Genomic DNA, 115343 nt, shown 5'->3' with positions numbered 1-115343 from the left:
ACCACATCATCTAAAGAACCATTTTCCTTAGACGATCTTCTTCCTGTGACTATTAAAGCCTTTTTTCCTATACAACTAATTTCTTTTCCATGATTTTTAATACAATTGTCTCCTACATAGCATTTAGTAGGCATTAAATACTTAAAATTATCCATACTAATCTCCCCCAATAATTTAAATAATATATTTTTTATTATGTCTCTTCATGTTTAAATAATGTCTCTTATATATATTATATCCTAAATATAAATAAAAAAGAGTGACTTTAAAAGTCACTCTAATGTAATCTTAAAAATTTGGTTCTTCTACCTTCTTACCAGCTACATATCTTTCAATGATATTTCTATCATCTCCTAGATATATATATCTTTCTAATCTTTCCTCTAATGTACGAGGATTTAAATCTGCTAAGTTTTCATCATCTATAACTAATGCATCAAACTCGTATCCTTCTTCAAAGCTTCCAACTTTTCCAAAGAAGCCTCCACCACCCTTAGTTGCTAAATATAGTAACTCTGGTGCTGATAAAGCAGCATATTCCTTGTTCATTTCAAGCCATTTTAATCTTGATACTTGAGCTGATACAGCCATTATGCTTGTCATTGATATAGCATGTCCTCCTGATATATCAGAAGCAAGTCCCACTGGAACACCCTTTTCTACAAGTTTTCTTATCGGTGCTATACCACTTGATAAGTTGTTGTTAGAGTGTGGGCTATGAGCAACATAGACATTATTTTTAGCCATAAGTTCTATTTCAGCATCATTTCCATGTATACAGTGAGCCATTATAGTTGGCTGTTGTCCAAATAATCCATGGTTATCATAAACTTCACCATAGAAAGAACTTTCAGGATGTAACTCAGAAACCCAAGCTATTTCTCCTTGATTCTCAGATAAGTGAGATTGTACAGGAACATTGTACTTTTTAGCTAAATCTCCTAACCCTTTCATCAGGTTTGAAGTACAAGTCGGTACGAATCTTGGAGTAACTATAGGCTTAACTATATCATATTTATTATGAGTTTCTTCAAGCCATGCCTCTGTATCCTTAAGTGACTTCTCTGTATCTTCTATATAGAAGTCTGGAGAATTTCTATCCATATTAACCTTACCAACATAAGCTCCTAGACCTGCCTTAGCTAAAAGGTCCATTAATATGTTTGTTGAATCTTTATGGATTGTTCCAAATAGAACTGAACGGGTTGTACCGTATCTCCATAACTCTTTAACAACCTTCTTATATGCTTTTTCTGCATATTCTAAATTAGAGTACTTTGATTCCTCTGGGAATGTATAAGTTTCAAGCCATGGTAATAGCTCCTTGTCCATTCCAAGCCCTCTATTTGAAAGCTGTGGAGCATGGAAGTGAAGATCTACAAATCCTGGGATTATCATTTTATCCCCATGATCTATAACCTCTGAACATTTATACTCCTCTGGTAGGTTTTCATAAACTCCTACCACTTTGTTATCCTGTACCACAAGATAACCATTCTTTATAACCTTAAGTTCCCCAAACTTTGGTGTATAAAGAACATTCCCCTTTAAAACCTTTACATTATTACATGTAGCCATTTTAAATCAACTCCCTTTAACGTAAAAAATAAAAATAATATATACAACTATAATTATAGCTTTGCTTCTAATATTATTCAACAAAGTTAATTTTCAATGTATTAAGTTTAGTCTAAGTTTTTTATGTGATTTTATTTTTTCAAGTATAATTAATAGCATTTTTTAAATAATATATTGTTTATTGCAAATTATTTCCTTAGTTATAGCCCCTATATTTCGTGTTTTTTTCATTATGAACATATTTTCTAATACCTATTATAGTAATTATCGATAAATTCACATAATTCTATTAAGATTTTCTACACTCATTATCATTAGTATATATGTCATATTAAGTAGTTTATTTAATTAAACTTAAATAGACAGTCATAATTATAAGATCTTTAAAAAATTTTTTAACTATCTTTCATCTTTATATATACTAAAAACTCCTTATTCCCCATCTATAAATTATGTTTATAACCTTCATTTAATATAAAAAAGCACTATGAACCTATTAAATCCATAGTGCTTCCTATAATTATTACAGTAATTTTTCTTAATATTATATTGAACTATATCCCTGTACAGTTCCTTTAAAACTCCATCTTATCGCTTATATAATTAACAAGCTCATCTATTCCTATTCTAATTTGCTCCATAGTATCTCTATCTCTTACAGTTACCGCATTATCTTCTAAGGTATCAAAGTCTACTGTTATACAGAAAGGAGTTCCTATTTCATCTTCTCTTCTATATCTTTTACCTATAGAACCAGCTTCATCATAATCAACTGGGAAGTGCTTGCTTAGTTTTCCATAAACCTCTGTAGCCTTTTCTGAAAGTTTCTTTGAAAGAGGAAGTACCGCTGCCTTAAATGGTGCAAGAGCTGGATGTAATCTTAATACATTTCTCACATCGCCTCCCTCAAGCTCTTCTTCATCATAAGCATCTATTAAAAATGCAAGAGTAACTCTGTCAGCACCTAGAGATGGCTCTATACAATAAGGTACATATTTCTCATTAGTTGTTGGATCTAAGTAATTTAAATCCTCGCCTGAATGATTCATATGCTTTTTTAGGTCATAATCTGTTCTATCAGCTATTCCCCAAAGTTCTCCCCAACCAAATGGGAATAGATACTCTATATCTGAAGTTGCATTAGAGTAGAATGATAGTTCTTCTTCACCATGATCTCTCATTCTTAAATTGTCCTTATTTACTCCAAGGTTTAACAAGAAATTCCAGCAATAATCCCTCCAATAGTTAAACCACTCTAAATCAGTTCCTGGTTTACAGAAGAATTCAAGTTCCATTTGCTCAAACTCTCTTGTTCTAAATGTAAAGTTTCCTGGTGTTATCTCATTTCTAAAAGATTTTCCTATTTGAGCTATACCAAAAGGCACTTTCTTTCTTGCACTTCTTTGAACGCTCTTAAAATTCACAAATATACCTTGTGCTGTCTCAGGTCTTAAATATATTTCTGAAGATGAATCCTCTGTAACTCCCTGGAATGTTTTAAACATAAGATTAAACCTTCTTATATCTGTGTAGTTTTTCTTTCCACACTTTGGACAAATTATATTGTTATCATCTATATAACTCTTTAACTCTTCATTAGTCCAACCATCAGCAGTTGCTACCTCTGCTCCATTTTCAGTCATATGATCTTCTACAATTTTATCAGCTCTAAATCTAGCTTTACATTCCTTACAATCCATTAATGGATCTGAAAATCCTCCAACATGACCTGAAGCAACCCAAACTTCTGGATTCATAAGTATTGCACAGTCTACTCCTACGTTATAAGGACTTTCTTGAACGAATTTCTTCCACCAAGCTTTTTTTACATTATTTTTAAACTCTACTCCTAATGGACCATAGTCCCAAGAGTTAGCTAATCCGCCATATATCTCAGACCCTGAAAATATAAAACCTCTATTTTTACATAAAGCAACTATTTTATCCATGGTTTTTTCTACTGCCATAATTATTCCTCCTTATTTTTTGTAATAAAAAAAGACCCTAACCTCTAAGGGACGAAATTTAATTCCGCGGTTCCACCCTTATTGGCCAAAGCCCTGCTTTTCAAAATTAAATGCTCAAAAGCTCCCTTCATCTAAAGTTCCTAATGGTTTTCACCTGCCACCATCTCTCTAAAAGGTTCTAAAGACTACTCTTCTTTATCATAGCAACTATTTCTTTTTATATAATAAGACTATTTTATCAAAATATTATCTATTGTCAAGACATATATTAGGCATCTGCCATTTCATTACTCATAGTAATCTCCTTTGTGGCTCCTGGAAGATTAAGATCATACTTCACTGAAAGTATTCGTACAGAAAAGGTTATAATGAAAGTTACATAAAGGGCAATTACCCTTGATGTAAAAGGATATATAATGCAAAATACAATAGATCCTATTATGCAAGCCACTGCATATATTTCTTTCCTAAATACAAAAGGTATATTCTTAGTAAACACATCTCTAAGAATTCCCCCTCCTACACCTGTTAATAATCCCATAACAATAACTGCAAAGGTTCCATTTATCCCATTATTAAGGGCAGCATTAGACCCTATAGCAGTGAAAACCCCTAGGCCTATGGCATCACTTAGAACTATAGATAGTTTAAACTTACATATTACATTATAGAAAAAACAAGTTAAAAATGCACATCCCATAGCTATAAGACTAAATGTTGGATCTTTAAAAGCATTAGGTGGTATATTTCCGATTATAAGATCTCTAAATATTCCTCCTCCAACTGCTGTAGTTACTGCCATAAATGTTATTCCAAATATATCTAGCTTCCTTTGTATACCAACTATTGCTCCAGATATAGCAAAGGCAATTGTTCCAATAATTTCTAAAAAGTTTATTAAAGCCATTTATTTTCCCCCTAATCCAAGTTAACCCTATAACATTATAAAACAAATTTTTAAATTTAGCCTTATATATTACATATTTCAATAGATAAAATTAATGTAAAAATAGAGGGAATTTTCTAAATATTTATGTTGCATTAATTTTTCTTATACCAAGTAATATTATAACCTTATACCTAGCTTTTATTGTAACACTTATTCTATTGATAACTTTTGCAAAATCTTAAAAAATCATTTAGTGAAAACTCTTATTACAACACTTATTATATTACCACACAGTCAGTAAGGATAATATTCTCGATTAAAAAAATAAAGAGATAATGTTATCCATTATCTCTTTTATGTATATATCTACGTAATGCCTTAGTCAAAAAATAAATTGGCTCCGCGAAAAGGATTCGAACCTTCAACCTATCGGTTAACAGCCGAGTGCTCCACCGTTGAGCTATCGCGGAACGTTTACTACAAATACTATTATATCAAGTTTATAAAAAATTGCAAGGGTTTTTTATAATATTTTTTAAATACTTTTTAAAGTATAATAACTAATCCTACAGCACCTATGGTGCTTTAGGATTTAAACTTTTATTATCCTTTCATACTAAGATTCATATAACTAAAAATACTATCTAAATAATAAAAAGCGAGGATTTCTCCTCGCTTAAATTCTTATGATTGTGGTTTCATTGTTGGGAATAATATTACATCTCTTATGGAAGAAGAATCTGTTAAGAACATTACTATTCTATCTATTCCTATTCCAAGACCTCCTGTTGGAGGCATTCCTGTTTCTAGAGCACTCATAAATTCCTCATCTATAACATATGCTTCATCATCACCAAGCTCTCTTTCATTAGCTTGTTGCTCGAATCTATCCCTTTGAACTATAGGATCATTAAGCTCTGAATAAGCATTACATACTTCTCTACCAAATATGAAGCCTTCGAATCTTTCGGTGTACTCTTCATTTCCTCTCTTTTTCTTTGTTAGAGGAGATATTTCCACAGGATAATCACATACAAATGTTGGCTGAATTAAATGCTGCTCTGCATACTCTTCGAACATAGCATTTAATATGTCTCCCTTTGTACAATCTTCTATCTTCTTCTTAAAGTCTAAGTGCTTCTCCTTAGCAATACTTTGTGCTTCTGCATTGCTATTTATTGTATCAAAATCTATTCCTGAGTGTTCTTTAACTAACTCTACCATAGTAGCTCTTCTCCAAGGTGGAGTAAGATCTATTTCTGTTCCCTCATAAGTTATCTTAGTAGTTCCATTTACTTTTAAGCATGCATGAGCTACTAAGTTCTCCATGATTTCCATCATATCATTATAATCAGAATACGCTTCATAAAGCTCTATCATAGTAAACTCTGGATTATGTCTTACTGATATTCCTTCATTTCTAAAGTTTTTACCCATATCATATACTTTTTCAAATCCAGCAACTATACATCTCTTTAAGTAAAGCTCTGTAGCAATTCTTAAGTACATATCTATATCTAAGGCATTATGATGAGTTACGAAAGGTCTTGCAGCCGCTCCTCCAGCTATTGGGGAAAGTATTGGTGTTTCAACCTCAAGGAATCCTCTATTATCAAGAAATTCTCTTATTGCCTTTATTATATTAATTCTCTTTAAGAAAGTTTCTTTAACCTCTGAATTAGTTATTATATCTACTTCTCTTTGTCTATATCTTAAATCTGGATCTTTTAAACCATGCCACTTTTCTGGTAATGGCTTTAAAGATTTACATATTAATTCATAGCTTTTAACTAAAACTGATATTTCTCCTGTTTTAGTCTTAAACACTTCTCCTGTAACAGCTATCCAGTCACCAAGATCCAAAGTCTTAAAAGCTTTGTGAGCCTCTTCTCCAATGTTATCAATCTTTACAAATAATTGCATCTTACCATCTCTATCATGGATATCTGCAAATCCAGCCTTACCTTGAACTCTCTTAGACATAAGTCTTCCAGCTATGGTTACGCTTTTTCCTTCAAGGTCTTCATAACTTTCTTTTATTTTAGAAGATGTATGAGTTCTTTCTACCTTATATACATCGAATGGATCCTTACCTTGTGCTTGTAAATCTGCTAGTTTTTGTCTTCTTAATCCTTCTTGCTCACTTAACTGAGCTTCTAGCTCCTTAATATTTAACTCTTCATTAGCCATCAACTTTCCCTCCAATTACTAATCTCTTCTTATTCCTAATATTTCAAACTTAGAAACTCCTCCTGGAACAACAGCCTCAACCACGTCACCTATCTTCTTACCTAGCAGTGATTTTCCCACTGGAGATTCATTAGATATTTTATTTTCCATTGGGTCTGCTTCAGCAGAACCAACTATTGTATATTCAACTTCCTCATCGAAGTCATAATCTTTAACCTTAACTATGGATCCTACTGATACCATATCAGTGGATATTTCGCTTTCATCTATTACAGTAGCATTTTTAAGCATATTCTCTAATTGAATTATTCTTCCTTCAACAAAAGCTTGCTCATTTTTAGCTTCATCATACTCTGAGTTTTCACTTAAGTCTCCATAACCTAGAGCTACCTTTATTTTTTCAGTTATCTCTTTTCTTTTAACAGTTTTTAGAAACTCTAATTCTTCTTCTAATTTCCTAACTCCTTCGTAGGTCATTACATATTTCTTATCGCTCATTTTTCTACTACTCCCCTTTAACATTCATACTAATGATTATATATTATAAATCTTTTTATTACAAACAAATTGGAAAATGCCTTCCTTTTGTTAAGTATATTTAAGTAATTATAAATTAGCTATATATCCTTGTCAATATACTATACCTTACATGTAAATATTAATTAAAATATAGGTGAAACTTTTATAGCCTTCACCTATATTTTATGATTTATTCATCTTATGCTATTTTATTAATAAATATTCTTTAAGTTAATTATAGTTTTTCTTATATTCATTAAGTAAATCTATAACTTCCTTTGCATTATCAATTGTATTTATCTTTGTTTTAATAACCTTAGAATCTCTTATTCCTTCTATATACCAACCAATATGCTTTCTCATTTCTCTAATAGCTCTATGCTCCCCACTATATTTTATTGCCAATTTATAATGAGTTATACACATATCTAAAACTTCTGCTTCTTTAGGATACTCTATAGTATATCCATTTAGTTTATTATATATCTGCTTAAAAATCCACGGGTTGCCTCTTGCTCCCCTAGCTACCATTATTCCATCACAGTTTGTAAGACTCATAAGTTTTTCTGCATCCTCAGCAGAAAAAACATCTCCATTTCCTATAACAGGTATAGATACTGAATCTTTAACATCTTTAATTACATTCCAATCTGCCACTCCACTATACATTTGGTCACGAGTTCTTCCATGTATAGTAATAGCATCGATACCAGCTTCTTCCATGTATTTAGAAAAATCCATAGCAAGGTTTTCATTTCCTTCAAAACCTTTTCTAAACTTTACTGTTATGGGTTTATTACTAGCCTTCTTCATTTCCCTTATTATTTCTTGTGCTATTTTAGGAGTCTTCATTAGTGCTGATCCTTCTCCATTTTTAATTATCTTAGGCATTGGACATCCCATGTTAATATCAATTATAGCTACATCTTTATCTTCATTAAAATATTCTGCTGCCTTTGCCATGGTAAAAGGATCCCCACCAAAAATTTGTACCGCCACAGGTGTTTCTTCCTGTGCTACTCTAAGTAATTCCTTTGTTTTTTCACTTTCATAGTATAAGCCTTTGGCACTAACCATCTCTGTATACACAAGGCCGCACCCCATACTCTTACACAAACCTCTAAAGGATATATCTGTAACCCCAGCCATAGGAGCTAAAAAAACATTGTTACTGAACTCTATATCCCTTATCTTCATATCTTACTCCTTATTTTTATCATATATAAGCCTTAATCCCTCTAAGGTTAAATATAAGTCTATTTTATCTATACATCCAGCTTCCTCATATATAAGTCTTGAAAGCCCTCCTGTAGCAATAACATAAGGCTCTTCTTCCCCTAAAGCTATCATCTCTTTTTTCATCTTTGATACTATGTATTGAACTTGACCTATATATCCATAGACTATTCCTGCTTGCATACTGTAAACTGTATTCTTTCCTATTACACTAGGAGTCCTTACAAGCTCTACTCTTGGAAGCTTTGCTGCTCTTTCAAAAAGTGCTTCTGAGGATATCTGTATCCCTGGACATATTGTTCCTCCGAGATAATCTCCATTTTTCCTTAGGGCACAAAATGTGGTTGCAGTTCCAAAGTCTATTATTATACATGACTTTTTATATATATAATGGGCTGCTACTGCATTTACTATCCTATCCGCACCAACCTCTTTAGGATTATCATACTTTATGTTAATACCTGTCTTAACTCCTGGTCCCACTATAAGTGGTTCTATATGGAAGTATTTTTTTATCATAGCCTCTAAAGAGTACATTATATTGGGAACAACAGAAGAAACTATAACACCCTTAACGCCCTCTGGTTTTAGTTTATTATTACTAAATAATTGCATGACTTGTATACCATATTCATCAGATGTTTTTTTAGAATCTGTAGATATTCTCCAATTAGCTATAAACTCACTAGAGCTATCATCAAAAATCCCCAACACCACATTGGTATTCCCCACATCTACAAGTAATATCATTATGTACACCGCCTCTATATAATTATAAAAGCAGCTAAAAAGCTGCTTTTATTGTATCATTATTATTTTATCACATATTTATATATCTTGAATACATGATTTATTAATATTATTGTAACAAGGCGTTGTTTTTTGTCAAGATTTTTTATACTTTATCCAAACATTGATAAAAGTACACCAGCGGCCACAGCTGATCCTATAACCCCTGCAACGTTAGGTCCCATAGCATGCATAAGAAGGAAGTTTGACTTATCATACTCTTGTCCAACTACCTGAGAAACCCTTGCAGCCATAGGTACTGCTGAAACTCCTGCTGATCCAATTAATGGATTTATCTTTCCCTTAGTTACCTTATACATTATCTTTCCTATTATAAGCCCCCCTATAGTTGCCACAGCAAAGGCTGTCATACCAATAGCAATTATTTTAAGAGTATCAACTCTTATAAAAACATCTGCTTTAGCAGTTGCTCCTACAGAAGTACCAAGGAATATAGTAATTACATTTATTAATCCATTTTGAGCAGTATCTGTTAGTCTTCCTACCACTCCTGACTCTTTAAATAAATTACCAAGCATAAGCATTCCAACTAAAGGTGCTACAGATGGTAATAGTAATATTACTAGTATAGCAACCACTATAGGGAATACTATTTTTTCCACCTTTTTAACTTCTCTTAACTGTCCCATTTTAACCGTTCTTTCCTCATCAGTAGTTAAAAGTTTCATTAAAGGTGGCTGTATCATAGGTACCAATGCCATATATGAATAAGCTGCAACTGCTATTGGTCCTAAAAGTGTTGGAGCTAATTTACTGGTTAAAAATATAGCTGTAGGACCATCCGCTCCTCCAATTATACCTATTGATGCTGCCTCTTGAGGTGTGAATCCTAAAAGTATAGCAAGAGTAAAAGCAAAGAATATTCCAAATTGTGCTCCTGCCCCCATTAGAACTGAAGACGGATTAGCAAGAAGTGGTCCAAAGTCTGTCATTACTCCAACACCTAAAAATATAAGTGGTGGATATATATTAAGCTTAACCCCTTGATATAGATAGTATAGTAATCCTCCTGAACTTGTTCCTTCTGGAGCTCCCATTATATTAGCAAGTGGTAAATTTACAAGTAGCATACCAAAAGCTATAGGAAGAAGTAGTAGTGGCTCAAACTGTTTTGCTATTGCAAGGTATATAAGAACACAAGCAACAGATATCATTATAATTTCATTTATCGTTATATTTGCAAATCCTGAGCTTTGCCAAAGATTCGTTAAAACCTCTCCTATATTCATAGTTATCAATTCCTTTCTTGTTACTCTATAACAGCAAGTAAATCAGAAGTATTAACAGCTGCTCCTTTTTGCACTGCTACTTGAGCTACCTTTCCATCTACTGGAGACATTATTTCATTTTCCATCTTCATAGCTTCAAGAACGAATAAAACATCTCCTTTTTTAATAGTTTGACCTTCACTTATATTAACTTTAAGTATTGTTCCTGGCATTGGGCACTCTATCTTTTCTCCACCAGCTACTGCCTTTGGTGCCTCTTTAACACTTGTTTCCTTTACAGGTTCTACTACCTTTTGTGTTGCAGGTGCTGCCACAGTCTTTTGCACTACAGGTTGAACTGCTTCTGTGAATTCCTTTACTTCTTCAACCTCAACTTGATAAGCACATCCATTAACTGTTATGTTATATTTTTTTATCATAATTACTTTTCCTCCTCAAAATATTATTAATATTTCATAATAAATATAGGAATAATAGAATTCATTTCTCTAAAATTATAAAGAAAATCTGTTCCAATTATTATTTTCAATTCTTTTTATACTTTTTATTCTAAGATCTGACGCACTACTACCAGTCTCTGCACATAATGCTCCCATTATAGCAGCAACTAGTTCATAGTCATCTCTAAGGTCTACCTCTTCTTCAATAATAACTACATTATCTTCTTTTTTAATCTCTTGTTTTTCTTCCTTAGTTTCTTTAACTTTATTCTTATTATCTGAAACAATAGAAGTTAAAATTTTACTTTGAAGCTTTATAACAAACATCAATACTATTAGCACTATAAAAACTATTAGCATAGATACTAAAGTAACTATACCTGAAAAGCTTAATTTTTCAACGAAACTCATAGCTTCTCCTCCTTTTATATAAGTATAGTTCCATGATTTTTAGGATATTTTATCACTTTCTTAGTTTGTAGCATATCTAAGGTCATAAATAATCTTGCTCTTGTTTCTTTTGGAACTATAATGTCATCAATAAACCCAAGCTCTGCTGCCTTATAAGGGCTTGTTATCTCTGTTTCTAAAGATGTGATAACTTCTTTTTCCTTATCTTTTGGATTACTAGCTCCTGTTATCTCATCCCTATTAAGAGCCATGATAATTTTTTCTGGTGTTGTAACTGCTATCTTAGCATTAGGCCATGCATAAACCATATCGAAGGCCCCTTCTTTATTGCTTAAGGTTACATATGCAGAACCATATGCCTTACCAACTATTATAGCAACCTTAGGTGTCGTAGCCTCTGCTAAAGAATAAGTTAATTTAGCTATAGAAAGAACTAGTCCATTTTCTTCCTCTTTTAATGTAGAAGAGAATCCTTCTGCATCTACAAAGGTTACTAAAGGTATGTGATAAGAATCGCATAACTTAACAAACCTAGTTAACCTATCTAGGGATTTTATATTTAAATATTCATTATGTTCTGGAGCCACAACCATAACCCCTACACTTAAGCCATTTATTTTTCCAAGAGTAGTTAAAACAACATCTTCATCACTCTTAAAAAGTTCTATATAAGAATTATCATCAAATATTTCCATAGATAAATGTCTCTTATTTATTTTATTAGATTTACACATTTCATCTAAAGATTCTTGTATAAATCCCTTATTATCCTCATTTTCAATAAAAGGTTTTTCCATATTATTAGAAGGCATAAGCTGAACTATTTTTTTAGCCATAGCTAATACTTCTTTATCATTATCACAAGCTATAGTAGCTCCTCCATTATTTAAAACCTTTTCTCCTTCACCATACTGTGAAACACCAATAAATTTTTCTTCCTTATTACTTAAATCTAAAGCTGGGTTAACATATAACCTTCCAGTTTCCTTTGATATTATAGTAAAATCGCTCATAGCCGCTGTCACTGCTGATATTCCAGCACAATGGCCTAAAACTAAAGATATTTGCGGAACAACTCCTGAAAGCTTAGCTGTTAGATTTGTAATCTTTGAATAAGCTAGAAGGGTATTTAATCCGTCTTTTATATCTCCTCCTGCCGAGTCAAGTATTTTAACTAAGGGAGCACCCATCTTTAACGCCATTTCCATTATATTAGCTATTTTTTCTCCTGATGCCTTATTCATTAAGCCACCATTCTTTGTATAGTCCTCGCTATAAACATATACTAACTTTCCTTGAGAGGTTCCATAGCCTGCTATAACTGTAGAGTCCTTTAAAAATGTTCCTATTTCAATAAATGAGCCTTCATCCAATAATAAATTAATTCTTTCTCTTGCAGTTAATTTATTCTGACTATGTTGTCCTTCAAGCTTATCTTGTCCCCCACCCTGGCGGATGTTATGTTTTTTTTCAATTAACTCTTCAATCTTATCCATAATAACCCTCCTCGATTGGATGTTTTATAAATTTTAATTAAGAAAACCATTACATGTATTTCAAATAAAATTATGACTAATACAATATTTTATTCATAATCCTCATACTATAATATCATATTTTTATCCATATGTATATATTTTCTGCAAGTTTTAATTCATTTTTCTGTATATTCTATTGTCACTAAATGTTTTCATGATTTTTTTGTTTCTTATATTTTTCATTTCATTTCATTTTATATTTTTTCTTAATAAAGTCTAATGTATACCCTTTTCTTTATTATAATCACTAATTTATATAAATCAAAAACCCATCATTATGTATAGATTCTCTTTTAATCATGTAAAAACAACTCCTCTTATTTAAATATTCTACTGTATTTTGTGCAATAAAAAATGACTTATGCTAATAATCTCTTTATAGCATAAATCATTTATCTATTGCTAAATCACATAATATTACTTTAATATAAGATTTAATAATTATAAAACCCCTAACATTTAAATGTTAGGGGTTTTAAACATTATTATTCTTTATCTTATTTTAAAATAAACCTACAATATCTCCATTTTCTAATATATCCATCTTTTCAGCTGCTGGAACCTTAGGAAGTCCTGGCATAGTCATTATATCTCCTGTTAAAGCAACGATAAATCCTGCCCCATTTGATACCCTAACCTCTTTAACTGTTACCTCAAATCCTTGAGGCTTACCTAAAAGACTTGGATTATCTGATAATGAATACTGGGTCTTTGCCATACATATAGGCATTTTATCTAAATTAAATTTTTCTAATTCCTTAATTTGCTTAGAAGCCTGTGCTGTAAAGGCTACACCGCTAGCTCCATATATTGTTTTCGCTATTTTTTCTATCTTTTCTTTTATTGTTAGATTAACATCATATAAGGTTTCAAAATTACTCTTTTTATTTTCTATACTCTCTATAACAGCTTCTGCTAAATCTACTCCACCTTCTCCACCTTTCGCCCATACTTCAGCTAGAGAAACTTTAACATCTTTACTATTACAGAACTCTTCTATAGTTTTAAGTTCTTCTTCACTATCATGTATGAATCTATTTATAGCAACAACTACTGGTACTCCAAATCCTTGTATATTTTCTATTTGCTTTTCAAGGTTTTCCATACCCTTTTTCAATCCTTCTACGTTAGGAGTATTTAAGTCTTCCTTCTTAACTCCTCCATGATGCTTTAAAGCTCTTACTGTAGCTACTATAACTACACACTTTGGTGAAAGCTCTCCATACCTACACTTTATGTCAAAGAACTTTTCAGCTCCAAGGTCAGCTCCAAACCCTGCTTCTGTAACAACGTAATCTCCAAGCTTTAATGCCATTTTTGTTGCCATTAAACTATTACATCCATGAGCAATATTTGCAAAAGGTCCTCCATGTATTATAGCTGGAGTATTTTCTAAAGTTTGAACAAGATTAGGTTTTATGGCATCCTTCATAAGCATAGCCATAGCCCCATTTGCTTTTAAATCCTTACAATACACTGGTTCTCCATCTAAATTGTAAGCTATTAATATATTACCCATTCTCTCCTTAAGATCCATAAGGTTCTTTGATAAACATAATATAGCCATTACCTCAGATGCAACAGTTATCATAAATCCATCTTCTCTTAGGAATCCATTAGGTTTACCACCCATCCCTACAACTATATCTCTTAAAGCTCTGTCATTCATATCTAATACTCTTTTAAATATTATTCTTCTTGCATCAATTCTTAAGTTATTTCCTTGATGTATGTGATTGTCTATAGCAGCACATAGTAAATTATTAGCTGCTGTTATAGCATGCATATCTCCTGTGAAGTGAAGGTTTATATCTTCCATAGGAACAACTTGAGCATATCCTCCTCCTGCTGCTCCTCCCTTAACACCAAAAACTGGTCCTAAAGAGGGTTCTCTTAAAGCTATTACAGCTTTTTTATTTATTTTACATAAAGCCTGACCAAGACCTACAGTAACTGTTGACTTTCCCTCTCCTGCTGGAGTTGGATTTATAGCAGTAACTAGTATTAGGTTCCCATCTTCTTTTTCCTTTAATTCATCTAATATGTTTAAAGATAATTTGCATTTATATTTACCATAAAGCTCTACATTATCCTCATTTATTCCAAGTTCTTTTGTAATATCCAATATGGGCTTAATTTTAGCACCTTGTGCTATTTCTATATCTGTTTTCATAATTATATTCGGCTACCATATTTTTTATTTGGAAGCCTTCCTCCTTTCAATTCATTTATTAGTTTGAAAGTGGTCATTACTTATATTGCCTATATCTATAGATAAATTATATCACTGGTGTAAATCCTAATAAAGCATAAAAAAATTCATTACTTTAATTTATTAAATATTATAATATTATATTAATCCTTATTATATCAAGCTTTTAATTTCTAATAGGTAATAACTATATATACTATAAAGATTTTCTATACAATATAAATCATCTATAAGTTATATATATAGATATATTTAAAATATATGATTCAATAAAATTTCTTTATAAAACTATTTTAAAAACTTAAATTAGCTTATCATTCTAATTAACTTAGGTAAAGTAAAGAGGTCATAGCTTAGCTATAACCTCTTTGTATCATAAATTTTATGAATTACTATATAATTCTTCAAACTCTACTCCATCAACCTTCTCTTTTTCAAGAAGAACTGCTGCTAAAGCATGAAGCTTACTCATATGTTCTGTTAGTATATCTTCTGCTCTCTTATAAGCATTATCAACTAAACTTTTAATTTCTCTATCGATCTTAGATCCTACTTCTTCACTAAAGTTTCTTCCACGTCCAAGATCTCTTCCAAGGAACACTTCATCATGATCAGCTCCATAAGATATTGGTCCTAAAGCATCACTCATTCCATATTCCATAATCATTTTTCTAGATATGGAGCTTACTCTATCAATATCATTCTTAGCTCCTGTACTTATATCTCCTAAGATTAACTTTTCAGCAACTCTACCACCAAGTAAAATTACCATTTCATCAAGAAGCCAAGCCTTTGATGTGTAAGATCTATCTTCCTTAGGTAAGCTTAAAGTGTAACCTCCAGCCATACCTCTAGGTATTATACTTATTTCATGAACTGGATCTGCATTTGGAAGAGCTCTAGTAACAATAGCATGCCCTGCCTCATGATAAGCAGTTAATTTTCTCTCATGCTCATTCTTAACTCTACTCTTCTTCTCTGGTCCTGCTATAACCTTCATTATAGCATTTTCCATATGATCCATACTTATAACTTTATCTTCTTCCCTAACTGCAAGTAATGCAGCCTCATTAGATAAGTTCTCAAGATCTGCTCCAGTAAACCCTGGAGTTCTCTTTGCTAGTACATCTAGCTTAACATCATCTGATAAAGGTTTGTTCTTTGTATGAACCTTTAATATTTCTTCTCTACCTTTAACATCTGGAGCTCCAACAAGAATTTGTCTGTCAAATCTACCTGGTCTAAGTAAAGCTCTATCTAATATGTCAGGTCTGTTAGTAGCTGCAATCATAATTATTCCTTCATTAACACCAAAACCATCCATCTCAACAAGAAGTTGATTTAATGTCTGTTCTCTTTCATCATGACCACCACCAAGTCCTGCTCCTCTTTGTCTACCTACTGCATCAATTTCATCTATAAAGATTATACATGGTGCATTCTTCTTTGCTTGATCAAACAGGTCTCTAACTCTAGATGCACCTACTCCAACAAACATTTCAACAAAGTCAGATCCTGAAAGACTAAAGAATGGTGAATTAGCCTCTCCTGCAACAGCTTTAGCAAGTAATGTTTTACCTGTTCCTGGTGGTCCTACTAGAAGGACTCCCTTAGGTATTCTTGCTCCAAGGTCTGTGTACTTCTTAGAATTCTTTAAGAAATCCACCACCTCTGAAAGTTCTTGCTTTTCCTCATCTGCTCCTGCTACATCTTTAAATGTAACCTTTCTCTTATCTGGTGTGGCAAGCTTCGCTTTACTTTTTCCAAAGTTCATTACACCTCTGCTTCCTCCACCGCCTTGAGATTGTTGCATAAATAGAAACCATAATGCAAATAGCATTATTATAAGAACAACTGTTGGTATTATATTAATCCACCCTGGAAGTTGTGTTGGTGGCTCATATAACTCTTTTATATTATCATTTGGATTAGCCGCTATAAATTGAAACAGTCTTTGCGCTGGCACTATTGTTACATAAGTATTGCCATTACTTAATGTTCCCTCCACCGTCATATTATCATCTTTGAGCTTAAAGCTCTTTATGTTGTTTTGAGTCCATTGTTTTTGGAAATCATTAAATGGTATAGCATTACTTGACTTATTAGTCTCAGCCAAAGTTACTGCTGCAATTACAATCATTATTAGTACAGCTATCCAGGCCGTTAAACTTGAAAATTTTTTCATACTTGTTTGGCCCCCCTCTCTTTGAAATTACTGTAAAATAACTATAAAAATTTTAACATATGATTATTAGTATTACAACAAATTAAAAACTAATTATTTATAAACTTCTTCTTTAAGAACAGCTACAAAAGGAAAATTCCTATATCTTTCAGCAAAATCAAGTCCATATCCTACTAGGAAATGATCAGGAACAGTAAATCCTAAATATTTTGCATTAACCTCTACCTTTGTTCTTTCTGGCTTATGTAATAAAGCAGCTATTTCTACACTTTTAGGTTTTCTACCTTTTAAGTATTCCACTAAATACTTTAAAGTAACCCCAGAATCTATAATATCTTCAACAATTAAAACATGTTTATCTTCAATGTCATAATCTAAGTCTTTTAAAATCCTTACAACACCTGATGTTTCTGAAGAATACCCATAACTTGAAACTGCCATAAAATCTATGGATACTGGAACTTTAATCTCTTTCATTAGGTCTGACATAAACATTACTGACCCCTTTAAGACTCCAATTAAAACAAGATCTTTACCTTCATAGTCTTTACTAATTTTCTCTCCTAATTCCTTAACTTTAGCTTTAATTTGCTCTTCAGTAAGTAATATTTCCTTAAGATCTTTATGCATACATTTATTCCTCACTTTCAAATTTTACCTCTAAAATATATTTTGATTTTTTATTTATTTTAAACTTTTCACTAACTCTATATCCCACTATCCATCCTATGTTATCATTTATAAGAAGTAGTGGTATTTTGTCTCTATCTTCTCTATCTACTTTTAAATCTATAAATAAATCTTTTAACTTTTTACTTCCCTTCATTCCATATGGAGTAAATTTATCTCCATCTTCTCTTCCTCTTACCTTTATATTAAAGTCTAAGGAAGGAATTGAAAAGTACTTAATAAAATTAGAGCTTTTAAAATCTATCACTTCATTACTTCCTACAAGCCTTAATTCTACTTTATAATCTAAAAATTTTTCTTTAATTACTATTCCCTTTAAAAGTTCATCCTTATCTAAGTGAGTTATTGCTTTATAAATTGATTGCTTATTTACCTTTTCTTTACTTTTATTAAATCCTATAACTACATCACCATAGGTGTTACTAGCTATTAAACTTAAAGGTAAGTTTATACTCTTTCCTGTTTCTTGTCTACTTAGGGAAATTATATCATATATATGCACTCTCTCTATATTATATATACTTCCCTTAAGCTTCTCTATAGCTTTTCTTATAATTCTTGTAATAATCGCTTCATGTTCATTAAAAGCTTCCTTCTTAATAATTACCCTATTGTTTTTTAAAGAACAAAAAACACTAAATTTATTTTCACATATACTTTGAATATAATCATTGTCAACACTAAGGGTCTGTGAAAATCTATTTAGGGTATTTATAATATCTTCATTAAAATTTTTCTCAATATAAGGAATCAGCTCAAGTCTAACCTTGTTCCTAGAATATATGGTCTCTAAATTTGTCTTATCTATTCTAGGTGAAAGCTTATTATCCTCACAATATTTTTCTATTTCATATCTACTTAAAGATAGTATAGGTCTTATATAAACATCTTCTCTAACAGGTCTTATTCCCATAAGTCCTTCTATTCCTGTCCCCCTCATAAGTCTCATAATAACAGTCTCTGCCTGATCATTTGAGTTATGGGCCACTGCTATCTTATTAATATTAAACTCTTCCTTTAATTCATTAAAGAATTCATACCTAGCTTCCCGTCCTGCCATTTCACTTGATAATGCTTTTTCCTTAGCATAGCTATTTATATCTACTCTTTTTATATAGCAAGGAATTTTTAGGTCTCTGCAAAACTTCCTTACATACTCCTCATCCTTATTAGCATCCTCTCCTCTTAAACAATGATTTAAGTGGGCTGCCATTATCTCTATACCAAGTTCCTCTTTAAGTTCATTTAATATATGTATTAAACAAATAGAATCTGGTCCTCCTGATAAAGCAACTAATACCTTATCATTCTTAGATATCATATTGTTTTCTTTAACAAAATCTCTAACCTTTACTATCATTTCCCCACTTCCTAGTAATGTAATAATAAATTTATTATACCATAGTTTTTCAAATGTGAAGATATAAGTTTATTAATAAATAAAAGCACTCCAGAAGGAGTGCCTTAGTATAAATTATAAACCTTAGATACAATCACCGTCATGTCATCTTTGGCTTTGCCTCCACTTAAATCTTTAACCTTATTAATTATGTCAGTAGCTAAATCCTTAGGATTATTAGAAGTGTTTTTCCTTAAGTATGATAATATCCAATCTCCTTCAATAGAATCCATAATACCATCACTTATAGTTACTATCATATCTCCATTTCCAATATTTTTTTCTGTAACATCTACATCCACCTTATCTAAAACTCCAATAGGCAAAGTCTTAGAACTTATTACATCAACATCATCTCCTGATTTTATAAAGCTTGCTACCGCTCCTACCTTCATAAATGTCATTTCTCCACTATAAAGGTCTATACTATTTAAATCTAATGTAGAAAACTTATCCTCCTCTGAACATCTTATACTCATTACTGAATTAACAGTATTTATAGCAGTCTCTTTACTAAATCCCCCCTCAGTAAATTTTTCTATAAGCTCTACAGCCGCTTTACTTTCCCTATGAGCTTCAGGCCCTGATCCCATGCCGTCACTTAGGATTGTCATATAAGTTCCATCTTTTAATTTTCCATAGCTATAGCTATCTCCATTAAATTTCTCCCCTTCTTTGCTCTCTCTAGCTACAAAAGATGAAACATGAAACTTTGGAGTTTCCTCAAACCAAATTGTACATCTCTTAGTATTGCTATCTACTATGCACCCCTCATCTCCAACGCACATTAATCTTCCTGATGCCTCATTTATCAAAGGAAGAACCTGCTTTATACATTTTTCCTTACCACCACATGCCTCCTTAGTCAACTTTATATGAAGTCTTGAATTTCTGTCTTCATAACATAATATATCATTAACCTTTAGTGACTTTTTATTTAAAACCCTCCTTAAAGTTTTTTCAAGCTCTATATTAAAAGAAACCTCCTTATTAAAATCTTCTACAATCTCCTCTATGGTATTTGCCATATTCTTTACTTGTCCTGATAAAATCTCCCTTCCTTCACTTAATCTTTTTCTCCACATTTCACTTATAATATAATTATTTACAATCTCTTCTGTACAATTAATAAGCATAGTTCTTTTCACACATTTTTCTTGAAGTTGCCTTGGGATCTTATAAGTATTCTCTTGATAATTTTGTATAAGTTCCCCAAAGGCTATGTAGGTGTTGTGAAACTCCCTCTTCCAACATATATTCTTCATATCACATTTTCCACAAACCTTTTCCGCTAAATTTTCTATTAAAGAACTACTTTTCTGTTTCATAACCAGCCTGTCATTATCTACTAGGTCATTAAGTATAGTAGACGTAGAATTTAATATAGATGAAAATCCTTTTAGCTTCTCCTCAAAAACCTCCTTTATCTTTTCTATATAGTCTTGTCCTATAATCTCTTGTTTTCTTTCCCAGTCTAGCTCAACAATCCATCTATCATATATTCTTGCAGGTATTAAAAGAAAGACTCCTGATGTGATAACCCCTTCTATAATCTTTATATCTTCTGATATACCTGAGTAAAGTTTTAAAATGCAGAATATAACTAAATAAGCTAAGGCTGTAAGCCACTTACCTGTCTCCTTAAATACTCCAACTATTAGTCCACATACTCCATATATGCTTATAAAATTAATCATATTGTTAGAAGATACCCCAACTATTACTCCCATGGCCACTCCTGTAGCTGCTCCTACAGCACTTCCATTTATATATGAAATTATCATTATAAAAAATAATGCTAATAAATTTCTAAAGCTTACATTAAATATATCTAATCCCCAAGTTCCTGAAATAATAAGGGATAGAACTATTGCCATGCTTATTATTTCTTCATTTTTAAATAAATGTTTAGTTTTTATTTCTCCGCTGCATATTATGGCATAATCCATAATAAAATATATTGGGAAGATACAGGCTAAATGAAATATAGCAGTTAAAAGTACCACCGCTAATGTATAGTTATTTATCATATATCTGTATAAAATCATAATTCCTAACATAAATATCATAGAAATAAAAACCTTTTGAATTACTTTTAAAGATTTAATACCATAATTAATAGAAGTTATCCCAGCTAACATTATAAGATATAATGGTAATTCTCCTATGGTATTAAATAACGTCATATACCCTATAAAACTCCCCACTCCTACTGCCAAAGGTAACCTATCTTTCTTATGATTAATCATGGTTAATGCTAAAGCTACTCCAAATGGGGCTGTATTATTTATCATAGTAACCCTACTTATAAAAATAGCACTTATAAAATATGCTATGAACTTTAAATTAACTGTACTTTTTATAACCTTCTTCTCACTTCTATGTTTATTAATCCTTTCGTAACTGCTTACTTGCGCTCCTATCTGCATCTACTTACCCCCTACCATTTTTTGTAATTTTGTATTACTAATTATAGCAAACCCATTTGGAAGTTATTGTCATAAACTCTGCTAATTACAAAAAACCATATTACATAAATACAGAAATATAGAAAAAACAAAACACATAAATTACTTTATTTTCAATATATCTTTACCATGTTATCCACAACTCTCTATTGATTATCCACAATATATATACTCTAAAAAGTAATTTATAGCATATATTGTGTATATTATATTTATTTATAACTTTCTACCTTTGTCGTCATTGTCAAAAATAAGGATTAATTTGTGGATTAATTTTAGGAATATATTTTTCTCTCTCTTAAAACCTCGAATTTTAAAAATTAACTTATTTTTTTACCCTATATTTCTTCCAATAAACTTCAAAATCTATTTTTAAAACGAAAAATCATTTATATTAGTTTTGATTTAAAATATAGTTCATAAATGCTTCAACTCTGCAGTTTTAAAGAATTTATAAAAGAGTAAGTTAAGGTAAGTAATTAAAAATCTTGTAGTATTTTAGTTAAATTCCTATGTAAATTTTAATAATAAAAACCCTATAGGGTAGATTTTTAACTATCTACTCTATAGGGCATATTTTATCTCTAATAACTTCTTAGTATTTTATTTACAGATCTTAAATTTTTAACCCTCTACCTCTTGAATCTTAAAGTAAGAATTATTAAGCGCCTTCTAGGCACAGCTACCTATAGAAATAAGTCTCACTTTATTTTACTGGTCCTTTTATAGAACCTTAGATAAAAATTCCTTAGTTCTCTCATTTTTAGGATTTTCAAAAATATCTTCTGGATCTCCCTGTTCTAATATTTTTCCGCCATCCATAAATAGTATTCTATCCCCAACTTCTCTTGCAAATCCCATTTCATGAGTAACAACTACCATAGTCATTCCTTCTTTAGCAAGATCCTTCATTACATTTAAAACTTCTCCTACCATCTCTGGATCTAATGCAGAAGTAGGCTCATCAAATAGCATAACCTCTGGTTCCATGGCTAAGGCCCTAGCTATAGCAATTCTTTGCTTTTGACCTCCTGATAAAGATGATGGGTATGCATCTCCTTTATCCTTAAGTCCAACCTTATCTAAAAGCTTGTATGCTATAGTGGTGGCTTCTTCTCTACTAATATTTTTAACCTTCATAGGTGCCAAAATTATATTATCAATTACACTTTTATGAGGGAATAAATTAAACCCTTGAAAAACCATTCCCATTTTTGATCTAACCTTATCTATAGATATTTTTTCACTTGTAATATCCTCTCCATCAAAAACTATGTTACCCTTAGATGGATTCTCCAGTAAGTTTAAACATCTTAAAAATGTAGACTTTCCTGAACCTGAGGGACCTATAACAACAACCACTTCCCCCTTCTTTATATGCTCATCCACATTTTTTAGGACTTCATTACTCCCAAAGTTTTTACTTAAATTTTTAATGCGAATCACTTACCTTCATCCTCCTCTCAAAATAAGCTATTAGTTTTGATAAGCTAAAGGTTAAAATAAAATATATTGCTGCTGCTACTATTAAAGGCTCAAAAGGCTTAAATGTAGTACTTCTTACAATATCTGCATTAAACATAAGTTCCTTAATGCCTATAACAGATACTATAGAAGATTCTTTTATAATTGTTATAAATTCATTTCCTAAAGCTGGCAAAATATTCTTTAACCCTTGAGGAATTATTATATACTTCATAGCCATACCCTTATTCATACCTAAACTTCTAGCTGCCTCCATTTGCCCTTTATCAACAGCTTCAATACCTGCTCTTATTATCTCTGCAACATAGGCTGCGGAATTTAAAGATAGGGTTATTATTGCAGCGATTAAATCTGGAAAATTTGACCCCAAAAATGAAATACTATCAAATTTTATTCCAATAGCAGGAAGCCCATAGTATATTATAAGTAATTGTACTAATAAAGGTGTACCTCTGATAAATTCTATATAAGCAGTGGCTATACCCTTTACTAATTTATTGTTACAAATTTTCATTAAACATAGTGCAAGTCCAAGTATTATTCCTAATGCTATAGTAAAAAAGGCTAATATAATTGTGTACTTTACCCCTTCTAAATAATAAGGATAATACTCTGTAATAAATCCAAAATCCATATACTATTCTCCTTATCTACTACTCAACTAACTTATTTGCATTTACCACAAATTCATCAATCTTTCCTTCTTTAATTAATCTATCTAATGTTTTATTTATTGATTTCTTTAATTCTTCATTTCCTTTAGCTACAGCTACTGCTGATCCTTGTTCTTCTTTGTTAATATTAAAAGTAACTCCCGTTATATCTATATCTTTATTTTTGTCAGCATAAGCTTTTGCCACTGGTGTCTCTACCACAATAGCATCAACCTTATTGTTTTGAAGATCTAATATAAGTTCTGTTACCTTTCCTAGCATTTTAAGATCTGCTCCCTCAAGTTGCTCCTTAGCCAAATTTTCTTGAATAGATCCCTTTTGTACTCCTACCTTCACACCCTTAAAGGAAGACTTATCCTTAAACTTATACTTATTTTCCTTCTTAACCATAACTGAATGGTCTGCTGTATAATATATATTTGAAAAATCTACACTCTTACTTCTTTCTGGTGTAGGGTTCATACCGGCTAATACCATATCTACCTTCTTTGTTGAAATAGCTGCTAGTAATCCATCAAACTTCATTTCATTTATTTCAAGATCTGCTCCTAAATCTTTTGCTATTTCTTTTGCTATTTCAATATCAAAACCTACTACGGTATCTTTCCCATCTATTATTTTATGAAACTCATAAGGTGGATAATCTGCTGAAGTACCAACAACTATCTTTTTCTTATCAGTTACCTTTTCAGATTCTCCTTTTTTACCACATGCAATCATAGACATTCCTAAAATTGATATTAAGCTTAAACATATTATATTCTTTAAAAATTTTTTATTCATTTTATATAGCCCCCTTGTATAAACTCTTTTAACTTATGAATAATTATACAATAATCAAGTATAATTATGCAAGATATTTTTTGTTTTTATTTTAAATCTTTTCTAAGCTCGCTTATATAAACGTTTACAGGTTTGTGTTAAAATAACCAATAGGTATTTTTATGCATATATAATGCATATTCTATAATAAACCTTATATCACTTCACATTCTTTCTCCCATAAATTATAGTCAAGCTATTTCATAATTCTTATAATCCTTATTCTTATCCATGATCTAATTTATGTTATTAAGTTTTTAAGCCTAATAGATAACATAAATTCTAAATAATATATTTTTCTTTAATATTAATTTTTTACATAACAAAAAGAGTCCATGATAATCATGAACTCTTCTGGTAGCGGAAACAGGACTTGAACCTGCGACCCTTCGGGTATGAACCGAATGCTCTAGCCAACTGAGCTATTCCGCCATTTATGGTTGCGGGAGCAGGACTTGAACCTACGACCTTCGGGTTATGAGCCCGACGAGCTACCAACTGCTCCATCCCGCGATATTTGGTGCTGAAGACCGGAATCGAACCGGTACGGTGTTTAACCACCGCAGGATTTTAAGTCCTGTGCGTCTGCCAGTTCCGCCACTTCAGCATATTAAAACTATTAAATTAAATGGTTGCGGGGGCAGGACTTGAACCTACGACCTTCGGGTTATGAGCCCGACGAGCTACCAACTGCTCCACCCCGCGATATTTGGTGCTGAAGACCGGAATCGAACCGGTACGGTGTTTAACCACCGCAGGATTTTAAGTCCTGTGCGTCTGCCAGTTCCGCCACTTCAGCAAAATATTTGTTATGATTGAGAATGGTAGCGGAAACAGGACTTGAACCTGCGACCCTTCGGGTATGAACCGAATGCTCTAGCCAGCTGAGCTATTCCGCCATTTATGGTTGCGGGAGCAGGACTTGAACCTACGACCTTCGGGTTATGAGCCCGACGAGCTACCAACTGCTCCATCCCGCGATATTTGGTGCTGAAGACCGGAATCGAACCGGTACGGTGTTTAACCACCGCAGGATTTTAAGTCCTGTGCGTCTGCCAGTTCCGCCACTTCAGCATGTTATTTTCCTTCTCAATTCCTAGCGACATGTTTTATTATAAGCTAATTCAAAACATATGTCAACACTTTTTCTTTTTTTTATTAAAGTATAACTAATTTCTTCTAAAGTTCCATATTAAGCCTTTATGATAATGTCCATTAAAAAACCCTATGATTAAAAATCATAGGGTTATATCTCTAACCAAGGTTTCTTTTGCCTGAGCCTCTTCCTCTTGAATCTAAATTCTTCTTTACATCCTGAAGTCTTTCTTCACTGTCCTTTAAAAATTTAGACATTATATCTTCAAAATTTGAAGCTGACTTTCTACCTTTATCAGCTGACCAATCTACTTCCATTGGTTTAACTGATTTCTTCTTAGGGGTAGCTTGCTTTATAGATAAGCTTATCTTCCCATTATCATCAATAGAGATAACTTTTACCTTTACTTTATCTTGTTCTTTTAGGTGCTCTCTAATGTCTTTTACAAAACTATCTGCCACCTCTGAAATATGGACTAATCCTGTTTTGCCTTCAATTTCTACGAAAGCTCCAAAATTTGTGATGTTAACCACTGTACCTTCTAAAATGTTTCCTGCCATTAAGGTCATATTAAAAAGACTCCTCCTTAAAATAATTAATGTATATATTTAAATTTAAATATAAAACCAAATTTTGTTTACTTTTTAGCACTATCTATTACAGGAGTCTCCTGTTTCTTTATATACCCAAGTCTCTCTCTTGCCATTTTTTCAATGTAAAGGTCACTCTTAGATAACTCTACTTCATCCTGTAACTTTTGGTTTTTTTCTTTTAAAACCTCTAATTGGTCTTGTTGCTTAACAATTTCTTTTTTTATGTTTTTAATCTTTAGCTGTTGGCTAACAACACTAAATATACTATATGCCACTAATGAAATAATTATTATATTCTTAAATGTTAACCTCTTTTTCATTTATTATACTCCTACTTTTACATAAAAATTGAACTTTGTCATAAGTATATTGTAAGTTTTCTTTAACTTTTATTCAAGCTATTTTTTATATGTTTAATATTTATTTTTTGTATTTACTGTAAAATAATATCCTAAATGGATACATAATATGTTTAAATAGAACTCTAAAGGTTTTTGATATATATTTTATCATGCTATACTGAACCTTTAAAAAGATTTTACTTATTACCCGAATATAAAATAAAATTCCTAAACTTAAACATAAATAGACATAAGGTGTTATAAACGCATAATTGGTGTAAAGTAAAAATATAAACACTACAATAGAGCATAGTATCCAAAACAATATATCCTCTATTATTATAATGATTTTTATAGTGTTAAATCCTCTTAAAACTCTATACAGGTCAAATAGAACTCCAGTTAATAATCCGCCTAAAAAGCTAAAGAGAACTATTTTAACCTGCATATCTATAGATATTACCATACTACTTAAACAACCTCTTTAGTAAACTTCTATTATCTTTCTTTGCTTCAACACCTGAATATACATATGAATTTATACACCCTATAATTATTACCTCTCCATTTTGAACATCTAACTTATTCATTTTTAACTTCTCTCCCTTTATGGTAAGCCCACCGAGGAAAGTGTTTAATATTATCTTATCTTCATCAAAACTTAAAACTTCAATTACTCCTGTTAAGGATAGTTTTTTTCTATTCTCCATGGATAAGTTACTCTTTTTATCTTCTACATTTATTTCCTTCTTAACCTCCATATATAAACCCTCCATACCTATTTCCTTATCATATTATGAATTTTAAGGCTTATATATGACACTTTATTTTTGAAATCTTAGTAATTTTATTATTCTTTATCCTCTTCTCCCTGTAATATCTCATACATAGAATTTGCATCTTCTTTTCTAACATGTTCAGCTATATTAATTATTTTTGCTTTTAAATACTTTGATGCAAAAGCTATTTCTATTGTATCTCCCTCTTTTACATCAGTTCCTGCCTTTGCTACTTTTCCATTAATTGATACTCTACCACTTTCACATGCTTCCTTTGCAACAGTTCTTCTTTTTATAATTCTTGATACCTTTAAATACTTATCTAATCTCATAACTTTCCCTCCACATTTTTATCTAGAAACTTTAGAGTTTTACTCCCATCTTCTTAAGACTAAAATAGGAGTTGTAAAGTCCCTAAATTAATTTTACTTTATAATATATCTATAAATCTATTATATAATAAAAAAACCCGAGATACCTCGGGTTTTTAAGATAGTATAAATTATTTATTTACTCTATCCTTAAATTCTTTTCCTGCCTTGAATACAGGCACTATTGATGCTGGTATTATTATTTCTTCCTTAGTCTTTGGATTTCTTCCCTTTCTTTCTTCTCTCTTTCTAGCTTCGAAAGTTCCGAATCCTACTAATTGAACCTTATCTCCAGCTTCTAAAGCTTCTACAACACTTTCTATGAAGGCTTTTAAAGCACCCTCTGTATCCTTCTTTGTTAAGTTGCTCTTCTCAGCCATTTTTGTGATTAAATCTGCTTTATTCACTTTAACTTCCTCCTTAAATTTAGGGTATGATTAGAAAATACTAAATATAGTATTCATGGTTATCATTTAAATGCATTAACTTTACATTAACCTATTATATATCTATTTATCATAGTCGTCTACATAGTTAACAGAAAATATGTAAATAGATTAAGGTTTTTTGTGCCTTGCTTAAAGATATATTCTGCAAAAATTATAAAAATCCTTCTTCATTTAAATTTTTTCATTATTTTTTGCAAAATTCCATAGTTCATCCATGTCTTCTAAGGTCATATCCTTAAGATCAAAGCCTTTTGCTTTTGCACTCTCTTCTATAAAAGAGAATCTCTTAATAAATTTTTCTATTGTTTTATCAAGAGCAAGTTCAGGATCAACATTTAAAAATCTTGCTACATTAACAGTAGCAAAAATTAAATCTCCTATTTCTTCTAATATTCTTGACTGATTCCCCTTATTATATACATCTTTAACCTCAACAAATTCCTCTAAAACCTTATCTAATGCCTCTTCAACTTTATCCCAGTCAAACCCTACCTTAGATGCCTTTTTTTGAACCTTCTCTGCCCTAATCAATGCCGGAAGAGACTTAGCCACTTTCTTCATGTCTTCTGCATAGCTTTCTATACCCTTTTCTTTTCTCTTTATATCATCCCACTGTTCTAAAACTTCTTCAGAAGTGGATAAATTAACATCTTTAAAAACATGAGGATGTCTTAATATCATCTTATTACATATTGAATTTATTATATCATTTATATTAAAGAACCCTTCCTCTCTTCCAATTTCTGCATGGAAAACTATTTGAAGAAGTACATCTCCTAATTCTTCTATAAGCTTATTATCATCCTTTTCATCAATGGCTTCTAACACCTCATAGCTCTCTTCTATTAAATATTTTTTAAGGCTCTCTGGAGTCTGTTCCCTGTCCCAAGGACATCCCTCTGGTCCTCTAAGTTTCTCCATTATTTTTAATAAATCATTAAAATCTTTGGTATTACTTACATCTCTTGGTATATAAAGAGAAGTTAAATAATCTATATCTGCTTGCCTATCTATCTCATATAAGGGTATTTTTCTAACACTTTCTAATCCCTCTATTCCCGCGGCTCTCACAAAATATATTTCTGTATCGTCTTTATAATACTCTAAAAGCTTAAGCTTAACCTCTGAGGCTATATATGGATCATATACTTGAGTTATTATAGTTCCTATTCTTTTATCTAAAATTTGATTATCCATATCAAAGGCATCTATAACTTTTAATCCTTCTACAGGATCAATTTTTAAAACCTCCATCATAGCATCCATAAAGCTTACAGCAGGTAATACAGAATATTCTATGTTAAGCTCTTCGCATTTACTGATTAAAATATTTACTGATTTTTCTGCAACAAAAGGGTGACCTGGCACAGCATATACTATATTTTTCAAAAGATTATGTGCTTCAATAAGCTCTTTTGCTATGAACTCATATACCTCATCAAAGCTTTCAAACTTATCATAAGCAAAGTCATAAGTATTAAACTTAATCCCTATCTCTTTTATATAATCTACTGTTGGGTGCTTTTCTGTTCTAAAGTATAGATTCTCTGCACTTTTTAAAATATCCAGAGCCCCTAAAGTCAATGCGTTTTTAGCCCCCGGGCCAAGTCCCACTATATTAATCATAAATTTTTCTCCTATCTATTAACCATTTTACTTTTTATATAATCATAGCTAAATATTTTAAATACTATAATTAACAATACATATATAATAACACCTAAGAAAATTGCTATCAAGCAAGCTATGCTGGTTCCAAATTCCTTATTTATTAAATTATTATATACAAATAATACGGAAAATATCATAAATACACTAGCAAAGGCTGGTTTTATCAATGAATCATAATACCTTATTTTAAACCCTAAAACTTTTTTTAATGCTATTATGTTTATAATCACGGGAATCAAATATCCAATTATAGAGCTAATAACTGCCCCATATATGTTTATTTCAGGAATAGGTATCAATAAATATGATGCTAGAATCTTTATAATACAGCCTATAACTAAACTTATTACTGGAACCTTATTATGTCCTGCCCCCTGAAGTATTGATGTAGATGTCTGATAAAAAATTATAAATGGTATTGATATAGATAAATACTTTAATATTTCATAGCCCTCACTTTGTCCTGGAAAAACCATATTAAGTATAGGATAAGCTAAAAAGAATAATCCCATAAGGGAAGGTAGAGCTATAACAGAGGATAATTTAAAAGAGATATCTGCCTTATCATGAACCTCTTTTAACTTATTAAGAGCCAAAGCCTCTGATATACTTGGAACTAATGACACACTTAAGGCTACTGATAATGTAAGTGGTATATTTACAAATAGGTGAGCTTTTCCTGATAGCTGCCCATAAGCCTTTGTTGCCTCTATCATCCCCATACCTGACTCTAAAAGCAGTCTTGGTACTAGAAATGTATCTACTAAAGCCATTATGCTTCCAGCTGTAGCTCCTAAAGATATAGGAACTGCATCCCTTATTAATTTATCCATTATTATATAATTTGCTTTTCCTACTATATTTACTTTACTTTTTTTCTTCTCTTTTCTATATTTTCTCCATAAGTAAATTAAAGCTAACACTCCACCTGCAGTAGCTCCTAAAGTAGCTCCTCCAACAGCATAAGACTTATTAATAGGTACTAATAAGACAGCCAGTCCTATTCCTATTACTACCCGTCCTAATTGCTCTATTAATTGAGATATAGCTGAAGGACTCATGTTTTGCATTCCTTGAAAAAAACCTCTGTAACAAATTATCATTGATATAAAAAATGGAGCTAAGGATATTGCCATCATAGATGGATATGCATTGGGATTCCAATTTAGTAAGGTTATAAGTGGTTTACTTAATAAAATCATAACACCGCTTCCACCAACCCCAATAATTAGCATCATATAAACTGAAGTTTTAAAAATATCAAATACTCCTTGTTTATCACCTAAGGCATCTCTCTCTGCTATTAGCTTAGATATAGCTACTGGTGCCCCTGATGCTACTCCTAGAAAAAATATATACACAGAATAAGCAATCTGATAATAAGCAACCCCCTCATCTCCTACCAGCATTATAAGAGGCCACCTAAAAAATAACCCTAGAACCTTAGCAAGAATTCCTGCTAAAGCTAAAATTAATGTCCCTTTTACTAAGGACTGCTTCTTCATCCTTCCCCCTCCTATTAAGTACTTCTTAGCTTTAAATATAGTGACCTAAATCTAGATAAAGGTCTTATTAAAGCTAAGTTATAGTCTAATAAATCTAAAAGTCTTACAATTCTAATCCTTAGCCTTAATAAAATAAGTATTAAAATTATAAAATCTAAAGATAAATTTTCTTTCTCATAATTCTTATTTATAAAAATCAACCATTATTCCTATTAAATATAAATATATAACTTTATTTCATTGATTTAGGTAAATACACTTATGCCTTATAAAATAGCTTATAGTTTCACCTTGTTTTTTCCTATATATTCCATTATGATCGTCCCATATATCTTTAAATATAAATTTCATATATAGCTTTTATTAGATTCCATATACTTAATAAATATAATTATTTATAAAAATAAAAGCATGTGACTATGTTAATAGTCACATGCCTTTTCATTATTGTTCCATTTGTTTTCCTAAAAAACTTGCCGCAGTTTCGGAAAGCTTCATTTCTAATTCACTAAACTTTTCTCCTGATTCTTTTGATAGCATTATAACGGCGCCTATTGCATCACCTTCAGCTATTATAGGAGAAATAACTTGACTTGAGTACTTCTCTTCTGGATTTTCTTCTCCATATAGGGAAATAACTTTTCCCCCATCTCCTCCAAGGAGGATAGTTTTTCTTCCTTCCATGATTTTTTCTAGTTCATCACTTACCTTTTTCTCTAAGAAATCCTTCTTAGAGGCTCCGCTAACTGAAATAACCGCATCCTTATCTGATATAAGGACAATATGACCAATAGATTGTTGTAGTGCTTCTGTGTATTCCTTTGAGAAATCAGATAACTCTCCGATTGGTGAATATTTTTTTAATATAACTCCACCCTCTCTATCTGTAAAAATTTCAAGAGGGTCTCCTTCTCTTATTCTCAAAGTTCTCCTGATTTCCTTAGGTATAACTACTCTACCTAAATCATCTATACGTCTTACAATACCTGTTGCCTTCATATAATTCCCTCCTAAAAGAATAATGTTTATCATCTACGATAATATTGTTTGTCTAAAGATGTAATTTTATGCGTATTTGTGGGTTTATATTTTCTTTATTCCATAGATACCAAAGATACTACCATTATGGCTAAGTTTCACTTAAGTTTAATTTTTGTACATAAAAAAACGCTAACCTTTCTGGTTAGCATTTTTATTATATATTCTTATTTTAATTTATCTTCCTTAGTTTCAACTTTTAAGTCCTTCTTCCACTGTTCAATAGTAGAAGTATATACCTTATCTTTTTCAGTATTTTCTAAATAAGCCTTTATTTGATCTTTAACTGTATCAAACTCTTTTGCCTTAGGCTCACTTCTAAGATCTGTAGCTTTTATTATATGATATCCAAAGCTACTCTTAACTACTCCTGATACCTCTCCCTCTTTAAGCTTTCTTGCAGCTTCTAAAAAATCCTTATCATAGTTTTGAGCATCATACTCAACAAAGCCTAATTCTCCACCATTCTCCTTAGTTCCATCTGTTCCATATTCCTTAGCAAGGGTTGCAAAGTCTCCACCCTTATCAAGCTTCGCCTTTATTTCCTTTGCCTTATCTTCTTCCTTAACAATTATATGATATAATTTTGCACCTGGCTTTTCTACAAAACTAGTATCCTTATTTTCATCATAGAACTTTTTAACAGCCTCATCAGTTACAGCTACATCCTTAAATATGTGATCCTGTACTTTCTTAAACAGCACTTCATTCTTCAACATATCCTTAAGAGATTCCTGAGTTAACCCTGCTGCCTTAATCTGTTCATTGAACTTTTCATCATCCTTATAAGCTTCCTTAATCTCATTAAACTGCTTATCTACCTCTTCTGTAAGCTTATCTTTATCTTCATCAAACTTTAATTCTGTTGCTTTCTTTAAAAAGACCTTTTCTGTAACAATGGCATCTAAAACCATTTTTCTCTTTTCATCATATGTAGCTTTTGCTGTCTCATCCTTTAAGAAATCATCTCCATATTGCTTCTTTAACTGATCTTCAATAGGTTTCATTCTTTCATCTACATCAGCTATTGTTATTTTTTCTCCATCAACCTTTCCAACTACAGTCTTTTGCACCGCCTCTGGAGTTTTTTGTATCATATTGCATCCAACTGCAGACAGTGCCATAGATGTTACCATAACTGCAGCTAATAATTTTTTAACTTTTTTCACTTAGCTTCCCCCGCTTTTCTTTTTATTTAGGTTATGTTTGCTTTCTTTATTATAAGTTCTTTTCTAAGGTTATTCAAATTAACAAAATTTAAACTCTTTAAATTATATCACTACTTTCCATATAATTCAATTTATTTACTTTTTTGTATGTTCTATGACTTGATCTAACATCTCTCTAAATACTTTAAGCATTTCTTCTTTTTTAATTGTAGGGATTTTAAATGCAAATGCCGGCTTTTCTCCTAGCTTAAATATAATATTTTTAGCATAAGTTTTCATAATTACTCTCATAACATCTTCTTTAAATGCTTCCTTGCTTTCAAACTGGAATATTACCTCATTGCCTTTTTCTTTTATATCATCTATTCCTATAAGTTTTGCTCTACTTCTTATATAAGCTATGTTCATAAGATTATATACTGGTTCTGGTACTTCTGAGTATCTATCTTTTAACTCTTCCTCTATATCATTAAAGTCCTCTAGATTATCAATGGCTGCAATCTTCTTATAAACCTCTATCTTTTGAATCTCATCTTCTATATAGTAATCTGGTATATAAGCATCTACCTTTACATCCATTGATGTTTCTATTGGTTCCTTATCAATATCTCCTTTTATAAGCTTTATGGTATCCTCAAGCATTCTACAATATAAGTCATATCCTATACTTGCCATATGTCCATGCTGAGCTGATCCCATTATGTTTCCTGCTCCTCTTATTTCTAAATCCCTCATAGCTATCTTAAATCCTGATCCAAGCTCTGTGAAGTCCTTAAGAGCTTTCAGTCTCTTTTCTGCTACTTCAGTTAAAATTTTGTCCTTTTTATAGGTAAAATATGCATAAGCTATTCTATTGGACCTTCCAACTCTTCCTCTTAATTGGTAAAGTTGAGATAATCCCATTCTATCTGAGTCATAAACTATCATGGTATTTGCATTTTGAATATCTATACCAGTCTCAATTATGGTTGTACATAGAAGTATATCTATGTTTTTATTCATAAACTCCATCATTACTGCTTCAAGTTCTCTCTCTGTCATCTGTCCATGGGCTACCCCTACCTTACCTTCTGGTATTAGGTTTTGAAGATATCCTGCCATATTTTTTATGTCTTCAACTCTGTTATAAACAAAGAAAACTTGACCTTCTCTATTAAGCTCTCTCATTATGGCGTCTCTTATAAGCTGATCATTATATTCAACCACATAGGTTTGAACTGGATACCTGTCTTCTGGTGGAGTTTCAATTACACTTATATCACGAACTCCTGTTAAAGACATATGCAGGGTTCTAGGTATAGGTGTTGCACTTAAGGTTAAAACATCAATATTTTTCTTCAGACCCTTAATTTTCTCCTTATGAGTTACTCCAAATCTTTGTTCTTCATCTACAACAAGAAGTCCTAAATCCTTAAATTGAATATCCTTTGATATTAATCTATGAGTTCCTATTAGAACATCAACATTACCTTCCCTAACTGCTTTTAGAGTTGATTTTTGCTGAGCTGCTGTTCTAAATCTACTTACCATATCGATTTTAACTGGGAAATCTGAAAATCTTTTTCTTAAATTATTATAGTGTTGTTCTGCCAGTATGGTTGTTGGTACCAAAAAGGCTACCTGTTTGCCTTCCATAATAGCTTTAAATATTGCTCTTAAGGCTACCTCAGTCTTTCCATAGCCCACATCTCCGCAAAGAAGTCTATCCATAGGCTTATCAGACTCCATGTCATCTTTTATCTCTTCTATAGCTCCTAACTGGTCTGGGGTTTCTTCAAACGGAAACTCATCCTCAAACTGCTTTTGCCACGGGGTATCCTTAGCATATTTAAACCCCTTAACAGTAGCTCTTGCTGCATATAGTTTCACAAGATCCTTAGCTATTTCATTTATAGATTTTCTTACCTTGCTTTTCGCCTTAGCCCATTCTGATCCTCCTAACTTATTTACCTTAGGAGATTTTCCTTCTGCACCTATATACTTTTGGACAAGATCTAGTTGGTCAACAGGAACATAAAGCTGATCTCCCTTATCATAAGTTATCTCTAAGTAATCTCTCTTATTTCCAGCTACCTCTATTTGTTTAATACCCTTATAAACTCCTATACCATGACTTGCATGAACTACATAATCTCCTGGCTTAAGTTCTGCAAAACTCTTTATTTTAGAAGTTCCTTTTTTCTTTGGCTGTCTTTTTCTAGTTTTTCTTTTTGCCTCTCCAAAGACTTCTTTATCTGATATTACAGAAATCTTCATCTCTGGATACTCAAATCCCTTAAGCTGATTACCAAAGGTTACAACAACTTCTCCATAATTTATGGAGGCTATATCATCACGATATACACTCTCTATTCCTCTATCCCTTAATGTATCTACAAGTCGCTCTCCTCTAGTTCTTGTACCTGATAATATTAAGGTTTTATATCCCTTTGCTTTTTTATCCTTTATATCTTCTATCAAAAAGTCTAATTGTCCATGATAATTATGAAGAGTCACCTCTGAAAAATTCAATAAAGTTCTTGGATTCAAAATTTCTGTAGCTCTAGCTATAGAATTTAAAGTAAATACATCCTTAACCTCTAGTGTTTCTACAATTTTATCTTGAGGAATGATTAACTTACCTTGGTTTGGTAATATATCTCCCCTTTGAAGGAAAACCCCATAAGAATATTCAAATTCAGTATATGTACTCTCTAATTTTCCTATACATCTTTTATTGTCATCTATAACTATATAAGAACTTCCCATATAATCAAAAAATTCACTAGGCTTTTCATAAAAATATGGCAAGTAACTTTCTATTGATTCAAAACTCCATGTTTCCTTAAGGTTATCTAAATTTTCATTTACAATAGAAGTTATTTTATCTACTAATTCTTTATTATTTTTATTTTTAGGAGCTTCTATAAACTTTTGAAGATCATCTTTTATATTTTCATATCCTCTTTCCAGATCTTCTTTAGTAAATATAACTTCTTTAGCTGGGAAAATCTCTATCCTTTTTACTTTCTCTATACTTCTTTGAGAGTCTATATTAAAGGTTCTTATGGAATCTATTTCATCATCAAAGAACTCTATTCTATGTGGAACATAGCTTATAGGAGAATATATATCCAATATACCTCCCCTTAGAGAGAACTGACCCTTACTCTCCACAACTTCAACTCTTTCATATCCGCACTGAACTAACTTTTCTACAAATTCTTTAATGTCTACTCTTTGTCCTACCTTCAACTTAAAGGTATATTTCTGGAATAAATCCACTGGGGTGTATATAGAACTTAAAGTATCTATAGATGTTATCACTATTTTTTTATCTTTACTTAATAATTCTTTTATTACCTTTAATCTTTCCCATCTTAAGTCACCTGAAACTGCGTCTATATTATAAAAGACCACTTCCTTAGATGGAAAGTAGTGCACATTGGGTATATAAAAGCTAATATCTTCATATAAGTTTTTTGCCTCCATATCACTATGGGTAAAAATAAAAAGAGGCTTGTCTAAACTTTCATACAATCCATTTATTATATATCCTCTTCCTGATTCTGATACTCCATTTATTGATATAGGATATCTTTCATTGATAATCCCATTTGTAACTTCTTTAAATTCTTTACTATTTAATAAAGGATCCATAAGTCCTTTTAATCTCATTTTCAGCACCACCTTAAGCTAAATATTATTTAGCACTAAAACTATTAAATAAATTCATGGCTTCAGATACACCTTTACACATTATAGTATCAGTAGCATCAGTTGCGGCTTCTACAACCTGATTTAGTAAACCTCTTTCATCCTTTGAAAACTTACCCAAAACATGAGATACTAAATCGTTTTTTGGAGCTCCTACCCCTATCTTAATTCTTGGAAATACATCATCTCCAACATGTGCTATAATACTCTTTATTCCATTGTGTCCTCCGGCGCTACCCTTAGCTCTTATCCTCATTCTTCCCACTTCAAGACTTATGTCATCATATATAACAACTATATTATCTTTTTCAATTTTATAAAAATCTATAACTTGTCTTAAGCTTTCTCCACTTAAGTTCATATAAGTTGTTGGTTTTAGTAATATTACTTTTTCTCCATTTATATTACCTTCCCCATATACACCTTTAAATTTTGTCCTATTAATAGATATATTATACTTTTCTGCCATAAAATCTATAACATCAAATCCAATATTATGTCTTGTATTCTCATACTCGCGTCCTGGATTTCCAAGGCCAACTATTAAAAACATCTATGTATCCTCCACTTCACCCATCCAAAATAAAATAATCATTCATATACTCTATATTTTGTGTTACTAAAAATAATACTATATTTACCATAGAAAAAGTCACCCCTAAGTTATAGGAGCTTTTTACCAAAGAGAATTTGTAGTTAAACCATGTAATGACCTTGCAACTCCTTCCCCTATTCTTAAAATCTATAGGTGTTAGAATTGTAAAGCCTCAGATAAAACTAACATATTAATATAGTATCATACAAAACTTAAAGCATGATAAATAATTATTTTTTTTAAGATAAACTATTATTTATAATTGCTTTTTCAGTATAACACCTCACATTTTATTACTCAAGGGGGATAATTCTTATAAAAAATAGTCACTGAAACTTTCAGTGACTATTTTCTTGGTGAAAGTTTTACATTAAAATTAAGAATTTCACCATTTCTCCAAACCTTAATCTTAACTTCATCTCCAACCTTACAAGAGTTTACTAAGGCCGTTAATTCATCAAATGTTTTCACCTTATTATCCTGAAACTCTATAATTATATCCGTTGGTTTAACATCGATACTATCTAAGGCGCCTCCTGCCACAACTTCTTGCACATATACCCCTTGTATCCCTTGGGTATGGGCTGGTTTTATACTTCCTCCTGTAAACCCTAAGCTTGCCCTTTCTGGAATATTAGTACTCTTTAAAGAATCTACAAATCTTTTTACATCATTTGCTGAAACAGCCGCTCCATTAATACCATCATTAATAAATTCTTTTGATAAGTGGAGGCTATTCATGCCTATGACTTCTCCCTTCATATTAACAAGAACCCCTCCAGAATTATAGAGGTTTATGTTAGCATCTGTAGTAAGTACCTTATAGATTTTTTCTTTTCCTTGTTGATCTAAATATTTACTTCTCCTTAGATTTGAACTTATTATCCCAAGACTTACAAAAGAAGTACTCTCCTCCCCTAATGGATTACCAATAGCTATAACAATATCACCAATCTTAACATCTTTAGGTTCTGCTATTGTTACATATGGAAAATTCCCCTTAGAAATCTTAAGTACAACTAAATCTAAACCTTCATTTTCAGCAATAAACTCTGCCTCTATTGGCTTAGATGCATGGGATCCCAATTTAACATAAAGATTCTTCTTTTTCACATCTTTTAAAAGACTACGATTTGTCACTATATATCCATCACTATCAAATATAACCCCTGTTCCTAAAATCCCATTCATATCTCCATTTATAAGAGGTTCCTCAGTTTCACTTATAGCAACAAGAGATTCCGATATTTTATCGTTAATTAGCCCTATATTTTCCCTATTAACCTCATAATTGCCCTGATTAATTTCTGTTTTGCTTGTAATAGGTCTTATGATAACATCTCTATTTCTTATTAACTTTCCATACTTATATTCTATTATATAATATGATGATAATGCTCCTGATACTACTGCAATAAAAATTAGGGTGCTTACTTTAATTGCATACTTCATATTTCTTCTAATTCTTCTATTTTTAAAATTAATTTCTCCTAAAGACTCTCTGTATTCTTCTGATTCTTTAGTTTCCTTATTCATAAGACACCTCCTACAATTACGAAGATATTGTAAAATATATTTTTTAATTCAGTATGAACAAAGTGTAATAAAATTTCACTTTTACTTATTAACGAAAATTATTATAAAAATCAGTGATAAATTTTACTGTATAAATGTTGTTAATATAAGTGTTATTGAATTTAAATAAACATCCTAGATATTCATTCAAATTTTAATAATATCTAGGATGTTTATTTATTATAAATATATCTTTTTCATAAGATATTAACCTATTACTGTGTCTTAAGATAAAGATAAAAAAATCACTCTAAACTTTTTTAAGGGAAAAGGTAAATAGCACTCCGGTCTCTTTTCCTTTATTTTCAACCCAGATATCTCCACCAAGTTGAGTTAATATATTTCTTACTATAGGAAGTCCAAGACCTGTACTTATCTTTGAAGTTCTTGACTTATCATCTTTATAAAATCTTTCCCAAATATGACCTATGTGCTCTCTTGATATGATTGGTCCATCATTGTAGATGTGAACTAAAACTTTGCCACCCTTACCCTTAGTCTTTATGCTTATATTCCCAGAATCTCCTGAATATTTTATAGCATTATCTAAAATATTGGTAATTACCTGTATTAGCCTATCCCTATCTCCAAGAACATACATATGGTCCTCTTCTAAGGTTACATTGACTTTTAGATGCTTATTATTTATTCTTTGTTCAAACTTTATGACACATATTCTTATAAGCTCATTTATATCAATCTCTGACATAGTAAGCTTTAGTTTTCCTGACTCCATAGCAGATAAATCCAATAAGTCATTTATAAGTCTAGATAATCTCTTAACCTCTTCAAAAGCTATTTGCAGATAATGATTTTCCTTATCCTTAGGTATTACCCCATCTAATATTCCACCTATAAATCCTTTTATAGAAGTTAAAGGTGACCTTATTTCATGGGATACATTAGAAATAAACTCTCGTCTTGTATTCTCCACCTCTTCAATGGAATCTGCCATTATGTTAAAGGATTTTGAAAGTTCACCAATTTCATCTTGTGATTCTATTAATACTCTCTTATTAACTTCTCCCTTAGAAATCCTTTTAGCAACATTGTTTATATGAGCTAAAGGTCCTATTAGTATCTTTTGAGCAAAATAATATATAAATATACTAGCTGTAACTACTGCCAATAAGGCACATATCCATATTATGCTATATACTCTTCTTAAAGGTTCCTTTATAAGCTTTAAAGGAGTCTGCATAAATATAACTCCGCTAAACTTATTATCCTTAAATATAGGCTTTAAATATACATAAGATGGTGAGTTAAAGGGTTCGAAAAAATTCCCCTTCTTCTCAATTGTACTTCCAAATCTTAACTCATCCATTTCCTTTATAGGAAGAGTTGTAAATAACAGATTTTTATAATCCTCTGATGATACTGCATATATGTATCCATAAGAATCTGCAAGTAAAATATTTGTTCCAAGGGCATTAGATGTAAGAGCTAATTCTCTTTGAAGCTTAGTTAAAGAGGATTCCTGCTTTTCATACAAGTAATTAGTAGCAGAAGTAGCTATGCTACTTCCAACCTTATCAAGTTGATATTTTCTTTCATTTAAATAATAGCTCTCAAACCACATAGATAAAAATGCTGCCATCATTATAAATGTAATACTAATTATAGCTGTGAAAACTACTATCATTTTTGAAACAAGGCTATTTTTAATCACTTTCAATTACCCTCTTTTATTTAACTTCGAATTTGTATCCTACACCCCATACAGTTTCTAGTTGCCAATTACTACCTCCATGTAGCTTTTCTCTTAACCTCTTTACATGAACGTCAACAGTTCTTGAATCTCCTGGATAATCATATCCCCAAACCTCACATAATAATTGCTCTCTTGTAAATACCCTGTTTTTGTTACTTGCTAAATAATAAAGAAGTTCAAATTCCTTAGGAGGCATTTTAATCTCTTCATTTTTATAAACTACTGTGTAAGAATTCACATCAATAGCTAGCTCTGAGAACACTAAAGTTTCCTTACCTGAGTTTTCAGAATTATATCTTCTCATAACTGCCTTTATTCTTGCTAAAAGCTCCTTTGGCTCAAAAGGTTTTACTATATAATCATCCGCTCCAAGCTCAAGGCCTAGAACCTTATCAAAGGTATCTCCTTTAGCCGTTACCATTATAACTGGAGTTTCTCCTTCTCTTCTTATCCACTTTAACACATCTATTCCATCCATGTATGGAAGCATTATATCTAGTAAAACTAAATCTGGTTTATACTCTAAAAATATTTCCTGAGCTTTTTTACCATCATGACATGTTTTAGTATCATATCCTGAACTTTCTAAATACATTTTTATAACTTCACATATATTTTCATCGTCATCCACTACAAGAATTTTCCCTATAGTTCCTTCCATTATAAAATCACCTCATCTTTTTTATTCTACCTAACTAAAAGAATATCCACTTAAAATAATTATTCACAAAATTTAATAAAATATGCTATCATCATTTTACCATGAAATAATGAAGAAACTATTACAAATATTTAATCATTTAAAAAACAAAAGGTAGAGAATACCTCTCTACCTTTATAATATGTGTATATTTCTCTATTAATCTTCAAATAATTTACTTAATGGTACATCATCATATATTCTTCTTATAGCTTCAGCAAACATAGGTGCTACTGATAATGACTTAAACTTTTTAAGATCATGTCCTTCTGGAAGATCTATAGTATTAAGCATTACAAGCTCCTTTATAGCTGAATCATTTATTCTTTCAAATGCTGGTCCTGATAAAACTCCATGAGTACAGCATGCATAAACTTCTGTAGCTCCTAAATCTATAAGAGCATTAGCAGCGTTTGCTATAGTACCTGCAGTGTCTATCATATCATCTATTAATATACAAGCCTTGCCTCTTATGTCTCCTATTATGTTCATTATTTCAGAAACATTAGCCTTTGGCCTTCTCTTGTCTATTATAGCTATAGGTGCATGTAATCTATCTGCAAATCTTCTTGCTCTTGTAACACTTCCAAGGTCTGGAGATACAACAACAACATCATCATCTCTATCAGCAAAGCCTTTTTCTACAAAGTGCTTACCTAATATTGATGCTCCCATTAAATGGTCTACTGGTATATTAAAGTATCCTTGTATTTGAGCTGCATGTAAGTCCATTGTAAGAACTCTATCTGCTCCTGCTGTTGTTAAAAGATCAGCAACAAGCTTAGCTGTTATTGGATCTCTTGACTTAGCTTTTCTATCTTGTCTTGCATATCCATAATAAGGCATAACTGCTGTTATACGTCCAGCAGAAGCTCTCTTAAATGCATCAATCATTATTAATAATTCCATTAAGTTGTTGTTTACTGGTGAATTAGTAGATTGAACTACAAAAACATCAGCTCCTCTTACAGTTTCTTTAATATTTACTGATATCTCACCATCACTAAAGGTTCCTATATCGGCTCCCCCAACTTCTACACCTAATATATTAGCTATATCTTCAGCTAGCTTTGGATGTGAGTTTCCTGTGAATATTTTTATGTTTTTACCATGGCTTATCATTTTATGAAGACCTCCTTAATTTTTGTTTGTCTTTGGCTAAATATTTATTTTTTAAATCCTTTTTTCTCTACCCAACCTTCAATGTTAACCTGCTTAGCTCTAGCTACTGCAAGACTTCCTTCTGGAACCTCATTAGTTATAGTTGATCCTGCTGCTACATAGCTATTACTTTCAATCTTTACTGGAGACACAAGATTTGAATTACATCCTATAAATGCATTATCTCCCACTACAGTTTTATTTTTATTTTTTCCATCATAGTTTACAACTACTGTTCCACATCCAAAATTACAATGGGTTCCTACTTCTGCATCCCCTATGTAAGTAAGATGAGACACTTTAGTATTGTCGCCTATGATAGATTTTTTTATTTCAACAAAATCACCTATTTTAACGTGATTTCCAATAGTACTTTCTGGTCTTATGTATGCAAATGGTCCTACAGTAGTACCCTCTCCAACTTTACTTTCTAAAATAACAGAGTTTTGTACTGTAACACTATTCTCTATTATACTGTTACTTATTCTAGAATTACCGTATATTGTGCATCCTTCATTTATAATAGTATTACCTTCTATTATATTGTTAGGATATATTATAGTATCACACCCTATCTCCACGTCTGCACCTATATATGTAGAACTTGGATCTATAAGTGTAACACCATTTTCCATATGTCTTTTATTAATTCTTTCTCTTAGTAAGCTTTCAGCTTCTGCAAGTTGCACTCTTGAATTTACTCCTAAGGTCTCTTCAAAGTCTATAGCCATAGCTCCTACCTTATCACCAGAGTCTTTTAGTATTCCTATAACATCTGTAAGATAGTACTCTCCTTGAGCATTATTATTGTTCAATTTATCTAAACTCTTTAAAAGACTTTCTATATCAAAACAATAAATAGCTGAATTTATTTCATTTATCTTTAATTCATCCTCTGAACAATCTTTATGCTCTACAATCTTTTCTACATTACTATTCTTATCTCTAACTATTCTACCGTATCCTGTTGGGTTTTCTACTACAGAAGTTAGTATAGTTGCCTTAAATCCTTCATTAATATGAAGTTCTAGCAATCTTTCCACTGTAGACGCTTCTATTAAAGGAGCATCTCCGGCAAATACAGCTACTACTCCTTTTTTATTTTCTAAAAATTCCTTAGAGCAAATAATAGCGTGTCCCGTTCCTAACTGTTTGTCTTGAAAAGAATAACTAACATTTCTAGACTCTGTACCAGCCTTCACCTTCTCAGCACTTTTTCCTACTACTACATTTACATCATCTATATGTGCTTTTCTCATGGTATCTATAACATGATTAACCATCTCTTTACCACATACCTTATGTAAGACTTTAGGTGTAGTAGACTTCATCCTTTTTCCTTCACCTGCTGCTAATACAATAGCACATTTGATCATATCCGCACCTCTTTAAACTTTTTTATTTAAATAGAGTATACTATTTCTCATTACAAGAAAAATATTGCACAACTTATATTATATTTTATATAAACTCCTTTTTCAACCTTAGTATTAGTATATATATTTTAATTAATGCAAAAAATAAAAAGGAGCTATATAAACTCCTTTTTATCATACTATTCTATATTTTCTTTATCTTGTGGCTCTTCGTTCTTAACTTTTTCATATTCATCAAAAATTGCCTTTTGAATCTTCTCTCTTGTTTCAGTATTGATAGGATGCGCAATATCCTTGAACTCCCCGTCTGGAGTCTTTCTGCTTGGCATTGCTATGAATAATCCATTTTGACCCTCAATAACTTTTATGTCATGCACAACAAAGTCATTGTCAAAGGTAACAGATACAATAGCTTTCATCTTGCCTTCTGAAGATATTTTTCTTATTCTAACATCGGTTATTTGCATTTGAAACCTCACCTCCAAGATGCTTTACTGACTAATATTCTCTACGAAGATGAGATTTCCTTCTTTTTAAATGAAATTTTTAGAAAATTTTATTTTTTTAAACATTTGGATATACTAAACTCAGCTTTCCCTTCAATTACGCCTTTAAAATCCATAATAGAATAATATCCATCTACTAATTTTTCATTTACTGTATAGTCATCTATTAAAACTCCCATACCTACTAAATTACTATCAAATTCTTTTAAAAGATCTTTTATTCCAAGGGCTGTTCCCCCAGATCTCATAAAATCATCTATATAAAGGCAGTTACATCCTCTTTTTATAGATTTTTTGGATAAACACATGTTTTGGATATTTCCACTAGATCCAGTAACATAATTTATAGTAACAGTAGGTCCTTCTGTTACCTTATTATCTCTTCTTACTATTACAAGCTCTACTCCTAGATTTCTAGCAACTTCGTAAGCAAGAGGAATCCCCTTAGTTTCAACAGTCATAACATAATCTATGTTTTTATTAGTAAAAAATGTAGATAACATAAGTCCAGCTTTTTTTATAAACTCTGGACTATACATAACATCCGTCATATAAACAAAATTTCCTGGAATTATTCTTTCCTTTTCCATTAATAGATTGCACATATCTTCTGCAAAGCTAAGTTTTTCATCCTCACTTATATTTGCTATAAACTTTATTCCACCAGCTGCTCCTGCTACTGTTTGAACTTTTCCAAGTGAAAGCTTTTCTAGAATCTCTCTAACTATTACTATATCCTCACTAACTGTAGATTTAGCTGCATTTAATAGTTCTGAAAATACATTCAGACTAACTACCTTATTAGGGTTTTCAGAAAGGATTTTTGTTATAGCTACTACCCTACTATTTCTTGAAAACTTCTCCATAATATCACCTACTAAAAAATTTAACATCTTTACGAATTATTCGTATTAATTTATTCTATATCATTCATGTTTTATTGTATTCTATATTAAACCTAATATCAAGTAAGTTACACCTTTAGTTTTAATTATATTTTAAATTAATATTTTCTATATATTATGTGCATTATACCGATAATCTATTTATATGGCTTTAAATAATTTTTCTTAATATATGGAATTTATGGAATTTATATATCGTTCTATATATTATATGGTAAAATATAGTTGTATTTTGTAATTAATCCATGAAAGGACTGTAGCTTAATGAAAAAATCAAAGAAGGTAACCCCTTACAATTTAACACCAGGTATGATTCTCGCTGAAGATATATATTTAAATGATGTAAAAATTATAGGAGAGGGCATTGTTCTTAATGAAAAAACAATAGACAAAATATCAAATCTTTATAACCTTTCACATATATGTATCTTAGATGAAATTGATGAATTTGAAAATGAGGCTATATCCTCAAAGGCCTCAGATGATTATAAAATTACAGAAAAAACATTAAAAACAGTTTCTTCTAAAGCTAAAGAAATGTTTTATTCAGTACAAACTACTTCAAAAATAAATCTTTCAGAGGTACGTACAATCTCAGAAGACTTACTCTCTAATCTTAAACATACAGGCCTTATTATTAAAAATATAACAGAGAATCGTGAAGAGAATAATTATGAATATAGACATCTTGTAAATGTTGCTGTGTTAAGTGCTCTTATGGCTAAATGGCTAGAGCTTTCTCAAAGGGAATCTTTACTTTTAATATATTCTGGATTTCTTCATGATATAGGAAAAAGTAAAATTCCTGAAAATATATTATACAAACATGGCTCTCTTACAACTAAAGAGATGGCTTTAGTTAAATCTCATCCTATTAAAGGATATAACTTAGTTAAAAATATGCAATTTCTAGATTCTTCTGTAGGGCAAGCTATCCTTCTTCACCATGAAAGGTTAGATGGCTCTGGCTACCCTTTAGGGTTAAAAGACAACAAGATACCTACTTTTGCTCGTATAGTTGCCATAGCAGATATTTTTGATTCCATGACTTCTAATAGATGCTATAGGGTGAAGGAATCCCCACTAAGAGCGCTAGAAGTCATAAAGGAAGATTCCTATAAAAAATTAGATATGAAATTTGCCAATGTATTTATAAATAATATGTGCGATTATTATACAGGAGAAATCGCCCTTTTAAGTGATGATTCTAAAGCAAAAATTATAAAGATAGATCCTTTAGATATTACCCGTCCTTTAGTTAGCGTAAAAGATACCTTTATTGATTTAAAGAAGGAAAAAGACCTCACTGTAATAGATATTTTATAATTTATGTATTCATTTATATTAATTATGTATATAATTATTAAATGAATAACTTAATTAAGAGGAGTGAGGACATTGTCTTTTGACTTTTTAAAGGATAAGAATAAGAAAATACATTTTATAGGAATCGGCGGAGTAAGTATGAGCGGACTAGCTGCTGTACTTTTGAATAATGGATATAAGGTATCAGGATCTGATAGAAACTCTTCTAATATAACTAATTTACTGGAAGAAAAGGGCTGTGAAATATATATAGGTCATGATAAGAATAACTTAAGGGATGTATCTTTAGTTGTATACACAGCTGCCATTCCTTCTGATAATCCTGAGCTTATCTATGCCAAGGAAAATAATATACATCTTATGGATAGAGCAGAATTCCTAGGATTAATTATGAAGGGTCATAAATATAACGTTGCTATATCTGGTACCCATGGTAAAACCTCTACCACCTCTATGATATCCCATATAACCTTAAAAGAAAACTTAGATCCAACTATACTAGTTGGTGGAAACCTAGATATTATAGATGGTAACTTTAGAATAGGAAATAGTGAATACTTTATAACTGAAGCTTGTGAATATAAAGAATCATTTTTAAAATTCTATCCTTATATAGGGGTAATATTAAATATAGAGGAAGATCACCTTGACTATTATAGAGATATAAATCATATTGAAGAAGCCTTTAAAAAATTTGTTACTTTAATTCCTGAGGATGGTTATGCCGTAGGATGTGCTGATGATTCTAGAGTAGTAGAAGTTCTTAAAGGTGCAAAATGTAATACCTTAACCTATGGAATTGAAAATGGTGACTTAATAGCTAAAAATATTGAATTCTTAGGTCATGGTTCTAAGTTTGATGTTTTCCTTAAAGGAGAACTATTATTTAATGTATCCTTAAAGGTACCTGGAAAATATAATATCCTTAACGCCTTAGGTGCTATTGGATCTTCATTAGTCCTTAATATTCCTAATGAAGCCATAGTATCTGGACTTAAAAACTTTGGAAATGCTCATAAAAGATTTGAACTTAAGGGAGAAAAGGATGGGGTAACTGTAATTGACGATTATGCTCACCACCCATCAGCAATAAAAGTAACCTTAGAGTCAGTTAAAAATATGAACTACAATAAGGTGTATTGTGTGTTCCAACCTCACACCTATACAAGAACTCACAGCCTATTTAATGATTTTGTAGGAAGCTTTAATAATTGCGATGAATTAATACTTCTTGATATATATGCTGCAAGAGAGAAAGATACAGGAATTGTTAGCTCAGCAATGTTAGGTGATAAGATCAGAGAAACTGGAGTTAAATGTATAAATGCTAAAAGCCATAGGGATGCAATGGAATACGTAGACTCTAAGTTAACTAAAGGAGACTTACTTATAACTATTGGTGCTGGAGATGTAGTTAAAGTTGGAGAAATGTTCCTAGAAAAATAATCTTTTAAAAATCTCTGATATGGTACAGAATATTCTATTAATTAAATAATTTTTATTGACATTATTTTGTAATCGTAATATTCTATTAATGTAAGATAAGTTTTATTAAGAAATTTAAAAGAAGGAGGTAGGAAAAATGTTAAAAATAAAATTTAAGACTTTATCAACCACTGGAAATTTATTTTTAAATAATAGCCCTATCTTCTTTAATAGCAGTGAAATTTAAAAAGGAGGTAGGACCTATGTTAATTATGTTATTAAATAATACTTCATTGTCAAAACTTAATAATTATAAAATAGGTGACAACCCTACATTCCTTTGTGGTACTTTTTTGTAACATTTAAGTACCCTTATGATGGTGCGTAAAAGTATGGGGTTTTCACTCCATGACTTTTATATAAAAAATTAAGGATTTTATGGTCATGGTAATCTTATGTTTTCATAAGGCATATCCATGACCTTTTTATGTCCCTAGGGTCTATATATACCTTTATGAAAAATAAAGTATTATCATAAAGTAATATTCTTCAATCTGAAAGGTCGTGGTTTAGCCTTGTGTTTCACAAGGTTATTCATGACCTTTTGTTTTCTAAAAAGGAGGTTTCAACATTGAAAAAACTTTTAAATTACCTTTGGAAGTATAAACTTCTAATATTCATACCTACCCTATTCATGATTATGAATATAGTGTTAGATATGATAAATCCAATTCTTATGAAGGAGTTAGTTGATAAGGTCATTATAGGAAAAAATATGTCCTTACTTCTACAAATATCCTTTGGGTTAATACTAATTACCTTAAGTCGTGCCATCTTTGGATATTTTAAAGAATATATCTTTGATGTTATGTCTAGTAAGGTAAATGAAGACTTAAAGTATGATTTATTTAATCACATTCAAAGTCTACATTTTAAGTACTTTGATAATATGAACACTGGAGAACTAATGTCAAGAATAGGTGAAGATATAGATAATATCTGGAGAACTCTATCCTTTGGACTTAGGATATTCATTGAAAATATTATCTACTTTGTATTAGCTTCCGCATTCTTATTTTATTTAAATTGGAAACTAGCTTTAGCTTGTATATCCATAATGATTCCTATTGGCTTCTTAGCTCTAAGGTTAGAGAAAAAAGAAATGGAAGCCTATGATAAAATAAGCGACCATAATGCAGAGATGAATACAATAGCCCAAGAAAACATTGCTGGAGTTAGACTTGTTAAAGCTTTTGCAAGAGAAAAACATGAAATTTTAAAATTCCTTAAGATGAATAAGGTAAATCATAAGCTTAACATGGAACAAGCAAATATTTTGGGTAAATACTATCCCCCTATAGAGTTTCTAACAAACTTATCAATTGTAATTATGATTGCTCTTGGTGGATATTTTGTAATAAAAAAAGAAATGTCTATTGGTTCTCTTGTAGCATTTAACGGCTATATCTGGAACCTAATATGGCCTATGAGAATGCTTGGCTGGCTTACTAACATGCTAGCTCAAAATAAAGCTTCTTGTAATAAAATCCTAAAGATTTTTGGGACTAAACCAGACATCGATATTTCTAAATATTCTAAAGATAAAGAAAAAATTTCTGGAAATATCGAATTTAAAAATGTATCTTTCAAATATAACGAAGACCTTATATTAAAAAATATAAATCTTAAAATACCAGCTGGATCTAATGTTGCAATTATGGGTACTACAGGCTCTGGTAAATCTAGCTTAGTAGGATTAATAGGAAGATACTATGATGTTTGTGAAGGAGAGGTATTAGTTGATGGTATTAATGTTAAAGAATTAAACCTAAAAACTTTAAGAGGTTCTATGTCTATAGTTCCTCAAGATACATTCTTATTCTCAGACACCATATCTCAAAACATTAAATTTGGTAAGAGAGATGCCAGTGAGGAAGAAATCACAAAAGCCTGTGCTCTAGCATGTGCAACTGAATTTATAGATGAACTAGAAGAGGGTTATTCAACTATTGTAGGAGAGCGTGGTCTTGGGCTTTCTGGGGGGCAAAAGCAAAGATTATCTATAGCTCGTGCCTTAGTACGTGATTCTTCAATACTAATATTAGATGACTCCACATCTGCCTTAGATATGGAAACAGAATTTAAACTTCTTAAAAATCTTAATAACAACAAATCATCTAATACTACCTTTATAATAGCTCATAGAATATCTGCTGTTAAAAATGCTGATATCATACTATTCATGGAAAATGGAGAAATCGTAGAAAAAGGTACTCATGAAGAACTTCTAGCTATTGAAGGTAAATATTATGAAATCTATTGTGAACAGTTTAAAGATTTTAATTTAGATAATCTTACTAATAAGAAAAAGAAAAAAGAGGTGGTATAATGGCTAGAAACTCAGTAAGGCAGGATGAAACTTCAACTTATCATTCTAAGTCTTATATTATAAAAAGATTATTAGGGTATTTAAAACCCTACAGCTTTAGTGTATTTATTGTTATCTCTCTTATGGTTTTTGTAATGATATGTGGACTTTTAAACCCATATTTATTAAAAGTAGCTATTGATGAGAATATAAAAGATTCTAATACAAATGGTCTTGTATATATTGCTATCTTATTAGTAGGCTTAAACTTTCTAGGGATGATTGCATCTAAAAAAAGGATTATTCTTATGTCAGAAGTTACTAATAAAATTTTAGTAAGTATAAGAGATGAGCTTTATACTCATATACAAAAGCTTTCCTTCTCTTTCTTTGATAATAGACCTGTTGGAAAAATCCTTGCTCGTGTTATGGGGGATGTAAACTCTCTTCAAGAACTTTTTTCAACTTCTATAACAAGTTTAGTTCCTGAAGTTTTAAGTCTTCTTTGTGTAACTGTAATGATGTTTTCTATGAACTATAAATTAGCACTAGCTGCTATTATAATTCTTCCTCTATTATTTATATCTTTATTTACCATAGAAAAGTATGCTACTAAAAGATGGATGAATTATAGGCAAAAGCGTTCTAACCTTAATGCTTTTACTCATGAAGATTTTTCTGGAATTAAAGTAATTCAAAGCTTTGCCAATGAAAATAATACTTCAAAAAGCTTTAAAGAACTAATTCACGAAATGATGGATTCTTTTAATCATTGTGTTAAATTAAATGATTTATTTTGGCCACTAGTTGAACTTTCTTGGGGATTCGGCTCCGTTATAGTTTACTGGGTTGGTGCAAGACTTATAATAAAAGATGATATTTCTGTAGGTACCCTTATAGCCTTCTCTTGGTATATCACAATGTTCTGGAGACCTATAATGAATATATCAAACTTCTATAACACTCTAATAACAAACTTTGCTGCTGGAGAAAGAATTTTTGAAATAATGGATATAGATCCCGATATAGTAAATAGTGAAGTTGCAATTAATATGCCAGTTATTAAGGGTAATGTGGAATTTAAAAATGTAACCTTTGCTTATGATGAAACTCCTGTACTACACAACGTTAGTTTCAAAGTTAAACCTGGTGAAAGTATAGCCTTAGTGGGAGCTACTGGAGCTGGTAAAACTACAATTATAAATCTAATTAGTAGATTTTATGACTCCACTGAAGGAGACGTCTTAATAGATGGACTTGATGTTAAAAATGTGGATATATCATCTTTAAGAAGTCAGATGGGAATAATGCTTCAAGATACCTTCTTATTTTCTGCAACCATTAAAGAAAATATAAAGTATGGAAAGCTTAATGCTACAGATGATGAGGTAATAAAGGCTGCTAAGGCTGTAAATGCCCATGATTTTATAATGAATCTCGAAAAAGGATATGATACAGAAGTTAATGAACGTGGATCTAGACTTTCAGTTGGACAAAGACAGCTAATATCATTTGCTCGTGCATTACTTGCTGATCCTAGGATATTAATATTAGATGAAGCAACCTCTAATATAGATACCTACACAGAAATCCTTGTTCAAAAAGGAATAAATAAGTTATTGCATGGAAGAACTTCCTTCGTTATCGCTCATAGATTATCCACTATAAGAGATTGTGATAAGATAATGGTAATTGATAATGGAATTATATGTGAAGCTGGTTCTCATGATGAACTTATAAAACTTAAAGGAAAATACTATGATCTTTTCACTGCTCAATATAAATTCCTTAAGGAGGGAGCTTAAAATTGATACAATACAAGTATATATTAGATAATAATTTAAAAGGAAATATATGCTCTATGGTATTAAATAGCTTACCAAATTGGTTTGGCATAGAAGAATCAACTAAAGACTATATAAATAAAAGTAAAGATATGTTATTCTATGTCGCTTATGATGATAAAACTCCTGTGGGCTTTGTCTCAATAAAAGAAAATAATCCTTATACTGCTGAAATCTTCTGTATGGGAGTATTAGAAGAGTACCATAATAAAAAAATAGGTACCACATTACTAAAATATATTCACCATCATCTGCGGCGTAATGATTTCAAATTTCTCATGGTAAAGACCTTAGGTCCTTCTCATAAGGATCCTTACTATAAAAAAACACGAGGTTTTTATGAAAGTATAGGTTTTTCTCCCTTAGAAGAAATAAAAGAAATATGGGGAGAAAATTGCCCTTGTCTTATAATGGTTAAATCTCTTCATCATGAGGAAAATTCTTTATAATACCAACAAGAAAATAATTATCTATATAGGGTTTTCTCTCAAAATCTATTTTATATAACCATTGGCTTAATCTTAAAGAGATTAAATTAAGCTTAAAATCCTATATGAATTTTAAAACTTCTAGCTAATTAATATAACAGAGCCCTGCAATTTTAACAATTGTGGGGCTATAATTATATAACATAGATTTACTATTATCATTATTATGTTTATATTCTAGTAAACTTAAAGCTAAAAAAATCACCTTACCTCTCTAAGTTATTAACATTCACCTCTCCTATCTATAGATTTATCCACAAACTTCTAAGTTTCCCCTACTAACTTGTTGATAAACCTTCTCTTATTCTATATAAATTTTCTAATAAAAGTTACTTTATAGTAAAAGTAATAAAAGCTTAATCCTATAGTCTAACCTGATAATTTACATAAAATAATATAAGTATATCCCTTAGAAATAATCTTATATTATAAATTATATTAATTCTTAAATCAGGTATTGATTTTTATAATAATAATAGTATAATAGATTTCATATAACTAATTTTATTATGAATATAAGTTTTTAAAAACTATGAAGAGAAGAGTAAATATAAGATGTAATTCCTAGCGAATAAGGGATGGTGAAAGCCTTATAGTGAGCTTATATTGAAGAACATCTCAGAGTTTCTAACCGAAATCTTTTTAGAGAGTAGACTTAGACGGAATCTTCCCGTTATAGAAGAACAGCATTATTCGATGCTTGTAAGACGGTCATATTTTATTTATGACAAATTGGGTGGTACCGCGGAATATATACCTTTCGTCCCTTTATGTGGATGAGAGGTTTTTTTGTTTTTCTATAACTTATAAAACTAAACCCAATTAAAATAGAGATTTTCTTTAATGCTTAGTTATATAGTTCATTTTCAATTAGTATAAAAGTTTAATATTATTCAAGCCCTATAATAAGGCTGATTTTAATTTATATAAAGAAAATTTGAAAGGATGATTAACATGACAAAAGTTTCAATTAAAGAACTTTACAGAAACGGTGAAACTTATAATAACCAAAAAGTTTCAATATCTGGTTGGATAAGAACTCTTAGAGATTCTAAGACATTTGGTTTCATAGAACTAAATGATGGTACTTTCTTTAAAAATATTCAAATAGTTTTTGAAGATAAGTTAGAAAACTTTAAAGAAGTTGCAAAACTTCCTATAAGCTCTTCTTTAACAATAGAAGGTACTTTAGTACCAACTCCTGGTTCTAAGCAACCTTTTGAAATAAAGGCTGAGAATATAATAATAGAAGGATTATCCCATAGCGACTTTCCTCTTCAAAAGAAGAGACACACTTTTGAATATTTAAGAACTATAGCTCACTTAAGACCAAGAAGCAACGCCTTCTCTGCTGTTTTTAGAGTGCGTTCTGTGGCAGCCTATGCAATACACAAATTCTTCAATGAAAAAGGATTTGTATATACTCATACCCCAATAATAACTGGCTCTGACTGTGAGGGTGCTGGTGAAATGTTTAGAGTCACTACTCTAGACCTAAACAATGTACCTAAGACTGAAGACGGCTCAATAGATTTTAAGGGAGATTTCTTCGAAAAAGAATCTAACCTTACTGTTTCTGGTCAATTAAATGGTGAGTGTTTTGCTTTAGCATTTAAAAACATCTATACCTTTGGACCAACCTTTAGAGCTGAAAACTCAAATACTGCAAGACACGCAGCAGAGTTCTGGATGATAGAACCTGAAATATCATTCGCTGATCTTAAAGATGATATGAAGCTTGCTGAAGATATGTTAAGATATGTTATTAAGTACGTTATGGATGAATGTCCTGAAGAAATAGAGTTCTTTAACTCCTTCATAGACAAGGGATTAAAAGAAAGATTAAACCATGTTGTTTCTTCTGACTTTGGTAAGGTTACTTACACTGAAGCTGTAGAACTTCTTAAAAAAGCTGATAAAACCTTTGAATACCCTGTAGAATGGGGTTCTGACCTTCAAACTGAGCATGAAAGATATCTAACAGAAGAAGTGTTCAAAAAACCTGTATTTGTTACTGATTATCCAAAGGATATAAAAGCGTTCTATATGAGATTAAACGAAGATGGAAAGACTGTTGCAGCTATGGACTGTCTAGTTCCTGGAATCGGAGAAATCATTGGTGGAAGCCAAAGAGAAGAAAGATTAGATGTTCTTGAAAGTAGAATAGAAGAACTTGGATTAAGCAAAGAAGATTACTGGTGGTATTTAGAGCTTAGAAAATACGGCGGAACTAAACATGCTGGATTTGGTTTAGGCTTTGAAAGATTAATAATGTATATAACTGGTATGTCTAACATAAGAGACGTTATACCATTTCCAAGAACTACTGGAAACTTCGAATTTTAAGAAAGAAAAAGACTTGATATATTATCAAGTCTTTTTCTTTCTATTATTTTATATTTATATAGTAAATCTTAATATTTTTTAATTTTGTGCTTTTTATAATCCCTGATTAAAGCTCTTAAACTAAAAATAACTTTAATATTTATATCTTAAGAATTAATGACCAACAATATTACTCTCATTAAGCTTTTCAACAAATCTTTTACTTACCTTATTTAATGGTCCTTTAAAAATTAAACCAAATATAATAACTCCTAAGAGTATTAAACAAAGTATAATAATATCTTTTTGAAGTACACTCCATATTATTCCTCCTGTAGCCTCTCTCATAGCTTCAATAGCATAGGTAAATGGAAGATATGGATTTACCTTTTGGAAAAATGGTGGTGTTACTTGTATTGGGAAAGTACCGCCTGATGCTGCTACTTGTATAACAAGACCTATTATACCTAAAGCCTTACCTACATTTCCAAATACAGATACCATAGTGTAAATTATAAACATAAATACTATACTTATAAGTACTGAAAGTCCTATAAATTCTGGCTTATGAGCTGCATAGGTACCTAATAAATATATATCTCCAATAGATACACATAAAGCTTGTAGTACCCCTATTGTTGTAAATAACAGTGACTTTCCAAAATAAACTTCATAGGATTTAAAAGGTCCCTCTAAATCGCTAGGTACTTTAACTGATAATATAGATGATAATATAAGCCCTCCAACCCATAAAGCCAATACTGTATAGAATGGTGTCATTCCTGAACCATAGTTTGGAATATGGAAAAACTTATTTTCATTTAACTCCACAGGAGAAGCTATAAACTCCTTACCTTTTTCTGCATTTGTTTTTAATAAGTCTATAAGTTCTCCAATATCTATTTTTCCATTTAGTTCATCTATCTTTTCTTTAACCTTCTTTATAGCATCTTGTGCTTCTGGCAACTTATCCTTAATAACCTTTATTTTATCTTCCCCACCAGTTGTTAGTTTATCTACATTGCTTAATAAACTTTTAACTTCTGGTAGCTTGTTATTATCAACCCCTAATAACTCAATGGAGTTTAAGGATACATCATGTAGTTTATCCGCTACCCTATTTATTTCAGGAACAATTTTAGAATCATATTCTCCTAAAATATTATTTATACTATTTTGTATATCTTTTGTTAGATTAGTTATTGATTGTAGAATATCTTGCGCTGGTTTTTCTCCTCTATCTATAGCGGATATTCCCTTATCTATAGTAGCTATATATTTATCAACCTTATTTCTTACTCCCTCTAATCTTGCCTTTAAGTTGTTTAATACTTCACTATTAGATATATTTATCTTACCTACTATATTTATATTTGTATCTATAACAGACCTTATTATATTAGCTTTACTCTTAAGACTATTTAGTGCTGTTTTCATATCTTCTGGTGCTGTGGATTCAGATAATCCATTTGCTATAGCCTCCACACTAGTTGCTATACTATTTACATATCCTAAGTCATTCTTAATAACAGGAGCAATTTTATTTATATTTTCTTTTCCCTTACTAGTAAACTTTTCAAAATCTTTTGTTAAATCTGTTCCTTTGTTTAAGGTATCTTCAATTAAAGGCATTTGCTGATTTAAAGTCTTTATAAGATCTTGACCTGTTATTACTCCCTTTTCAGCTAAATCTACCTTCTCATATATTTCTGGAAATCTTTCATTTAATGTAGTAATTAAATTTTTATAGTCATTAAATTTAGGCTCATATTTGGCTAAATCCTCTCCTAATACATTAAATTCAGAAAGTATAGCTCCATTTACTGTTTTTACAAAGTTTTGTGATATTTGTTGTTGAACACTAGTTGCTCCCTTATCTGTTATTTTAGGAGCTATAGCATTAATTTTTTCATTTATATAATAATCTAATTTTGGTTTTTTAAATTCTCCACTTAATATAGATGTTATATCATTAGAAAAATCTTCTGGAATTATTATTGATGCGTAATACTTTCCCTTTTCTGTTCCCTTTATTGCCTCCTCTTCGTCAACAAAGGTCCATCCTATATTACGATTTTCTCTAAGAGATGATATAACCTCATACCCTACATTTATATTCTTATCTCTAACTGTTGCTCCCTTGTCCTTATTACTTACTGCAACTGATATTCCAAAAGTACTTCCATACGGATCCCATGAAGCTTCTATATTAAACCAAGCATAAAGAGAAGGCAAAAATATAAGTGCTAAAACAACTATTAAAGCTATAGGATTTGTAACTATACTCTTTATATCCCTTTTGTAAATTCTAAAAATATTTTTCATTAGTGTCACCCTTTTATTTTTTTAAATTTTATTAAACAATTCACAGTTTATTTATACTAGTCAGTTCAATTCATATAAATAATTTATATAATTTGATGATTAATGTCAAATTAGCACACCTTCTTAACTAGAAACTACATCTACTGTAAACATTTATAATTAGATTTTACTTAATATAACTACCTATTGTTATTACCCTTATTATTAGAAAAAAACCTAGTTATTTATACTGAAAATTAAAGAATAGAACATTAGTTATGTTCTATTCTTTAAAAGTTATATATTTAACCTTATTTTTACCACTATTTTTGGCCTCATATAGTTTTTTATCAGCTTCATTTATTAAAGTATTTATATCAATTTCCTTATTAAAGTTATATGCTAATCCAATACTTAAGGTACAACTAATACCAAGTTCTTCTATCCTAAGTTTTTCTTGTACCTCATCTCTTATTTCTTCAGCTTTACTTAAAGCTTCCTGAAAAGAAATACCTTTTTGTACCAATAAAAACTCTTCTCCTCCATATCTTATAAAAAAGTCTTTGTAGCTTATTATTGATTTAGTTATATGTACTAATTTAAGTAATACATCATCACCTATTAAATGACCATAGGTATCATTTATATTCTTAAAATTATCTATATCCATAATTATTATACCTTGGCTATAATCTATTGTACTTAGCTTTATCTCTTCTTCTAGATATCTCCTGTTATAAATCTTTGTTAAAGGGTCAGTAACCATCATTCCTTTAAGCTGTTGTCTAAATCTAAAGTTTGATAGACATATACCAATGGTTTCTGCCATGGATGATATAATTATATTAAAACTATTATCCATTTTATCTAAATCAAAAGTTAAAAGCCCAAAGGTTCTTCCTCCATCGTATAATGGTATACAAATATGGTTTTTTTTCTTCTTATCTACATGATTGCATAAGGGTATGGTCCCATCATTATAATAAATCTTTCCTGTCCTCATTGCCCAGCATTGATATTTATGTAAATCACCTATGTAATCCCTTTCTCCCCATGATATCACACATTCATACTCTTCCTCTTTCTTTATATATAGTCCTCCCTCTGGATTTAATATAATCTTTTTAACATACATATGTATTATTCTATGAACCTCTTCTTCACTTACAGCTTTTTGAATTAAATTACTCATCTCTCTTAAGATTATACTTTTCTCATGATTGTCCTGAAGCTCTCCTATACTTTCTTCTATAATTTTATCCCTATTAAGTATGACTCCCTTAAGTTCATTGTTCTTGCTTATTAATCCATTGGAATATTCCTTAACCTTTATTAAAAGTTCATCAAAATAATAGGTTAAGCTTTTTACCTCATCATCCTCGTATATGTCTTCTTTTAGCTTTACCTTATGTTCTTTTAAAAGATAATCTTTCATCTCATCTCTAAGTCTTATAACTGGCTTTCTAGTTATATTAAATATATAAAAAATAAACATGATCGTCATAATATAAAATATAATAAATATAAAAATTATATAGATTAAATAATCATTTAGTCTTGATTTTACTATGTATCCTTCTGATACTGTTGTTGCAATTATCCAATTAAATCCTTCTATATATTCAAAGCTACATAACCTTTCATCATATTTTTTAACTTTCTTTATATCAGAGGTATATTTTATTTTCCCACTCTTTTTCTCTATGATTTCCCTTACATAATATTTACCTTCTTTATCACTTATATCTAATATATTATTTCTACTCATAAATGGATGAACAATTACATTTCCCTCATCATCTATTAAAAAACTATACTCATATTCATAGGAATTTTTTAATATATTATCCCTTATATCTTCCTTAACATAACTTTTTATGGTCTCCTTATTTATAGAGGTTATTACGATTAAATCCCAAGGTGTAAAATATGATATATAATAAGCATTTTCACTATCATCCGTATAATATTGATTTTCCTTCTCTGCTCTATCCCAAAGCTTATTAAAATCTATATCTATATCAGTTAGCCCTCTATTATTAAGACTATTTCCATTTCTATCAACTATGTAAACTTGTTCTGATGAATTAAGCTTATTTCTGTGGATTAGTATATCCATAGTATCCTTCTTAGATATACCCTTTCTGTAATTAACATCTAACAAAGAATAAAAAGCTTCATTATTACCTCTCAAATAATTTAAGGAAGAATTTTTTAGTATATCCTTTAAATTATCCTTAATAATATTAGTTTTATCATAGGCATTTTCTACAAGCTTTTTTTCCATAGTATTATAAGCAATAACATAAAATATAGAGGATATTAGTATAAATATTAAAGATATTAGTACTGTGTAATATATAAGTATTTTCTTCCTACTAGATAAAACTTTTCTTCTCATAAACTCCTCCCCCAGTTATTTTATTAAGATAATTATATACAAAGAATTTACTTAGTATTATTATCTCTTTTTTCATAAGCTATTATAAAATTTTAAGCATATTTTTTTACTAATTCCCTATTATATTAGTTAAATATTATATAAAAAATCCATCTCTTATAGGATTTTAAGTTTTAAAGTTAATTTATCCACCTGGCTAAAGCAAGACAAGTCAATGGTATTTTTAATGAACAAGTTAAGGATTTATATTAAAACTCTATAAAATATAATAACTACAAAAAATAAATGGGATGGTTACAACACCACCCCATTTAATATTACTTATTACAACATCCCTTAACACTCTTTTTTACTAAATAGTATAAAGTTCTAACTCCAACTCCTGTACCACCCTTTGTTAAGTAGTTGTTATCCTTATCTTCCCAAGCTGTACCTGCTATATCAAGATGTAACCAAGGCTTATCTTGAACAAACTCTCCTATGAATAGTCCAGCAGTTATAGTACCACCAAATCTACCACCTATATTCTTAAGGTCAGCTATGTCAGATTTTATAAGTTCTTTATATTCATCAAAGGCTGGAAGCTCCCAAACCTTTTCTCCTGAAATGTCTGATGCTTTTTGAAGTTCTCCATAGAATTCATGATTATTTGTTACAACCCCTGTAGCAGTTCTTCCAAGCGCCATAACAACAGCTCCTGTTAAAGTAGCCACATCTATAACCTTAGATGCTTTTTCTTTCTCTATTACATAATGAACTGCATCTACAAGAGTTAATCTTCCTTCTGCATCTGTGTTTAATACCTCTATAGTTTTTCCTCCCATAGATGATATTATATCTCCTGGCTTATATGCATTTCCTGATATTAGGTTCTCACAAGCCGCAACTACTGCAACCACATTAGCTTTTATCTTCATCTTAGCTATAGCACTCATAGCACCTATAACCGCTGCTGCTCCACCCATATCACTCTTCATTGTAACCATTCCATCAGTTGGCTTTATTGAATATCCACCTGAATCATAAGTTAAGCCTTTTCCTACTAGTCCTAATATATTATTCTTATTATCCTCATCTCCAAAGTATCTCATAACTATGAATCTTGGAGGATTTTCTGATCCCTTAGCAACTTCCATAAAGGCTTTCATACCTAATTCATTTATCTTATTTTCGTCAAAGACTTCAACTTGGAAGCCTGAATCCTTACCTAACTTTTCTACTTCTTTAGCTAAAGTTTCTGGATACATAAAATTAGCTGGTTCATTAACTAAATCTCTTGCTATTAAAGTTCCATCAACAAGTACATTAGCTTCCTCTAATGCCATTTCAGCCTTTTTCATGTCCTCTTCAGCTATACCTGCTATAACTATATCTTTTAAAGTAGCTTCTTTTCTATCACTCTTAAACTTATCAAACTTATAGTTTGCAAGAGTTAAGCCTTCTACTATTCCTTTTAAGGTTCTCTTTGTACAAACTGAATCTACCTTAAAGAACTTAACTGCTACAGCTGAAGCTTTTAATTCATTAACCTTTTTTAAAGCTTTAGAATAAGCAATTCTTATTTTATCTGAAGTCAATTCTCCTTGTTTTCCAAGACCTAATAATACTATTTGTTTAAGTATATCTCCTCTTTCTTTAGTAAAGAAGAAAGTTTCACCAAATCCACCTTTAAACTGTCCTTTATTCTTAAAATTCTCTATTATTGAACTGATATCTTCGCATACATAGCTAAGATCTCTATCCTCAAACACAGGTATAACAACTGTTTCCACATCTCCACATGCTGTACTTTGAAGTTTAATATTCATATCTATATACCCCCTCGTTGTATACTTTTATTTTTAGTATATATTATTTTTCTGTAATTTCCAATAGGTAAAACAATTATTACTTAAAAGTATTTAATCATTAATTTCTATTATTTTAGAACTTTTTATTGAACTCCAAGATTTATTTACAAAAGCTGCACAGGTTAATGTAAGAACTACTGCTACAATTATTAATCTAATAATTTTTTTATTTTTCATGAGGCTTTCTTCCTTAAACTTCTATAATTATGTTTCCAAAAATCCACATAATTATTACTTTAAAGAGAACTTTTTATTATTCTATATATAAAGAAACTTCCCCACTACTTAAAGTTTTTTTAATATCTATTACTCTTTGATTAGAAGATCCTCTATATTTAAGCCCTTCTACTTGATTTTCCTCGCAAAACCTACCATCTATTAGCACATCTATATTATAAAGCAGCTCTTTTATATTATTATCTTCCTCTACCTTATCCATTAAGGCTTCAAAGGTATATCCTGTATAACACCATATGCTAAGATTAAGCTCCCTAAACTTTTTTGCCATATAAGAAAACTTATCTGCTTGCTCCATAGGATCTCCTCCACTAAAGGTAATCCCGCTTATTATAGGATTTATCCTAACATCTTCTATTAGTTTATCCATGAGGAATTCTTCTCCTCCATAAAAGCTATGAGTTTCTTTATTAAAACATCCCTTACAATTATGGGTACAACCTTGAGAAAAAAATACTCTTCTTATCCCTGGTCCATTTACTAAACTTTCATGTATCATCCCTGATAATCTTATTTTTCCGTCCATAATTTCATCCCCTATTTATAATAATTTCTTTTATTTTCATATCTTATATATCTAAAAAACAATCATTAAATAGCACAAGCTATTTAATGATTGCTTTCTTTATTAATTACAATCTTTATATCCTAGTTTATTATTTGTATGAGTTAATCTATCTTTTCTTTCGTCATATTTACCTGGTCCAAATCTTTCATCTAAGCTTAAGTACCCTGTAACTCTAGATACTCCTTGTATATCACTACTTCCACATTTAGAACACTTACTTTCTCCACTCTGAAGATAAGTTCCACAACTTCTGCAATATCTTATATGGAAGTTTATTCCTAGGTAACTTATATTTGTGTTCTTATATGCATAATCTAATATAGACATTATAGCTTCTCCAGTAGGGCAATCATCAACTTCTAAGTAACTTATATGACCTGCATTACAAAGCTTATGGTAAGGTGCTTCTATATCTATCTTATCTTTTATGGATATAGAATACCCCACTGGTATGTGGTATGAGTTTGTGTAGTAGTTCTTATCTGTAACTCCCTTTATCTCTCCAAATACCTTCCTATCTTGCACTATAAACTTTCCACTAAGTCCTTCTGCTGGAGTTGCATAAGTACTCCAATTTAACTTTGTTTCTTTTGCTAATCTATCTGTATAATCTCTCATAAAGCTTACTATTTCGATTCCAAGCTTTCTTGATTCTTCTGACTCCCCATGATGCTTACCAGTTAAGGATATTAATGTTTCAGTAAGTCCTATAAAACCTATACCCCAGCTTCCCTGTTTTAATATTGGTTCTATAGAATCTTCTTCCTTTAATCCTTCTGACCCCTTCATAAGACCTTGACCTGCAACAAAAGGTAGATCTTTTACTCTTAGGTTTTTTAAAACCCCATATCTATGAAGTAAGGCTTCCTTTGTAAGCTCCAATCTGTTTTGAAGGAGGGTAAAGAATTTATCTATATCTCCCTTAGAAAGTATACCAAGTCTTGGTAAGTTTATTGTTGATGGAGCTATATTTCCTCTTCCTTTTGTTCCTGGTTCTCCATTTATATTAGACATTAGGTAAGTTCTGCATCCCATAGTTGCAGGCATATAACCCTTATCATAATATTCTTTATTAAAATCTGCATCTATATTCATAAATGTAGGATTCATTCTCTTAGCTGCTACCCTACAAGCTAATTCATATAAGTAGTAATAAGGATCTCTTTTATCCCTATTTACTCCTTCTTTAACCCTAAATATTATGTTAGGGAATATTGGCTGTTCACCCTTACCAAGTCCTTTTTCATATTCTAAAAGAAAAATCTCGCATAAAAGAGCTGCATCTTTGCTATGAGGTATTCCTATATTTACTGAACTAAATGGAACTTGAGATCCTGCTCTTGAGTGCATAGTATTTAAGTTATAAACTATACCCTGCATAGCTTGGTGTACCCTTTTTCTAAGTCTAGTTTCAACTAAATCCTCTAATCTATCGTCCCCTATAGAAAGTTCTAAAAGCTCTTCTCTTATCTCTTGCCTTGTTGGTTCTATAAAGCACCCTAAATCATTATCAAAGTCTGGATGAGCCTGCCCTCCAAACATATCATTTTGAGTGGATTGAAGAAGTATACATGAAAGTTCTGCAGCTGTCTCTATCCTTCTTGGCTTCATTATAGTACCATATCCTGTATTAAATCCTCTTTCTAGGATTTCTTTAGTTGGTATATGAAGACAATTTGTAGTTAAGTTATAACTATCTAAATCATGATAATAAACATCTCCATTTTCATGTGCCCTAGCTAAATGCTTAGGCATAGATCCGAGATTATACCACTTATTAGACTCACTAGCTATTCTTAATAGCTTAGAACTAAAGTTATTTCCTACATTTGCATTATCTCTATCAGTTTCTTCTCCAATTTTTCCTATGGCCTTCATTAAATCAGATTTTATCTCACGAACCTTATTTCTTTCTCTTCTATAGCTAGAGTATGCTTGAGCTATACTTGTTAATCCTTGTTCTTTTAAACCCTTTTCTACTAAGTTTTGAATTTTTTCTACTGATATATCATCTATACCTTCATCTTCTATGTACTTAATTACCTTTTTGGTAATATCCATCATTTCACTCTCTTTAAGTGAGTCCCCTATTTCCTCTGCTGCACCCTTTACAGCCTCAGTAATTTTAAGGAAATTGAACTCAACCCTTCTACCATCACGCTTCACAACATATAGCATATATTCGCCCTCCAATGTACTATATCTAGTACTATTCATACCGACTTATTATAAATCATAGAATTTTTATTGGCAATTTTAATTTTAAGTTTCTTTTTTTATCTATGCATAATAAACAATTATTCCTTATATTTTTAAGGTTTTTTAACTGTTTTCTTATGTTGACAAAACAAATAATTTCATTTGTACGAATTAACCTAATATCTACTTAATATAAATTAGTAATATGAATTTCATAGTTAAATTCTATAGGAGGCTTATATATGAAAAAGTTATGTTTTATTACACTATTCCTTGTATTTTTATTATCTTCAATATCCTGTACCACTAAAGTACAGACACCTAAAGAAGATGAAATAGAAATTGCTAATACTGAACCTGTAGCATCCCAGTTAACTTCTCCCTACACTGGGGAAACTTTAAAGTCTAATATCTATACAAATACAGCCTTTATGGCAATAATAGAAAACTCTAAATCCTCGAGACCTCAATCTGGTCTTAATGAAGCTGATATAGTATTTGAAACATTAGCTGAAGGGGGAATACCTAGGTTCATTGCTCTATTTCATAAAAATTCACCTAATGTTATTGGTCCTATTAGGAGTGTAAGACCTTATTTTATAGATATAGCTAAAGATTTTAATATTCCTTTCGCCCATTGTGGTGGTTCTACTGAAGGTCTTAATATTATAAAAAATGAATCTCTTATGTCACTTAATGAAATGCAAAATGGAAAATACTATTGGAGAGATAAGAAAAGAAAGGCTCCTCATAACCTATATACCTCTGCTTCTAAACTTAGGGATTTAATTGATAATAAAAACTTTTCTCCCTCAATGAAAAGCTTTCTTGTTTTTGATAATAAATATTGGGATAATAATTCATTAGAAAATGCTTCTTCAATAAAAATAAAAGTAAGTCCTTCTTATACTACATCTTATAATTTTACAAATAACTCTTATACAAAGTATATAGATGGAAATGAACTTATAGATAAGGAAGATAGCTCCCCCATTTCATTTGATAATATAGTAATCCAACTTACTTCTATAAAACTTAGCAATGATAATCTTCATGTAAACATAGATCTCTCTTCAACTGGTCCATGCTATGTGTTTTCTAAGGGTAAGATAAAAAAAGGAATATGGGTAAAAGACTCCTTATCAAATACTATTTTAATAGATGATAAAGGTAATCCTATCCCCTTATCTAGTGGAAAGACCTGGTGGAACATATTTGATAGTGATTCTACTATTAATATAGAAAATTAACCTGTTGTACTTATTAACTCTTAGAATAAACGCTGATTTTAATCTTAAGTACTATAGTAAAAAAACCATCTATAAAAGCTATAGAGTTTTAAGTTTTAAAGTTAATTTATCCATCTGGCTAAAGCAAGACAAGGCAATGATATTTTTAATGGATAAGTTAAGGACTTATATTAAAATCCTATAATTTTGATAATATAAATTAACTAACATAATAAGTTAGTTAGTTAATTACATCTTTTATATAATAAAAAAATAACTAGTCAATATGACAATCCATTTTATGTTATAAGATTAAATGATACTACTATGATAACATCTATCTTATCTTACATAAAATAATCACCATAATTTTGACTAGTTATTTTTTATGAATAAGTTAATGGTTTATATTCTAATCTATACTTTCTCTATACTTACTATATCTTTATACTTAGGAAGCTCATTTATTATATCATTATAATCTTTATTTACATTTAACTCTAAGCAATACTCCGTATCTATAATCCCATTTGAGTCAGCTTGTCCAACACCGTAACCTATACTAAGAATCTTAATATTATTCTTCTTAAAGAAGTTTAATATGGTATCATTTATATCTTCAGTCATGTTATGATATATTCTAATTCTTACTTCATCATATACTGTCATATATCTTCTTTCAAACTTCTTAAGACTTACAAGGACTATAAACACTATTAAAGTAACGCTTATAGTTAAAAAATAATATCCCATACCTACTCCAAGACCAATGCAAGCCACCACCCATAATGATGCTGCTGTAGTTAATCCCTTTACTTCTCCCTTGTCTCTAAGTATGGTTCCTGCTCCTAGAAATCCTACCCCAGTTATTACTTGTGCTCCTAGCCTTCCCATATCTACCTTTATAACGTTAGAAAGACTTGGATCCCTCTCTATAAACCCTAATGCCTCATAGAAAGAATAACTTTGAATAAGTGATACTATACAAGCTCCCAAACATACTAATATATGAGTTCTAAATCCAGCTGGCCTATTTTTATACTCTCTTTCATATCCTATTAATCCGCCTATAACAACAGCCATGATAATTCTAATTAAGGTTTCATATCTATTCATATATCTCATCCTTTAAGTTTATTATAAAACTGACTTTTTTCTTTTTTTACTGCAATACATCTTTTTATCTATTTCTTCCATAATCTTATTTACGCTTTTGTAATTCTTATTATGAATTAATGAAATCCCATAGCTAAATCCTATATTAAATTTTAATTTTCTCTTTGCTAAATTTTCTTCTAATTTTTTAAGCTTAGCTTCCCCTTCTATAGTTTTTTGTTTTTTAAATATAAGAACAAACTCATCTCCTGCTATTCTCCCACATATATCTTCATATGTTATTACTTCCTTAAGGGTTCTTGAAAAAAATTTTAGTGCCGAATCTCCTGTATTATGTCCAAAGGTATCATTTATACCTTTAAAATCATCAATATCCATCATAGCTATGGAAAAGAAAGACTCATCATCCTTAACCTTTTGTATTTCTTCTTCTAAAAAGCCCTCTATACTTCTCCTATTATAAAGCCCTGTAAGGGGATCAATAGACGCTATGTTTTTCCACCTTTCTTTAATTAAGAAGTTTTTAATTGCCAGTTCTAGCTCTAGTTTTATATAGTACATTATATCTATATCAGAATCATCAAAGATTACACATTCATCATTGTAAATGTTATCAATATTTATAATGCCTTTAACCTTTCCCTCTAAGGTTATGGGCATACTTAAAACCCTCCTAACTAATAATGAAGCATCATATTTAATTAACTTATCATACCTATCTTTATTCATATACAACATATTTAGTTCATTGGGATTATTAATTATGGCTGGTCCTGAAAAACCATTATATCTAAATAGTAAAATTTCATCCCTAGGAATCTTTATATTTTTTAACTCATCACTGAAACCTTTTATGGCTCTAAAATTAAAGTTACCTTCCTCATCCTCAATTAATATTGACCCTCTATCTGTTTTATCTATACACTTTGTTACCCCATCAAGTATTAAATCATATATATCATTTTCATTATCTATACTAGGTATATCATCCATAATTTTATGTAAATCTTTTCTGATCTTATCTCTTTTATCAACTATAAGTTTTAATTTTTTTATCCTTATTTTTTGCATAAATATTATAACTATTAAGGAAACTATTAATAGAAACATTATTAGTTGGGTAAATCTCATGGAAGGACCTCCATACATAAATTTAGTAATTATACTATACCATCATTATAAATTTTTTCATAGTTAACAAATTATCATAACTGATAACCCTATCACTATTGATATAGTTGTCAGTTATGATATAATTTTATTAATAACTAATCTAGGATTTTATCCTCTCACGCCCCTAAAATATGATTCAACTAAAGAATTTACAGGAATAGAGGTAAAATCATAGATAATAATAAAAGTCAGGGGGCTTAAAAATTGGAAAAAATAGCTTTAATATGTGATAGTTCTTGTGATATTCCTAAAGATTTATTAGAGAAGTATAATATTAATCTATTATCATTTAGAATAATTTATAAGGATAGAGAATTTAGAGACGGAGTAGAAATATCTCCAAAAGAGGTTTATGACAATATTACAAATGAATTACCTACAACCTCCCTACCTTCTATTAAGGATATGGACGATACCTTTAATAGAATCTCAGAGGAAGGTTATACTCATGCTATAGTAATATCTATTTCTAGTGGCTTATCAGGTACCTTCAATGCCTTAAATCTAGTAGCTGAAAATTATCCTAACTTAAAGATTCACATATATGATTCTAAGTTTTTAACAATGGCTACTGGAACAATAGGCATAAGATGTGCAGAACTTATAGCTAAAGGTTGTAGCTTTGATGAAATTATAGAAACATTACCTAAGATTCGTGAAAAACTATCAGTACATTATGTAATAGACACCCTTGAATACTTAAAGAAGGGTGGAAGAATAGGTAAGGTAGCTGGTACTATAGGTGAACTTTTAAATATAAAACCTATAATATTAATAAATGATCAAGGAGTTTATGAAACTGCAGCTAAGGGTCGTGGAAAAAAACAAGCATTATCTAAACTTCTTGATATAGTAAAATCAAATACTGTTAAAGGTCCTTGTAACATAGGTATCATGCACGGTGGAGCTTTTGAAGAAGCTAAAAAACTCCTTGAACAAGTTAAAAACCTTCCAAATGTATTAACAACTTATTTTGGTGAAATCAGTCCTTCTCTTGGTGTTCATACTGGTCCTGGTCTTGTAGGAGTAGTTATAGAAAGGGAATTCTAAGGACATGGATAAGTATTCATTTGATGATTCAGAACTTCAATTAGAAGAAAAAAAGTTATATGAGGAATACAAGTCAAAACTTAAAGAACTAAAAAAAATTCAAAAAGAAAAAGAGGCAGTAGGTCAAGTGTTTACTAAAGGTCTACTTCCTATATATGTTATGTATATATTAAGTTTAGGTGCAACCAATGGTAATGATATTTCTCATAAAATAGGTGAAAATACCAAAGGGCTTTGGGTTCCTAGTACTGGTGGCATATATCCCATACTAAAAAAATTTGAAAAAGATGATTTAGTAGTTGGTAACTGGGATAACCCTAAAAAAAAGTTCCAGAAGATATATACCTTAACCCCTGCTGGATTCGAGGAGTTTCATAAAAGAAAACATCTTTTAAAAAATAGAATTGAGGAAGCTCTTAAGGTTTTTAATATAATATTTAATGACTTATATGAAGAATAAAAGAAGCTCAGGATATCTCCTGAGCTTCTTTTATTCAATACTTATTGCGTTAACTGGGCAACTAGCCTCTGCTTCTTTAGTGTCATCCCCAGCATCTCCTGGAACCTCATCAACTATAGCTTTGGCCTTTCCATCATCATCCATATCAAATACTGATGGAGATATAGATGGACATAATCCACATCCTATACAAGTTTCCTTATCCACATGTGCTTTCATAAAAATACCTCCTAAAAAATCTACTACAGATTTATTATTTGTAATCTCTCCCTAATTATTCACAAAACAACTGTTAGAATTTATAATATACAAATCTAATTCAAATTGAATCTCTACTTAATCTAAGATATAGATTAATAACTGTAATTTCTAATACTTACTATGTATAATCTTAAAGTTTCATAATCTCTAAATAAAGTCCTAAAAATACTTATTGAAAGATCATATTTAAAACTTTTTCTTAAATATAAATAACCTATAATATATTACAGAAATACGTAACATATCATAGGTTATTATTTAAATATTATATATTTATTTTACTATTGAATTTATTAAGGAAGAATACATATCAATTCCTTTTATATAATCCTCTGCTGTCCCATTTTCTAGATTTTCAACTAAGTCTAGATTTATAGGAAGTTCTCCAAGTAGAGGTATACCTAAATACTCAGCATGCTCTTCTGCTGACTTCTTAGAGAATACCCTTGTTTTCTCTTTGCATCCATTACAAACTATGTATGCCATATTTTCTACTACACCATTCACAGGAACATTTAATTTTTCAGTCATTATTACCACTTTCTTTACAATCATAGATACCATATCCTGTGGAGTTGAAACTATAACCATACTACTTATAGGGAAGCTTTGCATTACAGTAAGAGCTATATCACCAGTACCTGGAGGCATATCTATTAGTAAATAATCAATATCATCCCACTGTGTATCTCCATACATTTGGTTAAGAACTCCATTAATAACAGGACCTCTCCATAAAACTGGTTGATCCTCTTCTTGTGTTAAAAGGTTTATAGATATTACCTTTATTCCTAAAGGTGTAGTAACTGGTATAAACTTAACATCTTGACCATTATCAAGTGGAATTATTTCTGCTCTTTTTTCATTTATTCCAAAAAACCTAGGCATAGATGGACCTGTAATATCTGCATCAAGAACTCCAACCTTAAAGCCCTTCTTTGCAAGTTCTGTAGCAATTATTCCTGTTACAGTACTCTTACCAACTCCTCCTTTACCACTTATAACTCCTATTATGTTTTTTATATGACCATACTTAGGAGTTATTTTACTACAACTTTCCGCTTCCTTAGTTGCTTTTTTAGAACAGTTATTTTTACTTGCACATGTTGAACAATTTCCCATTATTTTTCCCTCTCTTTCTTAAAAATTATCTGGTTTTTCTTTTGTTATATTAATTGACCATCCGCGATCATCATTATTACATACTACATAGTATTTAGTCTCTGAATTATTCTTTTTATCATTCACTGTTATTATACTCTTATATACTTTAGTTTTGTATCCATAAGTTCTAATATTTATAACAGTATCAAATTCCTCTTTATTTTTTTCGATTACCTTAGCATTAGGCATCTTATCATTTAATCTTTCTTTAAAGTATTGTAAATCTATAGATAATATATACTTAGCCACCTCTACATCATCATCTATATTTACTCCTACTTTTTGGCTACTATCAATTTCCTTGCCATAATCATCTATAAACTTTAATAAAATATCATAATATAGTTCCTCAAATTTTCTAGGCTTTCTAAGAGTAGATAGATTTTTTATTATATCATTATCTATTCTTTTTGACACCTGGTAAGAATCCCCATTATCATTGTAAAAATTACCTATACTTTTTTCTTGAAATCCTACTACATAATTAAACTTATATACCTTATCTCCATTTTCATGAATTTCAAATATATAGTCTGGGTCTAATTCTGTTTTATTAGGAACTCTTTTGGCACTAGATAATATTTTATATAAATCTTTTACAGTTCCCTTATCTGTAACTATAAACTTAAATCTCTCATCCCTAGTACTCTGAATAACTATCTTTTCCACCTTATTTTGAGTCATATATTCAAAATCATTATTTTTTAGTCCTGTCTTTACCTTTAATTTATCAATTTTGCTACACCCACCTAATAAAGTTATGATGAGCATTAAAACCACAATATAAGAAAATTTTTTAACCTTCAATTTTAGTTCTTCTCTCCTTTATCTTATATATATTATAAAGTGCTATACCTAATATAAAGATAAACAAAGAAATAAATTGTGATGTAGAAAGCACACCCACATTACCTCTTGGATCATCCCTTAAAAATTCTACTAAAAATCTCCCTACACTATAGCATATTAAGTACATAGAGAACGTTCTTCCCTTTACCTTATTATTTTTATCATACCATATTAAAAATATTGCTAAAACAAAATTAAATATAGCTGAATAGATTTGTGTAGGATGAAGATGAACATTGCTTGGTGCAAAAGGTGATTCTTTAAAAACTATTGCCCAAGGAACATTGGTTTCTGCTCCATAACAACAGCCCGCAAATAAACATCCTATTCTTCCAAATCCCTGTGCTAAAGGTAAACTTGGAGTTATTAAGTCAAAGACCTCCAGTACATCCCATTGCTTTTTCTTGCAATAAATATACGCTCCTAGTGCTCCCCCTATTATAGATCCATATATAACAAACCCTTCTCCAAAGTTTTTAATAATACTTGATGGGTCACTGATAACAAACTTAAAGTCTGTTATTATATGTAGTATTTTCCCTCCTAATACTCCGGATATTACAGCTATTATGGTCATATTTAATATATGATCTTCATTATATCCCTTTTCCTTTGCTCTTTTACTAAGTAATAAAACAGCACTTATAATCCCTATAGCAATCATAAGTCCATATCCATAAATTTTAAAACCCCATAAATCTAACAAGATAGGCTTCATATTACCCTCCTCAATACAAAAAGAGAAGCTGAGCTTAAGCTTCTCTTTATTCCTTTTGCTTAAATTATAATACTTTGATTTTTTTTAAGCAAATTAATTTTTTAAGAATATTAATTATTCATTATAACTAAAGGTTTCTACTATAGTTTTAAATAGTAAAGAGTAGTTCTCCTTATTTTTATCTTTACCCACAAAAAACGAAAACTTTACTACGGAATTGTCTAAATTTATATAGTATTCATAGGCATTATACCCTAACTTTGCTGAATCCATTGTATAGCTCACTTCAAAAGCTTCTTTATTATTAATTCTAGATGAGGAACTTACATAGTTATTATACTCATATTCTTTTACTGCACTATCTTTACTTCTTTCAACAAAGGTCTTTAAAGTTCCATCATCCTTCCATACCTCCACATACCCATGGATGTCTAATAACTTATCAGAAAAATAATTATTATATAATACTTCACTTAAACTATAATCATTTTCCTTAGAAACCCATTCCTTAGGTAAGTTATATATAAGCTTATCATTAAGAGCAGAATACTTTTTTAAATTAATTAAATCACTATTCATAAGAGCCGCTTTCTTTAATTTATTTTCAAAGGTACCTTGAAGTGCAAACAAAACTAAAATTAATCCTATTATAACAAGACTTACTCCAAGCCTCTTCCTATTTATCTCAATCCTTTTCATAACTTCACCTGCCCCCTATTATGTAATTACACGCCCACCTAAATGAGCGTGAAAAATCTTTTATTTATTAAAATTACTTTCTTATTAAACTTTTAATAAGTTAAAAAAGGAAGATATTATTTCATAGGAACTACAATTATAGAATTCTTAAAGTCATAGAACATTAGCCAATATCCCATGTTACTTTCTTTTCCATCCTTATTTTTATCTGCCATCCAAGTCACAAAGCCTGATTTTCCTCCGTATGGCTGATCACCCTTGTCCTTACTTCCTGGTACAGCATAAACTAGATATTTCATAGTTCCATCACCATCATACATAAGACCCATCATATAATGATCATGCTTCTTTATATAAGGATAATAATTCATCATCGGGTAATAAACTATAGTGTATTTATTATAGTTATTGGCATTACACATAGTGTCAAGGTCTTTTACACGCACCTTATACCATCTACACTTAGTCATTTCTTTAAACATGATATTAACTTCTTCAAATCCTTCCATTACACCTTTAAAGAACTCTCCCATGCTACCCTTTGGACACTCTTTTTTCATCATTTCCATTTTTAACTTCATTTCTTCTTCTTCTTTTTTCATCTTTGCTTCTTTTTCTTCTTTCATCTTAAGCTCGTTAGCTTCCTTCTCCATCTTCATCTTGAGCTCGTTAGCTTCCTTTTCCATCTTCATCTGTTCTTCTTTCATTTTCATCTGTTCTTCTTTCATCTTCATTTCTTTAGCTTCTTTTTCTTTTCTCTGTTCATCCCTATAAGCTAGTAATTCCTCTCTGATTTCTCCTTTGATTTCTTCTTTTATCTCTGCTTTAATTTCCTCTTTAATTTCTTCTTTTATCCTATCTTTCAACTCTAATTTTCTATCTTCTTTTACTTTATCTTCTTTTATTTCTTCCTTTATCTCTTCTATGCGATTTTCATACTCTTCAAAGGTATTTTCTCCATCATTACTTTCTATTGAAGTAGTTTTAACTTCCCCTTCAAGGTTCGCATCATCTGGATTTTCTTCATCTCTGCAATCACAATCCTTATCATGGTGTTTTTCCTTATGCTCATGATGCTCTTTATGCTCATGATGCTCCTTATGATCACAGTCTTCTTTGTGTTCTTTCTCCTTATGATCACAGTCATCCTTATGTTTTTTATCTTTATGCTGCTCTTCGCAATCCTTATCTTTTTTCTTATCCTTATCTTCTTTTTTGTATTCTTTCTTTTTAATTTCTTCATTGCAATGAATCATTGTGTACTTTTTAAATCCTTCCGGTATATCGCTAGAAGCAAACCCTGTCATTATATAATAAATTTGTTCACCAATAAACTTAACGACAGCAGCTCCCCCAACTTTATCTATACCTATCCCAGTATTCCCTATATTATCCATTCCACATTCATAGGTAACATCTGCCCTACCATTATCATCTATGTTCAATTTTCCTAGATTGATAAGTCTTTTGCTATCTTTCTTGTTACATATAAGAACCATGTAACAGTTGTCCTTATCTCTCTTTATATTTTGCACATAGAATGACACCTTGCATCTATCACTTTTTGTTTCAACCTTGGCATATCCAGATGTCTGCTTATCATCAGAAATAGAATGACCTTTATCATCTTCTTGTAAAATTATAAAATACCTACTATAAGACTTCTTGCTAGACACTTTAAGGTTACCTCCACATATTTTTATTCACTTATAGTATATGTTTATTATGTAAAAACTTTCCTGTTTTATTAAATTCTATATTTTTATATAAAAAAACTTACCCTTAAACTTAATAATTCTTAAGTTTAAGGGTAAATTTCTAGTAATTTATTTTTTTATAAGATCATATACCGCATCTGAAAGTAGTCCAAATTCTTCTAAAGATAAGGTTTCTCCTCTTCTTTTTTGGTCAATACCTGAGTTTTCAAAAGCTAATGCTAAATCCTCCTTAGAAAGTCCAAGGTTTTTTGTAGCATTCCACAGGGTTTTTCTTCTCATATTAAAGGAATCCCTAACTACCCTAAAGAATAACTCTTCACTCTTTACTTTAACCCTTGGCTCTTCTAACTTATCTAATCTTATTACTATAGAATCTACCTTAGGTCTTGGGATAAATGAAGTTGGCGGAACCCTTCTTACTATTTTAGTATTACAATAATATTGTACTAAAATAGATAAAGCTCCATACTCCTTACAATTTGGTTCTGAATTTATTCTTTCTGCTACTTCCTTTTGGATCATTATTGTTAAAGACTTAAATTTATATCCTCCAGTCAAAAGGTTAGCTATTATTGGTGTTGTAACATAGTATGGAAGATTGGCTGCTAGCTTTACGCTCTCCTCATCTCCTATGATTTCATTAAAGTTAACCTTTAATGCATCTTTATGTACAAGATCAAAATTATCATAGTCCTTTAACTCCTCTGAAAGTATAGGAATTAAATCCGAATCTAACTCTATAGCCGTTACTCTCTTTGCTCTTTCAAGAAGAACCCTAGTTAAAGTACCAACTCCTGGTCCTATCTCTATAACAAAATCTTCTTCATTTATATCTGCTCCATTTACTATATCTAAAAGAACACTATCATCTATTAAGAAATTCTGTCCAAGACTTTTAGTAAATTTAAATTTATATTTCTCTACTATCTCTTTAGTCTTATTATCCATATTCCATCTCCTATGATTATTAAAATAATTACTTTATATCTACTCTAAATTTAGCTTTTTATAAGCTTCTATGAACTCTTCTTTAGTTATTCCAAAATTATTAAGTCTTGATACAAATTGATTAGAATTACAATATCCTATTCCTAGTTCGTAACCAAGCTTCTCTCTTCTCATCTTAGATGTCTTATCTCCAGTAAGTTTAAAAAATACCATATCAGAAGTAGTAAACTCTTCTCTTTTTTCCTTAACAGTACACTTTGCATTGTTTAAAGCTCTTATTATAGCCTCTTCACATGCATTTTCAACACCTATATCATCATCTTTTGTACCCTCACTTTGGCTTATATAGGCATGCTTTATTCCTGGAACCCTTTTTGATATTATTCTTCTTATCTTCTCTCCCGCAAAATCTGGATCAGTAAGAACTATAACTCCCTGTCTTTTTTGGGCTTCCTTTATTCTATCAATGACTTTTTTATTTATTCCAAATCCTCCTACCGCTATTAGCTCTGCATCCACAGCTTTTTTTACGGCAGTTATATCATCTCTACCTTCTACAACAATTACTTCTTTAATCAAAGATATACTTCCTTTCAACTTTAAATCTATATAGTTAAAATGATAATTATGTTTAGTAAAATCCACTCTATTATTATACACATATTTTTATTAAATTAAAATAAGCAGTAGAAGGGGGTATCCCCCTATCCACTGCTTATCCTATGATATATACATTGACATATTTTACTCCCCAGGTATAAACCTCACTGGAAGTATTAAAAAATAAATCTATTTTATCACCCTTAATAGCACCACCAGTATCTTCAGCTATGGCATATCCATAACCTTCAACCCACACCTTTGTACCTAAAGGAATAATTCTTGGATCTACTGCTATAGTACTATATCCACCAGGGTTTCTCTTTGGTTTAGTTCCTGTTGCTGTTATATGATTCCCATTAGAACCACTATTGTAGTAAGCTGTAGCTTTAACCTTCATGGATTTTTTATAAGCTACTTGATCTCCACCACCTCTTGAAAGGCTAAGAGTACTTAAAGTTCCTTGTAAAACTATCTTGTCTACAGGTTCCTTTGTTACATTCTCACTTACTACTTTTCTTGAAACCTCTTTCCCGTCTTCATAAACAACTCTTGTTGTAACTTCTCTTTCTCCTGATTTACCCTCTTGCATAGTCTTATTCTGACTATTTAGTAGATTATCATCTTTCTTAACTACTGTATTAAAATTAATAGGCTCAAGATCTTTAAGAAGCTTGGTTTCAACTCTCACAATGTCAATCTTCATTCCATCTGATACTTTAGAATCCTTAGAAGGGGATATTCTATCCTCAGCTAAATAGTTAATATTCTCAGCTATTAACATAGATTCTATATCATCCTCTGCTGTTAAAAACTCCATTTCTTTTCCATCTACTTCTACCTGAACTTTAACAGCTTTCTTTATATTTATTATGTCATCTTTTCCTATTTGGCTGTCTAAGCTTGGCTCTATCTTGTCTTTCTGTCCAATCTCTATTCTATTGTCCTTAAGAGCTCCGCTTACGGTCCTTTTATAAGTCACTAACTTTTGATTTTTTCCGTCTATAACAACTGTAACTGTTTTTCTCATACTGTAAATTGTAGCAACTAAAGCTATTATCACTAATGATAGCACGAATGCTGCCTTTGGACCGTTTGAAAAGTACTTTGAATAAACTTCTCTAAACTTCTCAACCATATTAAATACCTCCCTCTGGCAAAACATATTGTTTATTATAACGTGCATGTAGAAGCTTGTCAAATTTCAAGTTAAATTGACATCTAACTCATGCACAATGCTACTAAAGCATAACAGTATAAAATTAAAATATGATTGCTTTTTTTTGCCTGAAGGGATCATCTAAACTTAGGTAAGTAAACTTATTATTTTTTATTTATAATTATATTTATATTTGGCATTGCTTTAATTAATTACTAAATTGGAAATTTTTTATATTTTCTATAAAAAGATTTTATATTATAATTCCATATTTAGCAACCTTTTTATATTCTGTGTAGCTTGATTATTTAAATCTTCTATGGAGATCTCTTTAATTTCCGCTATTTTCTCTGCCATATATTTTATATAATTTGATTGGTTTCTTTTTCCTCTATAAGGTGTTGGAGCCATATAAGGACAATCTGTTTCTAGTAATATTCTATTAAGAGGTACTTCTTTTGCTACTTCTAATATTTTTTTAGCATTTTTAAAAGTTACAACTCCTGTAAATCCTATGTAATATCCTATCTTTAAACATTCCTTAGCAAACTCTGGGCTTCCTGAAAAACAATGAACAACCCCATTTACTTCTTTGAATTCCTTAAGAATATCAAGAGTATCCTTGTGAGCATCCCTATCATGTATAACCACTGGTAAGTTAAGCTTTCTTGCAAGATTCATTTGTTTTCTGAAAGCTTCCTTTTGCACTTCCTTAGGGGGATTACTCTCCCAATAATAATCAAGACCTATCTCTCCTATAGCTTTTACTTTATGGAAGGATGTCATATCCTCTATTTCCTTTAAAACTTCATCATTTACTTTATCTGCATACTCTGGATGAACACCAACTGCAGCATAAAAGAAATCATACTTCTTAGAGAGTTCAAAAGAAGCCCTTGCTCCTTCTATAGAAGACCCACAGTTAAGTACTCCTATGACCCCTTCATTTCGTATTTCCTCTATAACTTTATCTCTATCCTCATCAAAAGATTCATCATCATAATGTGCATGGGAATCAAATATCTTTAGCTCCATTGTAAGAACCTCCTTTTATTTACTAGTTCTTTCTGTTTATCATATAAATTATACATTAATCTATTGAATAAGTATATTTAGTTATCCTATTGGAAAAATATATAATGTATGCGATTTCTAAAATTTACAATTTAGGAGGTTTTATTTTTAATGAAAGGTAATGTAAAATGGTTTAATTCTAAAAAGGGTTATGGTTTCATAACAACAGAAGCTAATGAAGATGTTTTTGTACACTACTCCTCAATACTTGGGGATGGATTTAAAACCTTAGAAGAAGGTGAAGCTGTTAATTTTGACTTAGCTGAGGGGAAAAATGGAAAGCAAGCTGTTAATGTAATAAGTAATAGTGTAATTTAACTATCTTACTTCAAGTGTATGAAAATAAATACACTAAAAAACAGGATTTACCACTAGTCTAATATGGTAAATCCTATTTTTTGTTCTTAATTTATTATATAAAACAAAGTAGATTAAATATTAAAAATCTCCTTTACTTTTTCTAAAGTAAAGAAAAATTTAATTTCGTCTTATTTTCTGTATATACTTTTACAACTATATAAAAGTATAGTAGCCTTCTTCTTATTATATGGACGAAATTATTGGATTTAAAAGTCCTATTATCCCTCCAAGTAAGGCCCCTAACCAAGTTATAGCCTTAAGTTCTTTGCTTGCTATTCCCAATATAAGTTCTTCTGCAAATTCTACAGGGAAGGTATTAATTTGCTTTTCCACTATTCCCTTAACATTTAAAATTTCCACTAACTCTTCCCCTTGATTTTCAATAAACTTTCCATATGTAGTTTTTACTAAAGGTACAAGAGTAGCTGATAACATCTCTTCCTTACCTTTTAAAATATCCTTAATAGATAAATTCATAATCTTATCCAGTACCTTATTTATAGTGGTGTCATTAAAAATCTCATGGCATATTTTATTGCTTATATAGGATACCCCTTCATTATTATACTCATCCTCTAAATATCCAACTAATTCTTTTACTTCTCTGCCACATGCCCTATCTATTAAATTATCTAAAGCCATTACTATCTCTTCTTGAACACTGTCTTTATATATATTTTCCTCTATAAATGTAATTACCTTATTATATATAGCATCTCCATTTACAAACATAGCCATTAATGGATTTACATTGTCTGATATTCCTTTTGATATAGCACTTTTTAGTTTAATTGCATTTTGTGGTTCTTTTATTAAGCTTAATATATAAAGACTTATATCCAATCTATTTTTATCCACATAACCTTTTAATCCTTCTACCGGCTTATCCCCCACTAAGTCTAATACTCTATAATTGTTACTTACTATATGTTCCTTCTTTTCTAGTAATATATCTTCTATGACTTCTTGAAATGTACCCTTATCCCTTAATTCTTTTATATCGTCATATATATTATTTCTTAAAGGTAATAAAATCTCCCCTAGTTTTCTATTAGAAGATGAAATATAGTTTATCTTGTCTTTAACTAAGACTTCTATGTGATTATAAACATCCTTACTACATAGGGCTTCTATTAAATTTTCCTTTGACAATAAATGCTCCCCTACTGTCTCTCCAACACTTTTTGCTATTCTTTGTCTTTCTTTAGGTATAAGTCCTGGAGTAAATGGAACTTTGAATCCTAGTACTCTCTTTTCTTCATAAGGCCTAAACAACATTTTTATAGCAAGCCAGTTAGTTATGTATCCTATTATAGCTCCCACTATACAAGGTATTAAAATTTTCATAAAAATCCTCCTTTTAACTTATGCTTCTATTTAATATACCTATACTTATAATAAATTTTAATATTTTGTACCCATTAGTACAATTCTATATTGATTATATTGTGAGATGATAAATATTTCAACTTATAATTCCATATATGTATTTTCTTCTTTTCTATTTTAATAATTCCAAATAACAGTTATAATTATTATTAACTATTATCAATTATAAATCATTATTAACTTTAAGGTGGTTATATGAAAAATTTTAATTACATAGGTACACTAAAAGAAAATAAACTTTTCAAAGTATTCACAGAGCAAGAAATAGAAAATTTGTTAGAAAACCTACGTTATTCTGTTAAGGATTATGGAAAAGAGGACATAATCTTTATGGAAGATGAGCCTTGTAAAAGTCTAAGTATAATTCTTAAGGGATCTGTTGAAATTCAAAAGATTGATAGCTCTGGAAAGGTTCTTAAGGTTTCAAAATTTAAAGCTGGAGATGTTTTTGGAGAAAATCTTCTTTTTGGCGATAAAAATGCCTATCCTATGACAGTGGTATCAACAGATAACTCCTTAATAATGCACATTTCAAAAACCTCTCTATCAAAGCTTTGTGAAAATCACCCTAATTTTTTATATGAATTCTTAAAAATTCAATCTAATAAAGCTCTTGCTTTAAGTAGTAAAATAAAAGAAGTTACCTTAAAAACTATAAAGCAAAAAGTATGTGAGTTTTTATTAAATGAATATGAAAAAAATAAGGATACTACAATAAAGCTATCTATGTCAAAGAAGGAATGGGCAGATAGCCTTGGTGTTCAAAGGCCTTCACTATCTAGAGAGCTTATAAAACTTAAAGAAGAGGGAGTAATTGATTACCACAAAGAATATATCATAATAAAAGATATAGAAATCCTTGAGGATTTACTTTTATAGAACGAATCTTCCTTCAGGTGGTGTTCTTTCCACCATCCGCGTGTAAGATGAGTTAATCTAGGATTGTCACAACTGTTATCCCCCATCTTACACGCGGATGGAGGTGTTACAGCTTATATCTATAAGATAAACTTAATCTTTTCTAAACAGATACTAAAGTTAATTTCACCTAGTTTTAGTTAAGTTAAAATGAAAAGACACTAGAGAAATTTATTACTTATAATAATTTCTCTAGTGTCTTTTATATTTAAATACTCCTATTTCTTAAACTTTTTATTTTTTAATAACACATTGGTGTTTATTGTATCTTTTACATTTTCTTTTACTTCTCTTTTAATTTTCTTTTCTTTAGGCTGATTTTCTATTGTTATTTTTTTAGGAGATTCATTCTTACCTCTTACATTAATAGTATTTTTACTCGTTCTTACCTTTTCCATTAAGGGTTTTACATAATAGCTAATATCTATATTAAACCTTCTTAAAGCTATATCTATTAAAAAGATAATAACGGATAATCCTATTAATAAAAATGTAAGGTCCTTATAAGCTTTTTTTACCTTTAATTCTCCTTTGAACACATCTTCTGGATTATTTATAAAGGATGCTATTCCTTCCTTATTAAGAAAATCTAAGAAATTATTTTTATTATCTCTTATATTATATTCTGGTGAATATTGCATAGCATAGGCAGAGTTTTGCACAGTAATAATTTCTCCATTTTTTGTGGATTTAACATTTACCATATAAACTCCACTATCTTTAAGATCAATTTCCCCACTATATTTTCCAGGAGATATGGAGTAAAGCTTAGTCTCTAATTTCTCTCCATCTGGCCTTACTATGGTTGCCATAGTATCTAATTCTTCATTGTTATTCTTATCTTCGAAATTTATATTTAGCTTATCTCCATCATTACTAAAGGATATTATTGAATCATCCTCATTATAATTACTTATGGTATAACCTATTATATTTTGCCAAAGCTTTAGATTATCTTGCCAAGTGGTATAGTTTTTTGACCACTTACCTGATAGATCTGAATTCCACGCTACAGTTTTACCAAGTCCATATTGCCAAGCTGTAAGAATAGGATCATCCTCATCACTTTTTAGTATCCTTCTTGCCTTATCCTTTTCTGAAGCCCCTATATATCCAAGTAAGTTTGGAAATCCTTCATTAAACCCTTTAAGTATTGAGTGATTAGAAGATATTATAGGAGTAAATTCTCTATTATTTAAATACTTTTTTGTAGCCATCATGGTCTCTTTAGCAAAAATAGCTGGTATACTACTTGAATCTGTTACCTCATAAAACCTTCCATGACATTCCTTAGCAATACTTTCAAGAAGGTTTCTATCAGAATCTAGTCCTACCGCCACTGTAGATGCTGTTATCTCATTATCATTTATAGCCTTTAATACAGATTCATATCCACTATTTTCTGCCTGTCCATCCGTAAGTAAAATTATATGCTTTATTTTTGCATCACTTTCTTTTAAGGATTCATAGCCTGCGTTTAAGGCTGGTAATATACTAGTTCCTCCATCTGCCCTTATACTTCCAATATCTGCTTCAATATCTTCTGGGTTATCTACAACTTTTCTTTCTACTACCCATTTATAAGAACCATCAAAAGTAAGAACTCCTATTTCATCTTTTCCTTTTCTAAGAGATTTTAAGCTCCTTATAGCTGCTTCCTTCGCCATCTCCATTTTATTTATTCCATCACTACCTGCTGTCATACTTCCAGACTTATCTATAACAAGCATAAGACTCATCTTAGGGATTTCCTTCTTCCCCTTCATTTCCATATTTACTGGAAGTATTTTTTCTAGTGGTGTATCAAAATATCCTCCAAGAGCAAAGGAATTATCTCCTCCTAAAGCTATATATCCTCCACCAAAATCTCTTACATAACTTTCTATATTAGTCATAAACCCATTATTTAAATTTTCTGCTGAAACATTACAGGTTATTATAGATTTATATACCATCATATCTTCAATTGCTCTAGGTGCTAGGTGAGATTTTATAACTTTATACTCCATTTGAGATTTTTTAAGAACCTCAGAAACTCCAACACTTTCCCCCTCTTTATCCTCTATAACTAAAACCTTTGGAGTATCTGATACATTCACAAAAGCAACTGCTTCATTATTTCTTTTTTCACTATCCTCTTCTGGATCTAATACAACCTTGTAAGCTTTAAAGCCCCCACTTGTTGCCTTATCCTTAAATACAAATCTATTTTCTCCACTTTGAAGGTCTACACTCTCTTCTCCTATTTTTTCTCTACCATTATATAAATGTAACTTTGACTTATTGGTAGTTGTACTATTTATATTTATAACCAAGTTGAACTCTTGCCCCATATTAAGTTTCTCTGGCAAAGATAAACCTTCAACTGATACTTCTTTTCCTAAATTCTTCTCAGATTTAGATACCTTAACCTCTATCCCTTGTTCCTTTAGAGTATCTAAGGTTCTTTGTCCTAGCCCCTTATTTTCTTCCCCATCACTTAATATAACTAATCTTTTTTTCGAATCATTAGGGAATAAAGATACTGCTGAATTTATAGCTCCTTCTAAGTTGGTATAACTTCCTAGTATATTCCCTTCTATCTTTTTAAAAGATGGGTCCTTGGATATAAAACTTTCTATTTGAGTATTTTCCCCAAAGGATATAATCCCAATTAAATCCTTATTTCCTTTACCTTCTATAGCCTTTCCTACAAAGGTTTCAATATCTAAACGATTTGAATAATTAGAATCTGATGAATCCAAAAGAAATATTGTACTTACCTTGTCTACATTCCAATAAATTTTAAATCCACCTAAAGCTAGTGATAGTAAAATTATTATTATACTTCTTATAACTGTACCTTGAACTTTCTTCTCTCTATTTAATCCTCGGGAGAGTCTTGCAAATATTATAACTAAAGCTATAAGTACCGGTATAGCTATAAGCACATATGGATTTCCTATTTGTATCCCCATAGTTCCTCTCCCTTCGTGTATACAAACCATTCCATCATAAGTAGTAATAGAATGGCTATTATTATATACTTTTGTATACTTCTTGAAGCTCTTATATCCACTTTATTGTTTATTACATTATTAGTGACTTCTCCTTCAATAGAAATATTACTTTCCTCCTTAGGAAAATTAACCACAAAATTATATTTTATCTCCCTATCATCTACTTTCTGAGTAACCTCATACACCCCAACCTCTTCCCCTACTATAGAAAGTCCTTTATTAATATCTAAAGTCTTGGTTTTAGAGGACGGAGATTTTATATTCACCTCTTTTGCTGAACTATTAATATCTAAAGCTATTTTTTCCCCAGCATAAAAACTTCTTTTACTCATAAAGTTCCTATCCATCATATATGAAACTAAATTATTCATAAATATAGGAAATTCTGGCTTTAAAGGAAAATCAGTATTGTGTAAATCAAACCCTAATACTCCTATTTTTCTATTCCTTTCCATGCCTACAAAACCTATGGTCTTATTATTGGATGAGAAAATATTTTCTCCCCAATGGGGCTTTTCTAGGGTAGAATATCTAGCTGAAACAAAAGATGATTTACTCATAAACTTAGTTATATTATGAATATCAGGTTTAAATTCTTCCCCCTCTGAAGAACCTTCTATTTTAAAAATACTTGTGTCTTCATAAGGATTTATAAATAAGGCATTTATATCATTATTAATGGTTTTAGGGGTTTGTCCATCAAAAATATATAAGTCATACCCTGTAGGTATATTGTCTATATCATTTCCTTTATAAACTTCTATATCCTTCATCCCATTTAAAGCTTTCTCTAAGAATATATTTTTATCTGTAAAAACCATAATCTTAGAAGAAGTTTTACTCTTAAGTACAGAATATATCCTATTATCCTCCTCTAATGAATCTTTTTTACTTATTTCAGCCCATAAAGTGCTGTAATCACCTTTGAAACCATCAAAATATATATTTTTAGTTTCTCCCTTTTTAACATCTAAGGTTTTCACATCTATAAGCTTATCATCCCCATAAAGACTTATATCTGCTGTATCATCCTCTAACCCATAGTTTATTATCCTAACCATGACCTTTACCTCTTCCCCTTTTCTAGAGTTTGATATAAAGTCTAAAGCTAGATTATTAGAAGTTTTTGATGGGTTAATTAATCTTCCTTTTAAATCTTTAAATTCTATATTTCTATCGCTTATAGCTACTATATTATAGGCTTTCATATCCTTGCTTAAGGACTTTAAAAGAGAATAAGAATTTTCAATGTCCCCTTTTTCATTGCTAGGTTCTAATGACTTTATCTTTCCTAATACTTCTCCCTTATCTCTAGATGAGGAAATTTCCACCTTATTGCTTCCCCCACTTGATATAAGAGTTATGGAAGTTGCCTTAGATAAATTTTTCACTATATCCTCAGCATAATCCTTTCCTAAATTAAACCTAGACTTTCCATCATTATTTAATGCCTTCATACTTCCTGAAGTATCTATAATTAATATTAAGTCCTCATCCCCTCTTCCTTTCATTGATATATAAGGATTAGCTATGGATAATATTAAAAGTAATATTAAAAGTAGTTGTATAAAGAACAATATGTTTTTTCTAAGCTTATCAAAGGGTCTTCTCGCTTCCGTATTTCTTATGACTTCTTTCCATAGATAAAGACTTGAAACTTCCTCTTCCTTAAGTTTTTGCTTTAGAATATACATTAATATAAATAAAGGTATGGATAATAAAAACCATAGGCCTTTTGTATCAGCTAATGTCATATTATCCCCTCCTTAGTAAAGTTCTCAAAGATAACCTTATCTAACGAATCCTGAGAGTTTATTTGAATATAATTTCCTCCTGCTCTCTTTACCTTATCCTTAATATGAGAAATAAAAGAGTTAAGTCTTTTATTGTACTCTTTTATAACTCTTCCATTAAGAGTTACTATTACCTTCTCCCCTGTTTCCCCATCTCTTAAGGTCAATTCTCCATTAAGCTTTGGTCTTAGTTCCTCTTCATGGAGAATATGAAGAAATAGGATTTTTTGTCTTTTATACATAAGATAGTTTATGGCCTCATCTAAATTATCCTTTAGGAAACCATCAGTTATAATTATTGATATCCCTTTACCTCCTACGTTTTTTCTTTTTAATAGGTAAGGTAAATTACTCTCTCCCTTGAAATCAGTTTCTTTTAAAAAATCTATAAGACTATTAAACATCCCTTTTCCCATATATTTAGGGGATGATATTATTTCCTTATTTACCGTCTTATTTATACATACTCTATCTAAGTTATTTAAGGCTATATAGGAAAATACGGCACTAAGCCTTAGTGCCATTATTCCTTTAGACTCATCTTTAAAACCCATAGACTTACTACAATCTAAAAATATGTTTACAAAAGCCTCTCTTTCCTCCATAAAAAGTTTTACAAAAAGCTTCTCAAATCTTCCGTAAGCTCTCCAGTCTATCCTTCTAAAGTCATCTCCATGAACATACTCTCTAAAATCTGAAAATTCTACAGAACTTCCTTTACTTTTAGACTTTCGCCCTCCAAGTGCTCCATCATTCATAATTAAAGAAGAATGAAGAGCTATGCCTTCAAGCTTCTTAAAAAAATCGCTATCAAATATTTTATCCTTCATAACTTTACTCCATTTGACTTTTCAAAATTTCCTCGATTATATCTTCAGTTTTAACTCCATCTGCTAGAGCTTCATAATTTAAGAAAAATCTATGTCTTAGGGCTGGATATGCAACATATTTAATATCATCAAAGGCTACATTGTATCTTCCTTCTAAAGCAGCCTTTACCTTAGAAGTAGCTATTATAGCTTGAGCCGCTCTTGGACTGGCCCCATATCTTATATATTTTTTACTTATTTCTGGTGCATTTTCATATTCATTGTGAGTAGCTAGAACTACCTTTAATGCATATTCCTCTACTGCCTCTGACATTGGTATTTCCTTTAATACTTCTCTTATTCTTAATATCTCATCTCCACTTAACACCTTTTCTATGTCCTCTCCCTTAGAGTTAACTGTTATATTCATTATATCTTTTAACTCTGAAAGGCTTGGAAAGGGTACATATAATTTAAATAAAAACCTATCTAATTGTGCTTCTGGAAGGGGATAAGTTCCATCCATTTCAATAGGGTTTTGGGTAGCTAGAACCATAAAGGGCTCCTTAAGACTATAAGTATTATTTCCTGCTGTAACTGTATGCTCTTGCATGGCTTCAAGAAGAGCTGATTGGGTTTTAGGTGTAGCTCTATTTATCTCATCTGCTAGCACTAAATTTGAGAATATTGGACCTCCCTCAAATTGAAACTTACTATTCCCCTTCTCATCTTTTACTATAATATTCGTACCAACTACATCTGCTGGCATTAGGTCTGGAGTAAATTGTATTCTTGAAAAATCTAAGTCCATTACCTTTGATAAGGTTTTTACTAACTGAGTTTTCCCAAGACCTGGGGATCCCTCTAATAGGATATTACCTCCTGTAAATATTCCTATTAGTACTTGCTCTACTATATCCTTCTGTCCTATTATTGCCTTTCCCACTTCTCTCTTTACCCTATCTATTTTCTCTAAAGCTTCCTTTATATTGTTTTCTTCAATATTCATATCCATGTCCCCCTACCTTTAATCTTCTAGAGAAGAAAAATAAGATTTTATAATATCCTTCATTCCTTCTGGTATATCAAAATCATCTAAACCTTCCATAGCCTTTTCTTTATACTCTCCGATAACATTATTATAAGGAAGCATCTCCCCAAGAGAGCCAACTCCTTTTTTATTTGATAAAGAACTCTGTCCTTCTCCCTTATTATTTACCTTTCCGTTCAGAATTTCTTTCTCTCCCTCTCCCCCCATTCTGTTAGGTTTAAAGATCTTTTCATATTCACGTTCTGATCCTACACCAGGAGGTTTATTTCCTATTCCTGATCCATAGCCTGAAATCCCTTCACTGCCATTACCACTTCCAGATCCTGCTCCTCCACTACCTGTTCCTGAGCCCCTACCACTTCCTGTTCCGCTTCCACTGCCCATAGAACCTGGTCCATTTCCTCCTCCTGAACCTGATTTATTTCCTAAGCTCTTACTTATTGATGCCATGATTCTTTCATTTCCATCATCATCTAAAGCACTTTCTAGCGCACTAAGGCTTTCAGATAGCTCTCCATTATCTCCATTAGATAAACTTTTAGATACGGATTCTAATGCTTTTGCCAAGCTCTCTTTCTCAATATCTTCTCCTTCTTTTAAATCTTTAGCTAGCTTTTCCTTTTCTTCCTTTGAAAGCTTTTCTAAGTCATTTTTTAATTTATCAAGTACTTGTTTTAACTCTTCCTTATTATTATTTTTAAGTGCACTTGCTAAATCCTTAGTAGAGTTATTTTTATTAAATTTATCATATAGAGCATTAAGGTTTTTATCTGAATCCTTTTCTAATTTTTTTAATGACTTCTCTACAGCCTTTGCTATATCTTTTTCTTTTTCTGCTTCTTTTATATCCTTCTTAAGAGTTGATAACTTTGCTAGTAACTTATCTTTTTCTACCTTTGAAAGTTTCTTATCCTCTCTTATTTCTTTCTCTAACTTCTCTACCTTCTTTATCTCTTCCTTTTTATCCTTATTTAAGGCATGTATTTCTTCTGCCCTTTTCTCTTTAGAATTAGGTATCATATAAGAAATCCCTGTAATAAAGAATAATGATAGTATAATATATAGATACCTTTTATTAGGTTTTAGAGAGATTCCCTTCTTATATTGAAGATTTTTAAGTCTATCTAATGTATCTTCCACTAATAAGTAACTATATGGATTACTTGAATCTACCTCCATAGAAGACACTACTCTTTCTTTAAGCCCTAATGCGTCAACAGTTAAAGCAACCTCTTTATAACTTGGCATTTTGTATAAAGAATATATTAATGCCCCTATTGCAAATATTATAAATATATATATTCCATATCTAAAAGGTCTATATATAGGTACAATTCTAGCTATTATAGATATTGCAATAGTTAATCCTAAGGTTATCATCATTGCTAAAGCAATATTCTCTATAAACTTTTTAATAAATATTCTTCTTTTTACCCTTCTTAAAATAACCTTTATAGCTGTTACTTTACTCTTCAAGCTTCACTCCTCCATATAAAGAATTATTGATAAATTACTATAAGTTATCCTAAACTTTCCTTGAGTCATTTACCTTTTTAACTTTTTTCTTTTTTATCCTTCTATTTTTAGGATTTATCTTATAAGAACTTAAGAATATTAAAATAGCTGATACAGCTAAATTTATTATCATATTTATATGCCAAAGCTGTAATCCTCCACTGCTTACTTCAAGGCCAGGTATTATTCTTCTAAAGTTCTCGCCTAACTGATCAAACATTAAAGATATAAATGCTATCCCTGGGTTCAAATAATGGAGCCAAAATGTTCCACTGTATTGCTGGTTATTCATAACATATTCAGGCATAACATATATGCTTATATAAGCAACAGATATAAAAAATATTACTACATAGAAAAATATTATAGTTACATAAGACATTACATTAGAAACTGTGGTTTTCTTAAATACAGTAGAAAAAAATATTCCAGCACTTCCAAGAGTTATGGCTATTACTAAATAAAATAATCCTAATTTTATAATATCTAAGAATCCTATTCCTCCAAATACAAATACCAAAGATAGTATAGGTATTGAAGATACTATAAGAAGTATTACTTGGCTTAATGATGCACTAAGTTTTCCTAAAATTATAGAACTATATCTCATATCCGTACTTAATAATATATCTAAGGTTTGTTTTTCTCTTTCTCCTGATATAGCCCCAGCAGTTAAAGTAGGTGCTATAAGAGTAATAAGTCCAAACTGTATTCCTGATATAACTGCATATATCATAAATAAAGATTTTGCTCCGCTATCTCCTCTGGCTGCCTTAAGAATAAAGTAAGCCACTACCATTAAAACCAGGTTATATATAAATATGGTTATTGGAGTCTTCCACCCTCTCATTCTTACCTTAGCTTCCTTAAGTAAAACTGGATTTATACTTAAACTTTTCATAATTATGCCTCCTTTGTAACCTTTAAGAATATATCTTCTAAGTTACCATCTATCTCTGAGAAGGAAACTAAAGGTACTCCCCCTACAATTAATCTATTTAATATTTTACTTAAAGCTTCTTCATTTCCATTAGATAAGAACTCAATTTCATTACTAGTTTCCATAGTAATTAATTCTTTTATATCCGTTTCTTCTTTTAAAAGCTTCTCTGCTAAGTCTAAATTATTTAATGCTTTTAATTTAATTTTCTTACTGCCATAAACTTGAAGCATTATTTCCTCAACAGTGCCTGTGACCACAAACCTTCCTTTTTCTATAATTCCAAGGCTACTACAAAGCTCTGAAAGCTCTGATAATATATGCGAACTTATTATTATAGTTTTACCCATGGACTTTAAGGTCTTTAATATTTCTTTCATTTCTATCCTAGCCCTTGGATCCATTCCTGATGCCGGTTCATCTAACACCAAAAGATCTGGGTTATGAACAAGGCTTCTAGCAAGACAAAGCCTTTGCTTCATACCCCTTGATAGAGAGTCTACATAAAAATCTCTTTTGTGGGTAAGATCTACAAGCTCTAAAAGGTCATTACACACCTTCTTTGCCTCTAATCCCTTTATTCCATATATAGATGCATAAAACTCTAAATACTCTGTAACCTTTAAATCATCATATACCCCAAAGAAATCTGGCATATATCCTATCTTCCTTTTTAATACCCTAGAATTTTTAAGAGCATCTATATCATCTACATAAACTTGTCCTGATGTAGCATCTAAAAGTCCACATATTATCTTCATTGTGGTACTTTTTCCTGCTCCATTAGGTCCAACAAAGCCAAATATCTCTCCCTTTGGTATTTTTAAGTTTAAGTTATCCACTGCCTTGAAATCATCATAGTATTTACATAAATCCTTTATCTCAAGCACCTATTTCACCTTCCCCTTTATCCCAACTCCTGGTATTTCACAATATCCATTATTTAGTTCAACTTTTATCTTAAACTTATTATCCTTTAACACATTTTTTAATCCTTCTTCACTAAAGGTAATACTACTAACTTCCTTCCAATCATTCTCCTTATTATCAAAATAGGTTATTGTAGTGTTAGGATCTTTATTAGCACTTTTTAATGTCATAAGATGAGACACTTCAATATTATCTTCTACTTTATAAGTAAGAGTTGCACTTCCATATCCACTAATTGATGAGTTTCTCTTATCTAGCATAACTCCCTTTTCTTTATCTATGTCAAACTTCACCATTCCTTCTGGATAATAAACATTACCACTGTCATCCTTATAGGATATTTCCCCTTTTGATTTTATAATTGAAATATCACTAGTAATAGCCTTAGAATTATTTATACTAATATCCCCTAAATATTTATCCTTAGTAAAAGCTATTATCATGCACTCATCTATAGCATCTCCCATTTGATTTCTAAATAACATCTCCATCATTCTAGACTTTTTAAACTCCTCTGAAGTATCATTAAATGGCCTTATATTATTAGTACTTCCAAAAGAATTATATGCAAGTTCATGATAGTATTTTACTTTTGTAGGTTTTTCTAAACTCTTCTCTTCACCTTTTATTAAGTTCCCTACGTCAAAATATCCTGAAGGAGTAACTACAAATACTGATTCTAAATCTAGGTCTGTATTATTTTTAATATTTCCTTGAAGCTTTCCCTCATTAAAAGACAATTTACTATCTATTTTACCAATCTGAATTGGATTAAACTTAGTTTTAAACATCTTATCTTCTATTAAGTTTTTATTCTTAAAAACTAATTCTGAATCATTTAACACTTCCATATCTATATTTTTATATTCAACATTTTTAGCTTGATCTCCGCCCTCTGGAACTACTGGTATTAAATTATTATCCTTATAAGAAACTCTTAAGTCTTGTTTTCTTGTATCTAACACTTTACCATAGCTGTCCCCACTTAAAATCCCATCATTATTAAGACTTAAAACAGAACCTGTGGTTAAATTAACACTATTCTTATTAGCTATAAATAAGGTTGTATATACTATTACAGAAAACACTACGGATATTACTGGTACTGTTATCCACATAAGTTCTCTCTTATCCATCTTTTTAAGGACTATATAGCTTATTGGAGCCACTAAAATTAAATATATTATAAATATTATTTTTAATACACTCTGTTTCTCCTTAGGAACTATTTCTTGCCCTCCAAGGATTTGTGATATTGACCAAACCTCTCCCCCCCTATTTTCATATCTTTCTTTGACTCCAGTTATGCTATAATAAGTTCTATATAAAATATCCTCATTATATTTATAATCTGACACAGGACTTATCCCAAAAGAAAAACCAGCTATGACAATTTTTCCTTCCCCTTTATTCATATACTGAATAACTGGACTTTCCTTTCCTTCTACTAATATTTCTTTATTCTCAAGTTTTATATTTGCTACCCTTAAATTAAGCTCATCATTGCTTTTTCCATCAGTTATAAACTTTGATAACTTATCTGTTGATACATTTTCTAATTTATCTACATTTCCCTTAAGAAACTCATCCTTAAATACCCCTAAGGTTTTTTTGTAATTATCTCCTGTTCCAATATAAAGGATTCCTCCGTTATTAACCCACTTTTTTATGGACTCATATTGACTAGAGGAAAGCTTAGAAGTATCAAAGTTATCTATTAATATGGTTTCAAAGTTCTCTAAAGTTTCTGGATTATCCGGAAATTTTTTTTCATTGAATTCTATAATCTTTCCCTTTAATGTACTATTATTATTTTGAATATTGGGAATTTTATTAAAGTAAGATACACTATTAATATCATCACTTAATACTCCAATTAAAGGATCTTGCTTATATGTAAACTTAAAGTCCTCCTCATATACTATAGAATCTTTGTTTTTAATCACTACCTTATAATTAGGATTGGGGTTCGTAACCACATCTATTCTAATATCTTTTTCTGAATCCTTTGACATACTAAGGTCTTTTTTATAGGAAATAGCTTTATATCCACCCTTTATTAAGACCACTTCAACACTTCCTTGTATGTCTTCTCCTAAGTTCTTAATTTTTATATTCACTGGTGTCATTTCGAAAATCTTTGACTGTTTATCAAAACCACTGGTTACCTCGGCCTCTAAATCCTTTGCTAAAGCTGACTTAAATGGAAACACTATGACATATAAAAACATAATAAGTAAAATAACTCTTAGTCCCCTTAATTTTTTCATTTAATTATTCTCCCCCGTTATCTTTGCAATTATTTACATTTTAATTATATCATAGCAATTTTTCCTATTCTAATTAAACCTTTCTTAAATTTCTTAAGACTTTCTTACAAAAATAACCGCACTAAATTTAAAAGTGCGGTTTTAAAATCATATAATTTAATATAGTGTTTTTATATAATTTTAAAGATTAAATGGTTTCTGTCTTTCAAAGTAATCATTAACTTTCCCAATATTTGAGTACATTGGAGTTTGATCTGGTGGCATTAATCTTACAATTTCTTTATGAAATCTTCTATAGTCCCTATTGAATGTTCCATTGTTCCATACCTTCAATAGCTTTTCTGTAAATAATCCGTTTACATCTCCATCGCTTGATAATTGATTATCTTGGCAACCTGATATTAATTTAACTGTACATTGTAAATTGTTTTTATTTGGTTTTGATATATTAGAATACTTATCCCTATTGATTTCATATTCACCTTGTGTAAATTCTCTTGGTAAGAATCTATAAGTTATACTATCTGTGCTATTTCTTCCTTTAGGTAAATTATAATTCTCAGCTTTGCTTATAGTCCCACTATGACATGAATCTGACAAAAGTATTATTCTTACATCAGCTTTAAATGATTGCCATAGGCTATATAATTCATCATCTAGTAATTGACCATTATATAAACACCATGTTTCATCATAACTATCATCTTCATCATTATTTAAATCTTTTATCTGACCACCATGCCCTGAGTAAGATAAGAAAAATATATCTCCTTCATCTAATGCCTCTGCTGACCTTTTTATTTCATTTATAACTGCTTCTTTCGTAGCTGATTCTGTTAATAGCACCTTCGTTTCATTATATTTTAAATATTTTGCTATATTTGACATAGAATTAGCATCATTTTCACATCCCTTTAAAGCTCCATTTCCTCCATAAACCTTAGGGTCTATTGAATTTAATCCTATATGCAAAGAGATTCCTTTAGTCATAGTCATCCTCCTATTATTGAAATAAATAATATCTTTATAGACTCTAACTATTATTACCCTAAACTAACATATTTATTAAACACTTCGCTTTCTTAATTAGATTTGAATAAATTAATTTCATTCTTGTAATAATTGATTTAATATTTTATATGCTATAATTTTAAGTCATCTGTTATGAGTATCTTAAAATCTACCTAATACAAAAAAATTAAAATAAAAAGGAATAAAACTAAGTAATTCTTAGTCTTATTCCTTAATTAATATTGTCCTATCTAACTTGACTTCCTGTTGGTAAGTCTCCTGGAATAGATACAGTAAATAGCTTAGAATCATCATCAGTAGATGCTGCCAGTATCATACCTTGAGATAATTCGCCTCTTAATTTAACTGGCTTTAAGTTAGCTACAAGAACAACATATTTTCCAATTAAATCTTCTGGCTTATAATACTGAGATATTCCTGAAATTACTTGTCTTTCTTCTCCATCTAAATCAACCTTTAATTTTAAAAGTTTCTTTGCCTTTGGTACTGGTTCACAGTGTATTACCTTAACCACTCTTAAATCTATTTTATCAAAATCATCTATGGTTATTTCTTCTTTTAAAGGCTTCATAGAAGGCTTTACCTCTTCCTTAACTGATTCAGCCTTTAAAGCCTCAAGCTCAGTAAGCTTAGCTTCTACATCTATTCTTGGGAATATAACCTCTCCCTTATTAACTTTAGCTCCTCCTTGAGTACCATCAAAGGCAGATAAACTATCCCATGTAGCTACATCTACATTTAATTGTGCCTTTATCTTCTCAGAAGTAGAAGGTAAGAATGGAGATACAAGAACAGATATAAATCTTAAGCTTTCAAGAAGATTATATAGAACCGTTCCTAGTCTTTCTTTCTTCTCCTCATCTTTTGCAAGTATCCATGGAGTTGTTTCGTCTATATATTTATTAGCTCTTCCTACTAAAGTCCATATATGAGAAAGTGCTTCAGGAATCTTTAAGTCATTTATAGAATTTTCCACATTCTTTGGAGTAGCTAAAGCAAGATCTATAAGTTCTTTGTCTATTTCTTCCTTAACTAAAGGACTTTGTATTACTCCTCCAAAATACTTATCCACCATTGCTATTGTTCTTGAAAGAAGATTTCCAAGATCATTTGCAAGGTCTGAGTTAATCTTCTTTATGAAAGTTTCATTATTAAATAATCCATCTGCTCCAAATGGTATTTCTCTTAATAAATAATATCTTACTGCATCCACTCCAAAGTGATCTACAAGTACTACTGGGTCAACCACATTCCCCTTAGATTTTGACATCTTTCCTCCATCTACAAGAAGCCATCCATGACCAAATACTTGTTTTGGAAGTTCAAGTCCTAATGCCATAAGCATTATAGGCCAGTATATAGTATGGAATCTTAAAATATCCTTTCCTATTAAATGAACATCTGCTGGCCAATACTTTTCATAAAGCTCTTTATTTTCACTTCCGTATCCAAGAGCTGTTATATAGTTAGATAGAGCATCTATCCAAACATATACTACGTGATCATTATCGAACTTTACAGGTATTCCCCAATTAAAGGATGTTCTAGATACACATAAATCTTGAAGACCTGGCTTTAAGAAGTTATTTACCATTTCATTCTTTCTTGACTCTGGTTGTATAAACTCTGGATTTTCTTCTATATGCTTTATAAGTCTATCTGAATACTTACTCATTTTAAAGAAGTAAGCTTCTTCCTTAGCCTTTTCAACTGGTCTTCCACAATCTGGGCAGTTACCATTTACAAGTTGAGTTTCCGTCCAGAAGGATTCACATGGAGTACAGTATAATCCCTCATAAGAAGATTTATATATATCTCCTTGGTCATAAAGCTTCTTAAATATATCTTGAACTGCCTTAATATGATAATCATCAGTGGTTCTTATGAACTTATCATACTTTATGTCCATAATGTCCCAAAGTTTTCTTATACCACTAACTATTTCGTCTACATACTCCTTTGGAGTTACTCCCTTGTCTTCAGCTATTCTTTGAATTTTTTGACCATGTTCATCTGTTCCTGTTAAAAAGAACACATCATATCCTGCCAATCTTTTAAATCTAGCTAAAGCATCTGCTGCCACTGTTGTATAAGTATTACCTATATGAAGGTTTGCAGATGGATAATAAATTGGTGTTGTTATATAATACTTTTTCTTATTACACATAATTATCTTCTCCTTATTCTTTTTAATAATATTCTACTTTTCTTATATTTTGCTCCATTTAATAGATTTATAAAATAAAGAGCTTAATACCAAGGTGTTTTTAGCTCTAAATAAGTCTTAATTAAAAGAAATACTCATAGCTACTTCTAGAAAGCTTTCTACTGATTCTTATTCTAACTCTAAAAAGTCTTAGGAAAAAATAGTAGAAAATAAAAAAGTCTCTATGTAAGATTAACCTACATAGAGACGTGTATACGCGTTACCACTCTAATTTATGTTTTTGTCACCAAAAACACCTCAATAAGTGACTCTATCCTATCACCTTAAATGATATGACTTTTATCACCGTACAATTTAACGGTTGCACCCGTACCTTTCTAAAGAATATATCTCTCAAAAGGTATGCTCCAAGACCATCTTCATAAAATTTCTAGTCACTGGCTCTCACCAAATCCAGCTCTCTTTAGACCTTCCATAATACTACTCTTCTCTTCATTGCACTAATTTAATAATTGAATTTATTAATTCCATCATATGAAATTAAAAGTCTAATGTCAATATATATTTTATTTAAATACCTTTTAAGTTTATATTCTATAGAAATTAAAAGTTAAATTATAAAATTTCTACTTAAACATAATTTACCTATAGTAAAATTCCATATGCATTTAATATAGTTTTATACTATAAGCTATTTTTTCTCCATAAAAGCTTCTATTTCTTCTACAGTTTTTATTATATCCTTAGAAAGATTTTCACATCCATCCTTAGTTACAAGAATATCATCCTCTATTCTTATGCCTATGCTTTCTTCTTCTATATAAAGACCTGGCTCTACTGTAAGTACCATACCTTCCTTAAGTTCTACGTCACGTCTTCCTACATCATGAACATCTAATCCTAAATTATGACTTACTCCATGGTAATAGTATTTAGAAAGTTCACTATCTTCCTTTATAATTCCTAGTTCTTTTAATCCCTCTGCAAGAACCTTCTTAGTTACATTATTTAAGCTCACAAATGGAACTCCTGGCTTTATTGCCTTTATGGTTTCAAGCTCTGCTTTTAAAACTATATTGTAGATTTGTTTTTGTCTTTCAGTAAACTTTCCATTTACAGGGAAGGTTCTACTGATATCTCCACAATAATAATTATGTTGAGCACCTAAGTCAAATAATATTAAATCGCCATCTTTAAGATCATCCTCATTAGAAACATAGTGTAATACTGTAGCATTTTTTCCTGATGCTGCTATAGTATCAAAGGCAACATCCTTAACTCCATTCATATTTAAAACAAAGTTAAAATATGCTTCTAATTGATACTCCTTAATTCCAGCCTTACTATTTTTCATTAAGGATTCTATTCCTTCTTTAGTTATTTCTATAGCTTTTCTTATTTCATTTACTTCATCTTCATCTTTACATACTCTAAGTTCGCAGATTGCATTATAAATATTCTTTATACTTACGTAAGGATATTTATCTTGAAGCTTCTTTGCAAAATCTTCACTATAGCTTGTTACATCCTTAAATCTATCTCTTTCTAAATCTAAATTTACATTATATATATCACTAGCTATTGAAAAATGAACATCTTTTTTAAAGTTCTCTACATATCTTATATCTTCAATTCCTGAAAGCTCCTTTGCTTCTTCCTTAGAAATAGTCTTTCCAACCCATTTTTCCATAAAAGGATCAGCATTCTTTATATATAGGCTCTCAGTAAGATTTCCATCAAACTTTTTCACTGCCACATAAATAACACTATCTTCATCTATTCCAGTTAAATAATAAAAGTTTCTGTTAGGTGTAAATGCATACTCCTGGTCAGCAGATTTCTTCTTAGGATGACCTGCAAATAATATTATCATTGAACCATTATCTACTGTATCAAGTAAAGCCTTCCTATGTCTTATAAATGTATCTTTATTCATATATAACCCGCCTCTCTTTAAAATCTCTATAATAATTGTACTTTAAAACCATATTTTTATCCATATTTTTGAACAAATTATTAAAGAATAAATTTTATAAATATTATTAGTTGACAACTATTATTATTTAATATAGAATAAAAGCATAAAATCAATTTATTGATTTATCCCTTTTTACAAGAGGAGAATTTAGATATGCTTGATGATATTTTAAGGTTAGATAATCAGCTTTGCTTTGCAATATATGCATGCTCAAAAGAGATAATAAGGTTATATAGACCTTATTTAGAACCCCTAAATTTAACATACACTCAATATATTACTTTACTGGCTCTACTTGAAAAAGATGAGGTTTCAGTAAAGGAACTTGGAGATAAACTTTATCTTGATTCAGGTACTCTAACACCCCTACTTAAAAAGTTAGAGGAGCATGGTCATATAACACGTACCCGTTCTAAAGATGATGAACGTAAAGTAGTTATAAGACTTACTGAACCTGGCAGATCCCTTAATGAGAAGTTTAAAGACATTCCAAATGGTATCTGTTGTGATACTGGTCTATCTTCAGATGAGATATCAAAGCTGAGAGATCAGGTAAAGTATGTTCTAAATAGTATTAAAAATAATTGATTCCATTTTGATTCCCCTATACATTTTATCCCCTAAAATGTATAAGACGGCAGTGTCCCCCACTGCCGTTTTTTATTTAAAGCTAAAAAGGCTAGCATATATGCTAACCTTTTTAATTTTACTCAATAGCAATAAGTCTCACACTTATTATACTGTCCATCTTTTCTACGCTACTTATTAAATTTTTTATATCTGTATCCATTTTAGATATATCAAAAGTTATAGTAACGTTGGCTGCATTATTTAATGGAATATCCTGACTTATTGTTAATATATTCCCCTTAAACTCTGCTATTCTATCTAATACCGTAGAAAGTACACCTTCCCTATGACTCAGTAACAAACCTATAGTGGCCTTTTGACCCTTTAGTCCTTCTGAAACAATAAATACATTATCCTTGTATTTATAAAATGTACTTCTACTTATACCTACCTTCTTTACCCCTTCTGATATGTCCTTAACCTTCCCAGTATAAATTAGTTCTTTTACTTCTATAACTTTTTCAAAAATTTCTGGTAAAACCTTGCTGTTAACTATTAAAAATTTTTCTTCCATTTCATCACCTTTTATATGGTAACATAAACTCCCTTAGCTGAAAATAAGCAAAGGGAGTTATTTTAATTTATAATAACTATCTTATATTTAATTTGGTTTTTAGTTTTAATAACATATCCTCAGTCATAGAGGATAAGTCATACTTAGTTTTGAATCCCCACTCTTCTTTAGCACAGGTATCATCAATAGAATCTGGCCATGAATCTGCTATTCCTTGTCTTATAGGATCTACATCATAGGTAATTTCAAAATTCTTTATATGCTTTTTGATTTCTGCTGCTATTTGTGAAGGTTCAAAACTCATTGCTGTTATATTAAATGAGTTTCTATGGATTAACTTACTTGGGTCTGCCTCCATAAGATTTACAATTGCATTTAAAGCATCCTCCATATACATCATATCCATATAAGTTCCTTCTTTTATATAACAGTTATACTTTCCTTCTTGTAGAGCCTTATAGTATATATCAACTGCATAATCGGTAGTTCCACCACCTGGTTCTGCTACATAGGATATAAGACCTGGGAATCTAACTCCCCTTGTATCCACTCCAAACTTTTTATAATAATAATCACATAAAAGTTCTCCAGAGACCTTTGTAACTCCATACATAGTTGCAGGTCTTTGTATAGTATCTTGAGGTGTCTTTATTTTAGGAGTACTTGGTCCAAAAGCACCTATAGAGCTAGGTGTAAAGAATGCACATTTATTCTCTCTTGCTACCTCTAAAGCATTAAATAGTCCTCCCATATTTATTTCCCAAGCAAGAGCTGGTTTAGCTTCAGCAACTGCAGAAAGTAAAGCTGCTAAATGTATTATACTATCACAGTTATGTTTTTTAACTATCTCTGCCATAGATTTTCCATCTAAAACATCTAATACCTCAAAAGGTCCGCCCTCTATTACACTAGAGTTTTCTATTCTTCTTATATCTGTGGCTATTACGTTATCATTACCATATATGTTTCTTAAATGTGGTACAAGTTCAGATCCTATTTGTCCAAGACATCCAGTTAATAGTATTTTCTTCATCTTATCGCCCCCGTAACTCTCTATATAATTTAATAATACAAACTATTCAATAATTCCTAGTTCCTTACCAACCTTTGCATATATAGCTAGCGCATCATCAAGCATTTCTTTAGTATGTGCTGCCGTCGGCATATTTCTAACTCTTCCTGTACCAAGAGGTACTGTTGGGAATACTATAGATTTAGCATATACTCCCTCTTCAAACAATCTTCTACTAAAGTTTTGTGTTAATTTTTCATCGCCTATAATACATGGGGTTATTGGAGTTTCACTATGTCCTATATTAAATCCTAATTCTTTTAAGCATTTTTTAAGGTATCTTCCATTTTCCCATACCTTTTCAACAAATTCATGATTATTCATCATTGTATCTATAGCTTCTATACATGCAGCTGCAGCTCCTGGAGTTAAAGATGTTGAGAATAGGAATGGTCTTGCACGAACTTTAAGCCAATCTATAAGATCGCGAGATCCTGCTACATATCCTCCAACCACTCCTATTGCCTTTGAAAGTGTTCCCATTTGAAGATCTACTTTATGGGATAAACCAAAATGTTTAACTGTTCCTGCTCCTTCTCCCATAACTCCTGAACCATGAGCATCATCTATATAGGTTATTAAGTCTAGCTCTTCTGCAACTTGAACAAGTCCTGGTAGATTAACCACATCTCCATCCATTGAGAATACTCCATCACTTATAACCATTATTTTTTCATAAAGGCCGCTTTCTTTTGCTTCCTTAGCCTTAGCTCTTAAGTCTTCCATATCATTATGCTTATATCTTATTACCTTAGCTCCAGATAACCTACATCCATCTATTATAGAAGCATGATTTAATTCATCAGAAAGAATAGCATCTTTTTTTGTCATAACAGCCTGTATAGCTCCCATGTTACAATTAAATCCTGATTGAAATGCTATAGCTGCTTCTGTGTGTTTAAATTCTGCAATTTTATTTTCTAAGTCCCTGTGTATACTTAAGGTTCCATTTATGGTCCTAACAGCACCTGCACCTACTCCAAATTTTTTAGTAGCTTCAATTGATTTATCTATTAAATTTTTATTAGTAGCAAACCCAAGATAGTTATTTGAAGATAGATTTATAAGTTTTTTATCCTCAATATCTATTATAGGCCCATTAGCTCCTTCTAATATATTTATCTCATTGTATAAACCTTTGGATTTTAAGTCTTGTAAATTTTCATTAAGAAATTTGTCTAAAGCTTTACTTCCCATGGTTATCCCTCCTTAAAATATAGGTGTCTTCTTGCTGCATACATTTAATAATAATTGTCTTTAATCTCATTATATCAAAGTTCTATTATAGTTGTTAAGTCTAATTTTTCTTAATTTTCTTAGTTTTATCCCCTATATATCTGATTTTATCTGTAATTCTCTCTAAATCTAAACCTTTTCCCTAGGTATTATAAAATATTTCTTTACTTTCTATTGAAATATTAAATATAATACTTTAAAATATATAGAATATTATTATATAAGAGGATTTATCCTCTTTATTTTTTACTCAAATATGTCCGCATTGGACAAACATCTGTTTAGGAGGATTGTTATGAAAAAACTTGGACTCATACACAAATTAATAATTGCACTAATTTTGGGTATTTTAATAGGGCTAGTAGCTCCTAACTTTATTATTAGAATACTTGCAACTTTTAATTCTATATTTGGAAGCTTTTTAGGGTTTTCTATTCCACTTATTATAATAGGCTTCATCGTAGCTGGAATTGCTGACTTAGGTTCCTCAGCTGGAAAGCTTCTTGGAATTACTACACTTATATCTTATTTATCAACTGTAATGGCAGGGTTAGTAGCATATATTGCATCCATTAACATATTCCCTATCTTTATAAATATGTCCTCAGTAATGACCACAGAAAATCCTGAAGAAAAACTTCTAAAACCATTAATTAAATTTTCTTTAAATCCAATTATGGATATAACCTCTGCTCTCTTAATTGCATTCTTACTTGGACTTGGAGTTGCATCTATAAAAGGTAAGACCTTATATAATATATCTGTTGAATTTCAAGAAATTATGCAAAAACTTATTAAAAATATAATAATCCCCCTTCTCCCTATACATATAATGGGTATTTTCTCAAACTTAACTTATAGTGGAGAAATAGTTAAATTATTATCTTTATTCTGGAAGGTATTTTTGGTTATACTTTTGCTACATTTACTTATGATAGTTATTCAATTTTTAGTAGCATCTATTATAAGCAGGAAAAATTTCATTGATCTAATAAGAAATCAAATTCCACCCTATATAACTGCAGTGGGAACCCAATCCTCTACTGCAACTATACCTGTAAACTTAAAAGCTGCTGAAAAAAATAAAGTTTCTAAAGGAATAAGAGACTTTGTAATACCTTTATGTGCTACTATACATCTATCTGGTAGTACTATATCAATAACCTCTTTATCCATAGCTGTAATGCTTATGAATAATATGCCATTTACTTTTAGCACAATGCTAGGGTTCATTGCTATGTTAGGTGTAACAATGGTGGCAGCTCCTGGGGTACCTGGTGGAGCTATAATGGCTGCCTTAGGTCTTCTTCAATCTATATTGGGATTTAATGAAGCTTTATTATCATTAATGATTGCTCTTTATGTAACCCAAGATAGTTTTGGAACTGCTTGTAATATATCAGGAGATAATGCAATATCTATTATTGTTGACTCTATAAATTCAAAACTAAAAACTAAATAAAACCTCTTTCCCTCATATTCTAGATAATATCTGGCTATTTTATGGTATTATATATCTAGAATATGAGGTTTTTCGTTTGAAAGGGGATTTTATATGAGATTAAATAAGGAAACGGCACGTGATGTGCTTAAGCTTGCACTTCCTGCAGTAGGAGAAATGGTTCTTTATATGATGATATGGGTTTTTGATACCATGATGGTGGGGTGGTATGGTGGAAATCTAGCAGTTAGTAGTGTAGGTCTTAGTTCAGAAATAATGTATACATTTTCTAACGTATTGATAGCTGTAGGAATATCCATTGGGGTCACTTCCTTAGTAGCACGTAGAATAGGGGCTAAAGAGACTCATTTAGCAGAAGAATATGCAACCCTAGGCTTTTGTGTTACTGCAATCATATCATTTATATTATGTTTGACAACCTTTACATTAAGTTCTACCATATTAACTAAAGCTGGAGCTAATGCTGAGGTTGTAGCTCTCGGTTCTCCATATATGAAAATAACCTCCTTTGGTATATTTTTCAATATGTTAATGAACTCATTAAATGCTACATTAAGAGGCTCTGGGAATACAAAAATCCCGTTATATGCATCTGCTCTAGTTAATGTTATAAATATATTTTTAGACTATGGTCTTATATTTGGAAAGTTTGGACTACCTGAGCTAGGTGTTAAAGGAGCCGCCCTTGCTACTAGCATAGCCCAAATATGTGGATTCTTATTTATACTCTATTATACTGTCAATAAAGCATCTATAAAAATTAGGCTTAAATATCTAAGTGACTTCAAGGGTCATATGTTATCTGATTTATTAAAACTAAGTATTCCTTCTTCTCTTCAAGAAGGCTCTCTTAGTATAAGTAGACTTATTTGTAATTTCTTAATAATAGCACTAGGTACAATTCCTTTTGCTGCTAATCAAATAACTACAACTATTGAATCTATAAGCTTTATGCCTGGGTGGGGGGTAGCCATAGCTGCAACTACCTTGGTTGGTCATAAAATAGGAGAGAAAAACTATGCAAAGGCTAAGGAATATGCATATACATCCATATTTATAGGTACAGGCTTAATGCTTATTTGCTCCTTTATATTTTTAGTAATGCCAAATCTATTAATAAGTTTATTTATAAGTAGCTCTGAGACAGAGGTTATAAAACTTGGAGGTCTATGTATAATGATTGCTGCTTTAGAGCAACCATTTATGGCTGTATCCATGATAGCAGGAGGAGCCTTAAAAGGTGCTGGTAATACAAAAACTCCTTTTGTAGTATCATTTTTATCAAGCTGGGTTATAAGACTTCCTCTTATGATTTACTTTATATACTACCTAAAACTATCTGTAACTTATGTATGGATAATTACAGCTGTTCAATGGGCTTTTGATGGTATTCTTGTATTTATACTATTTAGAAAGTATTTTAAAAACTTCAACTTAAAGGTTCATAATTAAATAAAAAATTAAAAGGTATGTTACCTACCCTTTTGGTAACATACCTTTTTCAACTTCTTAATTATAGGTTATAAGAGCTTTTAATTTTTCAGTATAAAACTATTAAAAACTAACTCAGAAGGATTAAAATCTCCTTCTGAATTAACCTTTCATTTCATTTGAGGAAGCCAATAAAGCCTCCTACTACTACTCCAAGACTTGCTCCTATTACCATTCCTAATGATACATTATTAAGTATAGCTCCTATTGCTATACCTATTCCAGAGCCAAAGGCTATACCTAAACACACTTCCTTTGTATTATCTTTTTTAAAATCCACATGTTTTTCTATATGCTTTTCCATACTACCTTGTAGGTTAGACCTACTTCCTCCTTTCTCAATATCCTATATATAATTAGACAATTTAAAATCACTAATAGTTCACCATTACCATATGATTTAAGGTTTATTTAAGAAATTCTATCAAAATACTTTATTGCTTTCTTATCTATGAAATAAAGCATTCCTAGAATTATAGCTCCAAACTCAACAAATAATGCAACCATACTTAAAATAAAACCTAGGTCTACCTTAATTAATAAATATCCTCCTGCTCCAGCTATAGCAAGACATATCATAGTTGCTATAAAGGATCTAAAATTCTGCTTTACAGCCATTTGCTCATTGTCCCACTTAAGCTTAGGCTTTGTTAAGTCCACCATTATACATATTAGATTACAAGCTAAGTTTGCCATAACTCCTATAACAATAAAGCTTATAATAAGTTTTATTGGTGCACCAAGAACTATTAAAAATATAGATAAGAAAACTATATTTATAGCTGATAAAATACTTCCTGATAAAGACTTTGCTAATAACTGATCTTTATAACTTATAGGAATATACTTCATAAAGAAAGCATTACTTCCTTCCCTAGATATTGAAGTAGCTGCTATTGCATTGGATGATGATATAAAGAAGATTGCATTTACTATTACTATAAGAACTATAACTACTACCTCATCAGTCATTGCCCCTTTAGAATACTTCATAACCTCGCTGAAGGCTTCCCCTTTAGTTAAAAAAGGTATTAGTAAAAATATAGGCCACATAAAGTTTGTAATCACACAGTTTACTAAATAAGCTGGTGTTCTAAAAAGAATCTTAAGTTCCTTTATAACATAGCTAAATAGTATAGAGTTCTCTCTTGTTGACTTATTGAACTCAGCACTAGTTAACTTCTTTCTTCTTGATGCTACTTCTGAACTTCCAAGTACCCCTTTAAAATAAAGAGAGTTTGCTATAAATATAAATACTCCTACAGCTAAAGCAGTTATTATTAAAAATAATCCTATGTTTATTAATCCCTTAGAAGTTCCATTGTTTACTAAAGCCATTGATGCAATCTTAGCCGTTGGCATTGCCTTAGTAACTACTGATACTAAAGAGTTATTTCCCTCCATTAAGGTTTGTACTAAAGAGTTAGGATCATTACTAGCCTCTGCTCCCATGCCACTTATAGCTATATTTATAAAAACTCCACTAAATATAGCTAATATTCCTCCAATTATCCTAAGCTTTTCTTTATGCTTTCCTATATTAGTAAAACTCATTATTATCATATTAATTAAAGCTGCTGCTACCAAAGGAAATACTGGTAAAAATATAAATATTATTAATGAGAATATCCAGTATAAAATTCCTGCCCCTGACTTAACTCCATATACTATAATTGGTATTAAAAGAACTACAAGCTCTGTTAAATACTCATATATAAGAACTGTTGAGAACTTTCCTAATGTTATTTCATAAGGCTTTAATGGCAGAGGAAGTAAATATTCTATATCCTTTGAAAAATAAAACGTTCCCATTACATATATTATTCCAAATACAAATACCACAATTGAAGCCATAAGTAATATAATACCTAGGATTATTCCCTCTTGTCCTACTTTACTAAACCCATCATAAAGCTTAGATACCAAAGTTCCAAAAGGTATACCAAGAGCAAAAATAAGAATTCCAACTAGAAATACCATTGAGATCATAGGACTTAACTTTGTCTTCTTATTATCCTTTGAAAAGTTATTACTTGTTTTTAGAAATATCTTTGTTAAGGTCCACACTCTACTCATGACTAGTCATCTCCAAGAACATATTTTCTAAGGAGCTGTTTTCCTTAAAGTGCTCCTTCATTTCATCTAAGGTTCCACAGAATAATATTTTTCCTTTATTTATTATAGCTATTCTATCACAAATTTTTTCAGCCACTTCTAAAACGTGAGTTGAGAAAAATACAGTATTCCCTTTATCTGCATGCTCTCTCATCATTTCCTTTAATACATAGGATGACTTAGGGTCAAGTCCTGTTAATGGTTCATCTAGTATCCAAACTGAAGGATTGTGTATTAATGCTCCTATTAATACTATCTTCTGTCTCATACCATGGGAATAACTTTGAATTCTATCTCCTAAGGCATTTACCATATCTAATTTTTCTGAAAAATAATTTATTCTTTCCTGTCTATCTTTAGATGGTACTTCATAAATATCCGCCATAAAGTTTAGGTATTCCATACCACTTAGTCTTAAGAACATATCCGGGCTATCTGGCACGTATCCAAACTGCTTTTTGCTCTCAAAAGGTTTTTCTACAGTATCTATTCCGTTAATACTGATAGTTCCTTTATCTTGTTTTGTTATCCCTGTTATCATCTTTAGTGTTGTAGTTTTACCTGCCCCATTGTGACCAAGGAATCCAAATATTTCTCCATCCTTAATATCTAGGGTCAAATCATCTACAGCTTTATTAGTACCATTATAAATCTTTGTTAGTCCCTTTAATTCTATCATTTCCTTTTCCTCCTAAATTCCTTATACATACAATATTACCATTGTAATCTTAAGTAAACATTAATTCTTTCTTAAAATTTTAGAAAAAATTTAATATTTAATATATATTTCTCTTAGAATTATTATAAGTTATTCAAAACCTTTTTTCAATATATTTTTTATCATTTAAAAAGATATTTTCTATTCTTATTTAAACCATATATTTACTAAAGTTACTGTTACTAGTATAGCCACTATATCTGCAGTTATAGCCGCCCATAAGGTATGTCTTATCTTTTTTATCCCTACAGCTCCATAATAAACAGTAAGAGTGTAAAATATAGTTTCTGTAGACCCCATTATTATTGATGCTATTAGTCCTATATGAGTATCTACTCCATAGGTTTTTATAGTTTCTGTAAATATTCCAATTGCCCCGCTTCCTGACAATGGCTTCACTAATATAAGAGGCATGATTTCCCCTGGTATTCCAACTAAAGATACTATAGGCTTTAATATAAATATTAAATAATCAAGAAGTGATGATTCCCTGAATATTTTTATAGCTATTAATATGGCAAGTAAATATGGAAGTATCCTAACACATATGTTTATACCATCCTTAGCTCCTTCAACAAAGGCTTCATATACTTTAACCTTTTTTATTATTCCATAAAGAACAATTACAAATATAATTATTGGTATTATGGATGCCATTGAATATTTAAATATATTAGACATTAATAATCCCCCCACCTAGGTATGCTTAATAAAATATATATTCTAAAGTAGTTATATTTCTAAGTTTTATCTAAAAATATCTTTGAAGAACTTTACACACTATAACTCCCACTATAGCTGCACAACTGGTTGCAATTATAGCTGGTATTATAATAATTCCTGGATTTTGTGATCCTTCTGCTGCCCTTATAGATATTACTGTAGATGGTATAAATTGTATGCACGCTGCATTTAACACTAAGAATAAAACCATATCATTACTAGCTTCATCCCTTCCTCCATTTAACCTGTCCATTTCCTCCATGGCTTTTATACCAAAGGGTGTAGCAGCATTAGAAAGACCCATCATATTAGCAGTAAGATTCATAACTATAGCTCCTAACGCCTTTGAATCATTAGCAGCTCCCTTAAACAATACCTTTAATATAGGTCTTAATCCTCTTGCTATCTTATCCATAAGGCCACTTTTTTCTGCTATCTTCATAACTCCACACCACATACACATAAGTCCCATAATCCCTATAACCAGCTGTACAGTATCTCCTGCAGTATTCACTATTCCTTGAGATATAAGGTCTCCCTTTCCTGTTATGATTCCAACTATAACCCCAAGAAAAATCATAAAAAACCATATGTAGTTTATCAAAATAAACTTCCCCCTTTCATGTTCTATTAATCATATGAAAATAAAAGGTAATTTAAGACTTATTTTCCCTATTTAGTTGCATAAATATTTTGTAGGTGTTACTATTTATATTAGAAAACTCTAAGAGAGGTATATGAGCCATGGTAAGGGATATAATGAAATATATAGAAAGTGAATACATAATAATAAACAATACTCCCTGCGAACTTTGTGGTGGGTATTATCTAACAGATGATACAAAAATAGGACTTAAGGATGGGATGGCATTTAATATTTGTGAATGTTTCTGTGAAAGCTGTGGACATGAAAAACAATTTTATTTTTCCGCTCCGTTTATAATAGATAGAACATTCAAAGATAAAAAACTTAAGTCTAAATTTAATTAAAAGGAGATAACGTAATGAAAGAAGCCTCTTTAAAATTAGCGCAAAAAGACATAGAAGATGCTTTAAACACAGTAGAATCTATGGAAAAAATACTAGACGATGAAAGTTCATGTAAAACTCATGTAAAAGATAAGTTTTTAGTATTATCTAAAAAAGTTCAAGAGATTGAATCTATATTAAAAGAAGAAGGAATACTTTAAAATAAAAGGGAGCTAATTTTTTAGCTCCCTTTATCATTTACTATTCCATTATTACTCTATCCATTTGCTCATTGTGCTTATGATTTAAATGTTTTATCTCATATATTAAAAATAACCCTGTCATTAAAGAGGATACAAAGTCTGCTATTGGTCCTGCATACCATACCCCATTTAGCTCCATAAGTTTTGGTAGAATTATAAGTAGAGGTATTAAAAATATAACTTGTCTTGTCATACTTAAGAATATAGCTTTTTTTGCCTTCCCTATACATTGGAAGAAGTTTGCGCTTATTATTTGAAATCCTATAATGGGTAACATAAATAAATAAGTCCTAAGTCCCTTTGTTCCAATTACTATAAGATCTGGATCATTATTAAAAAATCTTATTATAGTACCTGGGAACAGTTGTATTGAAGCAAATCCTAGCAAACAAATTGCTGTAGCTCCTATTATTGCAAACTTTAATGTGTCCTTAACCCTCTTATAATTTTCTGCCCCATAATTATATCCTATTATAGGCTGAGCCCCTTGGTTAATACCAAATATAGGCATTAAAAATATCATAGATACACTACTTATTACTGTCATTGCACCTACCGCAGTATCCCCACCATACCTACTTAATGCTCTATTTGATATAGCTGATACAACACTGGCTACTAATTGCATAGCAAAAGGAGACATACCAATAGCAAATATTGCTTTTATTATATGTGGTTTTAACTTTAAGTTTTTTCTTCTTATCTTAAGCATACTGCTTCCTCTAAAGTAATACCATAATACCCATACAGCAGATCCTATCTGAGATATTATTGTAGCTAAAGCTGCTCCCTTTATCCCCATGTTAAATACAAAGATAAATATAGGATCTAATATAGTATTAAGTCCTGCTCCAAATAGCATAGTAATCATAGATATCTTTGGGTTTCCTTCTGCTCTTATTAAGTTGTTTAATCCAAAAGCTAGATTGTTAAATACTGATCCAAATAATATTATTCTTATATAATCTAAGGCATATCCCACCGTTTTATCTGATGCCCCTAATAACTCTAATATAGGTTTTGCAAATATTAATCCAAGAATAGTTAATATTATGTTTATTATTATAATAAGAGAAACTGCATTTCCTAAAATCTTTTCAGCATCATCTTTTTTCTTTTGTCCAAGTCTTATAGATACTGTAGCTCCAGCACCTACTCCAACCAGCATTCCAAATGCAAGTAATATAGTTACTATTGGGAATGTAAGTCCTATTCCTGTAATAGCTAAGTTTCCTGTCTCTGGTATTTTACCTATAAACACCCTGTCAACTATGTTATATAATGCATTTACCAGCATTCCAACTATACTAGGTATTGAAAAGCTAATAAGTAGCTTTTTTATATCTTCGCCGGCTAATCTTTTCTCTCTATCCTTATCCATAATTCCCTCCTCAAATAATGTTTTTATAATTATTAGTCATTCTCTTTAGTAAATTTATGGCCATAACTTTTTCTTCTTCTGTGAAATCTTTTGATAATACATCATTCCATGATGATAATGTAAAAAAAAATTCCTCTTCTATATCTTTTGCTTTCTCAGTCAAAAAAACTCTATATGCTCTTTTATCTTCCTTATCAACTACTCTTTCCACATATTGAAGCTCTTCTAACCTCTTCAAAGCTCTTGCAGTGGTTCCCTTGTCTATATTTAGATTAGAGCTTATACACTCTTGATTAATACCATCATTAAAATATAAATGAAGTAGAAAAATATATTGTCCACTTCCTATATTAAATTTGTTAAAAGCTTTAGAATAGAACTTTCCACCCATTCGATATATTTCTGATATATATCTTCCTATGCTTTCACATTTAGCCAAACTACCATATCCTCCTTTGAATTAGTTGCAATCACAACCTTTATTATATAAAACTATTTTTGCCTGTGCAACTATTTTAATTTAAATATATAATCTAAAATTATTCTCCCAGATAAAAATTAACAACTTATACCAATATTGCGTTTTTTTAATTAAAATAATTTATATTCCCCCTAACGTATATAATAAACTATTGAATTTAAAATATCTTATCTCTTAATTATAACTTTTCTCTTAAATTCTGTAACCCTACTATTAATTAATATTAAAAAAATAAACATCATGAGATCCTAAGACCCATGATGTTTATTATAGAAACATATTTCACGTATTTTTATATTTAATTAATAATATATATTGTTATATGGCATAGGAAAATAAGTATATTCCTAACACTATTACAATTATTCCAAGAACTATTTTAAATCCCTGTCCTATCTTTTTAGTTTTAGGCGAAGAACTTAGACTCTCTATAAGTCCAATAGATGTTCCTGAAAGTATTATAAGTACAGAATGACCTATTGAATATAATATAAGCATTGCTATTCCTAAACCTATATTGGCTTTTCCTGCCACAAAACTAAGGATAGCAGCAAGAACTGGTGTTGCACATGGGGAAGATAATATTCCTCCTAATATTCCAAGTAGAAAGGCTCCAAATAAGCCTTTTCTTAAAGAAGGTAGTCTACAACTATTATCTTTAGGTCCTATATTTATAACACCAAGAATTTGAAGGCCACTCAATATCATTATAAAAGATAAAAATAAATACCAAGCTCCTCCCCCTCCACTGAAAAATTTTCCAAGTAACGCTGATAACACTCCTAATAATGTGAAGGTTACCATAACTCCTAGGGAGAAAAATATTGAAAACTTAAAAGCAATTTTCTTATCCTTAACACCATTTTTCTCTACATACCCTACTATTAATGGTATTGATGATAATACACATGGACTAAAGGAGGAAACAACACCTGCAACTAACGACATTATAAGGGCAAGCCATATATTATCATTTATAAGGCTTCCAAAATTGTTTAACCACTCCATTACTTCACTCCCATAGAATCTAAAATTTTAACTATTTCTTCTTCCGACATATATCCTACTTGTTTATAAAAGTCATTCCCCTTTTCATCAATAAACACCATAACAGGCACAGCCATAGCATTATACTTTACTGCTATATTATAATTATCTTGTCTCTCTAAGTTTATTTTCTTTATGTTAACTTTTTCTCCATACTTTTTATCTAAGGATACTAATATGGGGTTCATCTGCTTACATACTCCACAAGTTGTTGTACCTAATTCTAAAAGTGTAGGTTTTCCTTTTTCTTTCTGTACGTCAAAGCTAGTCCATTCTAGTACGTTAGAACCTTTAGACTTCTTATCCATATAATTTTTCCCAAAATAGACCCCTACTAGAGCTAAAACTATTACTGAAATTATAGCTATTTTATATTGCTTTTTCATATTTATCACCTCTTTATATAAAATTTTAAATATTAGAAAACATATTCATTAATATATGTCCATTAACTTTTAACCAATGACTTTTTTCTTTATGTCCTGGGCAATATTTTGACACTTCTCTCCAAAATTCCTTAGAATGATTCATATGAATAAGATGGCATAACTCATGAATTACCACATACTCTATTACATCTAAAGGTGCTCCAATAAGCTTAACATTAAAATTTAAGTTTCCCTTAGATGAACAACTCCCCCATCTAGTTTTTATATTCTTCATTGCTACTTTATTAAAATTTATCCCCATTATATCTTTATAATTATTAATTATTTCTACAACTATATGTCTTAGTTTCTCCTTGCTGTAATTAGTAAATAGTTCCTCTATATTTATTTTACCATTATATTGTATATTAATTATGGAGTTTTCTACACTTATTAAATTTTCTTTTCCTTCTATTTTGTGAATTTTCTTATACTTTCCTAAGAATAATACCTCCTCTAGTTTTCCTCCTCTATTAATATCTTCTATATTTTTTAGTATCCATTGACTTTTTTTCTTTAACAATTCCTCTATATATTTATTACTAACACCTTTAGGACATCTTACTTCAACAATTCCTGTACTTAAAACCATTATAGCTATGGTTTTTCTTTTCATAACTCTTACAGTAAAGCTTATATCCTTATTGTTTATACTTAACACCTTCACCTTATCACCATACCTTTACCCTATCACCTATCTTTAAGATATAAAAGTATCTGCTTCATTATGTATAGAACGGATTTTCCTTCAGGTGGCGTTCTTTCCACCACCTGAAGGTTAGATGAGTTAATCTAGGAGCGTAGCAACTGTTATCCCCCACATTACACATGGATGGGGTATTACATATTTAGCCATCAGATAAAAACTATACAAAACTTAAAAACCATGCATAAATCAGAAAACAAATTCCGTTATATGCATGGTTTTTCTTTATGATAAGTTACAAATACCCGTTTCGTGACAGCAATTTTTATTACTTACAAGAATCTCTTTCCACTAATCTATGTGGCAGAACAAAATGTTTTTCTTCCACTGGTTTTTTATTTATAAGTTTTATTAATAGTCTCATTGCAATGGAACCCATATCATACATTGGTTGAGATACTGTAGTTAACTTTGGATAAAA

General features: G+C 30.6%; 98 protein-coding genes, 9 tRNA genes, 1 pseudogene and 3 other annotated features (2 of these 111 cut by a window edge). Of the genes and pseudogenes, 16 read left to right on the top strand and 92 right to left on the bottom strand.

Annotated elements, in window-relative coordinates; all coding sequences use genetic code 11:
* From BR69_RS0107245 to purR, 48 genes and pseudogenes are all read right to left on the bottom strand, one after another.
* Positions 1-155: the 5' end (the start) of an iron-containing alcohol dehydrogenase family protein gene (locus BR69_RS0107245; RefSeq protein WP_027632588.1), read on the bottom strand. It extends 946 nt beyond the left edge of the window; only the first 155 of its 1101 coding nucleotides appear in the window; it begins with the start codon at positions 153-155; its stop codon lies off the left edge, out of view.
* Between the two features lie 133 nt (positions 156-288).
* The gene (gene guaD, locus BR69_RS0107240) at positions 289-1578 is read right to left on the bottom strand and encodes a guanine deaminase (protein WP_027632587.1); all 1290 of its coding nucleotides are present in this window, start codon (positions 1576-1578) and stop codon (positions 289-291) included.
* A gap of 575 nt (positions 1579-2153) precedes the next feature.
* Positions 2154-3545, bottom strand: coding sequence for a glycine--tRNA ligase (locus BR69_RS0107235; protein WP_027632586.1), 1392 nt, complete (start codon positions 3543-3545; stop codon positions 2154-2156).
* Positions 3546-3589: 44 nt separating this feature from the next.
* Positions 3590-3756 (bottom strand) — a binding site (T-box leader).
* Between the two features lie 57 nt (positions 3757-3813).
* A complete protein-coding gene (locus BR69_RS0107230) occupies positions 3814-4452 on the bottom strand; it encodes a trimeric intracellular cation channel family protein (protein ID WP_027632585.1) in 639 nt (212 codons plus the stop codon).
* Positions 4453-4829: 377 nt separating this feature from the next.
* Positions 4830-4904: transfer RNA gene (locus tag BR69_RS0107225), tRNA-Asn, on the bottom strand.
* 214 nt (positions 4905-5118) lie between these two features.
* Positions 5119-6624 carry a lysine--tRNA ligase gene (gene lysS, locus BR69_RS0107220; RefSeq protein WP_027632584.1) on the bottom strand — a complete coding sequence of 502 codons (1506 nt, stop codon included), beginning with the start codon at positions 6622-6624 and terminating at the stop codon, positions 5119-5121.
* A gap of 18 nt (positions 6625-6642) precedes the next feature.
* Positions 6643-7122, bottom strand: coding sequence for a transcription elongation factor GreA (greA, locus tag BR69_RS0107215; RefSeq protein ID WP_027632583.1), 480 nt, complete (start codon positions 7120-7122; stop codon positions 6643-6645).
* Between the two features lie 252 nt (positions 7123-7374).
* On the bottom strand, positions 7375-8340 hold the full coding sequence (gene dusB, locus BR69_RS0107210) for a tRNA dihydrouridine synthase DusB (RefSeq protein ID WP_027632582.1): 966 nt from the start codon (positions 8338-8340) through the stop codon (positions 7375-7377).
* Positions 8341-8343: 3 nt separating this feature from the next.
* A complete protein-coding gene (locus tag BR69_RS0107205) occupies positions 8344-9129 on the bottom strand; it encodes a type III pantothenate kinase (RefSeq protein WP_027632581.1) in 786 nt (261 codons plus the stop codon).
* Between the two features lie 152 nt (positions 9130-9281).
* On the bottom strand, positions 9282-10418 hold the full coding sequence (locus BR69_RS0107200) for a sodium ion-translocating decarboxylase subunit beta (protein WP_027632580.1): 1137 nt from the start codon (positions 10416-10418) through the stop codon (positions 9282-9284).
* 20 nt (positions 10419-10438) lie between these two features.
* Positions 10439-10837, bottom strand: a complete 399-nt coding sequence (locus BR69_RS0107195; RefSeq protein ID WP_341349677.1) for a biotin/lipoyl-containing protein — start codon at positions 10835-10837, stop codon at positions 10439-10441.
* A 75-nt stretch (positions 10838-10912) separates the two neighbouring features.
* Entirely contained in the window at positions 10913-11269 is a 357-nt protein-coding gene (locus BR69_RS0107190; RefSeq protein WP_027632578.1) for an OadG family protein, read from the bottom strand.
* A 14-nt stretch (positions 11270-11283) separates the two neighbouring features.
* The gene (locus tag BR69_RS0107185) at positions 11284-12765 is read right to left on the bottom strand and encodes an acyl-CoA carboxylase subunit beta (protein ID WP_027632577.1); all 1482 of its coding nucleotides are present in this window, start codon (positions 12763-12765) and stop codon (positions 11284-11286) included.
* 544 nt (positions 12766-13309) lie between these two features.
* Positions 13310-14980 (bottom strand): formate--tetrahydrofolate ligase, encoded by a 1671-nt coding sequence (locus BR69_RS0107180; RefSeq protein ID WP_027632576.1) that lies wholly within the window; start codon positions 14978-14980, stop codon positions 13310-13312.
* A 421-nt stretch (positions 14981-15401) separates the two neighbouring features.
* Positions 15402-17204, bottom strand: a complete 1803-nt coding sequence (gene ftsH, locus BR69_RS0107175; protein ID WP_027632575.1) for an ATP-dependent zinc metalloprotease FtsH — start codon at positions 17202-17204, stop codon at positions 15402-15404.
* Positions 17205-17297: 93 nt separating this feature from the next.
* Entirely contained in the window at positions 17298-17834 is a 537-nt protein-coding gene (gene hpt / locus BR69_RS0107170; protein WP_027632574.1) for a hypoxanthine phosphoribosyltransferase, read from the bottom strand.
* Between the two features lie 4 nt (positions 17835-17838).
* On the bottom strand, positions 17839-19254 hold the full coding sequence (gene tilS, locus BR69_RS0107165; protein WP_027632573.1) for a tRNA lysidine(34) synthetase TilS: 1416 nt from the start codon (positions 19252-19254) through the stop codon (positions 17839-17841).
* Positions 19255-19358: 104 nt separating this feature from the next.
* Positions 19359-21722 carry a stage II sporulation protein E gene (spoIIE, locus tag BR69_RS0107160; protein WP_027632572.1) on the bottom strand — a complete coding sequence of 788 codons (2364 nt, stop codon included), beginning with the start codon at positions 21720-21722 and terminating at the stop codon, positions 19359-19361.
* A 762-nt stretch (positions 21723-22484) separates the two neighbouring features.
* Complete coding sequence (locus tag BR69_RS0107155) at positions 22485-23207, bottom strand: amino acid ABC transporter ATP-binding protein (protein ID WP_027632571.1); 723 nt, start codon at positions 23205-23207, stop codon at positions 22485-22487.
* Complete coding sequence (locus BR69_RS0107150; protein WP_027632570.1) at positions 23194-23880, bottom strand: amino acid ABC transporter permease; 687 nt, start codon at positions 23878-23880, stop codon at positions 23194-23196. Before BR69_RS0107150 ends, BR69_RS0107155 begins: the two co-directional genes overlap by 14 nt.
* Positions 23881-23899: 19 nt before the next feature.
* Positions 23900-24703, bottom strand: a complete 804-nt coding sequence (locus tag BR69_RS0107145) for a transporter substrate-binding domain-containing protein (RefSeq protein ID WP_027632569.1) — start codon at positions 24701-24703, stop codon at positions 23900-23902.
* Positions 24704-25097: 394 nt separating this feature from the next.
* A tRNA-Met gene (locus BR69_RS0107140) sits at positions 25098-25174 on the bottom strand.
* Between the two features lie 5 nt (positions 25175-25179).
* Positions 25180-25255, bottom strand: a tRNA-Met gene (locus BR69_RS0107135).
* A 5-nt stretch (positions 25256-25260) separates the two neighbouring features.
* Positions 25261-25349: transfer RNA gene (locus BR69_RS0107130), tRNA-Leu, on the bottom strand.
* A 22-nt stretch (positions 25350-25371) separates the two neighbouring features.
* Positions 25372-25447, bottom strand: a tRNA-Met gene (locus BR69_RS0107125).
* Positions 25448-25452: 5 nt separating this feature from the next.
* Positions 25453-25541: transfer RNA gene (locus BR69_RS0107120), tRNA-Leu, on the bottom strand.
* A 23-nt stretch (positions 25542-25564) separates the two neighbouring features.
* A tRNA-Met gene (locus BR69_RS0107115) sits at positions 25565-25641 on the bottom strand.
* 5 nt (positions 25642-25646) lie between these two features.
* Positions 25647-25722: transfer RNA gene (locus BR69_RS0107110), tRNA-Met, on the bottom strand.
* 5 nt (positions 25723-25727) lie between these two features.
* A tRNA-Leu gene (locus BR69_RS0107105) sits at positions 25728-25816 on the bottom strand.
* Positions 25817-25996: 180 nt separating this feature from the next.
* Positions 25997-26407, bottom strand: coding sequence for a S1 domain-containing RNA-binding protein (locus tag BR69_RS0107100; protein WP_027632568.1), 411 nt, complete (start codon positions 26405-26407; stop codon positions 25997-25999).
* A 68-nt stretch (positions 26408-26475) separates the two neighbouring features.
* Entirely contained in the window at positions 26476-26751 is a 276-nt protein-coding gene (locus BR69_RS0107095) for an FtsB family cell division protein (protein ID WP_027632567.1), read from the bottom strand.
* A gap of 100 nt (positions 26752-26851) precedes the next feature.
* The gene (gene yabQ, locus BR69_RS20140) at positions 26852-27220 is read right to left on the bottom strand and encodes a spore cortex biosynthesis protein YabQ (protein ID WP_242840666.1); all 369 of its coding nucleotides are present in this window, start codon (positions 27218-27220) and stop codon (positions 26852-26854) included.
* Positions 27221-27239: 19 nt separating this feature from the next.
* Positions 27240-27533: a sporulation protein YabP gene (yabP, locus tag BR69_RS0107090; RefSeq protein ID WP_027632566.1), complete on the bottom strand. Its 294-nt coding sequence runs from the start codon at positions 27531-27533 to the stop codon at positions 27240-27242.
* A gap of 89 nt (positions 27534-27622) precedes the next feature.
* A complete protein-coding gene (locus tag BR69_RS0107085) occupies positions 27623-27883 on the bottom strand; it encodes an RNA-binding S4 domain-containing protein (protein WP_027632565.1) in 261 nt (86 codons plus the stop codon).
* 170 nt (positions 27884-28053) lie between these two features.
* Positions 28054-28344, bottom strand: a pseudogene (locus BR69_RS0107080) (HU family DNA-binding protein); the annotation flags it as partial.
* Positions 28345-28542: 198 nt separating this feature from the next.
* The gene (gene yabN, locus BR69_RS0107075; RefSeq protein WP_027632563.1) at positions 28543-29997 is read right to left on the bottom strand and encodes a bifunctional methyltransferase/pyrophosphohydrolase YabN; all 1455 of its coding nucleotides are present in this window, start codon (positions 29995-29997) and stop codon (positions 28543-28545) included.
* Between the two features lie 11 nt (positions 29998-30008).
* Positions 30009-31547, bottom strand: a complete 1539-nt coding sequence (locus BR69_RS0107070; protein ID WP_027632562.1) for a putative polysaccharide biosynthesis protein — start codon at positions 31545-31547, stop codon at positions 30009-30011.
* Between the two features lie 444 nt (positions 31548-31991).
* Positions 31992-32546, bottom strand: a complete 555-nt coding sequence (gene spoVT / locus BR69_RS0107060; protein WP_027632560.1) for a stage V sporulation protein T — start codon at positions 32544-32546, stop codon at positions 31992-31994.
* Positions 32547-32752: 206 nt separating this feature from the next.
* Entirely contained in the window at positions 32753-33754 is a 1002-nt protein-coding gene (locus tag BR69_RS0107055) for a peptidylprolyl isomerase (RefSeq protein ID WP_027632559.1), read from the bottom strand.
* Between the two features lie 135 nt (positions 33755-33889).
* Positions 33890-37411, bottom strand: a complete 3522-nt coding sequence (gene mfd, locus BR69_RS0107050; RefSeq protein WP_027632558.1) for a transcription-repair coupling factor — start codon at positions 37409-37411, stop codon at positions 33890-33892.
* A gap of 25 nt (positions 37412-37436) precedes the next feature.
* Positions 37437-38003, bottom strand: a complete 567-nt coding sequence (pth, locus tag BR69_RS0107045; RefSeq protein ID WP_027632557.1) for an aminoacyl-tRNA hydrolase — start codon at positions 38001-38003, stop codon at positions 37437-37439.
* Between the two features lie 387 nt (positions 38004-38390).
* Entirely contained in the window at positions 38391-39581 is a 1191-nt protein-coding gene (locus BR69_RS0107040) for a S1C family serine protease (protein WP_027632556.1), read from the bottom strand.
* Positions 39582-39870: 289 nt separating this feature from the next.
* Positions 39871-41289, bottom strand: a complete 1419-nt coding sequence (locus tag BR69_RS0107035) for a HAMP domain-containing sensor histidine kinase (protein ID WP_027632555.1) — start codon at positions 41287-41289, stop codon at positions 39871-39873.
* Positions 41290-41308: 19 nt separating this feature from the next.
* Positions 41309-41995, bottom strand: coding sequence for a response regulator transcription factor (locus BR69_RS0107030; RefSeq protein ID WP_027632554.1), 687 nt, complete (start codon positions 41993-41995; stop codon positions 41309-41311).
* Between the two features lie 198 nt (positions 41996-42193).
* Positions 42194-43156 (bottom strand): ribose-phosphate diphosphokinase, encoded by a 963-nt coding sequence (locus BR69_RS0107025; protein WP_027632553.1) that lies wholly within the window; start codon positions 43154-43156, stop codon positions 42194-42196.
* Positions 43157-43200: 44 nt separating this feature from the next.
* On the bottom strand, positions 43201-44571 hold the full coding sequence (glmU, locus tag BR69_RS0107020) for a bifunctional UDP-N-acetylglucosamine diphosphorylase/glucosamine-1-phosphate N-acetyltransferase GlmU (protein WP_027632552.1): 1371 nt from the start codon (positions 44569-44571) through the stop codon (positions 43201-43203).
* Between the two features lie 179 nt (positions 44572-44750).
* Positions 44751-45038: a septation regulator SpoVG gene (gene spoVG / locus BR69_RS0107015; RefSeq protein WP_027632551.1), complete on the bottom strand. Its 288-nt coding sequence runs from the start codon at positions 45036-45038 to the stop codon at positions 44751-44753.
* 89 nt (positions 45039-45127) lie between these two features.
* On the bottom strand, positions 45128-45943 hold the full coding sequence (gene purR / locus BR69_RS20135) for a pur operon repressor (protein ID WP_051623528.1): 816 nt from the start codon (positions 45941-45943) through the stop codon (positions 45128-45130).
* Between the two features lie 303 nt (positions 45944-46246).
* Here purR and BR69_RS0107005 point away from each other — a divergent pair, with 303 nt between their 5' ends.
* From BR69_RS0107005 to asnS, 6 genes are all read left to right on the top strand, one after another.
* Positions 46247-47308 carry an HD-GYP domain-containing protein gene (locus BR69_RS0107005; RefSeq protein ID WP_027632550.1) on the top strand — a complete coding sequence of 354 codons (1062 nt, stop codon included), beginning with the start codon at positions 46247-46249 and terminating at the stop codon, positions 47306-47308.
* A gap of 72 nt (positions 47309-47380) precedes the next feature.
* A complete protein-coding gene (gene murC / locus BR69_RS0107000; protein WP_027632549.1) occupies positions 47381-48754 on the top strand; it encodes a UDP-N-acetylmuramate--L-alanine ligase in 1374 nt (457 codons plus the stop codon).
* Positions 48755-49364: 610 nt separating this feature from the next.
* A complete protein-coding gene (locus tag BR69_RS0106985) occupies positions 49365-51122 on the top strand; it encodes an ABC transporter ATP-binding protein (protein ID WP_027632548.1) in 1758 nt (585 codons plus the stop codon).
* Positions 51122-52906: an ABC transporter ATP-binding protein gene (locus BR69_RS0106980; protein ID WP_027632547.1), complete on the top strand. Its 1785-nt coding sequence runs from the start codon at positions 51122-51124 to the stop codon at positions 52904-52906. Before BR69_RS0106985 ends, BR69_RS0106980 begins: the two co-directional genes overlap by 1 nt.
* A 2-nt stretch (positions 52907-52908) precedes the next feature.
* Entirely contained in the window at positions 52909-53394 is a 486-nt protein-coding gene (locus tag BR69_RS0106975) for a GNAT family N-acetyltransferase (RefSeq protein WP_027632546.1), read from the top strand.
* A 562-nt stretch (positions 53395-53956) separates the two neighbouring features.
* Positions 53957-54204: a binding site (T-box leader), on the top strand.
* A gap of 183 nt (positions 54205-54387) precedes the next feature.
* The gene (gene asnS / locus BR69_RS0106970) at positions 54388-55779 is read left to right on the top strand and encodes an asparagine--tRNA ligase (protein ID WP_027632545.1); all 1392 of its coding nucleotides are present in this window, start codon (positions 54388-54390) and stop codon (positions 55777-55779) included.
* Between the two features lie 153 nt (positions 55780-55932).
* On the opposite strand, the gene BR69_RS0106965 is transcribed toward asnS, so the two are convergent.
* The 6 genes from BR69_RS0106965 to nrdD form a co-directional block, all read right to left on the bottom strand.
* Positions 55933-58083 carry a YhgE/Pip domain-containing protein gene (locus BR69_RS0106965; protein ID WP_027632544.1) on the bottom strand — a complete coding sequence of 717 codons (2151 nt, stop codon included), beginning with the start codon at positions 58081-58083 and terminating at the stop codon, positions 55933-55935.
* Between the two features lie 262 nt (positions 58084-58345).
* Positions 58346-60463 (bottom strand): sensor domain-containing diguanylate cyclase, encoded by a 2118-nt coding sequence (locus BR69_RS0106960; RefSeq protein WP_027632543.1) that lies wholly within the window; start codon positions 60461-60463, stop codon positions 58346-58348.
* A gap of 317 nt (positions 60464-60780) precedes the next feature.
* The gene (locus BR69_RS0106955; protein ID WP_027632542.1) at positions 60781-62271 is read right to left on the bottom strand and encodes a leucyl aminopeptidase; all 1491 of its coding nucleotides are present in this window, start codon (positions 62269-62271) and stop codon (positions 60781-60783) included.
* 93 nt (positions 62272-62364) lie between these two features.
* Positions 62365-62490 (bottom strand): hypothetical protein, encoded by a 126-nt coding sequence (locus BR69_RS22280; RefSeq protein WP_278246087.1) that lies wholly within the window; start codon positions 62488-62490, stop codon positions 62365-62367.
* A 76-nt stretch (positions 62491-62566) separates the two neighbouring features.
* Positions 62567-63076 carry an anaerobic ribonucleoside-triphosphate reductase activating protein gene (gene nrdG, locus BR69_RS0106945; RefSeq protein ID WP_027632541.1) on the bottom strand — a complete coding sequence of 170 codons (510 nt, stop codon included), beginning with the start codon at positions 63074-63076 and terminating at the stop codon, positions 62567-62569.
* A 102-nt stretch (positions 63077-63178) separates the two neighbouring features.
* Complete coding sequence (gene nrdD, locus BR69_RS0106940) at positions 63179-65296, bottom strand: anaerobic ribonucleoside-triphosphate reductase (RefSeq protein ID WP_027632540.1); 2118 nt, start codon at positions 65294-65296, stop codon at positions 63179-63181.
* Positions 65297-65559: 263 nt separating this feature from the next.
* On the opposite strand from nrdD, the gene BR69_RS0106935 reads away from it, so the two are divergent.
* Complete coding sequence (locus BR69_RS0106935; RefSeq protein ID WP_027632539.1) at positions 65560-66567, top strand: DUF3048 domain-containing protein; 1008 nt, start codon at positions 65560-65562, stop codon at positions 66565-66567.
* A 396-nt stretch (positions 66568-66963) separates the two neighbouring features.
* On the opposite strand, the gene BR69_RS0106930 is transcribed toward BR69_RS0106935, so the two are convergent.
* Both BR69_RS0106930 and BR69_RS0106925 read right to left on the bottom strand, forming a co-directional pair.
* Positions 66964-67662 (bottom strand): MgtC/SapB family protein, encoded by a 699-nt coding sequence (locus BR69_RS0106930; RefSeq protein WP_027632538.1) that lies wholly within the window; start codon positions 67660-67662, stop codon positions 66964-66966.
* A 21-nt stretch (positions 67663-67683) separates the two neighbouring features.
* A complete protein-coding gene (locus BR69_RS0106925) occupies positions 67684-68793 on the bottom strand; it encodes a sensor domain-containing diguanylate cyclase (protein ID WP_027632537.1) in 1110 nt (369 codons plus the stop codon).
* Between the two features lie 246 nt (positions 68794-69039).
* On the opposite strand from BR69_RS0106925, the gene BR69_RS0106920 reads away from it, so the two are divergent.
* Positions 69040-69885 (top strand): DegV family protein, encoded by an 846-nt coding sequence (locus BR69_RS0106920; RefSeq protein ID WP_027632536.1) that lies wholly within the window; start codon positions 69040-69042, stop codon positions 69883-69885.
* 4 nt (positions 69886-69889) lie between these two features.
* Positions 69890-70345: a PadR family transcriptional regulator gene (locus BR69_RS0106915; protein WP_027632535.1), complete on the top strand. Its 456-nt coding sequence runs from the start codon at positions 69890-69892 to the stop codon at positions 70343-70345.
* A 30-nt stretch (positions 70346-70375) separates the two neighbouring features.
* On the opposite strand, the gene BR69_RS0106910 is transcribed toward BR69_RS0106915, so the two are convergent.
* The 10 genes from BR69_RS0106910 to BR69_RS0106865 form a co-directional block, all read right to left on the bottom strand.
* On the bottom strand, positions 70376-70564 hold the full coding sequence (locus tag BR69_RS0106910) for a ferredoxin (protein WP_027632534.1): 189 nt from the start codon (positions 70562-70564) through the stop codon (positions 70376-70378).
* A 315-nt stretch (positions 70565-70879) separates the two neighbouring features.
* A complete protein-coding gene (locus tag BR69_RS0106905) occupies positions 70880-71728 on the bottom strand; it encodes an Mrp/NBP35 family ATP-binding protein (protein WP_027632533.1) in 849 nt (282 codons plus the stop codon).
* A gap of 18 nt (positions 71729-71746) precedes the next feature.
* Complete coding sequence (locus tag BR69_RS0106900) at positions 71747-72577, bottom strand: YhfM domain-containing protein (protein WP_027632532.1); 831 nt, start codon at positions 72575-72577, stop codon at positions 71747-71749.
* On the bottom strand, positions 72567-73337 hold the full coding sequence (locus BR69_RS0106895) for a prolipoprotein diacylglyceryl transferase (RefSeq protein ID WP_027632531.1): 771 nt from the start codon (positions 73335-73337) through the stop codon (positions 72567-72569). The genes BR69_RS0106900 and BR69_RS0106895 overlap by 11 nt, the downstream gene beginning before the upstream one ends.
* 114 nt (positions 73338-73451) lie before the next feature.
* Positions 73452-74036: a hypothetical protein gene (locus BR69_RS20130; protein ID WP_051623527.1), complete on the bottom strand. Its 585-nt coding sequence runs from the start codon at positions 74034-74036 to the stop codon at positions 73452-73454.
* Positions 74037-74152: 116 nt separating this feature from the next.
* The gene (locus BR69_RS21680; protein WP_027632530.1) at positions 74153-75712 is read right to left on the bottom strand and encodes a DUF7922 domain-containing protein; all 1560 of its coding nucleotides are present in this window, start codon (positions 75710-75712) and stop codon (positions 74153-74155) included.
* Positions 75713-75862: 150 nt separating this feature from the next.
* Positions 75863-76702 (bottom strand): 16S rRNA (adenine(1518)-N(6)/adenine(1519)-N(6))-dimethyltransferase RsmA, encoded by an 840-nt coding sequence (rsmA, locus tag BR69_RS0106880; RefSeq protein ID WP_027632529.1) that lies wholly within the window; start codon positions 76700-76702, stop codon positions 75863-75865.
* Between the two features lie 39 nt (positions 76703-76741).
* Positions 76742-77281: a ribonuclease M5 gene (gene rnmV / locus BR69_RS0106875; protein WP_027632528.1), complete on the bottom strand. Its 540-nt coding sequence runs from the start codon at positions 77279-77281 to the stop codon at positions 76742-76744.
* A gap of 136 nt (positions 77282-77417) precedes the next feature.
* Positions 77418-78440, bottom strand: a complete 1023-nt coding sequence (locus tag BR69_RS0106870; RefSeq protein WP_027632527.1) for a G5 and 3D domain-containing protein — start codon at positions 78438-78440, stop codon at positions 77418-77420.
* 279 nt (positions 78441-78719) lie between these two features.
* Positions 78720-79496, bottom strand: coding sequence for a TatD family hydrolase (locus tag BR69_RS0106865; RefSeq protein WP_027632526.1), 777 nt, complete (start codon positions 79494-79496; stop codon positions 78720-78722).
* 150 nt (positions 79497-79646) lie between these two features.
* Here BR69_RS0106865 and BR69_RS0106860 point away from each other — a divergent pair, with 150 nt between their 5' ends.
* Entirely contained in the window at positions 79647-79853 is a 207-nt protein-coding gene (locus tag BR69_RS0106860) for a cold shock domain-containing protein (RefSeq protein WP_027632525.1), read from the top strand.
* Positions 79854-80078: 225 nt separating this feature from the next.
* On the opposite strand, the gene BR69_RS0106855 is transcribed toward BR69_RS0106860, so the two are convergent.
* A complete protein-coding gene (locus tag BR69_RS0106855) occupies positions 80079-81242 on the bottom strand; it encodes a DUF445 domain-containing protein (protein WP_027632524.1) in 1164 nt (387 codons plus the stop codon).
* Between the two features lie 237 nt (positions 81243-81479).
* On the opposite strand from BR69_RS0106855, the gene BR69_RS0106850 reads away from it, so the two are divergent.
* A complete protein-coding gene (locus BR69_RS0106850) occupies positions 81480-82163 on the top strand; it encodes a Crp/Fnr family transcriptional regulator (protein ID WP_027632523.1) in 684 nt (227 codons plus the stop codon).
* 257 nt (positions 82164-82420) lie between these two features.
* Here BR69_RS0106850 and BR69_RS20125 read toward each other — a convergent pair whose 3' ends face one another.
* From BR69_RS20125 to BR69_RS0106795, 11 genes are all read right to left on the bottom strand, one after another.
* A complete protein-coding gene (locus BR69_RS20125) occupies positions 82421-85159 on the bottom strand; it encodes a VWA domain-containing protein (RefSeq protein WP_051623526.1) in 2739 nt (912 codons plus the stop codon).
* Positions 85144-86955: a vWA domain-containing protein gene (locus BR69_RS0106840; RefSeq protein ID WP_027632522.1), complete on the bottom strand. Its 1812-nt coding sequence runs from the start codon at positions 86953-86955 to the stop codon at positions 85144-85146. The genes BR69_RS20125 and BR69_RS0106840 overlap by 16 nt, the downstream gene beginning before the upstream one ends.
* A complete protein-coding gene (locus tag BR69_RS0106835) occupies positions 86952-87824 on the bottom strand; it encodes a DUF58 domain-containing protein (protein WP_027632521.1) in 873 nt (290 codons plus the stop codon). Before BR69_RS0106835 ends, BR69_RS0106840 begins: the two co-directional genes overlap by 4 nt.
* A 4-nt stretch (positions 87825-87828) precedes the next feature.
* A complete protein-coding gene (locus tag BR69_RS0106830; RefSeq protein ID WP_027632520.1) occupies positions 87829-88812 on the bottom strand; it encodes an AAA family ATPase in 984 nt (327 codons plus the stop codon).
* 18 nt (positions 88813-88830) lie between these two features.
* Positions 88831-90330: a hypothetical protein gene (locus BR69_RS21790; RefSeq protein WP_027632519.1), complete on the bottom strand. Its 1500-nt coding sequence runs from the start codon at positions 90328-90330 to the stop codon at positions 88831-88833.
* 49 nt (positions 90331-90379) lie between these two features.
* Entirely contained in the window at positions 90380-91270 is an 891-nt protein-coding gene (locus BR69_RS21115; protein ID WP_051623525.1) for an ABC transporter permease, read from the bottom strand.
* Between the two features lie 2 nt (positions 91271-91272).
* Positions 91273-92199 carry an ABC transporter ATP-binding protein gene (locus BR69_RS0106815; protein WP_027632518.1) on the bottom strand — a complete coding sequence of 309 codons (927 nt, stop codon included), beginning with the start codon at positions 92197-92199 and terminating at the stop codon, positions 91273-91275.
* On the bottom strand, positions 92200-94509 hold the full coding sequence (locus BR69_RS0106810; RefSeq protein ID WP_027632517.1) for a hypothetical protein: 2310 nt from the start codon (positions 94507-94509) through the stop codon (positions 92200-92202).
* Between the two features lie 180 nt (positions 94510-94689).
* Positions 94690-95499: a caspase family protein gene (locus BR69_RS0106805; RefSeq protein WP_027632516.1), complete on the bottom strand. Its 810-nt coding sequence runs from the start codon at positions 95497-95499 to the stop codon at positions 94690-94692.
* A 268-nt stretch (positions 95500-95767) separates the two neighbouring features.
* On the bottom strand, positions 95768-97708 hold the full coding sequence (metG, locus tag BR69_RS0106800; RefSeq protein WP_027632515.1) for a methionine--tRNA ligase: 1941 nt from the start codon (positions 97706-97708) through the stop codon (positions 95768-95770).
* Between the two features lie 239 nt (positions 97709-97947).
* Positions 97948-98213 (bottom strand) — a binding site (T-box leader).
* Between the two features lie 186 nt (positions 98214-98399).
* Positions 98400-99644, bottom strand: a complete 1245-nt coding sequence (locus tag BR69_RS0106795) for an aminopeptidase P family protein (RefSeq protein ID WP_027632514.1) — start codon at positions 99642-99644, stop codon at positions 98400-98402.
* 195 nt (positions 99645-99839) lie between these two features.
* On the opposite strand from BR69_RS0106795, the gene BR69_RS0106790 reads away from it, so the two are divergent.
* Positions 99840-100274, top strand: a complete 435-nt coding sequence (locus BR69_RS0106790) for a MarR family winged helix-turn-helix transcriptional regulator (RefSeq protein ID WP_027632513.1) — start codon at positions 99840-99842, stop codon at positions 100272-100274.
* 118 nt (positions 100275-100392) lie between these two features.
* Here BR69_RS0106790 and BR69_RS0106785 read toward each other — a convergent pair whose 3' ends face one another.
* From BR69_RS0106785 to BR69_RS0106775, 3 genes are all read right to left on the bottom strand, one after another.
* The gene (locus tag BR69_RS0106785) at positions 100393-100830 is read right to left on the bottom strand and encodes an ACT domain-containing protein (protein ID WP_027632512.1); all 438 of its coding nucleotides are present in this window, start codon (positions 100828-100830) and stop codon (positions 100393-100395) included.
* A gap of 76 nt (positions 100831-100906) precedes the next feature.
* Complete coding sequence (locus BR69_RS0106780; protein ID WP_027632511.1) at positions 100907-101863, bottom strand: L-threonine 3-dehydrogenase; 957 nt, start codon at positions 101861-101863, stop codon at positions 100907-100909.
* Between the two features lie 42 nt (positions 101864-101905).
* A complete protein-coding gene (locus BR69_RS0106775) occupies positions 101906-103099 on the bottom strand; it encodes a glycine C-acetyltransferase (protein WP_027632510.1) in 1194 nt (397 codons plus the stop codon).
* Positions 103100-103433: 334 nt separating this feature from the next.
* Between BR69_RS0106775 and BR69_RS0106770 the strand changes: the two genes are divergently transcribed.
* Together BR69_RS0106770 and BR69_RS0106765 are read left to right on the top strand one after the other, a co-directional pair.
* Positions 103434-104600, top strand: a complete 1167-nt coding sequence (locus BR69_RS0106770) for a dicarboxylate/amino acid:cation symporter (protein ID WP_027632509.1) — start codon at positions 103434-103436, stop codon at positions 104598-104600.
* Between the two features lie 93 nt (positions 104601-104693).
* Positions 104694-106052, top strand: a complete 1359-nt coding sequence (locus BR69_RS0106765; protein WP_027632508.1) for an MATE family efflux transporter — start codon at positions 104694-104696, stop codon at positions 106050-106052.
* A 154-nt stretch (positions 106053-106206) separates the two neighbouring features.
* On the opposite strand, the gene BR69_RS20115 is transcribed toward BR69_RS0106765, so the two are convergent.
* The 5 genes from BR69_RS20115 to BR69_RS0106740 all read right to left on the bottom strand — a co-directional run bounded on the left by BR69_RS20115 (position 106207) and on the right by BR69_RS0106740 (position 110251).
* Positions 106207-106395, bottom strand: a complete 189-nt coding sequence (locus tag BR69_RS20115) for a glycine zipper family protein (protein ID WP_034849488.1) — start codon at positions 106393-106395, stop codon at positions 106207-106209.
* A 107-nt stretch (positions 106396-106502) separates the two neighbouring features.
* Positions 106503-108167 (bottom strand): putative ABC transporter permease subunit, encoded by a 1665-nt coding sequence (locus BR69_RS20110; RefSeq protein ID WP_051623524.1) that lies wholly within the window; start codon positions 108165-108167, stop codon positions 106503-106505.
* Positions 108160-108885 (bottom strand): ABC transporter ATP-binding protein, encoded by a 726-nt coding sequence (locus BR69_RS0106750; RefSeq protein ID WP_027632507.1) that lies wholly within the window; start codon positions 108883-108885, stop codon positions 108160-108162. Before BR69_RS0106750 ends, BR69_RS20110 begins: the two co-directional genes overlap by 8 nt.
* Positions 108886-109071: 186 nt before the next feature.
* Entirely contained in the window at positions 109072-109605 is a 534-nt protein-coding gene (locus BR69_RS0106745) for a spore maturation protein (protein WP_027632506.1), read from the bottom strand.
* 70 nt (positions 109606-109675) lie between these two features.
* On the bottom strand, positions 109676-110251 hold the full coding sequence (locus BR69_RS0106740) for a nucleoside recognition domain-containing protein (RefSeq protein WP_027632505.1): 576 nt from the start codon (positions 110249-110251) through the stop codon (positions 109676-109678).
* Between the two features lie 140 nt (positions 110252-110391).
* Here BR69_RS0106740 and BR69_RS0106735 point away from each other — a divergent pair, with 140 nt between their 5' ends.
* Both BR69_RS0106735 and BR69_RS0106730 read left to right on the top strand, forming a co-directional pair.
* Positions 110392-110637 (top strand): metal-binding protein, encoded by a 246-nt coding sequence (locus BR69_RS0106735; protein WP_027632504.1) that lies wholly within the window; start codon positions 110392-110394, stop codon positions 110635-110637.
* Positions 110638-110651: 14 nt separating this feature from the next.
* Complete coding sequence (locus tag BR69_RS0106730; RefSeq protein ID WP_027632503.1) at positions 110652-110837, top strand: hypothetical protein; 186 nt, start codon at positions 110652-110654, stop codon at positions 110835-110837.
* A gap of 40 nt (positions 110838-110877) precedes the next feature.
* Here the strand turns inward: BR69_RS0106730 and BR69_RS0106725 are convergent, their stop codons facing one another.
* The 6 genes from BR69_RS0106725 to BR69_RS0106700 form a co-directional block, all read right to left on the bottom strand.
* On the bottom strand, positions 110878-112260 hold the full coding sequence (locus tag BR69_RS0106725; RefSeq protein WP_027632502.1) for an MATE family efflux transporter: 1383 nt from the start codon (positions 112258-112260) through the stop codon (positions 110878-110880).
* A gap of 10 nt (positions 112261-112270) precedes the next feature.
* Complete coding sequence (locus BR69_RS0106720; RefSeq protein WP_027632501.1) at positions 112271-112699, bottom strand: MarR family winged helix-turn-helix transcriptional regulator; 429 nt, start codon at positions 112697-112699, stop codon at positions 112271-112273.
* Between the two features lie 360 nt (positions 112700-113059).
* A complete protein-coding gene (locus BR69_RS0106715) occupies positions 113060-113749 on the bottom strand; it encodes a cytochrome c biogenesis CcdA family protein (RefSeq protein WP_027632500.1) in 690 nt (229 codons plus the stop codon).
* Positions 113749-114174 carry a thioredoxin family protein gene (locus BR69_RS21110; RefSeq protein WP_051623523.1) on the bottom strand — a complete coding sequence of 142 codons (426 nt, stop codon included), beginning with the start codon at positions 114172-114174 and terminating at the stop codon, positions 113749-113751. The genes BR69_RS0106715 and BR69_RS21110 overlap by 1 nt, the downstream gene beginning before the upstream one ends.
* 25 nt (positions 114175-114199) lie before the next feature.
* Positions 114200-114883: a M48 family metallopeptidase gene (locus BR69_RS0106705; protein WP_027632499.1), complete on the bottom strand. Its 684-nt coding sequence runs from the start codon at positions 114881-114883 to the stop codon at positions 114200-114202.
* A gap of 307 nt (positions 114884-115190) precedes the next feature.
* Positions 115191-115343, bottom strand: partial view of a LacI family DNA-binding transcriptional regulator gene (locus BR69_RS0106700; RefSeq protein WP_027632498.1) — the 3' end only. 843 nt of this gene lie beyond the right edge of the window; the window shows 153 of its 996 coding nt (coding positions 844-996); the start codon falls outside the window, past its right edge; its stop codon occupies positions 115191-115193.

Source organism: Clostridium hydrogeniformans DSM 21757 (assembly GCF_000686705.1).
Lineage (GTDB): Bacteria > Bacillota > Clostridia > Clostridiales > Clostridiaceae > Clostridium_Z > Clostridium_Z hydrogeniformans.
This window is presented reverse-complemented; position numbering and strand designations above follow the sequence as displayed.

What these genes read in the sequence shown, in the direction of transcription:
- BR69_RS0106830 (WP_027632520.1), bottom strand. Translation starts at nt 88,812, where the DNA reads ATGAATATTGAAGAAAACAATATAAAGGAAGCTTTAGAGAAAATAGAT.
- BR69_RS22280 (WP_278246087.1), bottom strand. Translation starts at nt 62,490, where the DNA reads ATGAAAAATAAAAAAATTATTAGATTAATAATTGTAGCAGTAGTTCTT.
- BR69_RS20110 (WP_051623524.1), bottom strand. Translation starts at nt 108,167, where the DNA reads ATGAGTAGAGTGTGGACCTTAACAAAGATATTTCTAAAAACAAGTAAT.
- lysS (WP_027632584.1), bottom strand. Translation starts at nt 6,624, where the DNA reads ATGGCTAATGAAGAGTTAAATATTAAGGAGCTAGAAGCTCAGTTAAGT.
- BR69_RS0106865 (WP_027632526.1), bottom strand. Translation starts at nt 79,496, where the DNA reads ATGGAGCTAAAGATATTTGATTCCCATGCACATTATGATGATGAATCT.
- BR69_RS20125 (WP_051623526.1), bottom strand. Translation starts at nt 85,159, where the DNA reads ATGGGGATACAAATAGGAAATCCATATGTGCTTATAGCTATACCGGTA.
- BR69_RS21115 (WP_051623525.1), bottom strand. Translation starts at nt 91,270, where the DNA reads ATGAAAAGTTTAAGTATAAATCCAGTTTTACTTAAGGAAGCTAAGGTA.
- yabN (WP_027632563.1), bottom strand. Translation starts at nt 29,997, where the DNA reads ATGATTAATATAGTGGGACTTGGCCCGGGGGCTAAAAACGCATTGACT.
- BR69_RS0106855 (WP_027632524.1), bottom strand. Translation starts at nt 81,242, where the DNA reads ATGAAAATTTTAATACCTTGTATAGTGGGAGCTATAATAGGATACATA.
- guaD (WP_027632587.1), bottom strand. Translation starts at nt 1,578, where the DNA reads ATGGCTACATGTAATAATGTAAAGGTTTTAAAGGGGAATGTTCTTTAT.
- dusB (WP_027632582.1), bottom strand. Translation starts at nt 8,340, where the DNA reads ATGAAGATAAGGGATATAGAGTTCAGTAACAATGTTTTTTTAGCTCCT.
- pth (WP_027632557.1), bottom strand. Translation starts at nt 38,003, where the DNA reads ATGTTTTTAATAGTTGGCCTTGGAAATCCAGGACGCGAGTATGAGAAT.
- BR69_RS0106955 (WP_027632542.1), bottom strand. Translation starts at nt 62,271, where the DNA reads ATGAATATTAAACTTCAAAGTACAGCATGTGGAGATGTGGAAACAGTT.
- BR69_RS0106795 (WP_027632514.1), bottom strand. Translation starts at nt 99,644, where the DNA reads ATGAATAAAGATACATTTATAAGACATAGGAAGGCTTTACTTGATACA.
- BR69_RS0107180 (WP_027632576.1), bottom strand. Translation starts at nt 14,980, where the DNA reads ATGAAAACAGATATAGAAATAGCACAAGGTGCTAAAATTAAGCCCATA.
- mfd (WP_027632558.1), bottom strand. Translation starts at nt 37,411, where the DNA reads ATGAGATTAAAAGGACTTATGGATCCTTTATTAAATAGTAAAGAATTT.
- BR69_RS0106715 (WP_027632500.1), bottom strand. Translation starts at nt 113,749, where the DNA reads ATGGAGTGGTTAAACAATTTTGGAAGCCTTATAAATGATAATATATGG.
- BR69_RS0106765 (WP_027632508.1), top strand. Translation starts at nt 104,694, where the DNA reads ATGAGATTAAATAAGGAAACGGCACGTGATGTGCTTAAGCTTGCACTT.
- BR69_RS21110 (WP_051623523.1), bottom strand. Translation starts at nt 114,174, where the DNA reads ATGAAAAAGCAATATAAAATAGCTATAATTTCAGTAATAGTTTTAGCT.
- hpt (WP_027632574.1), bottom strand. Translation starts at nt 17,834, where the DNA reads ATGCATAAAGATCTTAAGGAAATATTACTTACTGAAGAGCAAATTAAA.
- asnS (WP_027632545.1), top strand. Translation starts at nt 54,388, where the DNA reads ATGACAAAAGTTTCAATTAAAGAACTTTACAGAAACGGTGAAACTTAT.
- BR69_RS0106925 (WP_027632537.1), bottom strand. Translation starts at nt 68,793, where the DNA reads ATGAGATTTACCCAACTAATAATGTTTCTATTAATAGTTTCCTTAATA.
- spoVG (WP_027632551.1), bottom strand. Translation starts at nt 45,038, where the DNA reads ATGCAAATAACCGATGTTAGAATAAGAAAAATATCTTCAGAAGGCAAG.
- BR69_RS0106770 (WP_027632509.1), top strand. Translation starts at nt 103,434, where the DNA reads ATGAAAAAACTTGGACTCATACACAAATTAATAATTGCACTAATTTTG.
- BR69_RS0106780 (WP_027632511.1), bottom strand. Translation starts at nt 101,863, where the DNA reads ATGAAGAAAATACTATTAACTGGATGTCTTGGACAAATAGGATCTGAA.
- tilS (WP_027632573.1), bottom strand. Translation starts at nt 19,254, where the DNA reads ATGATAGTAAAGGTTAGAGATTTTGTTAAAGAAAACAATATGATATCT.
- BR69_RS0106910 (WP_027632534.1), bottom strand. Translation starts at nt 70,564, where the DNA reads ATGAAAGCACATGTGGATAAGGAAACTTGTATAGGATGTGGATTATGT.
- rsmA (WP_027632529.1), bottom strand. Translation starts at nt 76,702, where the DNA reads ATGGATAATAAGACTAAAGAGATAGTAGAGAAATATAAATTTAAATTT.
- BR69_RS0106735 (WP_027632504.1), top strand. Translation starts at nt 110,392, where the DNA reads ATGGTAAGGGATATAATGAAATATATAGAAAGTGAATACATAATAATA.
- BR69_RS0107145 (WP_027632569.1), bottom strand. Translation starts at nt 24,703, where the DNA reads ATGAATAAAAAATTTTTAAAGAATATAATATGTTTAAGCTTAATATCA.
- BR69_RS0107205 (WP_027632581.1), bottom strand. Translation starts at nt 9,129, where the DNA reads ATGATATTACTTGTAGATGTGGGGAATACCAATGTGGTGTTGGGGATT.
- BR69_RS0107005 (WP_027632550.1), top strand. Translation starts at nt 46,247, where the DNA reads ATGAAAAAATCAAAGAAGGTAACCCCTTACAATTTAACACCAGGTATG.
- yabP (WP_027632566.1), bottom strand. Translation starts at nt 27,533, where the DNA reads ATGGAGGTTAAGAAGGAAATAAATGTAGAAGATAAAAAGAGTAACTTA.
- BR69_RS20115 (WP_034849488.1), bottom strand. Translation starts at nt 106,395, where the DNA reads ATGGAAAAGCATATAGAAAAACATGTGGATTTTAAAAAAGATAATACA.
- BR69_RS0106725 (WP_027632502.1), bottom strand. Translation starts at nt 112,260, where the DNA reads ATGGATAAGGATAGAGAGAAAAGATTAGCCGGCGAAGATATAAAAAAG.
- purR (WP_051623528.1), bottom strand. Translation starts at nt 45,943, where the DNA reads ATGGAGAAGTTTTCAAGAAATAGTAGGGTAGTAGCTATAACAAAAATC.
- BR69_RS0106835 (WP_027632521.1), bottom strand. Translation starts at nt 87,824, where the DNA reads ATGAAGGATAAAATATTTGATAGCGATTTTTTTAAGAAGCTTGAAGGC.
- yabQ (WP_242840666.1), bottom strand. Translation starts at nt 27,220, where the DNA reads ATGCAGGTTAAAATAGTTCTCTTTAGCTTTTTAGGCGGATTATTAACT.
- BR69_RS0106790 (WP_027632513.1), top strand. Translation starts at nt 99,840, where the DNA reads ATGCTTGATGATATTTTAAGGTTAGATAATCAGCTTTGCTTTGCAATA.
- spoVT (WP_027632560.1), bottom strand. Translation starts at nt 32,546, where the DNA reads ATGAAGGCAACAGGTATTGTAAGACGTATAGATGATTTAGGTAGAGTA.
- glmU (WP_027632552.1), bottom strand. Translation starts at nt 44,571, where the DNA reads ATGATCAAATGTGCTATTGTATTAGCAGCAGGTGAAGGAAAAAGGATG.
- BR69_RS0106805 (WP_027632516.1), bottom strand. Translation starts at nt 95,499, where the DNA reads ATGACTAAAGGAATCTCTTTGCATATAGGATTAAATTCAATAGACCCT.
- BR69_RS0106960 (WP_027632543.1), bottom strand. Translation starts at nt 60,463, where the DNA reads ATGAGAAGAAAAGTTTTATCTAGTAGGAAGAAAATACTTATATATTAC.
- spoIIE (WP_027632572.1), bottom strand. Translation starts at nt 21,722, where the DNA reads ATGCAGATAGGAGCGCAAGTAAGCAGTTACGAAAGGATTAATAAACAT.
- BR69_RS0107200 (WP_027632580.1), bottom strand. Translation starts at nt 10,418, where the DNA reads ATGAATATAGGAGAGGTTTTAACGAATCTTTGGCAAAGCTCAGGATTT.
- BR69_RS0107190 (WP_027632578.1), bottom strand. Translation starts at nt 11,269, where the DNA reads ATGAGTTTCGTTGAAAAATTAAGCTTTTCAGGTATAGTTACTTTAGTA.
- BR69_RS0106810 (WP_027632517.1), bottom strand. Translation starts at nt 94,509, where the DNA reads ATGAAAAAATTAAGGGGACTAAGAGTTATTTTACTTATTATGTTTTTA.
- BR69_RS0107195 (WP_341349677.1), bottom strand. Translation starts at nt 10,837, where the DNA reads ATGATAAAAAAATATAACATAACAGTTAATGGATGTGCTTATCAAGTT.
- BR69_RS0106935 (WP_027632539.1), top strand. Translation starts at nt 65,560, where the DNA reads ATGAAAAAGTTATGTTTTATTACACTATTCCTTGTATTTTTATTATCT.
- BR69_RS0107070 (WP_027632562.1), bottom strand. Translation starts at nt 31,547, where the DNA reads ATGAAGAAGCAGTCCTTAGTAAAAGGGACATTAATTTTAGCTTTAGCA.
- BR69_RS0106750 (WP_027632507.1), bottom strand. Translation starts at nt 108,885, where the DNA reads ATGATAGAATTAAAGGGACTAACAAAGATTTATAATGGTACTAATAAA.
- BR69_RS0107040 (WP_027632556.1), bottom strand. Translation starts at nt 39,581, where the DNA reads ATGAATAAGGAAACTAAAGAATCAGAAGAATACAGAGAGTCTTTAGGA.
- BR69_RS0106730 (WP_027632503.1), top strand. Translation starts at nt 110,652, where the DNA reads ATGAAAGAAGCCTCTTTAAAATTAGCGCAAAAAGACATAGAAGATGCT.
- nrdG (WP_027632541.1), bottom strand. Translation starts at nt 63,076, where the DNA reads ATGGACGGAAAAATAAGATTATCAGGGATGATACATGAAAGTTTAGTA.
- BR69_RS0107025 (WP_027632553.1), bottom strand. Translation starts at nt 43,156, where the DNA reads ATGATAAGCCATGGTAAAAACATAAAAATATTCACAGGAAACTCACAT.
- BR69_RS0106930 (WP_027632538.1), bottom strand. Translation starts at nt 67,662, where the DNA reads ATGAATAGATATGAAACCTTAATTAGAATTATCATGGCTGTTGTTATA.
- BR69_RS0107100 (WP_027632568.1), bottom strand. Translation starts at nt 26,407, where the DNA reads ATGACCTTAATGGCAGGAAACATTTTAGAAGGTACAGTGGTTAACATC.
- BR69_RS0106860 (WP_027632525.1), top strand. Translation starts at nt 79,647, where the DNA reads ATGAAAGGTAATGTAAAATGGTTTAATTCTAAAAAGGGTTATGGTTTC.
- BR69_RS0107095 (WP_027632567.1), bottom strand. Translation starts at nt 26,751, where the DNA reads ATGAAAAAGAGGTTAACATTTAAGAATATAATAATTATTTCATTAGTG.
- BR69_RS0107085 (WP_027632565.1), bottom strand. Translation starts at nt 27,883, where the DNA reads ATGAGATTAGATAAGTATTTAAAGGTATCAAGAATTATAAAAAGAAGA.
- BR69_RS0106775 (WP_027632510.1), bottom strand. Translation starts at nt 103,099, where the DNA reads ATGGGAAGTAAAGCTTTAGACAAATTTCTTAATGAAAATTTACAAGAC.
- BR69_RS0107030 (WP_027632554.1), bottom strand. Translation starts at nt 41,995, where the DNA reads ATGGAAGGAACTATAGGGAAAATTCTTGTAGTGGATGACGATGAAAAT.
- ftsH (WP_027632575.1), bottom strand. Translation starts at nt 17,204, where the DNA reads ATGAAAAAATTTTCAAGTTTAACGGCCTGGATAGCTGTACTAATAATG.
- BR69_RS0107185 (WP_027632577.1), bottom strand. Translation starts at nt 12,765, where the DNA reads ATGGATAAGATTGAAGAGTTAATTGAAAAAAAACATAACATCCGCCAG.
- BR69_RS0106840 (WP_027632522.1), bottom strand. Translation starts at nt 86,955, where the DNA reads ATGACATTAGCTGATACAAAAGGCCTATGGTTTTTATTATCCATACCT.
- BR69_RS20130 (WP_051623527.1), bottom strand. Translation starts at nt 74,036, where the DNA reads ATGAAAAGGATTGAGATAAATAGGAAGAGGCTTGGAGTAAGTCTTGTT.
- BR69_RS0106905 (WP_027632533.1), bottom strand. Translation starts at nt 71,728, where the DNA reads ATGGGAAATTGTTCAACATGTGCAAGTAAAAATAACTGTTCTAAAAAA.
- BR69_RS0106980 (WP_027632547.1), top strand. Translation starts at nt 51,122, where the DNA reads ATGGCTAGAAACTCAGTAAGGCAGGATGAAACTTCAACTTATCATTCT.
- BR69_RS0106870 (WP_027632527.1), bottom strand. Translation starts at nt 78,440, where the DNA reads ATGGTTGAGAAGTTTAGAGAAGTTTATTCAAAGTACTTTTCAAACGGT.
- BR69_RS0107235 (WP_027632586.1), bottom strand. Translation starts at nt 3,545, where the DNA reads ATGGCAGTAGAAAAAACCATGGATAAAATAGTTGCTTTATGTAAAAAT.
- BR69_RS0107150 (WP_027632570.1), bottom strand. Translation starts at nt 23,880, where the DNA reads ATGGATTTTGGATTTATTACAGAGTATTATCCTTATTATTTAGAAGGG.
- BR69_RS0106745 (WP_027632506.1), bottom strand. Translation starts at nt 109,605, where the DNA reads ATGTCTAATATATTTAAATATTCAATGGCATCCATAATACCAATAATT.
- BR69_RS0106895 (WP_027632531.1), bottom strand. Translation starts at nt 73,337, where the DNA reads ATGAAGCCTATCTTGTTAGATTTATGGGGTTTTAAAATTTATGGATAT.
- BR69_RS0106785 (WP_027632512.1), bottom strand. Translation starts at nt 100,830, where the DNA reads ATGGAAGAAAAATTTTTAATAGTTAACAGCAAGGTTTTACCAGAAATT.
- nrdD (WP_027632540.1), bottom strand. Translation starts at nt 65,296, where the DNA reads ATGCTATATGTTGTGAAGCGTGATGGTAGAAGGGTTGAGTTCAATTTC.
- greA (WP_027632583.1), bottom strand. Translation starts at nt 7,122, where the DNA reads ATGAGCGATAAGAAATATGTAATGACCTACGAAGGAGTTAGGAAATTA.
- BR69_RS0107230 (WP_027632585.1), bottom strand. Translation starts at nt 4,452, where the DNA reads ATGGCTTTAATAAACTTTTTAGAAATTATTGGAACAATTGCCTTTGCT.
- metG (WP_027632515.1), bottom strand. Translation starts at nt 97,708, where the DNA reads ATGTGTAATAAGAAAAAGTATTATATAACAACACCAATTTATTATCCA.
- BR69_RS0106965 (WP_027632544.1), bottom strand. Translation starts at nt 58,083, where the DNA reads ATGAAAAATATTTTTAGAATTTACAAAAGGGATATAAAGAGTATAGTT.
- BR69_RS0106850 (WP_027632523.1), top strand. Translation starts at nt 81,480, where the DNA reads ATGAAAAATTTTAATTACATAGGTACACTAAAAGAAAATAAACTTTTC.
- BR69_RS0106915 (WP_027632535.1), top strand. Translation starts at nt 69,890, where the DNA reads ATGGATAAGTATTCATTTGATGATTCAGAACTTCAATTAGAAGAAAAA.